The organism is Brucella haematophila (assembly GCF_005938105.1).
Classification (GTDB): Bacteria; Pseudomonadota; Alphaproteobacteria; order Rhizobiales; family Rhizobiaceae; genus Brucella; species Brucella haematophila.
Map to the genome: position 1 here is coordinate 402,761 of NZ_VCPE01000002.1, position 115,343 is coordinate 518,103.

A 115,343-nucleotide genomic window follows, 5' to 3' on the forward strand; every position below is an offset into this window, starting at 1 on the left:
GGCAGGCAAGGGCCAGCCTTCCGCAACATTGGAGGACGGCATCTGGTCGCTCGCCACCGGGCTTGCCGTGCTTGAGGCCGCAAAGACCGGCAAGGCAACCGCCGTTCAATCTGGAATCTGAACACCATGAACAAGCATATTTCGGCTGCGGAAGCGGCTGCACTCATCCCCGACAACGCTGTCGTTTCCGTCTCGTCTTCGAGTGGTCTCGGCTGTCCCGATCTGACGCTGAAAGCCATTGGCGAGCGGTTTGACGAGACCGGCCATCCCAAGAATATCACCACGCTGCATCCGATTGCGGCGGGCGATATGAGCGGCATCAAGGGCGTGGATTACATCGCCAAGCCGGGATTGCTGAAGAAGATCATCGGTGGTTCCTATCCGTCAGGCCCGTCCAGCGCCGAGCCGCCGCTGATCTGGCAGATGATCACCAATAATGAGATCCCGGCCTATAATATCCCGTCGGGCATTTTGTTCGATATGCATCGCGAAGCGGCGGCCAAGCGCCCCGGCGTGCTGACCAAGGTGGGTCTTGATACGTTTGTCGACCCCAAGCGTCAGGGCACGGCGATGAATGACAAGGCCGGGCAGGAACCGGTGGTGAAACATGTCAGCTTCGAAGGCGAAGACTGGCTCTATTTCCCTTCCATCATCCCGCAAGTGGCGATCATTCGCGCGACGACGGCGGATGAGCGTGGCAATCTCACTTATGAGCATGAAGGCGCCTATCTCGGCGGTCTCGATCAGGCGCTGGCCGCGCGCAACAATGGTGGCATCGTCATTGCGCAGGTGAAACGCATCGCCAAGGAAGGCACGCTGAAGCCGCATGATGTGCGGGTGCCGGGCGTTCTGGTCGATTATATCGTGGTCGATCCCGATCAGAAGCAGACGACGCAGACACTGTACGATCCGGCGATTTCAGGCGAGATTTTCCGCCCGATCGATACATTCCGTCTGGCTGAGTTCAATATCCAGAAGGCGATTGCGCGCCGTGTCTCGCAGGAATTGCAGGCGGGAAGCGCGGTCAATCTCGGTTTCGGCATTTCCGCCAATGTGCCGCGCATTCTGCTGGAGGAAGGCCTGCATGGTGCTGTGACGTGGGTGATCGAGCAGGGCGCTGTCGGTGGCGTGCCGCTACTGGATTTTGCCTTTGGTTGCGCGGCGAATGCCGACGCCTATATGCCGTCGCCCTATCAGTTCACCTATTTTCAGGGTGCAGGCTTCGATGCGTCGCTCTTGTCCTTCCTGGAGATTGGACGCGACGGCTCGGTCAATGTGTCGAAGCTCTCATTCCGTCCGCATGTCACGGCGGGAGCGGGCGGCTTTGTGGATATTACGGGAAGGGCCAAAAAGATTGTCTTCTCGGGCATGTTCAATGCAGGGGCCAAGCTTTCCGTTGCAGACGGCAAGCTGGTGATCGAGAAGGAAGGAAAGCTCAAAAAGCTCGTTAATGAGGTTGAGCACGTCACCTTCTCTGGTCCCCGCAGTGTCGCACAGGGACAGGACATTACCTATGTCACGGAACGCGCTGTGATGAAGCTCACGCGGCAAGGCATCGTGCTCACCGAGATCGCGCCGGGTGTGGATCTGCAGGCGCATATTCTCGATCAGGCTGAGTTTCCGCTGATCGTTTCCGATCAGCTCAAGATCATGGACGAGGCGCTGTTCCGCGAAGAGCCGATTGGACTTGAATTGCCGCAAAAGCCTGCGCGAAAGCTGGAGGCGTGAGATGACTGATCGCATAGAAATTGCGACCGAGAACCACATCGCGGTCATGACCATCAAGCGGCCCGAAAAGCTCAATGCGTTCGATATCGAGCTTTTGCAGGAGTTATCCGCCGCCTGTGATCGGGTGGAGGCGGATAGCACCGTCCGGGTTGCGATCCTGACCGGCGAGGGCAAAGCCTTTTCCGCTGGAGGCGACATCAAGGCCTGGGGCGGCATGGAACCGGCAGAGTTCGGCCATGCATGGGTGCGCTATGGCCATCGTGTGTTCGAGCGGCTCGCAACCTTGCGTGTGCCACTGATCGCAGCGATGAACGGCCATGCTTTGGGCGGTGGTCTGGAACTGGCAGGCGCCGCCGATATCCGCATTGTTGAGCGACAGGCGAAGATCGGCCTGCCGGAAACCTCGCTTGGCATGATTCCCGGCTGGTCGGGCACGCAGCGTCTTGTGCGCCGTTTCGGGGCGCAGATCGTGCGCCGCATGGTGCTGGGTGGCGAAATGTTCACGGCGGAGGAAGCGCTTTCGCATGGGCTGGTCGATGCCGTTGTCGAGACGGGCGCAGCCTTGCAGGCAGCACAAGACTATGCAGCACGGGTGGCGAAGCGCGGACCCGCTGCACTGGAAATTTCCAAACTGATGCTTTCCGTCGCCAATGGCGAGGACAATGGAACCGCCGTCGAAGCATTGGGTTCCATCCTTGTCGCCAAGACCGGCGATCTGAAAGAAGGCGTGCGCTCGTTCAGCGAAAAGCGCGAAGCGAATTTTGAAGGAAAATGGTGATGAGCACGATTGTAAAGCCGCAACCGCTGGCCGGACTGGCCGTCCGCGAATTCTCCATGCTGATCGATGGCAAATGGATGCAAAGCCAGAGCGGCGGCAGTATTGAGCGTGTGGCTCCCGGCCATGGCGTGACAGTGAGCCGTTATCCCGCTGGTAACAAGGCGGATGTGGAGCGCGCCGTAGCAGCTGCGCGCAAGGCTTTTGACGATGGGCGCTGGTCTTCCAAAACGGCATCGCAGCGTTCGCTGGTGCTGTTGAAAGCCGCCGATCTGATCGAAGCGCGGGCGGAAGAGCTTGCCTATCTCGATGCGATTGAAGCAGGAAAGCCGATTAGTCAGGTGCGCGGCGAGATTGCCGGTTCGGTCGATATCTGGCGCTATGCGGCAGCGCTTGCGCGTGATCTGCATGGCGAGAGCTATAATACGCTGGGGGATGGCACTTTGGGTGTCGTGTTGCGTGAGGCGATTGGTGTTGTCTCCATCATCACGCCGTGGAACTTTCCGTTCCTGATCGTCGGTCAAAAGCTGCCATTTGCTTTGGCGGCGGGTTGCACGGCGGTCGTAAAGCCTTCGGAACTCACCTCCGGTTCGACGCTGGTGCTGGGTGAAATTCTGGCCGAGGCAGGCGTGCCGGACGGCGTGGTCAACATCGTCACCGGAACGGGCGCTGATGTCGGCCAGCATATGAGCACGCATCCAGATGTGGACATGGTGTCGTTCACCGGTTCCACTGGCGTCGGCAAGCTGACCATGGCCAATGCGGCGCAGACGCTGAAGAAAGTGTCGCTGGAACTTGGCGGCAAGAACCCGCAAATCCTGTTCCCGGATGCGGACATGGATGCCTTTATCGACGCTGCGGTTTTCGGCGCATGGTTCAATGCGGGCGAATGCTGCAATGCCGGTTCGCGATTGATCGTGCATCGCTCAATTGTCGATGAGATTGTCGGGCGCGTCGCTGATCTGTCGAAGAAAGTCATCGTCGGGGATCCCCTTGATGTCAGCACGCAGGTGGGCGCGATCATTACGCCCCAGCATCTGAGCAAGGTTGGCGCTTATGTCGATCAGGCCAAGAAGGCAGGCGCTGCAATTGCCCATGGCGGGGATGTGCTGGATCTTGGCCTTGGCCAATATATGGGACCGACCATCATTGCGGGTGTGAAAGCCGATATGGCTGTGGCGCGTGAAGAAGTGTTCGGCCCGGTCCTGTCGGTGCTCTCCTTCGATACGGTGGATGAGGCGATCTCCATTGCCAATGCGGTTGATTACGGGCTTTCGGCAGGCGTATGGAGCCGAGATTTCGATACCTGCATGAGTATTGGCCGCAAGGTGCGCGCCGGTACGGTCTGGATGAACACTTTCATGGACGGCACGCCGGAACTGCCTTTCGGCGGTTATCGCCAGTCGGGTCTGGGCCGCGAATTGGGTCGTCATGCGGTGGAGGATTACACCGAAACCAAGACGCTCAACATGCATATCGGCGCGCGGACGGCCATGTGGATGCCGCAAGGAAAGTAGGAGTGACGGCTTTGGGAGGACAGCCGGATATCGTCATCATCGGATCAGGTATCGGCGGCGCGACAATGGCCGCCGGTCTTGCCGCGTCTGGTGCAGACATTCTCATTCTTGAGGCGGGGGAGCACTTGCCCGACAGGCCGGAAAACCGCGACCCGCGCGCCATTTTCCAGCAGGGCTTCTTTCGCCCGAAGGAGTTCTGGTACGAGACCGGCGGTACGCCATTCAATCCCGGCAACTATTAAAATGTCGGCGGCAATTCCAAATTCTTTGGCGCGGTGCTGATCCGTTATCGCCGTGAGGATTTTGCGGAAATGGCGCATCTGGAAGGTGTCTCGCCTGCCTGGCCTTTCGCCTATGAGGAGCTGGAGCCGTGGTATAGCTGCGCCGAACAGCTTTTTCAGGTGCGGGGTGAGCTGGGCGATGATCCGACCGAGCCGGATCATTCAAAACCCTATCCCTGTCCGGCAATCCGTGACGAACCGGCCATTGCCGATATACGGGCGCGATTGAAGAAGAACGGTCTTCATGCTGCATCGCTGCCGCTGGGGGTCGATATCGACCGCTGGCTCGCCAAGGCAAAAACGCCGTGGGATGCGCATCCAAACAGCAATGACGGCAAGATGGATGCGGAAACCTGTCCGCTTGCCAGCGCCTTGCGCTATTCCAATGTCAGGCTGGAAACCGCGGCGCGGGTGACGCGGCTGGAAGCCGGTCCGGATGGCAAAACCATCGTGGCAGTTCACTATGTGAAGAACGGCGAGGCGCTGGTCTTGCGCCCAAAGCTCGTCATTCTTTCGGCGGGCGCGGTGCAATCGGCAGTGCTCTTGTTGCGTTCGGGATTGGCGAACCGTTCCGATCAGGTCGGTCGCAATTTCATGAACCATAATTCTAGCGCCGTGATCGCTTTCGATCCGCGCTATCGCAATGACAGCGTCTATCAGAAGACCTTTGGCTTCAACGATTACTATCTGTCGGACGGGGCAGGCGGGCCGCCGCTGGGCAATGTGCAATTGTTGGGGCGCGTGTCGGGCGCGATCCTGAAATCCAATATGCCGCGTGTGCCTGAATGGCTGTTGAACCGGATTGCCGGACACACAATCGATTTCTACGCAATGAGCGAAGACCTGCCGTCGCCGGAAAGCCGCGTGACGGTGGATGGCGACCGCATTGTCCTGCATTGGGTGCGCAGCAACTGGAAGGCGCATCTGATGCTGGTCGAAAAGCTCAAATCCGCACTGCGGTCGGCGGGATTTCCGGTGGTTCTTTCGCGGGCCTTCGACCGGCGTACGCCGTCGCATCAATGCGGCACAGTGCGCATTGGTAATGACCCAGCGACAGCGCCGCTCAATACATGGTGCCGCGCTTACGACCACCCCAATCTTCATGTGGTGGATGCGTCGTTTCTGCCGACATCGGCTGCGGTTAATCCCGCGCTGACCATCGCGGCACAGGCGTTGCGCGTGTCCGATCATCTGAACCGGGAGGTGCTGGCATGAACCGTCAAAGACCTGTGGTGCTGGTGACCGGCGGCCGACGCGGCATCGGGCTTGGCATAGCCCGCGCTCTCGCGGCGAAGGGCTTCGATCTGGCGATTACCGATGTTGAAAACGACGAGGCTGTCATCCACGAATTGCGCGGCATGGGCGGCAAGGTGGCTTTCTTTAAAGGCGATCTTGCTGCCGTAGAAACCCATGCGGCGACAGTTGCCGCCGTGTTGAAGGAGTTTGGCAGCATTGATTGTCTCGTCAACAATGCTGGCATGGGTTCCGTGGAACGCGGTGATTTTCTTGGCCTGAAGCCGGAGAATTTCGACACCATCATGGGGGTCAATTTGCGCGGCACGGTGTTCTTCACGCAGGCAATAGTGAAAGCCATGCTGGCGGTAACCGATGTGCGTTTTCCGCGTAGCATCGTGACGATCAGTTCTGTGTCATCGGTGATGAGTTCGCCGGAAATGCTTGATTACTGCATCAGCAAGGCCGGGTTGACCGCCTTTGTGCAGGGGCTGGCTTTGCGGCTCGCCGAGGCGCGGATCGGGGTGTTCGAGGTTCGACCGGGTATCATTCGCACCGACATGACGGCAAAGGTCGCCGAGCGCTACGACACGCTGATTGACGGCGGGCTGGTGCCGATGAAGCGCTGGGGCGAGGTGGGCGATGTTGGCGCCATCGTGGCCGGGCTTGCGGGCGGCAATTTCATCTTCGCTACCGGGTCGGTGATCAATGCTGATGGCGGCCTGTCGATAGCAAAGCTTTAGTTTCTCGGGAGGAGAAACGCATGAATTACGACTATATCATCGTTGGCGGCGGGCCGGCCGGTTGTGTTCTCGCCAATCGTCTGAGCGAGGATGCTTCGGTGAAGGTGTTGCTGCTGGAAGCCGGAGGAAGCGACAGGAACCCGCTGTTTCATATGCCCGCAGGCTTTGCCAAAATGACCAAGGGCGTGGCGAGCTGGGGCTGGGAGACGGTCCCGCAGAAGCATATGAAAAACCGCGTTCTGCGCTACACGCAGGCCAAGGTCATTGGTGGCGGTTCCAGCATCAACGCGCAGATTTATACGCGCGGCAATGCGGCTGATTACGATCTTTGGGCCAATGAAGACGGCTGTACCGGCTGGGATTATCGCAGCGTGCTGCCCTATTTCAAACGCGCCGAGGATAATCAGCGTTTCAACGATGACTATCATTCCTATGGCGGGCCGCTTGGCGTTTCCATGCCGTCTGCGCCGCTGCCGATCTGCGATGCCTATATCCGCGCGGGGCAGGAGCTTGGGCTTCCCTACAATCCGGATTTCAACGGTCGCGAACAGGCCGGTGTCGGTTTCTACCAGCTCACCCAGCGCAATCGCCGCCGCTCGTCCGCCTCGCTTGCCTATCTCGCATCGATCAAGGGACGCAGAAACCTGACGGTCAGAATCAACGCGCCAGTGCGCAACATCGTGCTGGAGAAGACGCGCGCCACCGGCGTGGCGTTGATGAGCGGCGAGGTGCTGCGCGCGTCGAGGGAGGTGATCCTGTCATCGGGTGCGATCGGCTCACCGAAGCTTCTGCTGCAATCTGGGATCGGACCAGCCGATCATCTCAAGCAGACAGGTGTGGCCGTGAAACACGATCTGCCGGGCGTCGGCTCAAACTTGCAGGATCATCTCGATCTGTTCGTTATCAGCGAATGCACTGGCGATCACACCTATGACGGCGTGGCAAAGCTGCACCGCACGCTTGGCGCGGGTCTGCAATATATCCTGCTGCGTTCCGGCCCGGTGGCCTCGAGCCTGTTTGAAACGGGCGGCTTCTGGTATGCTGATCCGGAGGCCCGGTCGCCGGATATCCAGTTCCATCTGGGGCTTGGTTCGGGCATTGAAGCCGGCGTCGAGAAGCTGAAGAATGCGGGCGTGACGCTCAATTCCGCCTATCTGCATCCGCGCTCGCGTGGGACAGTGCGTCTGGCGTCCAGCGATCCGGCGGCGGCTCCACTGATCGACCCCAATTACTGGAGCGATCCACACGATCTGAAGATGTCACTGGAAGGGCTGAAGATCGCCCGCGAAATCCTGCAACAGGAAGCTCTGAAACCCTTTGTCATGGCCGAGCGACTGCCGGGACCGAAGGTGATGACTGACGACGATTTGTTTGACTATGCCTGCGCCAATGCCAAGACCGATCACCATCCGGTCGGCACCTGCAAGATGGGCACTGATGCTTCTGCCGTGGTCGATCTGGAGCTGAAGGTTCACGGTCTGGAGGGCTTGCGCGTCTGCGACAGCTCGATCATGCCGCGTGTGCCGTCCTGCAACACCAATGCGCCGACAATCATGGTTGGCGAAAAGGGATCGGACATTATTCGCGGGCGCGATCCGCTGCCGCCAACCGTTTTCTCTTGGGAGAAAAACGAACAGAAGCCGCGTGCAAGAGTTTAATCTGTGCCGTCTACCGGTTCAAAGCGCAGATAGCCCACGACATCGGAACCCTTGTGGTTCGGATTGTCGGAGGGGTGATTGACGCCGTCATTGACCGGGATAACCTTGAAGTCGAAAGGCGAAACGCCCTCCAGACAAGCCGCATTCACGCCAAACTGGCGTGGATTGGAGCGGCGCTGGTGGTGCGTATAGATCCCGCATCTGGAGCAGAAGAAATGCTTCGCGACGCCGGTATTGAAGGTGTAGAGGGTGAGCGCGTCTTCCCCTTGCAGGATTTCCAGCCCGCCGAGTTCTGCTGACACGACGACTGCGCCGCGCATCCGGCAATAGGAGCAGTCGCAGCGGCGCGCGCTGTGCAGGCCGTCGGACAGTTTTACGCGAAAACGCACCGTTCCGCAGTGGCATGCGCCATTGGCTTCCTTGATGTCCGGATTCATTTTTCACTCCATTCTGCCTTTGCGGACGATATTTTCTTTTCTGCCAGTTTACCACTGGCGAAAACCGATTAAGTTCGTTGCCGGAAATGCTTCAGGGAGGGAACGGCATGAGCGAATTCGCAGTCATCACAGGCGGCAGCACGGGTATTGGCAGACATCTGGTCACGGCCTTTGCCGAGGCGGGCTATGCGGTTGCTTTCAGCTACAAGGACGAGGACGGCGCGGCCCAGTCGCTGGTCGAGGCGATTGAAGCGGGTGGTGGTCAGGCGCTTGGGCTTGCCTGTGATGTCGGTGTGGGGGCGGAAGTCGATGCCTTCTTCGATGAAGCATGCAGCTGGTTCGGCGATGCGCCCGATGTGCTGGTCAACAATGCCGGTATCCAGACATGGAGTTCGCTGCTGGAACTTGGCGAAGACGAGTGGGACGATGTCATCCGCACCAATCTGAAGGGCTGCTTCCTCAATACGCAGGCAGCAGCCAAGCGGATGGTGGATGCGGACAAGAGCGGCGCGATCATCAATATCGGTTCGGGCTGCAACAAGCTGGCTTTCCCGAAGCTGGTTTCCTACACGGCTTCCAAGGGCGGCATTGAACAGTTCACCAAGGTTTCGGCGGTGGAACTTGGACCGCACGGCATTCGGGTGAATTGTGTGGCCCCCGGCGCAATCCTTAATGATCGCACGGCGCTGGAACAGCCTGACTATGCAGGCACATGGGCCAAGGTCACGCCCTTGCGGCGGGTGGGCAGCGTCGAGGATCTGGCTGGGCCGGTGCTGTTTTTTGCGTCCGAGGCCGCACGCTTTGTGACGGGCCAGACGCTTTGGGTCGATGGCGGCGTCTTCTCGCAGGCCAACTGGCCTTATGACAGGTAAGTTTTAAGTGGTGATCCCGACTGGATTCGAACCAGTGGCCTACAGATTAGGAATCTGTCGCTCTATCCTACTGAGCTACGGGACCGACCGTTAGAGCCATCCGCTTTTGCCAGCGATGCCAGCATGTTCGGATGTTTCCGACACATACTGGGTTTCATGGCGGTAGCCAACCCCGCAAAAAGCGGGGTAGGCGGATTTTCTCAGATTGCGAGTGGCGCTCAGGCGGCAAGCGCCGTTTCGGCCACGGCTACGAAGTAGCTGACGCCATAGGGAATGGCGTCATCGTTGAAATCATAAGCCGGGTGATGCAGGCCCGGCGTATCGCCATTGCCGATGAAGATATAGGCGCCGGGACGAGCCTCCAGCATGTAGGAAAAGTCCTCCGCCGCCATCATTGGCTCAACATTGCCGTTGACCTTGCCTTCGCCTGCAACACCGGTGGCGATGCGCTCTGCAAATTCCGTCTGCGCATCGTGATTGAAGGTGACCGGATAATTGTTCTTGTAGCGCACGGTAATCTCTGCGCCCGTGACGGCTGCGATGCCTGCGGCCACTTCGCGGATGCGGCGTTCAGCGAAAGCGCGTGTTTCCTTTTGCAGCGTGCGCACGGTGCCCGATAGCGTCGCCTTTTCCGGGATCACGTTATAAGCCTCGCCTGCGATGAACTTCGTGACCGAGATGACGAGTGAATCCAGCGGATCGGTATTGCGCGAGACGATGCCCTGCAAAGCCATCATCAGTTGCGAACCGGCCAGAATTGGATCGATGGTGCGGTGCGGCTGCGCCGCATGACCGCCGCGTCCGCTGACGAAGAGATCGAATTCGTCTGTTGCAGCCATGATCGGTCCCTTGCACATGGCAAACTGGCCGACCGGCAGACCCGGCATGTTATGCACGCCATAGACTTCCGAAATGCCGAAGCGATCCATCACGCCGTCTTCAACCATGGCAAGCCCGCCCGCGCCGCCTTCTTCGGCAGGCTGGAAAAGCAGCGCAACCGAGCCGCGGAAATTGCGCGTCTCGCTGAGATATTGCGCAGCGCCCAGCAGCATGGAGGTGTGGCCGTCATGGCCGCAGGAATGCGCCTTGCCGGGATTTTGCGACGCCCATTCAACGCCGCTTGTTTCGGTGATCGGCAGCGCGTCCATGTCGGCGCGCAGGCCGATGGCCGGGCCGTCACCGTGGCGGCCCTTGATGATACCGACCACGCCGGAGCGTCCGACGCCCGTTTCAACATGGTCGCAGCCGAAGGCTTTCAGCTTCTCCTCGACGAATTTTGCGGTCTCGTGCACGTCGTAGAGCAGTTCAGGATTCTGGTGTAGCTGGCGTCGCCAGGCGGCGATTTCCGCCTGCGTTTCTACGGCACGATTAAGCACTGGCATTTCGGAGAGGCTCCCGTATTGGGTCTATATGGGCTTGGGCCAACTTGACCCAATGTGGCATGGTTGGGTGTGATTTGAAGGAAGCAGGATATGACGTTTCGGTGAAATCCGGCAATCCCTGTTTGCCTTTTCCTCGCCACATGGCATAGATAAGAGCAACGCAAATCCTCCTTATATGACCGAAAGTGTCGTGTGTCGTCCTGATGGCGATTTGGAACCATTGAATTGAGCCGTGCGAACGGAGACCCGCAGAAATTGCGGGCCATTATTGATTGGAACTGCGCAATGTTGTCGAAGTCGTTGAAAATCCTGGTTGCTGCCGCAGCAATGACTGGCACGGCGATGGGATCGGCGCTGGCCAATCCGTCAATCGCCGTCGATGTGGCAACCGGCAAGGTTTATGCCCAGCAGGATGCGTTCCAGCGCTGGTATCCTGCTTCGCTTACCAAGCTGATGACGGCCTATGTCACGTTTCGCGCGCTTCAGTCCGGTCGCATGACGCTTGAATCTCCGGTGCCGATGACGGTTCGTGCCGCCAAGGAGCCGCCGAGCAAGATGGGCTACAAGCCCGGTTCCGTGATGACGCTCGATACCGCGCTGAAGATCATGCTCGTCAAATCCGCCAATGATGTCGCCGTCGCCGTGGGTGAGGCTGTGGGTGGCAGTGAGGCGGGCTTCGTACAGCTCATGAATGCCGAAGCGCAGCGCCTCGGCATGGTCGGATCGCATTTCGCCAACCCGAACGGCCTGCACGATCCGAACAATTATACGACCGCGCGCGATCTGGCGGTTCTCGCCGTGCAGCTGCGCCGCGAATTCCCGCAATATGCGCATTATTTCGCGACCGAGGCTATCGATCCGGGCGCGGGCAAAAAAGTTCAGGCCAATTACAATATTCTGCTGGGTCGTTATGACGGCGCCGATGGCATGAAGACCGGTTTTGTCTGTGCGTCGGGCTTCAATCTGGCCGGTTCCGCCACCCGTAATGGTCGCACCGTGCTTGCCATCGTGCTTGGCGCGGATCGTCAGGAAGCACGCGCGGTACAGGCTGCGCAAATGATGACCGACGCTTTCCGCGACAACACGTCCGGCGGTGCAACGCTTGCAACGCTGCGGCCAAACGCAGGCGGCAATCTTAACGAGGCTGTCGATATGCGCAAGGCGATTTGCAGCCAGCAGGCCATGGCTGACCGTTGGGACGGTCGCGATGTCGAGGGCAAGCTGAAGATCAACTCGCCCTATATTCACGCCATGGATCACGATCCGGTTGCCGTGCAGGTCGGACTTGTTTCCGAGCCGGGCCCGGTCACCAAGCCAAGCCAGCTCCACATCTCGCAGGTGCCTGTGCCAATGCCGCGCCCGCAGCGTGCTGCTGGTGTGAAAACAACCGCGATCAACTGATCCACCGCGATATTGGGCTGGCATCGTCAGCCCAACCTGTCGTGTTCTTAAAGTGTCGCGCCCTCAAAGTGTGAAGTGTTTGCCATGCCAAATCCTATCCCCGTCTCCGTGTTGACCGGCTTTCTGGGCTCGGGCAAGACGACGCTGCTCAACCGGCTTCTGAAGGATCCGGCCTTGAGCGATACCGCCGTGATCATCAATGAATTCGGCGAAGTGGGCATCGATCATCTGCTGGTCGAACAGGCGAGCGAGGGCGTTATCGAGCTGTCGGACGGTTGCCTGTGCTGCACGGTGCGCGGCGAACTGGTGGACACGCTGGCCGATCTGATCGACCGCTTGCAGACCGGGCGCATAAAGGCGCTGAAGCGGGTTATCATCGAAACGACCGGCCTTGCCGACCCAGCGCCGGTTCTGCATTCGATCATGGGGCATCCCGTGTTGATGCAGGCCTTCCGGCTCGATGGCGTGCTGACGACCGTTGATGCCGTCAACGGCATGGCGACGCTCGACAATCATGAGGAAGCGGTCAAGCAGGCGGCGATGGCCGACCGGATCATCCTCACCAAGTCGGATATGCCCGAAGCGCAAGCGGGCCTGGCGGCGCTGAAAGCGCGTCTCAGAGCGCTCAATCCGGGTGCCGAAATTCTGACGGCAGGTGATGAGCGCACCGGCTATGCGGCTTTGTTTGAATGCGGATTATATAATCCTGAGACCAAAACCGCGGATGTGCAGCGCTGGCTCAAGGCGGAAGCCTATGAGGATGATGACCACCATCATCATGATCACGATCATGGCCATCATCACGGGCATGACCATGTGTGCGGGCCGGATTGCGATCACGACCATGATCATGGCCACGGCCATGGACACCACCACCACCATCATGCGCATCATCACCACCATGATGATGCCATCCGCTCGTTTTCGCTGCGGCACGACGCGCCTATTCCGCTTTCGACCTTCGATATGTTCCTCGATCTGTTGCGTTCAACGCATGGCGAGAAGCTGCTGCGCGTCAAGGGCATCGTACAGATCGCCGAAGACCCGGAACGTCCTGTCGTGATCCACGGCGTGCAGAAGATTTTCCACCCGCCAGCGCGCCTGCCGCAATGGCCACAGAACGAAAAGCAGACGCTTCTGGTCATGATCGTGAAGGACTTGCCGGAAAGTTATGTGCGGGAACTGTTCGACGCGTTTCTGGGGCGCCCGAGCCTTGACCGGCCAGACCGGGCGGCGCTGATGGAGAATCCGTTGGCAATCCCCGGATTCTCACCAAAGCATTGAGTTTTATTTCTTCTGGATCAGGAAACGCTGAACGGTTTCACTGCGCTCATGTTCAATGAGCGCATGGCCTTCTTGCGTGCAAAAATGTGGCAGGTCGATACCGGAAAGCGGGTCGGTTGCTTCCACCCAAAGCTGCGCGCCGCTCGGCATTTTTTCAAGGTGATGACGGGTTTTCAAAACCGGAAGGGGGCATTTCAGCCCCCTCAGGTCATAAACGGGAATTTGCGCCTCGGCTGAGGTCAGTTGCCGATGATCTTCCACCATGGCTTTTTCGCTTCCGGTGCAGCCACAGGTGCTGGCTGGTCGATATTCTGGGCAACCGTGCTTCCGGTGGTGACCGGCGAAACGTCGGCAGGTATTGCCGCGTTCTGGGCCGGATTCTGCTGCGGCGTAGGCACCGAAGCGGTCCGGGTTGACTGCGCCGGAATGGCTGGAGCAGCAGCAGGAGCCGCGACTGGAGCAGTTGCGGTCGGTGCTGGTGTTGCTGCAAGCGCTGTAGCCGTCGGCTGGGATAGAGCCGGCGTGACAGGACGAATATCCGGTGCGCCAGCCTTTTCAGCCGAAGACGGTGTCAGCGAAGGCGGTTCACGCGTTACCTTTTCGCCACGGGCACGTGCAGCGCTCCAGGCCGAAACGAGCTTGGCTTCGGTCAGGCCCTGGATCGACGGAGCAGGCGCCTTCTGCGACGCGCTGAAGGCGCTCTGGAAGGTCTTTTCATACGAGGTATAGGCCGTCGACATCGCATCGGTGTTGGCCGATGGCGGGCAGGCATCCGCTGCCGAGAGAGGCTGTCCGTCTGGCGAAGCGACGTTGAACACGTAGCGCTTTTCGCAAACGTCGACCTTCGGCGGAACCTTGGTCACTTCGAAAGCGTCGTAACCCTGCTTCAGCATTTTCCAGAAGCCGTAATTCGGGTCGCTCTTGTAGCGGGCCATGTTGGCCGCAGTCATGCGAAACGGGAAAGCCTGAATCTGGAAGTCCCGCTGGCCGCCCTTGAAGGCGTCGCGTCCGAAAGCGTAGATTTCAGAGACGCTCTCATCGGTCATCGAATAGCAGCCCGACGACGAGCACGCGCCATGCACCATCAGGTTCTGGCCCGTGCGCCCGTTGGCGCGGTCATAGGCGTTGGGGAAACCGATGTTGAAGGCGAGATAATAATTGGATTTCGGGTTCATCTGCCCGGGATGGACGGTGTAGAAACCCTCCGGAGCCTGACGATCACCCTCGATATATTTCGGTCCGAGCTTGCCCGACCATTTGCAGATCTCATAAGAAGCGATCTGGTCGTACTTGCCGTTATTCTTCTGTTTCCAGACTTCGAGAACGCCTTCTTCCTTGAAGATGCGCACGGTGATTGGCGAGGTGCGGGTCATGCCCTTCGCCTTCATCTTGGTCACGATCTTTTCGGGAAGCGGCTTTTCAGCGCGCAAGCTCAGGTCGGATACGGACGAGCCCTGACACCCCGCGAGAAGCGCGGTTGCCATGACGGTTCCAAGTATTGCGGTTCTGATCTTCATATCGCATCGATTTTGTTAGAACGGTGCAAGAGACGATTTCCTGCTCGGAGGATTTTGACAACCAAACCTTACGGTATCGTTTACAAATCCTTGCCTGGATATCTAAAAATTAACGCGACGGCAATATGGCGGAAATGGCATGAAGATGCAAATCCGGGACGTGAAGAACATCCCGGATGGAAAATGGAAAAAAAGACAGTTTTTTAGAGATTACGACCGATCTGGAGGAATTTCTGACGGCGTTCCTGCTTCAAGGTCTCGCCGTCGATATCTTTCATCGAGCGTAACGATGCCGTGATCATGTCGCCCGCAGCGTCGATGACGGCTTCCTTGCCGCGATGCGCGCCACCGAGCGGCTCAGGAATGATACCGTCGATGACCTTGAGGTCGAACAGATCCTGCGCAGTGATGCGCATGTTGGAAGCGGCGTCCTTCGCACGGGTGGAATCGTGCCACAGGATCGAGGCAGCGCCTTCCGGCGAGATGACCGAATAGATCGAATGCTCGAGCATATAGACGCGATTGGCGACGGCGATCGCGATAGCACCGCCCGAACCGCCTTCGCCGATGATGATCGAGACCACCGGTACGCGCAGACGCAGGCATTCGGCGGTGGAGCGCGCAATGGCTTCCGCCTGGCCGCGTTCTTCGGCGCTAACGCCCGGATAGGCGCCTGCCGTGTCAACCAGCGTGATCAGCGGCAGCTGGAAACGGTCGGCCATTTCCATGATGCGGACGGCCTTGCGGTAGCCTTCCGGACGGGCCGAGCCGAAATTGTGCTTCAGGCGCGTCTTTGTGTCCGAACCCTTTTCCTGACCGAGAATGGCAACCGGCTGTCCGTTGAAACGGGCAAAGCCCGCCTGCAACGCCTCGTCATTGGCGAACTGGCGATCACCGGCCAAGGGCGTGAATTCCGTAAACAGCCGGTCGATATATTCGAGGCAGTGCGGACGATCCGGGTGACGCGCGATCTGCGCCTTCTGCCAAGGGGTCAGCTTGCGATAGATATCTTTCAGCGCATCAGCCGAACGCTTCTCGAGGCGGCGAATCTCGTCGCTCATCTCAACGCTGCCTTGTTCCTGCGCGAGCTTCTTCAGCTCAAGAATCTGGCCTTCGAGATCGGCGACGGGTTTTTCAAAATCGAGATAGTTGTACATCGGGCCTGACTGTTCGTGCGTTTCTAATGAGCTCGCCGCAATTGCGTGCCTGAAGAAGGCTGTTTTACGGCGCTTTACATATTCACTGCGGGCTCAACTTGCAAATTTTGACTTTCTCATAACCGGAGCAGGCTCAATCGGCAAGCGGATGATGCTCACTGACCAGTTTATGCAGCCTTTCCTCAAGCACATGCGTATAAATCTGCGTGGTCGAGATATCGGCGTGGCCGAGCAATTGCTGCACTGTGCGCAAATCAGCGCCATTCTGCAAAAGATGGCTGGCAAAGGCATGGCGCAAAACATGGGGTGAAATGGCGGCGGCGGAAAGATTGGCGCGGGCGGCAAGCCCTTTCAGCTCGCGAGCAAAAACCTGTCGCGCCAGATGTCCGCTTTCCGAAAATGCCGGAAACAGCCATGGGTTCTCGTCACTTGCGGGCAGGGAATCGCGCAATGTCAGGAAGGCTTGCAGCGCATCCCGTGCCTTGGGCGACAGCGGCACCATACGGTCCTTCGAGCCCTTGCCGCGCACCAGCAGGAAACGGTGATCGGTGCGTGCGACGCGCACCGGCAGGCCCACCAGCTCCGAAACACGCAAGCCGGTTGCATAAAGCGTTTCAATCAGCGCATGAAGCCGCAACGCCTTGATGCGCTCGCCTTGCTCGGTGGCTTCGCTTGCTTCCAGCGCGGCACGGTCGAGAAGGCGCGTGACCTGATCGACGCTCATGATCTTGGGCAGCGGCTTCTGCTTCTTCGGCGCATCGATAACGCCGGTGGGGTCGTCCTGACGATAGCCTTCCGAATAGAGAAACCGGAAGAATTGGCGCAGCGCGGACAGGCGGCGCGCCTGCGATGTCGCGGCAAAACCTTCCGTCGCCATGCCGTCCAGAACCGAGCGGATATGATCAGCTTGCGCTTCTGCGAGATTGATACCGCGCTCGCCAAGGGCTTCCGCGGTCATTTGCAGGTCGCGGGCATAGGATTCGAGCGTGTTGCCCGCCGCGCCCCGTTCGGCGCTCATCATTTCAAGGAAATTTTCAATCGCCAGAGATGCGCGCATCGTCATTCCTGTGAGGGCGTGGTGGTTTCAACTGCTGGCACATCGGTCGAGGCCGTTCCGTCAGCCGAGGGCGCTGGCGCAATTGGCACAGGCTTCAATTTGGAAGCTGGAATTTCCACCTTCATTTCCTGGGTCTGCGGCGTGACAAAATTCGCAAGCGCATACATCGCAGCATAGGCGATGGCTGCGATCACGACGACGAAAGCGATGAGGCGCGTCAGCGTAGGCATATGTCGTTTATGATGCGGCATTGCGATGAAAGCAAGAATGTCGGTGGCATCGCTGCAAAAAGCCGCCATTCCTGCTTTCAGATTCCATGAAAGCAATTGACGTCGCCCGGTTTTTCATGTGGAACCATCCCAAATGGATGAGGTTGATGAGCAGTATAGAAAAACAAGCCAATCTACATGAGAAGGCGGGGCTCCATGGGCGGGCCGACGCTATCCGTGGTCTGCTCGGTACGAAGGTTCTGGTGCTGGTCGGCCTGATGGGCGCTGGCAAGTCTACCATCGGCCGCAAAATGGCTTCGATGCTCGGCCTTCCTTTTCGCGATGCCGATACGGAGATCGAAGCTGTCTCGCGCATGACGATTCCTGAACTGTTCGAAGCCTATGGCGAGGTTGAATTCCGCGATCTCGAACGCCGGGTTATCCTGCGTCTTCTCGATGACGGCCCGATGGTGCTTGCTACCGGCGGCGGCGCATACATGAATGCCGAAACGCGCGCCGCTGTCTCCGCTGCCGGCATCTCCATCTGGCTCAATGCCGATATTGATGTGCTGATGGACAGGGTTTCACGCCGCCAGAACCGGCCGCTTCTTCGCAACAGCGATCCACGCGCCGTGATGCAGAAACTGATGAACGAGCGCTATCCCGTTTATGCGCTTGCCGATCTGCAAATGATGACACGCGAAGAGAAGAAAGAAATCATCGCCGACGAGCTGATCGAGGTTCTCGCGCAGCATCTGGAAAAGCGGCAGTTCGCGGACTGATTGTCTTAAGCGAGGACTGCCTCGCAGACAGCGGACCACCGGAAAATCGACTGGAGAATAAGCATGAATGCGCCTTCGCCCGCACATGACAGTGTCACCGTTCCGGTTTCGCTGGGAGAGCGCTCTTACGATATCCTGATCGGCAAGGGCCTTGTCGACCGTGCGGGGGCGGAAGTTGCCAAGCGACTGAAGGGCGCGCGCGTTGCCATCGTCACCGATGAAAATGTCGCCAAGGCGCATCTCGAACGGCTGACGGCAAGTTTCAATCAGGCGGGCATAGAAGCGACACCGGTTGTTGTCGCACCCGGCGAAAAGTCCAAATCCTTCGCGACGCTTGAAACCGTCACCAATGCCATTCTGGCCGCAAGGCTGGAGCGCGGCGATGCGCTGGTTGCTTTTGGCGGCGGTGTGGTGGGCGACCTGTCCGGTTTTGTGGCGGGTATTGTGCGTCGCGGCATGAATTTCGTGCAAATGCCGACCTCGCTTCTGGCGCAGGTGGATTCGTCAGTGGGCGGCAAGACGGGCATCAACACCGCTTATGGCAAGAACCTCGTTGGCGTCTTCTACCAGCCGCAGCTGGTACTTGCCGATACGGATGTGCTGGATACGCTGAGCCCGCGTGAATTCCGGGCTGGTTATGCCGAAGTCGCCAAATATGGTCTCATCGACCGCCCGGATTTCTTCGCTTGGCTGGAGAAGAACTGGCAGGAAGTTTTTGCCGGCGGCCCGGCGCGAACCGAAGCCATTGCCGAATCCTGCCGTTCGAAGGCCGCCGTGGTGGCGCGCGACGAGCGCGAAACCGGCGACCGCGCGCTTCTTAATCTCGGCCATACATTCGGCCATGCGCTGGAAACGGCGACTGGCTATGATTCCAGCCGTCTGGTGCATGGTGAGGGTGTGGCCATCGGCATGGCGCTGGCGCATCGTTTTTCGGTGAAGATGAATCTGGCCGGTGTGGAAGCGGTGGAGCGGGTCGAGGCGCATCTGAAGGCCGTAGGCCTCCCGACCGCACTGTCCGACGTTCCGGGCGGCTTGCCGCCTGCGGAAAAGCTGATGGACTATATCGCGCAGGACAAGAAGGTGGCGCGGGGCGCACTTACCTTCATCCTAACGCATGGTATCGGCCAGTCCTTCATCGCCAAGGATGTGCCGCCTGCTGCCGTTCTGGAGTTTCTGAAGGAACGTCTGGCTACCGCATAATTCTCATAGCGCAACCGGTCGGCGCGGACGGAAAAGGAGATCGATGGGATGGTTTTCGAACTCTGGATCATGTGCGGGATCATCCTGCTTTGTGTCATTCTGTCGGCCTTTTTCTCCGGTTCCGAAACGGCGCTGACCGCCGCATCCCGTGCGCGCATGCACTCGCTGGAAAATCAGGGCGACGAGCGCGCCGAAGTCGTGCAACAATTGATCGGCAGGCGCGACCGGCTTATCGGCGCGCTGCTGATCGGCAATAATCTCGCCAATATTCTCGCATCCTCGATCGCCACCAGCATTTTCCTGACCTTCTTTGGCGATGCCGGTGTGGCCTATGCCACCATCGCCATGACGGTCATTCTGGTGATCTTCGCGGAAGTGCTGCCAAAATCCTGGGCGATTTCCGCGCCAGATCGCTTTTCGCTGGCGGTGGCGCGCGCCGTTTCCGTGGTGGTCTCGGTGATCGGCCCGATCTCGACGGCGATCAACTGGATCGTGCGTACAATCCTGCGGCTATTCGGCATCAATCTCGCGGCTGGCCGCTCGATGCTTTCGGCGCATGACGAATTGCGCGGCGCGGTGGAAGTTCTGCATCGCGACGGTTCGGTGATCAAGGAAGACCGCGACCAGCTGGGCGGTCTTCTCGATCTCAAGGAGCTGGAAGTCAGCGACGTCATGGTGCACCGCACGGCGATGGGAACCATCAATGCCGATGCGCCAGCCGAGCAGATCGTCGGTGATATTCTGGCAAGCCCGCACACGCGCATGCCGGTCTGGCGCAACGATATCGACAATATCGTCGGTATTATTCACACCAAGGATCTGGTGCGGGCGCTTTATGATGTCGATAATGACTTCAGCCGCATCGACATTATGAAAGTGGCCAGCAAGCCGTGGTTCGTGCCGGATACGACAACCTTGCAGGACCAGCTGAACGCCTTTTTGCGCCGCAAGGCGCATATCGCCATCGTGGTGGACGAATATGGTGATGTGCAGGGTCTGGTGACGCTGGAAGACATTCTGGAAGAAATCGTCGGTGATATTGCCGATGAACACGATATCGACATGCAGGGTGTCCGCCTGCAACCGGACGGTTCGTTCATTGTCGACGGATCACTGCCGATTCGCGATCTCAACCGGGCGCTCGACTGGTCGTTGCCCGATGAGGAAGCGACGACGATTGCCGGGCTGGTCATTCATGAAACCCAGTCGATCCCCGAAGTGAAGCAGGCCTTCACCTTTCACGGCAAGCGGTTCTCCGTGTTGAAAAAGGAGAAAAACCGCCTGACGCGTCTGCGTATCGTAACGCTCGATGCTGATGGAAAACCGATTGTAGCCGTTGGCGTTCTGCCGCCGCGTACCTAAATAGCACTACAGTTGCATTCTTCGTGAAGCCGGTCTGCAACGAGCAATTTCCTGTGTTCCGGTGCTCACGTACGTTGAAGTACGCTCCGCTCCGGTGCTCGAAAATCACTCGTTTCGCCGCGGCCTGACGAATTTGCCGCTGTAGTGATTGGCAGGATCAGCGGCGCGTCGGTTCGCCGGGGGCAGACGGTTCCAGCGCCAATGCATGAACGCCGTTGTTCAATTCGTCCTTGAGGACTTCGTTGATGGCGCGATGACGCTGAACGCGACTCAGGCCCGTGAAGGCATCGGAGACGATACGGACGCGAAAATGCGTCTCGCCCGAGCCGTCGAAAGCTGCATGATGATCGCTGTCGTGATGATGATGGCCAGCGTGAAGATGGCTTTCATTAATGATTTCAAGCCGTTCTGGCGCGAAAGCTGTTGTAAGCTTTGCTTGCATCACGTCTTGTTTGCTATTGTGAATGGACATTTGGGCTGGTTCTCCCCATATACACGCTGTGCTTCATATAGACTCAAGCCCCGACGGCCCAAGGTGGGGCAAATCCGCACAGGAAACTAATCCGCTTCAAAATTTCGCCCTGTTGAAATGGCTAAAAGCCCAACCGGACGAAATGTCAATTCTTGTTTAGCAACCCCTTAATCCGCATAATTGATTCGATGACCACGAACTCCAAACTTTTCGACAGTATCCGCATTCGCCCGAAGAAGACGCAGCAGGCCAAGTCCAGTGGCCCCTGCTGTCAGTGGGACGGTTGTGACAAGCCTGGCACGCATCGCGCGCCGGTCGGACGCATGCGCGAAGGGGAATATTTCCACTTCTGCATCGATCACGTGCGGGAATATAATAAGAATTTCAACTATTTCTCCGGCCTCGCCGATGGAGATATCGCCAAGTTCCAGAAGGACGCCGTCACTGGCCATCGTCCGACCTGGTCCACGACGGCGAATTCGACGGCGAAGGCGCGCACCTCGCCGGACGTGGCAAAGATGCGCTCCGGATCGGCTTCCTATCACAACCGTATCCGCGATCCGTTCAATTTCGTGAAGGAAGCCAAGGGGCAGGAACCGGGGGCGACAGCCAAGCGCAAGCCGCGCACGCTGGAAATCAAAGCGCTCGCTACACTCGGACTTGAACCAAATTCGACTAGCGATAAGATTAAGGCGCGCTATAAAGAGCTGGTAAAACAGCACCATCCCGATGCGAATGGTGGTGACCGCGGTTCTGAAGAGAGATTCCGCGATGTCATTCAGGCTTACCAATTGCTCAAGCAGGCAGGTTTTTGCTAGAGCATGAGGGCTCGGCCAGTCTTGAACTGGCCGGTTTTCGATTGATTAAGTCGAGCTGTGGCTCAAGCCGCATTTATGCGACGCCAGATGTTGTCATTTGGCTGCAAAATGCTCTGACGGACATTCTCCTGCCGTGCTGCCAAGCGCGGATTCAAGCATGGATGCCCGCAACGAACGACGGAAGGGGCATACCACCGGCTTGCCGGACATCATGCCCCGGATGATACTTGGATGTCGCGGCCGGACAGTCCTGCCGCCCTGGAGGCATGATGAACAAGGTTGAGCGGGATATAGCCAATTTGCCGGATACGATGGTTTCGGTGCGTGAAGTGTTCGGAATTGATTCCGACATGAAAGTACCGGCCTATGCGGCGGGCGACTCCTATGTGCCGGAGCGTGATCCGGATTATCTTTTCGACCGTCAGACGACGCTCGCGATCCTGGCCGGTTTTGCCTATAACCGCCGCGTGATGGTTTCCGGCTATCACGGCACGGGTAAATCGACCCATATTGAACAGGTCGCATCGCGCCTGAACTGGCCTTGCGTCCGCGTCAATCTCGACAGCCATGTCAGCCGTATTGACCTCGTCGGCAAGGATGCCATCGTCGTCAAGGACGGCGTGCAGGTCACGGAATTCAAGGAAGGCATTCTGCCCTGGGCTTACCAGCACAATGTCGCGCTTGTGTTCGACGAATATGATGCCGGTCGTCCGGATGTGATGTTCGTGATCCAGCGCGTGCTGGAAACCTCCGGTCGCCTCACGCTGCTCGACCAGAGCCGCGTTATTCATCCGCACCCGGCTTTCCGTCTGTTCGCGACCGCCAACACGGTGGGCCTCGGCGATACGACAGGCCTTTATCATGGCACGCAGCAGATCAACCAGGCACAGATGGACCGCTGGTCCATCGTGACGACGCTGAACTATCTGCCGCACGACAACGAAGTGAACATCGTTCTCGCCAAGGCCAAGCAGTTCCAGAATGCGGAAGGCCGCGAGATCGTCAACAAGATGGTTCGCGTTGCCGACATGACCCGTCAGGCTTTCATCAACGGCGATCTTTCGACCGTGATGAGCCCGCGTACGGTCATCACCTGGGCTGAAAATGCGGCGATCTTCGGCAATGATGTCGGTTTTGCCTTCCGCCTGACCTTCCTCAACAAGTGCGATGAACTGGAACGTGCGACGGTGGCTGAGTTCTATCAGCGCGCCTTCGGTACCGAACTGCCGGAATCGGCAGCCAATATCGTTCTGGCCTGATGCTGTTCTCCTGAAAGCGGAGACCGCTTTCAGGGCAAAGACAAGCATGAGGAAAATTGACGATACCTGTCGCCGCTATGGCGACAGGGCCTTGATTTGATGGGAAGCAGGATAGGCATATGTCAGGCCAGATGTCAGGAATGGGCGACAATTCGCGTGAGCGCAAGCCGGGGCCAGTGGACTCCGAGCCGTTCAAGCGCGCGGTAACAGCTTGCATGCGCGCCATTTCCGGCGAAAACGAGCTGGAAGTGGCGTTCAGCAATGATCGCCCCGCTCTGACGGCCAATCGCGCCCGACTGCCCGATCTGCCAAAACGCCCGACCGCGCATGATATTGCGGTTACCCGTGGCCTTGGCGACTCGATGGCGCTGCGTCAGGCGCGTCACAATCCCCGTATTCATGCGCAGCTCGCGCCGGAAGGCAAACAGGCGCGCGCCATTTATGACGCCGTTGAGCAGGCCCGTGTCGAGGCAATCGGCGCGCGCGCCATGGCTGGCGTTGCCGACAATCTGGCGACCATGCTGGCAGACAAATATGCCAAGGCGAATTTCTCCGCCGTTACCGATAAGGAAGATGCGCCGCTTGAAGAAGCGGTGTCGCTGCTCTTGCGCGAAAAGCTGACCGGACGGGCAGCACCGTCCGAAGCTGGTCAGGTGCTGGAGCTGTGGCGCGACTGGATCGAGCAGAAGGCTGGCGGCGATCTGGCGCGTCTGGGTGAAAACCTCGACGATCAGCAGGCTTTTGCGCGCACTGTTCGCGATATGCTCGCATCCATGGACATGGCTGAAGAGCTGTCGCAGGAAGAGCCGAGCGACGATCAGGAACAGAACGAAGAACAGACGCCCGATTCCGACGAGAACGAGGAAGGCGGCGACGAGAGCCAGGAAGGCTCCGATTCCGCTGAAAGCGAAGAATCCGACAGCTCGAGCGAAGAAGGCGAGCAGGGCGAGATGGATGCTGCCGATGCATCCGCCGACGATATGGATGACAGCGAGGATATCGACGCGGAAACGCCGGGCGATACGCGCCGTCCCAATCAGCCTTTCGGCAATTTTGCCGAACAGATCGACTATAAGGTTTTCACACGCGAATTCGACGAAGAGGTTGAGGCGACAGATCTGTGCGACGAGGCCGAACTGGATCGTCTGCGTGGCTTCCTCGACAAGCAGCTTGCCAACCTTCAGGGCGTGGTGGGTCGTCTGGCCAATCGTCTCCAGCGCCGCCTGATGGCGCAACAGAGCCGCTCCTGGGATTTCGATCTGGAAGAGGGTTATCTCGACTCGGCTCGGCTCGTGCGCATCGTGATCGATCCGACCCAGCCTCTGTCCTACAAGATGGAGCGCGACACGGATTTCCGCGATACGGTCGTGACGCTGGTTCTGGACAATTCCGGCTCCATGCGTGGTCGTCCGATCACGGTTGCGGCCACCTGCGCCGATATTCTGGCCCGCACGCTGGAACGTTGTGGCGTGAAGGTAGAAATCCTCGGCTTCACCACCAAGGCCTGGAAGGGTGGTCAGTCGCGCGAGGCGTGGTTGTCGCGGGGCAAGCCAGCCAATCCGGGTCGTCTCAATGATCTGCGCCATATCGTCTATAAGAGCGCTGACGCGCCATGGCGTCGTGCACGGCGCAATCTTGGCCTGATGATGCGTGAAGGCCTCCTCAAAGAGAATATCGACGGTGAAGCGCTGATCTGGGCGCATCAGCGCCTGTTGGGCCGGCCAGAGCAGCGCAAGATCCTGATGATGATCTCCGATGGCGCGCCGGTCGACGATTCGACGCTGTCGGTCAATCCGGGCAACTATCTGGAGCGCCATCTGCGCGCAGTGATCGAAGAGATCGAAACGCGTTCGCCAGTCGAGCTGATCGCTATCGGTATCGGCCATGACGTGACGCGCTATTACCGTCGCGCTGTGACGATTGTCGACGCGGAAGAGCTGGCAGGCGCAATGACCGAGCAGCTTGCATCCCTGTTCGAGGAACAGGGCGCGGCAGCAACGGGTAACGGCAAACGCCGGGCTGGCGGAAGACGCTAGAGCGGTTCCGGTTAAAACGGAATCGTGGAACCGCTCTATCTATTTGTTTCGACGCATTATCCGACGCAAAACCGCTTCGCACTTTTGCTGGAAATGCTCTAAAATAAAAGGGGCTCATGAGCCCCTTTTTTATGCCTTTTCTACAGTCGCCCGACCCGATGAATAAAGCGACGGGGCGAATATGGCGAGGATTGCGCCATAGGGAATTAGCATCAGCGTTCCCATGATGACCTTCACGAAGAAATCGCCGAAGGCGAGCGATGCCCAGAGCGGTACGCCAAGGCCGAGGAACGATGCCGGTTCAGTCAGTGACGAATCTGGCATTCCCGTCAGCATATCGATCCATGCGAATTGTGCGGCAAAAGCGATCGAGAAGAAGAGGATCGTGTCCAGCACCGACCCGAACATGGCGGCGGCAAAGGGCGCCTTCCACCAGGTCTTGCGACGCAGGCGGTCGAAGACGGTGATGTCCATTAGCTGTGCCAGCAGAAAGGCCGAGCCCGAAGCGATGGCGATACGTGGCGTTGCGAGCCAGATCGACATCACGACACCGAGCACGAAACCGGCATAGACGACCTTGCGCGCGGCGGCGGGGCCAAAGCGACGATTCGTCAGGTCATTGACCAGAAATGCGACCGGATAGGTGAAGGCGCCATAGGTCAGCACTTCGCCAAGGCCGAAATGCTGGAAAGGATACTGAACCAGAATATTCGATGCGGCGACCGCAACACACATGGCCAGTACAGCCGGCAAAAGCCGGGAAAATGCAGGATTCTCAATAGGCATTTTTTTATCCTGGGTGATGGAACCAGCAAAAAAGGCCGACAAAATGTCAGCCTTTTTTGTCAAATCTTCAAGACTGTAATCTTCCAGCGCATATATCCGAAAACCATTCGGGATGTGCACTGTGTTCTGTCTGAAGCAAAATCCAATTCGAAAGGCCAGCAGCCTTTCTGGATTATTGCTTAGGCAGCAACAGCTTCAGCCTGCTTCTTCGCGATCTGGCGCTTCAGAAGACGAGCGCGCTGCGACAGTTCCTTGTCGTCAGACTTGACGAGGAAAGCGTCGAGGCCGCCGCGATGTTCAACCGAACGCAGAGCGTTGGCAGAAACGCGCAGACGATAGCTCTGGCCGAGTGCTTCGGAGATCAGCGTAACGTTGCAGAGGTTCGGCAGAAAGCGGCGACGCGTCTTGTTGTTCGCGTGGCTGACATTGTTGCCGTACTGGACCGACTTGCCGGTCAATTCACAAGCGCGGGACATTTTGGTCTCACCTTCAATTTTGTTTCCGGCCCTTTTCGTTTTCTTCGAAAAGCGAAAAGGTCCCTCGTTTTCTGTTCCTCGCAATCCCTTAGCAAAATGCTTCGCACTTTTGCTGGAATTGCTCAGGCCCCGACCCGAATGTCCGAATTCAAGCATTCAAAGCAACTTAATGCTGCTGGCGCGCGATTTCGGACAGGCGGCCTATTGGGAAAGTCGCGTTTCTATAGTGACAGGAGCGCTTGCAGTCAAGTGAGATTCCGCCGCAATGCCGTAACAGCGCGGTTTTAAGGCATTCGCATTGCCTTCACGAAACGTGGCGATCATAACTTCGCCGGTTTTGCTTGGCTTACACAGATACTGTATCGAAGAATCTCTCGCAACTTTTTGACAGCTCAATGTGGTTGAAAACCATAGGCCGCCACTTCCGGGCCGGGACGCAGAAAGGAACGCCGAATATGATCGAGCCGCCACTTTTATTGAAACCTGTACGGAATCGGCTGAAGGGGCTTGTTCTGTTGTCATGCGCTGGTTTCGCGCTGAATGCAGGAGTAGCACAGGCGGACGATCTCTACAGAACCGATTACGAGATATCGATTTTCGGTCTTTCCATTGCGCGCGCCGCCACCGAGACGACCGTTAGCGGCTCCCGATATAATCTGAACGGCAATTTCAAGACCTCCGGCCTCGCCCGCGTCTTCGATGACACCAAAGGAACCGTGCACGTCACCGGCAATGCGGTCAAAGGGCAGGTTATCCCAAGCACTTTCGATCTCAACTACAAGCACGGTCGAAAAGACAAGCGGACGACCATTCGTTTTGCCAATGGCAATGTCGTCGCGTCGGAAAACCAGCCGCCGGTGAAAAAGCGCGATCCATGGGTGGAAACGTCACCGCAGCATCTGCTTAATGTCAGCGATCCGTTGAGCGCGCTGATGATTCCCGCTACCGATCCGCGTTCGGTCTGTAATCGCACGCTGAGCGTGTTTGACGGGCAGACGCGGGCAGACATCAAACTTTCCTTCAACGGCACCGAATCGTTCACCGCCGATGGCTTTACCGGCGAGTCGGTCATCTGCTCGGCCAAGTTCATTCCGATTTCCGGTTATCAGAAGGGCAAGAAGTCGATCGACTATCTGGCCAATAAGAGCCGCATCAGCGTTTCCTTCGCTTCCTTGGGCAATTCAGGCATCTATGCACCGGTCGTTGCGCGAATCAGCACACAGATCGGCACGCTGAAGATTTCCGCCTCGCGCTTCGAGAAGGTGAATTAAAGAGATGAAGCGGCAGAATGCATGAAGCCAATACTTTACAGGGAGCAGAAAGCTCCAAACCGATCTTTGGAATAAGAAAGCGCCAACTGTTCGATTTGTGATAGTGTTCTAGTGGCAAGTAAAGGTGGTCTCGGTATGGGTTTCAAGCCCATCAACCATCTGAGTGGCCATGATTACATAGTCCCCTTTCTGCACGCTTTGTGTTCGAATGTCCCAACAGCCGGTTGATTTCACAACAGGTTCAAACTTCTGCCAAAATTTGCCGTTTTTCGTAATTCCGACGTGGATAACGGTCTCTGGAGCACTCGCGGTGCCCCTTATGGCTAATCGTGCATTACGTGGTATGATACATCCTGCGTCAGGATAATTGATTTCAAGTTTAGCGCCGAAGTCAAGGACGACAAGATGACTGTTTCCTTGAATTCTTTTGCCGTCCAATAAGTAAAGAATGTTTCTTTTTGCATCAAGCGCTGGAACAGGAAGAGTGTTATCTATGCCGTACAAGTAAATGCCTTCAGGTATATCAATTCTTCTAATCAAATTGCAGCTATCTAGTTCGTAAATATTTACACATTTGCATCCAATAACATACAAAGTATCATCAATTTCATTAACAGATATAACTGATTGATCAAAATAACCTTTCAAGTTTATCTGTTTTTCGAGGTAATATGAGTTATCCATATCGTAAAAATTTATATACTGACTTACGTCGATATCATTTCTATAAATGACAATTAGATTTTTCCTCTTACTATCAACGGCGATGTCTCTTGCGGAGAAATCACTTTCACGGAAGTCTACAGCTTTATAGTGCTCTTCCGTATCTATGTTTATGCAGTAGATTACTTTCGTTACAGAATCACAACAAAATACAAGTCCAGAAGGAGTGCAGCAAAGTGCAGTTAATTCTCCATTCATTCCGAAACTAGATAGATCAATGAATTTTTCATAATCTCCAGTAATTGAATCTATTATAACTAATCCTGTCCCGTTTACGAAATATGCTTGAAATAAAATCTTTCGATCATATTTAGAATAGTAATAATTTGTTCTACCTGTATATTTATTTATTGAACTAGGTATTCTATCAACTTGAGAAAAGAAAATTAAATTTTCGTCAATGACGCTAATTTTATTCGATGTGGACCATGGAACGTAGAGATAGTTGTTATAGGAACTCACCTTAATATCTACTGGATTATCTATTTTGCTGGCTTTACCTCCATAAGAAAAATTACCGGGGGCAACATAATTGATGCGTTCTATCTCCTTCCCGTTCGAAACGTATACAGCTCCAGTTGCATCGTTCACGGTGATGGAGCTGGGGGCATCGACAACTTTTATATAGTTTATTGCTGGCTTTATCATTGTATTTCCTAATATATTCTAATCTAACGATATTTATGATACGCATTGGGTATTGGTCATTGCAACTGTAAATTGTATACACCGTTGCCTAAGGTGTTGTAATTTCTGGCAGCCATATTGTATTAAGGGCGCTGGGCTTTATCGAGTTCTTACCGATGTCGCCGTTGGGCGTTGACTTAGTGCGCCGGATGCAGGCACTCGTCGTGATTGCCCAGAATTTCGATTACACGGCATTGGTCTATGCGACCATGCGCGGTGCATTCCAGCATCCGTTGCAGTTCCGTCTTCAGCGATAGAAGCTTGGCGATACGGTGCTCGACTTCAATAAGCCGGGCGCGGGCGATAGCGTCTGCCGTGGCGCATGACTGATCCGGATTGTCCTGCAAGTCGAGTAATGTGCGGATCGAATCCACTTCAAAACCCAGATCGCGCGCGTGGCGGATGAACAAAAGCCGCTCAACATCGCTCTTGTCATAAAGGCGGCGGTTGCCCTCCGTGCGGGGGGGCACCGGCAGCAGACCGATCTGCTCATAATAGCGAATTGTCGGCACTTTGACGCCGCTGGCTTTGGAGGCTTCGCCGATGGGAAGGTTGGTTGTCATTTTTCTCTTGCTCCTCTAGTCACTAGAGGATGTAGACCTCATTCAGGACAATTCAAGAGTGCTCTGAAAGGGCAGGTCATGAATAAGGCAATAAACCAGATTCGTTTTCGCGTGGACGGCATGGATTGTGCATCCTGCGCGACGAAGATTGATACCGCCATACGCCGTGTGCCGGGTGTGGAAGAGGTTTCCGTTTCTGTGACGGCAGGCACGATGACTGTACTGCATGATGGCAGCAGCAAATCCGAAAGCATAGAAAAGAAGGTACGCAGCCTCGGCTATGGCGTCGAACGGTTGGCCGCTGAAAAGCGCGCCGCAGCGCCCAAGGCTGATGTGCATGCGCACGACCATGACCATGACCATGGAAGCTGCGGCGGCCATGATCACGATCACGACCATTCCGGGCACGACCACTCCAGCCACGACCATTCTGGCCACGACCATTCCACACATGATCACGATCATTCTGATCACGATCATGCGCATGAACAAGCTCAGGAAAAAGTGATCGCGGCATCGTCCAACAGCTTCCGCTTTCAGGTGGCGGGCATGGATTGCGCTTCCTGCGCTGCGAAGATCGACACGGCGGTACGGCGTGTTGCAGGCGTCAGCGACGTGTCGGTTTCCGTGACCAACGGGACCATGACCGTCAATCATGACGGCTCCGCAAACAGCGATGAGATTGCCGGAAAGGTGACTGGCCTTGGTTATAAAACCGCGCTCGCCGCACCGCCATCCGTAGATGCGCCGAAGCCCAGTGCACCGTCCAGGCCTCTGTCATGGTGGCGGACGGACAAGGGCCGCACGATGCTCATCTGTGGTGGCGGTCTGGTTGCGGCCTATGTGATCGGTCATCTCTATCCGCCCGTCTCGCTTTGGGCCTTTACAGCGGCGATGCTGATCGGTCTCGTGCCGATTGCCAAGCGCGCCTATATGGCTGCGATCAATGGCACGCCGTTCTCCATCGAGATGCTGATGACGATTGCCGCGATTGGCGCGGTCTTCATCGGTGCGACCGAGGAAGCGGCGGCGGTCGTGTTCCTGTTCCTCGTTGGCGAATTGCTGGAAGGTGTCGCGGCGGGCAAGGCTCGGGCCAGCATCCAGTCGCTGACGGCCCTTGTCCCGAAGACCGCTTTTCTGGAGCGCAATGGCGCGACCACGGAAGTTGCCGCCGACAGCCTTGCTGTAGGCGATATCATTTCTGTGCGTCCCGGTGACCGCATGCCAGCGGATGGTGAAATTCTGTCCGGCGAAAGCGCTATCGATGAAGCGCCGGTTACCGGTGAAAGTACACCGGTTGGTAAGGGCGCTGGCGACACCGTTTTCGCGGGCACGATCAATGGCGATGGTCTGCTGCGTGTGAAAGTCACGGCGGCGGCGCAGGACAATACCATTGCGCGTGTCGTGCGACTGGTGGAGGAAGCCCAGGAAGCCAAGGCCCCGACCGAACGCTTCATCAACCGCTTTTCGACCTATTACACGCCTGCCGTGGTGGTGGTTGCCGCACTCGTAGCCGTTCTGCCGCCGTTGGTGGGCGGTGCCGAATGGGGTGGGTGGATCTATAAGGGCCTTGCGATCTTGTTGATTGGCTGCCCTTGTGCACTGGTCATTTCCACACCGGCGGCAATCGCTGCGGCCTTGTCGTCGGGCGCCCGGCGCGGCCTTCTCATGAAGGGCGGCGCGGTGCTTGAAACCATCGGCAAGATCACCGCCGCTTGTTTCGACAAGACCGGTACGCTGACCGAAGGCAAGCCGAAGGTTACGGATGTTCTTGCTGGCGCTTTGCCGGAAGACGAGGTGTTGCGCCTTGCGGCATCACTTGATGCGGGGTCAAGCCATCCGCTTGCTCTGGCCATCGTGTCGGCCGCGGAAGAGCGTGGGTTGAAACTGTCTGCCGTCGTGCAGGGTAAAGCGCATGGCGGTAAGGGTGTTTCCGGCGTTGCGGATGGGACCGAACTGTTTCTCGGGTCGCGAAAGGCTGCAAACGATGTGTCGGCCGTTTCTGATGAACTGGCCGCACGCATCGCTGCCTGCAACGATGAAGGCAAGACGGTTTCCGTGCTCGTCGCTGGCGGCAAGATTGCCGGTGCCATCGCCATGCGCGACGAACCGCGCGCCGACGCTATTGCGGGTCTCAAGGCGCTGAAAGATGCCGGTATTCGCACGGTTATGCTGACGGGCGATAATCGCCGCACAGCGGAAGCCATCGGGCGCGATCTGGGCATCGACGTTCGTGCTGAATTGTTGCCCGAAGACAAGCAGCGCATTGTTGGCGAATTGCGGGGTGAGGGGCAGATCGTGGCCAAGGTTGGCGACGGTATCAACGATGCGCCCGCTCTTGCCGCCGCCGATGTTGGTATCGCAATGGGTGGCGGCACCGATGTGGCGCTGGAAACAGCGGATGCAGCTGTGCTTCATGGCCGGGTCGGCGATGTGGTGGCGATGGTCGATCTGTCGAAGCGCACCATGCGTAATATTCATCAGAATATCACCATTGCGCTCGGCTTGAAGGCTGTCTTCCTGGTTACCACCGTGCTGGGCATAACCGGGCTGTGGCCCGCCATTCTGGCTGATACCGGCGCAACCGTGCTGGTGACGGTCAATGCGCTGCGGTTGTTGAAACAGAAAGCCTGACTGGCTCCAGCCCCTCATCCTGAGGAGGTGCGAAAGCGCCGGTCAGGATGAGGGGGCCGGGGAGAACTATTCGCCGATCAGATCGCGGATGCGGTCACCATATTGCTTGCCGAAGGCGACGTGTTCGGGATTGATCCCCTTCACTTCATCGACAAGCTGATCTTCTTCTTCCGCATCGACGGCGGCCAGAGCACTCATCATGGCGAAATAGGCCAGAAGATAATCGCGCGGCGCAATGTTCTGCGCCTTCATCAGTTCCACCACCTGCGGGCGCGATTCGATGCTTTTCACCATGGAATCCATCGAGGGCTGCGCATCCTGTCCCTCTTCCGAGGTGGGCGAAAGCTGCATCCGTTCAAGTTCGCTGTGGATCTTTTCCATGCGCGTCAACAGGTCTTCGGTCAGCTTGAAATTATTGATTTCGGCTGGCGTTTCCGGCGGCGTGGCGATCGACAGAATGTCTTCCGCATGAGCCATTCCGGCGGAGGCAGGCAGGACAACAAGCGACAGGCCGAGCAGGGCGGCGCGGTTCAGGCTCTTGAAGCGGGAAAGGGTCATCGTCGTCTATCCTAAAGGCATAATCCCGAAAAGTTGCAGAGCTTTCGGACAAGATTATGCGTGAAACAATTGTCTTGAGCGGTCACCACAGGCGACGGCGCTAAAACATGTCTTTGCGCTTGCGAATCTCTGCAAACACGGCTTCGTCGGGCACATCCTGCATGCCAAGGCGGGCACGAATACGGCTGTCATGCCAGCGCAGGAAAGGATTGGTGGCCATTTCGAGGCTGATGCTCGACGGCAAGGTCATCTTGTCAGCGGCGCGCAGCCGTCCGATCTCCAGCGCCCGTTCTTTCAGCGCGGAATTATCCGGATCGATGGTCAGCGCAAAGCGCGCATTGCTTTCGGTATATTCATGACCGCAATAGATGGCGGTATCGCCGGGCAGGGCGACCAGCTTTTGCAGCGACTGAAACATCGTCGCGGGCGTTCCCTCGAAAAGCCGTCCGCAGCCGAGCGCAAACAGCGTATCGCCGGTGAAAACCGCCTTGGCGTCCGGGATGTAATAGGAAATCTCGCCCGCTGTGTGGCCCGGTGTTGCGATGACCCTGACCTTGAAAAGCCCAAAGGTGAATTCGTCGCCGTCACGAACCGTGCGGTCGATGCCGGGGATTTTGCTTTCTTCGGCCGCCGGGCCGATGATGCTGAGGCCAAATTTCTTTTTCAGCGCGGCATTGCCCTCGACATGGTCGAGGTGATGATGGGTGGTGAAAACGAAATCCAGCGTCCAGCCGCGCCGCTCAAGAGCCGCTTCAATGGCATGGGCATCCGGCGCATCGATTGCCGCCGTCAGCGCACTGACCGGATCGTGGATCAGGACGCCATAATTGTCACTGCGGCAGATGAATTGTTCGATATCCAGCTGTTGTGCGATGTCGACCATGCCGCGATTCCCTCAATGCCTGCCGCTCGTTCATTTTCCGTGCATGATCTTTTCGGGATCATGCACCTATGATGCGGGCTTATTGTCCTCTGTCAATGAATGCTTCTGGATAAGCGGCATTTGTAAAAGCGTGAAGACGACTGTGATGGGCATGATGCCCCAGACCTTGAACGAAACCCACGCATCGGTGGAGAAATTGCGCCAGACAACTTCGTTGGCGACCGCCAGGAAAATGAAGAACAGGCCCCAGCGGAAGGTGAGCTTCTTCCAGCCCTCGGCATCAAGCCGGAAGGCCGAATCAAACACATAGCCAAGAAGCGACTTTCCGAAGAACAGGCCGCCAAGGAGAATCGCCCCGAACAGCGTGTTGACGATGGTGGGCTTCATCTTGATGAAGGTGTCGTTGTGCAGCCAGAGTGTCAGCGCGCCGAACACAAGAACCACGATGCCGGAAATGAGCGGCATCATGGGCAGCGTGCGCGTCAATGCCCATGAAATGCCAAGCGCGATCACCGTCGCGACCATGAAAAGGGCGGTGGCCAGAAAGATCGGCTCGCCGATAGAGGCCAGTACCGGAAAATGTTCGATCAGCGTTTCGCCGCGCGCATTGGCGAAGAAGAACACCAGAAGCGGCCCCAGTTCCAGCACCAGCTTGAGCAGCGGCTGCACTTCCTTGCGCTCGGCTTCGCTCTTCTGCGACGGATCGCGTTCGAAGACGGGGTGCTCCATCAGGCAACTCCTGCAATGGCGCGGGCAAATTCATTGGCCGCAAATGGTTCGAGGTCATCGACGCCTTCGCCGACACCGATGAAATAGACCGGCAGCTTGTGCTTGGCCGAGATGGCAACAAGAATGCCGCCGCGCGCCGTTCCGTCAAGCTTGGTCATGACCAGCCCGTTTACGCCAGCGATGTTCTTGAAGATTTCGACCTGATTGAGCGCGTTCTGGCCCGTTGTGGCGTCCAGTGTTTGCAGCACGGTGTGCGGCGCTTCGGGGTCGTGCTTGCCGAGCACGCGCACGATCTTGGCAAGCTCATCCATCAGCTCGGCCTTGTTCTGCAAGCGCCCGGCTGTATCGATGATCAGCACGTCACTGCCCGCGTCCCGGGCTTTTTCCCATGCGTCATAGGCAAGACCTGCCGCATCCGCGCCAAGCTTGGACGAGACAACCGGTGCGCCTGTGCGCTCACCCCAGATATGAAGCTGTTCGATCGCCGCCGCACGGAAGGTATCGCCTGCCGCCAGCATGACCTTTAGGCCGCCCGCTGTCAGCTTTGCTGCGAGCTTGCCGATGGTCGTGGTCTTGCCAGTGCCGTTGACGCCGACAACCAGAATGACATGCGGCTTGTGGGAAAGGTCGAGTTCCAGCGGCTTGGCGACAGGGCCGAGCACTTTTTCGATTTCCGTGCTCATGATCGAGCGCACTTCATCGCTCGAAACATCCTTGCCATAGCGCCCGGAGGCCAGCGCATCGGTAACGCGCATCGCGGTTTCAAGGCCGAGATCGGCCTGAATCAGCACATCTTCCAGATCCTGAAGCGTGTCTTCGTCCAGCTTGCGCTTGGTGAAAATGCCGCCGATGGATTCGCTGAGCGAAGAGGACGACCGCGACAGACCGCGCCGCAAACGCTCGAACCACGACAGTTTCGGCTCGGCCACAGGGGCGGCAGGTGCTTCTTCGGCCTGTTCCTCGACGGCCTTGGAAACCTTGACCTTCTTCGGCTTCGCGGGCGCAGGTGTTTCGACAGGCTTCGGTTCTTCAGGCTTTTCCGGTTCTGGTTCAGGCGCAGGAGTCGGTTCTGGCTCTGGCTCCGCTTCGGGTTCCGGCGTGGCCTCGGGCTCGGGTTCGGGCTCAATAAATGGCGGCTCGATCACCGTCGGTTCCATGACCGGCGGCTGCTCGATTGGAATTTCGATTTCCGCGACAGGATGTTCCGGTTCGGGCTGCTCTTCGACAACGTCCTCGACCGCAGGCTCCGGCACCTTTTCGGCAGGCGTTTCGACGGGTTCAACAACCGGTTCCGGCGCGGCGCGGGCCACCGGTTCTTCGATAACCGGAGCTTCCGGCTCTGATGGTGCCTCTACGGCTGCTTCTTCCGGCACTTCAGCCGGTTTCGGCGCTTCCAGTGCTGCGGGCGCTTCCGGTTCTGGCGTTGGCGTGGCTTCGGTGACCGCGTCGGGCGCCGGTTGATCCACCGGTCTTTCCTCGACCTCCTTCTTGCCGAAGGAGAACATTCTCTTGATGAAACCGATTGCCATGGATTCCGATGCCTTGTTTATGCAGCTGATGGTCAGGCGGCGCGGGTGAGAAGTTTCTCACCGTCGTGGCCCGTTACCACACGTTCGATAATCTGACCCGGAGCGGCAGCTTCCGCGCCGCCTTCGACGGCTGCGAGCGTAAAGCCTTCGGTGCGGGCAATGCCTTCCTTCTCGATCAGCAGACGCTGGGTCGTGCCGGTGAGCGAGGCAAGATGTTTCTCATAGGCTCTGTCGCCTTCAGCGCGCAGCCGGGCGGCGCGCTCCTTGACGATTTCGCGCCGCACCTGCGGCATGCGCGCGGCAGGCGTGCCTTCGCGCGCGCTATATGGGAAGACGTGCAAATGGGTCAGGCCGCATTCCTCGACGATCTTCATCGAGTTCTGGAACATGTCCTCGGTTTCGGTCGGAAAGCCGGTGATGATATCCGCGCCGAACACGATATCGGGGCGCAGCGAACGCACGGTTTCGCAAAAGCGAATGGAATCGTCGCGCAGATGGCGGCGTTTCATGCGTTTCAGGATCATGTCGTCGCCCGCCTGCAAGGACAGGTGCAGATGCGGCATCAGCCGCTTTTCATTGGCAATGGCGTCCATCAGGTCGTCATCCGCCTCGATGGAATCGATGGACGAAAGACGCAGGCGCTGAAGGTCCGGCACCTGATTGAGAACCGTCTTGACCAGTTTGCCGAGGCGCAGGCTTCCCGGAAGGTCGGGGCCGTAGGAGGTCATGTCCACGCCGGTCAGCACCACTTCGGCATAACCATTGCCGACAAGGCGCTTCACCTGTTCCACCACCGCGCCCATCGGCACTGAGCGGGAATTGCCGCGACCATACGGGATGATGCAGAACGTGCAGCGATGGTCGCAACCATTCTGGACCTGCACGAAGGCGCGTGCGCGGCCTTCGATGGCGTCGACCATGTGGCTCGCGGTTTCGCGCACTTCCATAATGTCGTTGACGCGCACCTTCTCAAACTGGTTCACGCCGAAATCGGGCAACATGCGATAGGAGTTGGATTTCAGCTTTTCCTCATTGCCAAGCACGAGGTCCACTTCATCCATGGATGCGAAATTGTCTGCTTCGGTCTGTGCCGCGCAGCCGGTTACGATGATGCGGGCTTCCGGATTTTCGCGGCGCGCCTTGCGGATGGCCTGACGGGCCTGCCGCACGGCTTCCGACGTCACGGCGCAGGTGTTGAAGATGATCGCGCCATCCTTCAACTGTCCAAGACCGGCAGCGTCGGCTTCGCGCTTCATCACCTCGGATTCATAGGTGTTGAGGCGGCATCCGAATGTTACGACTTCCACGCTCATCAGGCAGCACCCTTGTCCGCAGACGTGTCCGCCGTTAGGCGGCTCTCAAGGTCGCGGCTCCAGTCGCCGCTTGCCGGGTCGAATGTGCCGGAAAATTCCCACTCAGCCGGGCCAGTCATCATGACATGATCGTCGTCACGCCATTCAATCAGCAGAGGGCCGCCTGGAACATTGACCGTGACATTCCGGCCGGTGCGGCGCGTGCGTGCGCCGGAGACGGCGGCAGCACAGGCGGCAGAACCACAGGCGCGGGTCAGCCCGGCGCCGCGTTCCCAGGTGCGCAGATCCATCGTTTCCGGTGATGTGACGCGGGCAATCGAGATATTGGCGCGTTCCGGGAAAATCGGATGGTTTTCCAGAAGCGGGCCGAACTTCTCCAATTCATAGGACCACACATCGCGGTCCACCCAGAAGATCGCATGCGGATTGCCCATCGAGGCGACCGAAGGCGAATGCAGCACCGGCGCATCGATAGGGCCAACCTGAAGCTCGATCATACGCGTGTCTTGAAATTCTTCGGCAAGCGGAATTTCCTGCCAGCCGAAACGCGGCTTGCCCATATCGACGGAAATCAGCCCGTCATCATGTTCTTTGGCGGTCAGAATTCCCGCACGGGTCTCGAAGGTGAAGGCGCGCTTGCCGGTCTCGGCGGCCAGCGCCTGCACCACGCAGCGCGTGCCGTTGCCGCAGGCCTGCGCTTCCGTGCCATCGCAATTGATGATCGATATATAATTGTCCGTGCCCGGCGTGCGCGGATCATGAATGGCCATGATCTGGTCGAAGGCCGTTTCGCTCGCACCGGCAAGATGAATGGCGGCTTCAGGCGTGATGCGGTCTGCGCGACCGCGCATATCGGCAACGATGATCTGATTGCCGAGCCCGTTCATCTTGGCGAAGGCTGCCCTGGTGGCCATAGCTGTCGTGGTTCCGTTCTGCCTGCGGTTGCATTGATGCAGCCGAAAGGTTTGTTCAATGGGTTATCTGGCGTATAGAGCGGTTTCATTTGAAATCGCTCTATCTCATTGTTTTTGAGTACATCTTGTCCGAAAACCGTTTCACACTCTTCGGGATGTGCTCTATATGGCGGAAAACCCCGCAAATTGCCAGTGCCAGCAATATATCTAACGTTGCTATCAGCTCATATGGTCGGTTCCGCGGTTCCGTTTCGAGCCATGTACCCATAAAACTGTGGCCTTCCTGTCCCAGTCCCAAAATTTATGAGCAATTTCAAACCCGGATTGATCACTCCTGCGCAAATTGCCGGGAGATGGTGTTGATTTTTTAACCATATAGCCATTTTATCGCGCCAATATTGGTGTGATAGCTGGGTTTCGCGTGAGCGTGGTTTGCGCCGCTATCCCAAGACCTCGACCGAAATGGAGAACCTGATGGGAATTTCGAAAGCAAGTTTGCTGAGCCTGGCAGCGGCTGGCATCGTATTGGCCGGCTGTCAGAGCTCCCGGATGGGCAACGACCTCGGGCCTGTTTCCCCGCCGCCTCCGCCAGCACCCTTGCAGGCCGCACCGCAAGGTTCTGTGCAGAAGGGCAATCTCAATTCGCCGGATGGATCGCAGTTCCCGACCGCTCCAACCACCAATCCCGGCATGCAGCCGGGCAATACGCAGGTTGCAAGCCTGCCGCCCGCATCGGCGCCTGATCTGACGCCGGGTAGCGTCGCAGGCGTCTGGAACGCCTCGCTTGGCGGCCAGAGCTGTAAGGTTGCCACGCCGCAGACCAAATATGGTCAGGGTTTCCGCGCAGGTCCGCTGCGTTGCCCGGGCGAACTGGCAAACCTCGCTTCCTGGGCCGTCAACGGCAAGCAGCTTGTGCTTTACGATGGATCGGGCGGCACGGTCGCTTCGCTTTATTCGTCCGGTCAGGGCCGTTTCGACGGTCAGACCACCGGCGGTCAGGCCCTGTCACTTTCGCGTTAATCTGAGATCGGCGCGCTGATTTAAACGTGGCGCGCTGATATAAAGCCGAAACAATCGATCGCGGCGGGGCGTCTCCGGACTGCTCCGCCGAATTTTAAGTAGAGGTTTCACGGAACCTGTCATGTCCTTTGATGGTAATCTGAAAGCGTTTCCCTCCGTCCGCGAGCATTACGATGCATTGGTCGCATCTGGCGAAGTGGAGGCTGATCCCGCGCAGCTCGAACTCACCAGCCGTTATGACCGGCTGATCGAGGAGATTTGCACCAAGCGGCTTTCGCGCAAGTCCAGCGCGCTTGGCTGGCTTTTCGGCAAGCGCAAGCAAGCACAGGAAATCGTCAAGGGGCTTTATGTTCATGGCGAGGTCGGCCGCGGCAAGACCATGCTGATGGACATGTTCTTTTCGCTTCTGCCCATCGAGCGCAAACGCCGTGCGCATTTCAACGATTTCATGGCTGACGTGCATGATCGCATCAATGCGCATCGGCAGGCCTTGAAGCGCGGCGAGACCAAGCAGGACGATCCGATCCCGCCGGTTGCCGACGCGCTGAGCGCGCAGGCATGGGTTCTATGCTTCGACGAGTTCACGGTGACGGATATTGCCGATGCAATGATCCTGTCGCGCCTCTTCAGCGCGCTGTTCGCGCGCGGCGTCGTGCTGATTGCCACGTCGAATGTCGCACCGGACAATCTCTATCGTGACGGCCTGAACCGCCAGCTGTTCCTGCCCTTTGTCGATATTCTCAAGAAGCATGTCGACGTGATCAATCTCGATTCGCGCACCGACTATCGTCTGGAAAAGCTGGACCGCCAGCCGGTCTATCTCTCCCCGCTGGGTGGCGAGACGGCGAAGCGGATGGATGCCGCCTGGGCTGCGCAGAAGGACGGCGTGGAAGAAAAGCCGGACGTCATTCGCATCAAGGGGCGTGATGTCGAGGTACCGCATTCTGTTCCGGGCGCTGCGCGTTTCAGTTTCGAGGAACTGTGCAGCCGCCCGCTTGGCGCTGCGGACTATCTGGCCATTGTCGGTCGCTATTCGACCTTGTTCATCGACAATGTACCGATGCTCGATCTTTCGCGGCGCAATGAAGCCAAGCGTTTTATCTTGCTGGTGGACGTTCTTTACGACCATCATGCCCGTGTGTTCATCACGGCGGAAGCGCAGCCGGAAAAGCTTTATGTTGCGAAAAGCGGCACCGAGGCATTCGAATTCGACCGCACCGCATCGCGTCTCTTCGAGATGCAGAGCGCCGAATATCTGTCGCAGATACCGGAGAAGGCCGTCTGAGATCGGTGCTTTTCTCTGATCGGTTTGATCTTGAAGATGGCTCACCGATTCTGCGAGCCGTCTCTGGCTACCAAACTTCCGGCCATATCATCTGATTGCCACAGACTGGACTTATATCCTCAATCGGCTATCGTGCCCGCGCAAATTCAGCGCTCCGGCCCCGAAACGCGGAAGCGGTTTTTGGGAAGCGGAGTGTGTAGGTTCAGATAGTTAGAGCGACCTTGATGCACCCGGAAGGATGTATCTGCTCTAGGAGTGTTGCATCCGGCATGTTCATGCGGGATGTGGCATTGACCGATCGGATTGGCGGCTTGCCTATCGCATCACCGGCAGGGTGATGACGGGCGAGACAGAGGGGAATTGCCATTATTTCGCCCAATTATCTTACGTTTACGTAAGAACATATAATTCTAACCGATTGAAAACATTGGTCGCAAAATAATGAGTTGTGTTTTTTTGCAAAGAGTCATATCGAACCCTCGCAGCGCTTAAGCGTTTCCGGGAGGACACCGGATGGCTTCATGCGTTTCTGGATCAAACTTGAGGAAAGAAACAATCATGGCACGCAACAAGATTGCCCTCATCGGCTCCGGTATGATTGGCGGCACGCTCGCTCATCTCGCCGGTCTGAAGGAACTGGGCGACGTCGTCCTTTTTGATATTGCGGAAGGTACTCCGCAGGGCAAGGGACTGGATATCGCCGAATCTTCTCCGGTTGACGGTTTTGATGCGAAGTTTACCGGCGCCAACGATTACGCAGCCATCGAAGGCGCGGACGTTGTCATCGTTACCGCAGGTGTGCCGCGCAAGCCTGGCATGAGCCGCGACGATCTTCTGGGCATCAACCTGAAGGTGATGGAACAGGTTGGCGCAGGCATCAAGAAATATGCGCCTGAAGCCTTCGTCATCTGCATCACCAACCCGCTCGACGCGATGGTCTGGGCCCTGCAGAAGTTCTCGGGCCTTCCGGCTCACAAGGTTGTCGGCATGGCTGGCGTTCTCGACAGCGCCCGTTTCCGTTATTTCCTCTCGGAAGAGTTCAACGTTTCGGTTGAAGACGTCACGGCATTCGTGCTCGGCGGCCACGGCGACAGCATGGTTCCGCTGGCCCGCTACTCGACCGTTGCTGGCATTCCGCTGCCGGACCTCGTCAAGATGGGCTGGACCAGCCAGGAAAAGCTCGACAAGATCATTCAGCGCACCCGTGACGGCGGCGCGGAAATCGTCGGTCTGCTCAAGACCGGTTCGGCTTTCTACGCTCCGGCGTCCTCGGCCATTCAGATGGCTGAATCCTACCTCAAGGACAAGAAGCGCGTTCTGCCTGTCGCTGCCCAGCTGACCGGTCAGTATGGCGTGAAGGACATGTATGTCGGCGTGCCGACCGTGATCGGCGCCAATGGCGTTGAACGCATCATCGAAATCGACCTCGACAAGGACGAAAAGGCCGAGTTCGAAAAGTCGGTGGCTTCGGTTGCCGGTCTTTGCGAAGCCTGCATCGGTATCGCTCCGTCGCTCAAGTAATATCCAGACAAGGCCGGATGCTCTGTTTTTGACGGGGCTCCGGCCTTTTCCGGCTGTCAATCCGTACCGGCTCGCCAAACGAACCGGGAATCCGTAGAGGACAACCAGATGAATATTCACGAATATCAGGCCAAGCGCCTGCTTCACACCTACGGCGCGCCGATCGCCAACGGTGTGGCTGTCTATTCCGTCGAGCAGGCGGAAGAGTGGGCAAAGACGCTTCCCGGACCGCTTTATGTCGTCAAGAGCCAGATCCATGCTGGCGGACGCGGCAAGGGCAAGTTCAAGGAACTCGGCCCGGACGCCAAGGGCGGCGTGCGCCTCGCCAAGTCGGTTGAGGAAGTGGTTGCCAATGCGAAGGAAATGCTCGGCAACACGCTCGTCACCAAGCAGACCGGCCCTGCCGGCAAGCAGGTCAACCGTCTTTACATTGAAGATGGCGCCGACATTGATCGCGAACTCTATCTCTCGATCCTGATCGACCGCACCGTCGGCCGTCCGGCTTTCGTCGTTTCGACCGAAGGCGGCATGGACATCGAAGCCGTTGCCGAAGAAACCCCTGAAAAGATCGTGACTGTCGCCATCGATCCGGCCAAGGGCGTAACGGACGAAGACGCCAACAAGCTCGCCGACGCGCTGAAGCTTGAAGGTCAGGCTCGCGAAGACGGCGTGAAGCTGTTCCCGATCCTCTACAAGGCCTTCACCGAAAAGGACATGAGCCTTCTCGAGATCAACCCGCTGATCGTCATGACCGATGGCCGCGTGCGCGTTCTCGATGCCAAGGTATCGTTCGACGGCAATGCGCTGTTCCGTCATCCTGACATTCAGGAACTGCGCGATCTGTCGGAAGAAGACGAAAAAGAGATCGAAGCTTCCAAGTACGACCTCGCTTATGTCGCTCTCGACGGCAATATCGGCTGCATGGTCAACGGCGCTGGCCTTGCCATGGCAACGATGGACATCATCAAGCTCTACGGTGCAGAACCTGCCAACTTCCTCGACGTTGGTGGCGGCGCTTCCAAGGAGAAGGTGACGGCTGCATTCAAGATCATCACCGCTGATCCGGCTGTACAGGGCATTCTGGTCAACATCTTCGGTGGCATCATGAAGTGCGACGTGATCGCCGAAGGCGTGATCGCTGCGGTCAAGGAAGTCGGCCTGAAGGTTCCGCTGGTTGTCCGTCTTGAAGGCACCAATGTGGAACTCGGCAAGAAGATCATCAACGAGAGCGGCCTGAACGTTATTTCGGCTGACGATCTCGACGATGCGGCGCAGAAGATCGTCGCTGCTGTGAAGGGGAATTAAGGCATGTCCATTCTCGTTAACAAGGACACCAAGGTTCTCGTACAGGGCCTGACCGGCAAGACCGGTACTTTCCATACCGAACAGGCGCTTGCTTACTACGGCACGCAGATGGTCGGCGGTATCCATCCGAAGAAGGGTGGCGAAACCTGGGAAGGCTCGAAGGGCGAAAAGCTCCCGATCTTCGCAACCGTTGCCGAAGCCAAGGAACGCACGGGCGCCGATGCATCCGTGATCTACGTTCCGCCAGCAGGCGCAGCCGACGCGATCATCGAAGCCATCGAAGCTGAAGTTCCGTTCATCGTCTGCATCACCGAAGGCATTCCGGTCCTGGACATGGTTCGCGTCAAGGAGCGTCTGGAACGCTCGAAGTCGCGCCTGCTCGGACCGAACTGCCCGGGCATCCTGACCCCTGAAGAATGCAAGATCGGCATCATGCCGGGCAATATCTTCAAGAAGGGTTCGGTGGGTGTTGTATCGCGCTCCGGCACGCTTACCTATGAAGCTGTGTTCCAGACCTCGAACGAGGGCCTCGGCCAGACCACTGCTGTCGGTATCGGCGGCGACCCGGTCAAGGGCACCGAGTTCATCGACGTGCTGGAAATGTTCCTGGCCGACGACGAAACCAAGTCGATCGTCATGATCGGTGAAATCGGCGGTTCGGCTGAAGAAGATGCGGCTCAGTTCCTCAAGGACGAAGCCAAGCGCGGTCGCAAGAAGCCAATGGTCGGCTTCATCGCTGGCCGTACGGCTCCTGCCGGACGCACCATGGGCCATGCCGGCGCCGTGATCTCCGGTGGCAAGGGCGGAGCGGAAGACAAGATTGCAGCCATGGAATCGGCTGGCATCCGCGTCTCCCCGTCGCCTGCGCAGCTCGGCAAGACGCTGGTCGAAGTCCTCAAGGGCTAAGATCGGTTCGAGTTTGAATATCCCGGCGGCGGCGAAAGCCGCTGCCGGGTTTGGCATAACAAAGACATACTGAAGCCGGATACCGGGCTTTAAGGGCCGGGCTTTAAGGGAATGGCAGGCATTCGCGGTCATTCTCCGGTGTCGAACAAATAGACCGGGCGGTTCTGACAATTGCGTCGGAACAGATCGCTCGGGTCGCGTAGAAACGAGTTTTGCCGGGGTCTGTTGTGGTTCCTCCCCGGCGGCGTGAGGGATGAAGGTTTCGGCAACGAACTTCCGGAAACTTCCGGCCCGCGCAGATGAGCTACTGACAAGGAGACGGAGCAAAGCTCCGGATTAGGTTATGGCAAGGCAAGAACAGGCCAACGACGTTTTCGCCCTTACCTCGTTCCTCTATGGCGGCAACGCCGACTATATCGAGGAGCTGTACGCCAAGTATGAGGATGATCCGAATTCGGTTGATCCGCAGTGGCGCGATTTTTTCGCGAAGCTGGGCGATAGTGCCGAAGATGTGAAGAAGAATGCTCAAGGGCCAAGCTGGACCAGAAAGAACTGGCCGATTGCCGCCAATGGCGAACTCGTCTCCGCTCTCGACGGCAATTGGGCTGAAGTCGAAAAGCATGTGACCGACAAGCTGAAGGGCAAGGCTGCCCAGAACGGCAAGGGCGACGGTAAAGCCGCTGCCGCACTGTCCGCTGAAGAGATTGCACAGGCTGCACGCGATAGCGTTCGCGCCATCATGATGATCCGCGCTTATCGCATGCGCGGCCATCTGCATGCCAATCTTGATCCGCTCGGTCTGGCCGAAAAGCCGAACGACTATAATGAGCTGGAGCCGGAAGCTTACGGCTTCACGCCTGCCGATTACAATCGCAAGATTTTCATCGACAATGTGCTCGGTCTCGAATACGCGACCGTGCCGGAAATGCTCGACATTCTGAAGCGCACCTATTGCGGCACGATCGGCGTCGAGTTCATGCATATTTCCGATCCGGCTGAAAAGGCCTGGATTCAGGAACGCATCGAAGGTCCGGATAAAAAGGTTGCTTTCACGCCGGAAGGCAAGAAGGCCATTCTGTCGAAGCTCATCGAAGCGGAAGGCTTCGAGCAGTTCATCGACGTCAAGTACAAGGGCACCAAGCGTTTCGGCCTCGATGGCGGTGAATCGCTGATCCCGGCACTGGAACAGATCGTCAAGCGCGGCGGTCAGATGGGTCTCAAGGAAGTCGTGTTTGGTATGGCGCACCGTGGCCGTCTGAACGTGCTCAGCCAGGTTATGGCCAAGCCACACCGCGCTATTTTCCACGAGTTCAAGGGCGGCTCCTATGCGCCGGACGATGTGGAAGGCTCGGGCGACGTGAAGTACCATCTTGGCGCTTCGTCGGACCGCGAGTTCGATGGCAACAAGGTTCACCTGTCGCTGACCGCCAACCCGTCGCACCTTGAAATCGTCAACCCGGTTGTCATGGGCAAGGCCCGCGCCAAGCAGGATCTGCTTGTCGGTCGCACCCGTGACGACATGGTTCCGCTGACCGAACGCGCCAAGGTTCTGCCGCTGCTGCTGCACGGCGATGCCGCTTTCGCAGGTCAGGGTGTGGTTGCCGAGTGCCTGGGTCTTTCGGGCCTCAAGGGTCACCGCGTCGGTGGAACGCTGCATTTCATCATCAACAACCAGATCGGTTTCACCACCAATCCGGCTTTCTCGCGTTCTTCGCCTTATCCGTCCGATGTGGCGAAGATGGTCGAAGCGCCGGTCTTCCACGTCAATGGCGACGATCCGGAAGCTGTGGTGTTCGCAGCCAAGGTTGCGATGGAATTCCGCATGACCTTCCACAAGCCGGTGGTCGTGGACATGTTCTGCTACCGTCGCTTCGGCCACAATGAAGGCGACGAACCGTCCTTCACCCAGCCGTTGATGTATAAGGAAATCCGCGCGCACAAGACGACCGTTCAGCTCTACAGCGAAAAGCTGATTGCCGAAGGTCTGCTCACCCAGGCCGACGTCGACAAGATGAAGGCCGACTGGCGCGAAAAGCTCGAAATCGAGTTCGAAGCCGGACAGAGCTACAAGCCGAACAAGGCCGACTGGCTTGATGGTGCCTGGGCTGGTCTGCGCACGGCTGACAATGCCGACGAGCAGCGCCGCGGCAAGACCGGTGTTCCGATCAAGACGCTCAAGGAAATCGGCAAGAAGCTGGTTGAAGTGCCGCAGGACTTCCACGTCCATCGCACCATCCAGCGCTTCCTCGATAACCGCGCCAAGATGATGGAAACCGGTGAAGGCATCGATTGGGCAACTGCTGAATCGCTGGCATTCGCCACGCTCGTTGCGGAAGGCCATCCGATCCGTCTGTCCGGTCAGGATGTGGAACGCGGCACCTTCTCGCAGCGTCACACGGTTCTCTACGATCAGGAAAACCAGAACCGCTACACACCCCTGAACAATATTCAGAAGGGTCAGGCGATCTACGAAGCCATCAACTCGATGCTTTCGGAAGAAGCGGTACTCGGCTACGAATATGGTTATTCGCTGTCCGATCCACGCGCGCTGGTTCTGTGGGAAGCCCAGTTCGGCGATTTCGCCAACGGTGCGCAGGTCGTGTTCGACCAGTTCATCTCGTCGGGTGAACGCAAGTGGCTGCGTATGTCCGGTCTCGTCTGCCTTCTGCCGCATGGCTATGAAGGTCAGGGTCCTGAACATTCGTCGGCTCGTCTGGAACGTTATCTCCAGCTCTGCGCTGAAGACAACATGCAGGTTGCCAACGTTACGACGCCGGCTAACTACTACCATATTCTGCGCCGCCAGATGAAGCGTGACTTCCGCAAGCCGCTCATCATGATGACGCCGAAGTCCCTGCTGCGTCACAAGCGTGCTGTATCGAGCCTCAGCGAACTGTCGGGCGATTCCTCGTTCCACCGTCTGCTTTGGGACGATGCGCAGTACAACAAGGGCGAAGAAGGCATCAAGCTTCAAAAGGACGCCAAGATCCGTCGCGTCGTGCTCTGCTCGGGCAAGGTCTATTACGATCTGTACGAAGAGCGTGAAAAGCGCGGCATCGACGATGTCTACCTGCTGCGTGTTGAACAGCTCTACCCGTTCCCGGCCAAGGCGCTCATCAACGAGCTGTCGCGTTTCCGCCATGCGGAAATCGTCTGGTGTCAGGAAGAGCCGAAGAACATGGGTGCGTGGTCGTTCATCGATCCGTATCTGGAATGGGTGCTGGCGCATATCGATGCCAAGCATCAGCGCGTCCGCTACACGGGCCGCCCGGCTGCCGCTTCTCCGGCAACCGGCCTGATGTCGAAGCATCTTGCGCAGCTTGAGGCTTTCCTTGAGGATGCGCTCGGTAACTGATCCGGGTTAAGCTTTGGAGCAGTTTTTCGAAACTGCTCCAGCCTGAATTGAACATTAAATCTAAAGTTTGAAGATCAACGGAAGAAGAAACCATGGCCACCGAAATTCGCGTTCCCACGCTTGGGGAGTCCGTTACTGAGGCAACCATCGGAAAATGGTTCAAGAAGGTTGGCGATGCTATCGCCATCGACGAACCGCTGGTGGAACTGGAAACCGACAAGGTGACAGTGGAAGTTCCGGCTGCTGCTGCTGGCGTGCTGGCTGAAATCGTGGCCAAGGAAGGCGACACGGTTGAGGTCAATGCTCTGCTCGGCCAGATTTCCGGTGAAGGTGCTGCCGCGCCTGCTCCGAAGAAGGAAGAAGCCAAGCCAGCCGCTGCCGCTCCGGCTGCTGCTGCACCGGTTGCTTCCGCATCGTCGGGCCCGGCTATGCAGCCTGCACCTGCTGCTTCGAAACTTCTTGCTGAAAGCGGTCTGTCCGCCGATCAGGTTGAAGGCTCGGGCAAGCGCGGTCAGGTTCTCAAGGGCGACGTTCTCGACGCCATCGCCAAGGGCGTTTCGGCTGCTCCGGCTCCGGTTGCTGCCGCTGCTGCCCGTCCGGCTTCCTCGGCTGACGACGCATCGCGCGAAGAACGCGTGAAGATGACCCGTCTGCGCCAGACCATCGCCAAGCGTCTGAAGGATGCGCAGAACACTGCCGCCATGCTGACGACCTATAACGAAGTCGACATGTCCGCAGTCATGGAACTGCGCACCAAGTACAAAGACGTCTTCGAAAAGAAGCATGGCGTGAAGCTCGGCTTCATGGGCTTCTTCACGAAGGCTGTTACCCATGCGCTGAAGGAAATCCCGGCTGTTAACGCCGAGATCGACGGCACCGACATCATCTACAAGAACTTTGCGCATGTCGGCATGGCTGTCGGCACCGACAAGGGCCTTGTCGTTCCGGTTATCCGCGACGCCGATCAGCTTTCGATCGCTGGCGTGGAAAAGGAACTGGGTCGTCTGGCCAAGGCAGCGCGCGATGGCACGCTTTCGATGGCTGACATGCAGGGGGGCACATTCACCATCACCAATGGTGGCGTTTACGGCTCGCTGATGTCTTCGCCGATCCTCAATTCGCCACAGTCGGGTATCCTCGGCATGCACAAGATCCAGGACCGTCCGGTTGTTGTCGGCGGCCAGATCGTGATCCGTCCGATGATGTACCTGGCCCTGTCCTACGATCACCGCATCGTGGACGGCAAGGAAGCCGTGACCTTCCTGGTCCGTGTCAAGGAAAGCCTGGAAGATCCGGAACGTCTGGTTCTCGATCTCTAAGCTGGAATTCAGGAAAGCCGCCCGAACATGATCGGGCGGCTTTTCGGTCGGGTTTGCGAGCAACGGGATTTGCACGATGGAGCCGGGTCTTTTCTCCTCTTCGCCTTATCTGTCGCCCTATCTGCATCTTGTCGGCTGGAGCGTGGTCCTGCTGGTGGCCCATATTCTCCTGCAAGCCATGACGGCGACGCGAGAACTCGGCACCGACTGGAATGCCGGTCCCCGCGATGAAGGGTTGAAACCTTCCGGCGCCATTGCCGGGCGTGCCGAGCGGGCATCGACGAATTTCCGCGAAACCTATCCGGCTTTTATTGCACTGGCGCTGGCTCTGATCCTGAAAAGCGATGCAAGCGTCTGGGGCATTTACGGAGCCTGGCTCTGGTTTGCATGCCGTATTGTTTACATTCCGCTCTATCTGGCGGGTATTCCCTATATCCGGTCGCTGATCTGGGTCGGCTCGATGGTCGGACTGGGTGTCATGTTTCTGGCTTTGATTTTTTGATGGCTGCCTGCGCGGGAATTCGCGCATAACGCAGTAAAGGAAAAGCGATGCATCCCTATCTCTTCGAACTGGCTTCCCTGATGGCCATCTTCTTCTTTGCGATTGTTTCGCCGGGAGCGGATCTGGCCATGGTCATGCGGCAGTCGTTGATGCATGGCCGTCGTGAGGCGATCATCACCAGCTTCGGGATCGGGGCGGCGCTGATGATGCATGTCACCTATACGGTGCTGGGCCTCGGTCTCATCATTTCCAAGTCGATCTATCTGTTCAACATCGTCAAATGGTGCGGTGTGGCCTATCTGGTCTATATCGGCATCAAGGCGTTGCGCGCTGGCACAACGAAGATCGAAGTCGATACGGATTCCAAAGAACCGCGCAAGCAGCAGAGCTTTGCCAAAGCCTTCGGCCTCGGCTTTGCGGCGAATGCGCTCAATCCGAAAGCTGTGTTCTTCTTCCTGTCGATTTTCTCGACGGTCGTTCACGCGCATACGCCGACCGAAGTGAAGCTTGGCTACGGTGTTGTGATGGCCACTGCGCTGATCAGCTGGTTTATCGGCGTCAGCATTTTCATGACCACGCCGAAGATGCGCGCGGCTTTCTCGCGGGCTTCGAAATGGATCGATCGCACAAGCGGTGTTGTCTTCATCGCTCTGGGGCTTAAACTTGCCACCGAAAAGGCTATGTAAGAAGCAATTGATTTGCTGCCGGAAAAACTCAGGGAGAACCGACAGATGCATGTTGCAAGGAAGCTTCTCAAAATAACGGCCGCTTCGGTCGTCGCCGCATCGGTGTTCTCGACCGCGGTGCAGGCAGCCTGCACCCAGAATCGCGGCATCTATCAGGATCGTGACGGCGCCTACACGCTGACGTTCCGGCCGTTGCAGACGAACGATCTCAAGATGACGCCAGCGCCGACCAATGAATTCACGATCACCGCGAATGACAAGCCGGAATTCAAGCTGAACGGCATGGTGATCTGGCCGGAAGAGGGTGTGGCGCGGCCTTATGCGCTCATCACCTATAACTGCAAGGGCGATGGCTCCAATCCGGAAGACCTCGATGATTGCAGCATCTGGCAGAGCGTCATTTATGCGTTGAAGGAAGGTGCGGAAGCCGAAGTTCTGCCCAAGGCGGACGAGCCTGCCGCACAGGCGGTGCTGTTCCCCGATCTGGTGACGGCGCTCGACGGTTATGATTTTGGAGCGGCCAAACCCGAAAAGCCGCTTCAGTGGGAAGTGTTCCGCTTTCAGGGATGCACCCCGGATGAAAACTGATCGGCAGCTCTGACGCAGGCCGGTTATTTCAAGCATTTTGCAGCCGAAACATTTGGCGTCGCATAAATGTGGTACTCTAACGAAAAACGTTCAGGAAAGACTGAAAAGGGTAATTCAATGTCTTATGATGTGGTTGTCATCGGTACGGGCCCCGGCGGTTATGTCGCCGCAATCAAGGCTGCGCAGCTGGGTCTCTCGGTTGCTGTGGTGGAAAAGCGCAAGACCTTCGGCGGCACCTGCCTCAATGTCGGCTGCATTCCGTCCAAGGCGCTTCTGCATGCATCGGAAGTCTTTGCCGAAGCTGGTCATTCCTTCGATACGCTTGGTGTGGAAGTGTCGCCCAAGCTTAATCTGGGAAAGATGCTGGCTCACAAGGACGCGACCGTGAAGGCCAATGTGACCGGCGTGGAATTCCTGTTCAAGAAGAACAAGATCACGCCTTACATCGGCACCGGCAAGGTCGTCGCCAAGGGCAAGGTTTCCGTGACCGCCGAGGACGGCAAGGTCGAGGAAATCGAAGCCAAGAACATCATCATCGCCACGGGCTCTGACGTCGCCGGTATTCCGGGCGTCAAGGTCGACATCGATGAGAAGACCATCGTTTCCTCGACCGGCGCACTGTCCTTCGACAAGGTTCCGGGTCATCTCGTCGTCGTTGGCGGCGGTGTGATCGGTCTGGAACTCGGTTCGGTCTGGGCGCGTCTCGGTGCAAAGGTCACAGTTGTCGAATATCTCGACAAGGTGCTGGGTGCAATGGACGGCGAAGTCTCCAAGCAGTTCCAGCGTCTGCTCGAAAAGCAGGGCATTGCCTTCAAGCTCAGCGCGAAAGTGACGGGCGTCGAAAAGTCTGGTAAGGGCGCGAAGGTCACTTTCGAGCCTGTAAAGGGCGGCGATGCCGAAACACTCGAAGCCGATGCCGTTCTGATCTCCACGGGCCGTCGTCCTTACACGGATGGTCTTGGCCTTCAGGAAGCAGGCGTCAATGTCGATGATCGCGGCCGCGTTGCGATTGACGATCACTGGCGCACCAATGTCGAAGGTATTTACGCCATCGGTGACGTGGTGCAGGGCCCGATGCTGGCGCACAAGGCTGAAGACGAAGGCATTGCTGTTGCCGAAATCATCGCTGGTCAGGCCGGTCATGTGAATTTCGACGTTATTCCAAGCGTTGTCTACACCCAGCCGGAAGTGGCTTCTGTTGGCAAGACCGAAGAAGAACTGAAGGCTGCCGGTATCGAATACAAGGTCGGCAAGTTCCCGTTCACGGCCAATGGTCGCGCACGCGCCATGCTGCACACGGACGGTTTTGTGAAAATCCTCGCCGACAAGGCGACGGATCGCGTTCTGGGCGCGCATATCCTCGGCTATAATGCTGGCGAAATGATCCACGAACTGGCCGTTCTGATGGAATTCGGCGGCTCGTCGGAAGATCTGGCCCGCACGTGCCATGCGCATCCGACCATGTCGGAAGCCGTGCGCGAATCTGCTCTGGCGACCTTCGCCAAGCCGATCCATATGTAATCTCTTCGAGCATTTCCAGCAAAAGTGCGAAGCGCCTACGCAGGGAAATCAGTCCACTGGACTGATTTCTGATCCTGCTTCGATGCGTAGGATAATGCGTAAAAATAGATAGAGCGGTTCCACGATTCCGTTTTAACCGGAACCACTCTAGAGAGAATGCAGAAAGGCTCGCGTAAGCGGGCCTTTCCTGTTTTTATGAGAATTAATTCTGGGCTGGCGGATTGGCAGGCGTTGCCGGAGCCGGTGTTGCGGGCTCGCTCTGCGTTGCTGGTGCGGGTGGCGGTGCTGCCGTGTCGGTTCTCGTGCCATTCTTGTAGAAGAAATAGCCGAGAATGATGATTGCCACGAGCAGAACGGCACCCAGAAGATAGCCGCTTCCGCCGCGTTGCGGCGGTGGCATGCCGGAAGGATCGGAAAGTCCCGGATCAGTATTGACCGGGTTCGTTCTGGGGTCGTTTCGCGGATCGAGGGGATCAACCATTGCGCGCTCCTCCAGTTGTCGCATCGGGTTTGCGCGGCCTCCCAGCCGTCACAAACCTGCTTCAGCAGAGTGAACGCAGTCAAAAGCCGATTGTTCCGCGTGCGGGCAGGGGGCTAAAGCGCCGTCAGGCGATAACCCTTGGCGCGTAGCAATTCCACCACGCCTTCTTCGCCCGGCAGGTGCAGGGCGCCGACAGCGATGAAGACGTTGCCTTTTTCCAGCAGTGGAACGGCACGATCCGCCATGGTGTGGTTGCGGTCGGTGATCAGATATTTCAGGAACAGATCATAATCCTGATCGGACAGTGCGTCCGGCACAATTCTTCTCAGCGCCGGCATGATCATGCCAAGCTCGCCCTTCAGATAAAGCGCGGTCGTCGTTTCCATGGCGTCTTCGGTTCTGTCACCATAGTCGACCGTGGCGATGAGATTGCGAATGTGAAAATCGAGCGGAAGCTTGTCGGTGGCTTCGAACTGTTCCGCAGCCGTTTCCAGCCCTTCAACATTGCGCCCTTCAGACTGGGCATTGATTGCCAGATACTCGTCGAGCGACTTCACGCCTTCGCTTTTGCGCTCGCGCTCGCATTTGGGGAGGGCCAGCAGCGTGGTCAGAATCCACGGCTTCATCTTGGCGACCGCATCGAGAATAATGCCGCGCTCCGCAAGCTTCTTTTCGATATCCTCCCGCCTGTCGGCAGGCAGGTGCGACTTGAGCGTGCTGCCATCGGTGAAAAGCAGCAGTTCGGGACGCTCCAGCTTCAAACGCAGAAAGTTCTTCTGATCGAGAACATCGGTGGTTTCGATCACAACGGTGCCGGTGGATTGATAGGCGTCTTGCACGACCTTCGGCAGTTCCAGCACACGTGGATCGCTGAGATGGATGGTGCCAAACAGATAGGACGGGGCTACTCCGTCCTTTTCGATCTTCCAGATGCGGCCCTGATGGTTGGGGATCGATTCTGCTTCCGCACGCAGTTTTTCCCAGAGCGCGGGATCGTTTTTCTCCACGCCATCGACGAGATTTTCGCCCCGAATGGAGCAGGCGGGAGCTTTTTCGTCAGCTCGCGCGGTGACGGAACCGGCGAAGACGGCGCATAGAAGAACGAGAAGCAGCTTTTTCATACAGGGGAATATAAGCAATCTTCCGCGATGTAAAAGGTGGCCAATTCAGGCTCTCGGATGCGCCTTGTCATAAACTTCCAGCAACCGCTCCGTATCCACGCCGGTATAGATCTGCGTGGTGGACAGGCTGGCATGGCCAAGCAGTTCCTGAATCGTGCGCAGGTCACCGCCGCGACCCAACAGATGCGTGGCGAAGGAATGGCGCAGCGCGTGCGGCGTGGCGCTGTCGGGCAGACCAAGCCCGGCGCGCAGCTTTTGCATTTCGCGCTGGATGATGGCGGCATGAAGCTCGCCGCCTTTCGCACCGCGAAACAGCGGCTTGTCGGCAGACAGATCATAGGGGCACAGCGCGCGATATTGCGCGATGGCGCGATGGATAATCGGCAGCAGGGGCACAAGCCGGGACTTGTTGCCCTTGCCGGTTATGGTGATCGAAAGCGCGGAACTGTCGGACAGTGCATCGCCTTTGAGGCCAAGAGCCTCGGAAATGCGCAGGCCGCAGCCATAGAGCAAGGTGAGCACTGCGGCGTTGCGCGCCGCGATCCACGGTTCCTCGGCCATCTGGCCGTCGGCTGCAACCACACGGCGGGCGTCGTCAGCGGTTAGCGGTTTCGGCAGGGATTTTGGCTGGCGCGGTGCGCGCATGGCGCTCGCGCCTGCGGCATTGGCCAGACCGCGTTTTTCCAGATGGCGCAGCAGGGAGCGTATACCGGCCAGACCACGCCCAAGGGTGCGCGCGCCCGCGCCATCATTGCGGCGGCTTGCGAGGAACGAGCGCAGATCGGCAACGCGCAGGCTGCTGACATCTTTCAGCGAGGGCGGTTCGCCCAGATGTCCGGTGAGGAAATTGAGAAATTGCCGCGAGTCGCGCTCATAGGCTTCGACGGTATTTTCGGAAAGACGGCGCGTATCCTTCAATGTTTTCAGCCATTCCTCACGCGCAGCCGCAAGGTCTGCACGGGCAGGAATCAGGAATTCGCCATTCATCGCCATCTTGAAATCTACCGGTTGAAGTTTAGGCTGACAGTTTGTCAGGGAGAGGTTACCGGCTGGTTGCCATAGTGTGTTTGGCAGCCAGATTGACGGAACCAAGCATTTTTCTTGGCGTTTCTGTCTGAATTCGCTAAGCGATAAAGCTAATCAGCAGCGCATATCGGTCTCACTGTCGGGGCGATGTGCCCGAATCCAGATCAGGGGCAACCATGCCACGTCCAGAAAATCCGATTCAGCTTGCCGTCGTCGGTGCCGCCCATGGCATCCGTGGCGAAGTCAGAATCAAGACATTTACCGAAGATCCGCTTTCAATTGGCGATTATGGCCTGCTTTACGATGAGCAGGGCAAGGGCTACGAGGTTCTTGAAGCACGGGCCGCCAAGACGGTCGTGATCGTGCGCTTCAAGGGCGTCAACGACCGCAATGCCGCCGAGGCGCTGAATGGCACTGCGCTTTACATCGACCGTTCGCAATTATCGGATGACGATCTCGAAGACGACGAGTTCTTCCAGACCGACCTGATCGGTCTTGCGGCAATCGATGCCGAGGGCAAGAGCTATGGCGTTGTGAGCGCGGTGTTCGATTTCGGTGGTGGCGACCTCATCGAGCTGAGCGAGAAGGGCAAGCGCCCGATGCTCATTCCCTTCACCGAAGCGGCTGTGCCGGAGATCGACTTTGAAAAAGGCACCCTGCTGGTGGAGCCATTCGCGGCGGGCCTGATCCCCGATGAAAATGACAATCCGCTGAAGGGTGGCAATCAGCAGAAGAAGCGACCGAAGAAGTCATGACGGGTGAATCTTCGCACCTTCTGCCGGAAGTCAAAGAAGCAGGCTTTTTCCATGCTTCTGTGCTGACGCTCTATCCGGAAATGTTTCCGGGGCCGCTTGGCGTTTCACTGGCCGGCAAGGCGCTTGCCGAGGCGAAATGGCAGCTCGATACGGTGCAGATTCGCGATTTTGCCGAAGGCAGGCATCGCATGGTCGATGACACGCCGTCGGGCGGTGGCGCGGGCATGGTGATGAAGCCCGATGTGATTGCGCGGGCGCTCGATTCCGTTGCCGATGATCGTCCGATGCTGCTGATGACCCCGCGCGGTGCGCCGCTGACGCAAAAACGCGTGCGCGAGCTTGCAGCCGGGCCGGGCGCGATCATTCTGTGCGGACGCTTCGAAGGCGTGGATGAACGCGTGATTGAAGCGCGCCAACTCGAGGAAGTCTCGATCGGCGATTATATTCTTTCGGGCGGCGAGACGGCGGCCATCGTGTTGCTGGATGCTGTGGTGCGGCTGTTGCCGGGCGTGATGGGCAATCAGCAATCGGGCGAAACGGAAAGTTTTGAGACCGGGCTGCTTGAGCATCCGCATTATACGCGTCCGCAGGTCTGGGAAGACAGGTCTATCCCCGATGTTCTGACATCCGGCAATCATGGCGCCATCGACAAATGGCGACATGCGCAGGCGGAGCGGATCACCCGTGAACGCCGACCTGATCTCTGGGATGCCTATCAGGAGACAAAACGCAAATGAATCTGATCCAGCGCCTTGAAAGCCTGTCCCTCGCGCTTTTGGCGCTCGGAGCCTACTGGGTGAGTGGAGCAAGCTGGTGGCTTTTTGCCATTCTGGTTCTGGCGCCTGATCTGTCGTTCTTTGCCTATATGAAGGGACCGCGCACCGGTGCGGTTGTCTATAATATTGCCCATAGCTGGATCGGCGTGGTTCTGCTGGCCGTGTTTGGCTGGGCAATGAACTGGCAGATTTGTATCGCCATGGCGCTGATCTGGGCAGTGCATATCGGCATCGACCGGGCGCTTGGCTTCGGCCTCAAATATGGATCAGGCTTTCAGGATACGCATCTGGGCCGGATCGGCAAATAGATGAAAATGCCCGGTTTTCACCGGGCATTTTGTTTCATGCATGCTGCTTTGCGGATGCGTGCGCCTGCACTTCCGGCCTGCGGAGTATGAAATAGACGCCGCCGCCAATGCCAACGCCGAAGAACCAGCCATAGGTTCCCCACCAGTCCGGCAGAAGATTAGTGGCCATCGGCAGGACAGACGAGAACAGAGCGCCAATTGCAAAGGCTATGAATGCCTTGACGTGCCAGCCGTTCTGGAAGCGGAACTCGCCATTCTCCTGATAAAGATCGGCGACATTCAACTGTCCGCGACGCAGCAGATAATAGTCGACCATCATGATCCCGAAGATCGGCCCCATGGTGGAACCCAGGAAATTGACGAAATGTGCAGCGCCGGTTTCCCATGGCGCGAACGGATAGAGGATCAGCGCGATCAGCGCCGCAATGACACCGCCCCGCTTGAAGGAAACCTTTTGCGGAAATGTGTTTGAGAAATCGAAGGCGGCGGAAACGAAGTTTGCAACCACATTGATGCCGAGCGTTGCGACAGTGAATGTCAGCGCGGCCAGAAGCGCCAGGAACCAGCTGTCGAACTTTGCTGAAATCTGGTCAGGATGCAGCAGCACTTCGCCATAGACGGTGAAAGCGGCGGTGGTTGTGACACCGGCAACGAGGCAGAAGGCCAGAAGATTGACCGGCAGGCCCCATAGATTGCCGCGCCGCAGCGCCGCTTCATCCTTGGCATAGCGCGAGAAGTCGCAGAAATTGAGATAAAGCGCTGCGAAATAGGTGATCCAGGTGGCGGCGACCGCTGCCAGCGCGGCGATGGAACCCGGCTCGCCGGACACGCCAGCGTCCCTTGTCTTCTCCAGCAGAATATCGCGCGGGATTTCGCTGCCGAAAGAGAATGTACCCGCCTTGATGACCAGATAGACGGCCAGAATGAGCATCATGATCCAGACAGCCGGACCGGCCCAATCCTGAAAGCGGCGCACCGTTTCCATGCCACGCTGGATGATCAGCAACTGAGCCGCCCAGACCAGCACGTAGCAGATGACTTCGAGGGTGGAGTGGCCGAGCAAGTGGCTGTTCTGGTGGAAGGCCAGCATGCTGTCATTACGGATCAGCAGCGCAACGAGCGCGCCAGAGGCCGCAGCCGTCTGCGCGCCATACCAGAAACAGGCGACGACGCCGCGCACGAGCGCCGGAAAATTCGCGCCAAATGTGCCGAAAGACGCGCGCGCCAGCACCGGAAACGGCACGCCTGTCCGCACGCCTGCATTGCCGACGAGGCTCATCAGGAAGAAGATCACCAGAGAGCCAAGGCCGATGGCAATGACGAAGTTCAGAAAGCTGCCGCAAAGCAGAAAAAGACTTGCAGCAAGATAATAGCCCCAAAGACTATGAACGTCCGATGTCCAGACGTTGAAAATACTGAAAGCGCCCCATTTGCGTTCGACAGCAGGCGCCAGATCCTCATTATACAATGAGGGTGACGGTTGTTTGATAGTCATATTGTCCCCATTTTAGCTTTATGCTTTTTTAGATTGCTTGCGTGCGAAGCATTTATTTTTGCAATATTTCTGACATAGTCACTTGCGGCTGGCTATTAAAAATTCTGACAGGGCGTGACAAATCCCTCGCAATGCTGTATTGGCGCGTCTGTTCGGGGAAACCCGACATTGCAATACCTCGTTCGGGCCAAGCCCGAGACGTCCGTAAACCAATAAATGGTGTACCGCTCCTGCCTGATATTGAAGGCATAGCCGCAAGGCCAAGGATTGCTTGGCGGCAAGTGCAGAGCGCTCTGACTGTTTGAAAAGAACATAGAAGGAGTCAGACGATGACCGACATCATTCGTCAGCTTGAAGCCGAACAGGCAGCAAAGATCGAAGAAAAGCGCAAGCTTCCAGATTTCCAGCCGGGCGACACGGTTCGCGTTCAGGTTCGCGTTACCGAAGGTACGCGCACCCGCGTGCAGGCCTATGAAGGCGTCTGCATTGCTCGTTCGGGCGCTGGCCTCAACGAAAACTTCACCGTTCGCAAGATTTCGTACGGCGAAGGCGTAGAGCGCGTATTCCCGGTTTACTCGCCAATCGTTGAAGGCGTTGAGCTGGTTCGCCGCGGTAAGGTCCGTCGCGCCAAGCTTTACTACCTGCGTGGCCTCACCGGTAAGGCTGCCCGTATTTCTGAAAAGAAAGACAACCGCACCAAGGCTGAGCGCGAAGCTGACAAGGCTGCCGCTGCCAAGGCCGAAGCTGCCAAGACCGCTGCTGAATAAGTTTCAGTCAGAGATCTTTGAAAAAGGCGGCCATTGGCCGCCTTTTTTATTTGCCAAATGCACCGCGACACATAATATCAGGCATAATTCTGCCCGCTTTGCGCAAGATTGTTACTGCGACACCCTGTTGCGGTTACAGTTTCTTGACGAAACGCGACGGCAGGTGCATATGACAGGCCAAATTAAGAACCGTTCAAAGGAACTCTCGCAATGAGCGCGCCGCGTACACTTTATGACAAGATCTGGGACGACCATGTAGTGGATCAGCAGGAAGATGGTACCTGCCTCCTTTATATTGATCGCCATCTTGTGCACGAAGTGACGAGCCCGCAGGCTTTCGAAGGCCTGCGCATGGCTGGCCGTCAGGTGCGCCATCCCGAGAAGACGCTGGCCGTGGTCGATCACAACGTGCCGACTTCGAAAGATCGCGTCAACGGCATCAAGAACGAAGAAAGCCGCATTCAGGTTGAGGCTCTCGCCAAGAATGCTGCCGATTTCAACGTCGAATATTATTCCGAACGCGATCGTCGTCAGGGCGTCGTGCACATCGTTGGACCGGAACAGGGCTTCACCCTGCCGGGCATGACGATTGTCTGCGGCGACAGCCACACCTCGACCCATGGCGCATTCGGTTCGCTGGCGCATGGTATCGGTACGTCGGAAGTCGAGCATGTGCTCGCAACCCAGACGCTGATCCAGAAGAAAGCCAAGAACATGCTGGTGTGTGTTGAGGGTGAACTGGCTCCCGGCGTCACCGCCAAGGACATCACACTCGCCATCATCGGTGAAATCGGTACCGCAGGCGGCACCGGCTATGTGATCGAATATGCAGGCAGCGCCATTCGCTCGCTGTCGATGGAAGGTCGCATGACTGTCTGCAACATGTCGATTGAAGGCGGCGCACGCGCTGGTCTGATCGCTCCGGACGAAACGACCTTTGCCTATGTGCAGGACAAGCCGCGCGCGCCGAAGGGCGAAGCGCTGGAGCAGGCTATCGGCTACTGGAAGACGCTGCATTCGGATGAAGGCGCGCATTTCGACAAGATCGTCGAACTGGATGCCGCCAAGATTTCGCCCGTCGTCTCTTGGGGTTCTTCGCCGGAAGACGTTGTTTTCGTCACCGACATCGTTCCGAATCCGGACGAAATCAAGGACGAGACCAAGCGTGCATCGAAGTGGCGTGCACTCGACTATATGGGTCTGAAGCCGGGCACCAAGATGACCGACATCAAGATCGACCGCGTCTTCATCGGTTCCTGCACCAATGGCCGTATCGAAGATCTGCGCGACGCAGCGCGTATGGCCGCTGGCAAGAAGGTTGCCGATGGCGTCAACGCGATGATCGTGCCGGGCTCGGGTCTCGTGAAGGAACAGGCGGAAGCTGAAGGCCTCGACAAGATCTTCATCGAAGCCGGTTTCGACTGGCGCGAGCCGGGCTGCTCCATGTGCCTTGCGATGAATGACGACCGTCTGAAGCCGGGTGAACGTTGCGCTTCGACCTCGAACCGTAACTTCGAAGGCCGTCAAGGCTTCAAGGGCCGCACCCATCTCGTATCGCCGGCTATGGCTGCCGCTGCTGCGATTGCCGGTCACTTCGTCGACATTCGCGACTGGAACTGAGTTCCGTAAGACACCGATTTGAAAAAGCCGCCGGAGCGATCCGGCGGCTTTTTCTTTATGCTTTGTTCTAAATAGAAATATCGAAAACAAATGCCTTAAACAGCAATGCTCTTATGAGCTTCTTCATGGTTTCCTCGCATATTCCATGTATATGCAAGTGCTGTTAGATTAGTGTTTTCTTATTTGACGCGCTTCGAACGGAAAAGGCATTCATGGGCGGGGCCGATTTCATTCTCATCATCAACATGACCGTATCCGGTCTGTTTGCCTTCGCGTTTTTCGGCATTGCCGTTTACGCGCAAGGCAATGCGGCTGCGCGCGTCTTCGCGATGGGCTTCGTTTTTGCGATGCTTTATTTCCTGACCGAGCTGGCCATGCCGTCCATGCCAGGCCCATATCTCGGTTATATGCTCGCCTTCGCGACCTATCTGATGACGCTGGTTTGCCTCGTCATCGGTCTGGCGCGGATGTATGCCGCTCCGGTGCCGTGGAAGATGCTCGGCCTGCTCGTGTTTCTTTCGCTGGTGATGATCTACGCCATTTACGGCATTGCACGCAGCAGCTGGGCGGGCTTGTTTCTGTACCAGACGCCTTATTTTCTGGCATTGGCGCTTGCCGTCTGGGTTATCCTGCGTTTCAGCAGGCGTGGTGCCGTCGATATGATGATGGCAGCGCTCTTTGCCTTGAGTGCGTTACATTTTCTCTTGAAACCCGTGCTTGCCAATGTGTCTGGCGGCGCCGGTACCGATCCGAACGATTACGTGAACACGGCCTATGCGCTTTTTGCCCAGTCGATTGGCGCAGGTCTGTCGGTCGCGGCGGGGCTGCTGTTGCTGTTAAGCCTGATGCGTGAACTGCTTTCGGACATGACCATTCGGTCCGAAACGGATGAGCTGTCGGCCCTGCTCAATCGCCGTGGCTTTGCGTTGCGGGCGGAAGCGGCCATCGATAAATCGAAGCGGTCACGGCAGGCCTTGTCGCTCGTGGTTTGCGACATCGACTATTTCAAACTGATAAACGACAATTACGGCCATGCGCTGGGCGACCGGGTGATTGCAGCCTTTGCCGCTGAACTGCGCAAGACGGCAGTTGCCCGAGGCGGCTTTGCCGCGCGCATGGGCGGCGAGGAATTTGCAGTCCTGCTGCCGGGCAACACCATTCAGTCGGCGTCACGCTGTGCCGATGGCATGCGTCTGGCATGTGGCACGATTAAAATTCCGAGCAACAGCGGCGATATCGATTTCACCGCCAGCTTCGGCGTTGCCGAGATGGAATTCGACGACATGTTTTCCGATCTCTACAAACGGGCTGACGGTGCGCTGTACGAGGCGAAGAAGGGCGGTCGCAATTGCGTGCGCGCGGCATCGCCGATCATCTCCGATGAGAATGTCGTGGAGTTTCGCCCGTCGGGCTCAGCACGCACACGCGGATAATCCGGCTCAACAGCCCGGATGATCCAGAACCGGCGTTTCGCCGCTATCCAGCCCATACATGAATGAGCGCCCGCGCAGAAGAACAGCGCTTTCGCAGCTGCTGTTCGGCGGCCCGACAATATACGCCACAGCTTTGTCTTGCGGCGCGGTGATGGTTGTCGTGCCCTGCGCCCGGCGCGTCATCTGCAATGTCGGGTCCCTATGCGCCGCACCGACACGGATGATCTTGGCGCCGCCGGCCGCCTTTTGCATGATCAGGTTTCCCGATGCGTCGGCATAGCGCAATGTGGTGTCGGCGGATGCTGCCGCGACCCAGCCGACAAGCGCAAGTGCACAGGAAGCTATCAAGGCTGTTCTGTTTCGGTTTGCCATGGTGCGGTTTCACCTTCGCCGTCTGACGCAAAAAGAGTTTCCTGATCATCTTAACTCTTTCTTTACCTTTGTCATCCGTGCTGGCTACAATCGGATAAGTCTTTGGACGCAACTGCTTCGCCGCGTTGTGACCAAAGGCGACTTGAACCGCCCCAAAGGCCAAGGAATGTTCAATGACCAAAGATCATGCCGTCGATATTGCGCATCTTCATCTTCGTGATGCCCACGAATTTGCGCCGCTGCTTGCCAGCTATGCGCAGGCGCTGAAGCGTGGAGCGCCGCGCCGTCCCGACGATTATTACGCCGAGCATCTTTTGCAGGACCGCGCCACCGAAATTCTCGGCGCACGTGTGGACGGCAATCTCGTCGGCTTCGTGATTTTCTACGATCTGCCCGAGCCGGTATCGGGCCTGCGCGCAGGGCAGGTGGATCATATCTATGTCCATCACGATCATCGCGGCAAAGGCATCGCCAAGGCGCTGATCGACCTGCTGGCCGACAAGGCGGAAGAGCGCAGCTGGTCCAAGCTTGTGCTCAATGCGCCGCGTGTGCCGGAAGACGGTCGCAAGCTCTATGAGCAGATCGCGACGGCGGCAGATTGGTCAAGCTATGTGATTCGATTCGGCGCCTGATGCGTCTTTGATAAAGTTGATGAAATTACACATGTTTTTTCAAATTGCGGCCTTCAAACGATTGAAGGCCGCAATCACGTGAATGTGTCGCAAAGGTGCGACCAATTGTTAGTCTTTTCGTGAAAAAGCTTCTTTGACGTGATGGTAAAAGAGCAGTAGAAAGCGGCACATAAGGCCGTATTCCACGGTCTCGCCATATTTCTTGGGTCGTGCCGACGCAGGATCGGAAGTTCCGGTACCTTGCGTGAAGGGCGACTTCAAAACTGGGTTTTCAGAAACCCGCCATCCGGTACGCCTGGCCGATCATCGTCGGTGGGTATTGCCGGGGAGAAACGTCAGGGAAGCCCCACGAGAGGCCAACGAGAACCATGACACAACCGACCGTAACGCGTCAGCGTCCTTTGTCGCCGCACCTGTCCGTCTATAAGCCGGTCATCACGATGACGATGTCCATCGTGCATCGTATCACGGGCGGCGCTCTCTATTTCGGCACATTGCTGCTGGCAGCCTGGCTCATTTCCGCAGCCGTTGGCGAAGAGTGCTTCAATGCCGTCAACGCCGTTTTCGGCTCCTGGATCGGCCAGCTCGTTCTGTTCGGCTACACCTGGGCGCTGCTGCACCATCTGGCTGGCGGCGTTCGTCACTTCATCTGGGATACCGGCGCCGGTCTTGAAAAGCACACCGCTTCCAAGATTGCCTGGGCAACGGTTGTCTTCTCGGTCATCGCCACGATCCTCGTCTGGGTCGTCGCTTACTCGGTGCGCTAGGAGGCTGATCCCATGAGCGGTTCGAATAACGATATGCGTACGCCTCTTGGCAAGGTTCGCGGTCTTGGCTCCGCCAAGGAAGGCACCAGCCATTTCTGGTATCAGCGCATGACGGCGGTGGCTCTGGTGCCGCTGGTTCTCTTTTTCATCGGCCTGGTGATTTCGCTTAATGGCGCAAGCTTTGCGGAAGTCCGGGCTGCTCTCTCGCATCCCCTTACTGCAATTGTCATGGCGCTGTTCGTTCTGACCGGCGTCTATCACATGCGTTTGGGCATGCAGGTCATTATCGAAGATTATGTGCATGGCGAAGGCATGAAGATCGTGCTGGTGATGCTGAACACCTTCTTTGCGGCGGTGGTTGGTTTTGCCTGCGTTTTCGCGATCCTCAAGCTCAGCTTCGGAGGTTGATAGCCCGATGGCTAGTGCAGAAAAGAATGCAGCTCCTGCTGCGGGCGAAAAGTCCTACAAGTTTGTCGATCACAAGTTCGACGTTGTCGTGGTTGGCGCTGGCGGCGCTGGTCTGCGCGCCACGCTCGGCATGGCCGAACAGGGCCTGAAGACAGCCTGTATCACGAAGGTTTTCCCAACCCGTTCGCACACGGTTGCGGCGCAGGGCGGCATTGCCGCCTCGCTGAAGAATATGGGCCCGGATAGCTGGCAGTGGCACATGTACGATACCGTCAAGGGATCGGACTGGCTTGGCGATACCGATGCGATGGAATATCTGGCGCGTGAAGCGCCTGCCGCCGTTTACGAGCTGGAGCACTATGGTGTGCCGTTCTCGCGTACGGAAGAAGGCAAGATTTACCAGCGCCCGTTCGGCGGCCACATGCAGAACTTCGGCGACGGTCCTCCGGTTCAGCGCACCTGCGCTGCTGCTGACCGTACCGGCCACGCCATCCTGCACACGCTTTACGGCCAGAGCCTGAAGAACAACGCACAGTTCTTCATCGAATATTTCGCGCTCGACCTGATCATGACCGACGGTGTCTGCACCGGCGTCGTGGCGTGGAACCTCGATGACGGCACGATTCATCGCTTCTCCGCCAAGATGGTGGTTCTGGCGACGGGCGGTTATGGTCGCTCCTATTTCTCGGCCACCTCGGCCCATACCTGCACCGGCGACGGCGGCGGCATGGCTGCGCGCGCTGGCCTGCCGCTTCAGGACATGGAATTCGTTCAGTTCCATCCGACCGGCATTTACGGCGCAGGCTGCCTCATCACCGAAGGCGCACGCGGCGAAGGTGGCTATCTGGTCAATTCCGAAGGCGAGCGCTTCATGGAGCGCTATGCACCATCGGCCAAGGATCTTGCCTCGCGTGACGTGGTTTCGCGCTGCATGACCATGGAAATCCGCGCCGGTCGTGGCGTCGGCAAGGCCAAGGACCACATCTTCCTGCATCTCGACCATCTCGATCCCGCCGTTCTGCATGAACGCCTGCCGGGCATCTCCGAGTCGGCCAAGATTTTCGCAGGCGTGGACGTGACCAAGGAGCCGATCCCGGTTCTGCCAACCGTTCACTACAATATGGGCGGCATTCCGACCAATTACTGGGGCGAAGTGCTGAACCCGACGCCGGAAGATCCGGATCGCGTCCAGCCGGGCCTGATGGCTGTCGGCGAAGCGGGCTGCGCTTCGGTGCACGGTGCAAACCGTCTCGGCTCCAACTCGCTGATCGACCTTGTGGTGTTCGGTCGTGCGGCTGCGATCCGCGCTGGCGAAGTCATCGACCGCGCCGCGAAGATCCCGGACATCAACGAAGCTGCCGTTGAAAAGATCATGGATCGTTTCCATCGCCTGCGTTACGCCAACGGCTCGACGCCGACGGCAGAGCTGCGCGAAAAGATGCAGCGCACCATGCAGGAAGATGCCGCCGTGTTCCGCACGTCGGAATCGCTCAAGCAGGGCTGTGAGCGCATGGAAAAGCTCTGGCATGAACTGCCGGATATCAAGGTTTCCGACCGCTCGATGATCTGGAACTCCGATCTTGTCGAAACGCTCGAACTTGAAAACCTCATGGCCAACGCGTTGACGACCGTTGTTTCGGCGGAAGCGCGTCATGAAAGCCGCGGCGCTCACGCGCATGAGGATTTCCCGGACCGTAACGATGCCGAGTGGCGCAAGCACACCCTGTCCTGGCTCTCGCCGGACGGCAAGGTGACGCTCGGTTATCGCGCCGTTCACCTCGATCCGCTTACGACGGAAGAAGAAGGTGGCATCAGCCTCGCCAAGATTGCGCCGAAGAAGCGCGTTTACTGATTAAGGGAAAGAGCAATGGTTGAACTCGCACTTCCCAAGAATTCCCGCATGCAGGAGGGCAAGACCTGGCCCCGTCCTGATGGCGCCAAGCGCGTCACGGAATTCCGTATTTATCGCTGGTCGCCGGACGACGACGCCAATCCGAGCATCGACACCTATTATGTCGATCGCGACGATTGCGGCCCGATGGTTCTGGACGGTCTGCTCTATATCAAGAACAAGATCGATCCGACGTTGACGCTGCGCCGTTCGTGCCGTGAAGGCATTTGCGGCTCCTGCGCGATGAACATCGACGGTGCCAATACGCTGGCCTGCACCAAGGGCATGGACGATATCAAGGGGACCATCAAGGTTTACCCGCTGCCGCACATGCCAGTGGTCAAGGATCTCGTTCCGGACCTCAACAACTTCTACGCCCAGCACCGTTCCATTGAGCCTTGGCTCAAGACGGTTTCGCCGGAGCCGCAGAAGGAATGGCTGCAGAGCCATGATGACCGCCAGAAGCTGGACGGTCTTTATGAGTGCATTCTGTGCGCCTGCTGCTCGACCTCGTGCCCGAGCTACTGGTGGAACGGCGACCGTTACCTCGGCCCGGCTGTGCTGCTTCAGGCCTATCGCTGGCTGATCGACAGCCGCGACGAAGCCAAGGGCGAACGCCTCGACAATCTTGAGGATCCGTTCCGTCTCTATCGCTGCCACACGATCATGAACTGCGCGCAGACCTGCCCGAAGGGATTGAACCCGGCCAAGGCGATTGCCGAAATCAAGAAGATGATGGTCGAGCGCCGCGTGTAATCGCGCGATCGATCTGAAAATTAGAAAAAGGGGAAGGCTGTTGCCTTCCCCTTTTTCTTTGTCAGGATTCCCGTGAGGACTATGCACTCATTGATTGCATGGTCTTGACCTTTACGTTGCTGCCGATATGTCTTGAGATAACAAGGCAGCACGGAGAATGGGCAATCATGCTCGACCATATTGGCTTCAACATTTCCAGCATGCCCAAGTCGCGCAAATTCTATGATGAGGCGCTTGCCCCACTGGGCATTACCCGCGCCATGGAATTCGGTGACTGGGTTGGATATGGGCGCAATGGCAAGCCGGAATTCTGGATTGGCAAGCAGAAGGGTGCCAAACTGGTGGGCGTTCTGCATGTCGCCTTTTCGGCTGGCACGCGCTCGGAAGTAGATCGCTTCTATGAGGCGGCCATTGCCGCTGGCGGCAGCGACAATGGCAAGCCGGGCCTTCGCGCCGATTACCACCCTGATTATTACGCGGCCTTCGTGACGGATCCGGACGGGCACAATATCGAGGCCGTCTGCCATCTGCCGGAATAAAAGGCGGGTTTTTTAGAACCCGCCTTTGGTGGTCTCAGACCAGCTTCGCGTCCAGCGTCACTTCGATTGCGCCGAGCGCCTTCGAAAGCGGGCAGGATTCCTTTGCCTTCTTCGCAAGGCTGTCGAAATCATCAGAGGAAATGCCCGGAATCTTTGCGTTGAGCGTCAGTGCGCTGCGGGTAATCTCAAAACCGCCACCCGAGGCAGGGCCGATGCTGACCACTGCCGTTGCTTCCAGCTTTTCCGCCGGGGTGCCGTTCTGCGTCAGCAAGGCGGAAAGCTGCATCGCAAAGCAGCCCGCATGTGCTGCGCCAAGAAGTTCTTCCGGGTTGGTTCCCGCACGCCCGCTTTCATCTTCGAAACGGGCCTTGAAGTCATAGGGAAGGTCTTTCAGCGCACCGCTCTGGGTGTTGAGTGTGCCTTTGCCTTCCTTGAGCGTGCCTTGCCAGACTGCCGTTGCTTTTCTATCCATGGGGAAGCTCCTCTCGGTGATTGTCCGTCACGGATATAGGGCGCTTGGCCGAGGCTTCCAGCGATTAACAGGCAGCAATCTGAGAGCAGACGATCAGATCGACTGCCCTTTCAACAGGCGCGGTGTTTCGCCGGACAGCCCGGCGGCCTGCCTGATGAAGAAGGATTTCAGGCTGGGGACGCGATCCACGAGGCCGAGACCAATATCGCGGATGGAGCGGATAGCCGGGTTGTCGTTGGAAAACAGCTTGGTAAGTACATCGGTCGTCACGCCCATCTGCACCGTGTCGAACCGACGCCAGGACTGGTAGCGTTCGAGCGCTGCGAATGATCCGATATCGAGGCCGAGACGATCCGTTTCGACGATGACTTCGGCAATGGCCGCAGCATCGCGGAAACCGAGATTGAGGCCTTGCCCAGCAATCGGGTGGATGCGATGCGCTGCATCGCCGACGAGGGCAAAGCGCGGCTTTACGAATTCGCGCGCCAGTGTCAGGCCAAGCGGGAAGGCGCGGCGCGGACCTTCGACATGCAGCGCGCCGAGACGGTGGCCGAAACGCTGTTCCAGTTCGGCTTCGAAGACGAAATCGTCTTCGCGGATCAGCCGGTCGGCATCGGCTGTGCGTTCGGTCCACACCAGCGAGCTGCGATTGCCCTTGAGCGGCAGAATTGCAAAGGGGCCGGCTGGCAGAAAATGCTCGTCGGCGCGTCCGCCATGCGGCTTTTCATGCGACACGTTGCAGACGATGCCGGACTGGCCGTAGTCCCAGTTGACGGTCTTGATGCCCGCCTGATCGCGCAGGCGCGAGCGCGCGCCGTCGGCAGCAATCAGAAGCCGGGTTTCGATTGTGTTGCCATCGGAAAGCGCAACTGCCACGGTTTCCGGCCTGGTTTCAAAGCCGTTCACGCTGGTTGCTTCGAGGAAGGTGATGCCCAGCGCATCGGCTTTGTTGTGCAGGGCGGTGTTGAGAACGCGGTTCTCGACCATATGCGCAAAGGGCTCGCCAGGGTCCACATCGCCTGAAAAAGTCAGGAAAACTGGGCGCACCGGGTCGGACACACGCGAATCGGTGATGACCATTTCGGTGATCGGTTGCGCATCAGGCACGATTTCCTGCCAGCAGCCGAGCTTGTCGAGCATGCGCGATGCGGCAGCCGCAATGGAAGAGGCGCGCGGGTCGGTCTTCCATGCGCCAGCAGGCGCACCGTCGACAACCGTAACGGAAAGATGCGGCGCCGCAGACTTGACCGCGACCGCTGTGACGAGGCCGACATAACCGCCGCCGGCGATCAGCAGGTCGGTGTTGCTGGTGCTTGTCTGTTTGGATTTCGCAGCCATCAGTTCGTCCTTTCCGGAAAGCCTATACCATGCTTGTGCGCTTCTGGCACAAATACGGCAAGAGTGAAGCCGATATTTTGCCGCGGCACTGTGTGGCATGTTCGCAAGGAGGAGCATCGCTAAAAGCAGCCACGCCACTTGACAGATTTCTGCCGTCGGGAACAAACATGAGCCACACGTTTATTAGGCTCATATAGGGTCGCAGGAGATAGGCTGTCCATGTCCGATCGCGAAAAGTCCGAATATCAGCAGTCCGATGTCAAGCCTGTCTCAGGGCCTGTCTCAGGGCCTGGCTCAGGCGAGAGCGCGGGTCAGACCGCTTCCATGCGCGAGCTGCTTTCGATACTCGATCTGGAAACGCTGGAGATGGATCTGTTTCGCGGCAACAGCCCGCAAGTGGGCTGGCAGCGCGTGTTTGGCGGACAGGTGATCGGTCAGGCGCTGATTGCGGCCCAAAGGACGGTGGAACCAGAGCGGCACGTGCATTCGCTGCATGGTTATTTCGTGCGCCCCGGTGATCCTGCAATCCCGATCATCTATGAAGTGGATCGCATTCGCGACGGGTCGAGCTTCAATACGCGGCGCGTGCTGGCCAAACAGCACGGCAAGGCCATCTTCACGCTTTCGGCTTCGTTTCAGGTGGATGAGGGTGGGCTCGATCATCAGATCGCCATGCCGGAAGGGCTGCCTTTGCCGGAACAATTGCTCGGCGATCGCGACATCAAGGAGCAATATCTGCATCTTGCTCCGGCCAATGTCCGCAAATATTGGGAGCGGGAGCGGCCTATCGAGATCAAGCCAGTGCAGCTCACGCATTATTTCTCGCGGGAGAAGCTGGAACCCGTGCAGCATGTCTGGGTGCGCGCAAACGGTATTGTCCCTGATGATCGGGCGCTTCAGGCGGCAATTCTCGCCTATCTGTCGGATATGACGCTTCTCGACACCTCGCTGCATCCGCATGGGCGCTCGATCTTCGATCGCGATCTTCAGGCGGCAAGCCTTGATCATGCCATGTGGTTTCATCGTCCGTTCAAGCTGGACGACTGGCTGCTTTATACGCAGGACACGCCGAGCGCTTCGGGTGCACGCGGTTTCAATCGCGGCGCGCTTTATACGCGGGATGGTATTCTTGTGGCTTCCGTTGCACAGGAAGGGCTAATTCGTGTGCATGAAAAAGTGAAATGACTAAATATTAATCGCGTCGAATATCGCTGTATAAATATTGTGCAATTCGATGGTGAGCCGTAAAGTTCAGCGCTCCGACAGGGCGCTGAAAAACTGAATCAGCAGAATCACTTAGCCTGAATTTGCCTAAACCTCCGGCAGAAAAAGCCCGGCTTTTCGGGGTCTGCCGGAACCCGTAATACTCGGCTTCACAAAAAAATCACATTTTGTGCCGCTCGTTTCTGCAACTGGCACGATTTTTGTTTCTCTCTGATTGAACCGGTCTTTCCAGCGCATACGCGTTTGAAACCGCCATTCGACGGAGATATTCGATGCTCATAACAGGAAGAATCAAGCCAGCAGCTCTTTTGGCCACTTTGCCTGCGCTTGTCGCCATGGCCGGAATGGCGTTGGCTCAGGACGCCGCAGCCCCTGCGGCTCCCACGCCCACTCTCGATACGGGCGATACGGCCTGGATGCTGACGTCAACCGCGCTTGTGTTGATGATGACCATTCCGGGCCTTGCGCTGTTCTATGGCGGCATGGTGCGCAAGAAGAACGTGCTGTCCACAGTGATGCAGAGCTTTGCCATCACCTGCCTCATGTCCGTGCTGTGGATGGTCGCTGGCTATTCGCTCGCCTTCACCGATGGCGGTTCGATGAATTCGTACATCGGTGGTCTGTCGAAGGCCTTCTTCTCCGGCGTAACGATGGAATCGCTGACCGGCACCATCCCGGAATATGTCTTCATCACCTTCCAGATGACCTTCGCGATCATCACGCCTGCGCTGATTGCCGGTTCGTTTGCTGAACGCATGAAGTTCTCGTCCATGCTGGTCTTCCTGACCCTGTGGCTCTTCATCGTCTATATCCCGGTCGCGCATTGGGTATGGGGCGGCGGTTTCATGGCTTCCGATGGCGTTCTCGACTTTGCCGGCGGCACGGTCGTTCACATCAATGCCGGTGTTGCCGGTCTGGTGGCCGCACTCATCCTCGGCAAGCGTGACGGCTACGGCCACACCAACATGGCCCCGCACAACCTCGTTCTCTCGGTCATCGGCGCTGCCCTTCTGTGGGTGGGCTGGTTCGGCTTCAACGCCGGTTCTGCCGCTGGCGCGAATGCACTGGCTGGTGTTGCCATGCTCAACACGCAGGTTGCGACCGCTGGTGCGGCTCTCGCCTGGATGTTCGTGGAATGGGCTGTTGCCGGTAAGCCAAGCGTACTCGGCATCATTTCGGGCGCCGTTGCCGGTCTCGTTGCGATCACGCCTGCTGCCGGTTTTGTCAACCCGACGGGCGCGCTCATCATCGGCATCGTCGCTGGCGCGATCTGCTACATCGCAGCCGTCAAGATCAAGCACGCGCTCGGCTATGACGACTCGCTCGATGCGTTCGGCGTCCACGGTGTTGGCGGTTTCGTTGGTGCGGTTCTGACCGGTTTCTTCGCAGACGCCACCATCAATGCAGCTGGCGAAGGTGCCACGATGGGCAAGCAGTTCTTCGGTGCTGCCGTAACTGTCGTTTACACTGCAATCGCTACGGCCATCATTCTCTACGTGGTCAAGGCTGTCATGGGATTGCGTCCAAGCAAGCAGGCCGAAATCGAAGGCCTCGATATCTCTTTGCACGGCGAATCTGTTCAATAAGAACAATTCTCCCAAGACGAAGAAAGGCGCGGGAAACTGCGCCTTTTTTCATATGTGGACTCTAATCCCTTTACGCATTTCCCTACGCAAAACCGCTTCGCACTTTTGCTGGAAATGCTTTGACCCATGGTTAATGCGGAATTAACCATCGCCGGATTAGGATCGGACCGATTCATTCTGCCCGTAGCTATTCTGTTATGGGCGACAGCAGAAATTTCGGTTCGGGACTGGCTATATGCGGCAAGGATATTCGCCCTCATACCCGCTGCGTGACGAGCGGATAACGGAAGACAGGCTTCGCCTGACCAATATCTTCCGCAGGCAGTTCTATATACTGTTCGGTCTGGCGCTTTTGTCGCTGACGGCGATGGCCGTTGGCGCGCTGGCTACATGGAATGTGGCTGATCCAAGCTTCAGCCATGCAACCGACAATCCGGTGACCAATGCGCTTGGCTATCCGGGCGCTGTCTTCTCCGATCTGGCCATGCAGTTTTTCGGTCTGGCGAGCGTTCCCGCATTGCTGCCGCTGGTCGTGTGGTCGCTTCTCATGATGACGCGCGGCGGTATCGGCCGTGTCGCCAAGCGCAGCTTTGCCTGGATCGGTGCAGCCATTCTTTTTGCGGGCATTGCGAGCTGCTTTGCCGTGCCGGAAAGCTGGCCGATGCCAATCGGGCTTGGCGGTGTGTTTGGCGACATGCTGCTGCGACTGCCCGGCCTGTTCCTTGGCCAGTTCCCGCAGGGCGCAATCGCTTCGGCTATCGCGCTGGTTCTCGCTTTTCCCGCTCTGTGGCTCTGCCTTTTTGCGAGCGGCATCATTGGCCGTGGCATCATCAATCCGGTTCAGCCTGCACAACGTGGACGGACTGAGGATGATTTCATCGATGAGGATGACGAGGAAACCGCTGGCGGTGGCTTCCAGTTCATCGGTGCGCTCACCCATCTCGTGCTGACGACGACAGCCAATTTCAAGCGTCTTACCGGACTTGGCCGCCGCCAGTCCCGCGACGAGGATTTCGGCGATATGCGCGCCGTGCGGCGCAGCGCTGAAACGCGCAACGGCGCCGAAGCGGGCAGGCGTCGCGAACCGGGCTTCGGTGGACCATCGGCGGACGAAGCTCCGTTCGATATGGACGACCCGATGCATGATCCGATGGATGATGGCGCGGACGACGCACCGCTGGCCGGTCAGGAATGGCACGATGCGCCGCCTGCACGCAGCCGGAAGGCGCGTGTCGAACAGGCCGCACCTTCGCCCAAGCCGGGCGCTCGCGCCCAGCGTGAAGCGCAGCCATCATTCCTCAAGGATAATGGCGTGTTTGAAATGCCGTCGCTGCATTTCCTCGCGGAACCCAAGCTGGTACAGCGCGATCCCGCTCTGTCGAAGGATGCGCTTGAGCAGAATGCGCGCCTGTTGGAAGGCGTGCTGGAAGATTTCGGCGTGCGCGGTGAAATCATCAATGTGAAGCCCGGCCCGGTGGTCACGCTTTATGAGCTTGAGCCAGCGCCTGGCATCAAATCATCCCGCGTTATCGGCCTTGCCGACGATATCGCCCGTTCGATGAGCGCGATTGCTGCCCGTGTTGCTGTCATTCCGGGCCGCAACGCCATCGGCATCGAACTGCCCAATCCGAAGCGCGAAATGGTTTACCTGCGCGAAATGCTGGCCAGCCGCGACTTCGAACAGTCCAAGGCGAAACTGGCGCTGGCGCTCGGCAAGACCATCAATGGCGAGCCGGTGATTGCCGATATCGCGAAGATGCCGCATGTGCTCGTTGCCGGTACGACCGGCTCGGGCAAGTCGGTTGCGATCAACACGATGATCCTGTCGCTGCTTTATCGCATGACACCGCAGGAATGCCGCCTGATCATGATCGACCCGAAGATGCTGGAACTCTCCGTCTATGACGGCATTCCGCACCTGCTCACGCCGGTTGTGACCGACCCGAAAAAGGCCGTGGTCGCGCTCAAATGGACCGTGCGCGAAATGGAAGACCGCTATCGCAAGATGTCGAAGGTCGGCGTTCGCAATATTGACGGTTTCAATCAGCGTGTCGGTCTGGCGCAGAAGAAGGGCGAACCGATTGCACGCACTGTGCAGACCGGCTTTGACCGCAATACCGGCGAGGCGATCTACGAGACCGAAGAGCTGGATCTGGCGCCAATGCCCTATATCGTCGTGATCATCGACGAAATGGCCGACCTGATGATGGTCGCGGGCAAGGATATCGAAGGCGCGGTGCAGCGTCTGGCGCAGATGGCGCGTGCCGCCGGTATCCACGTGATCATGGCCACGCAGCGTCCATCGGTGGATGTCATCACTGGCACGATCAAGGCCAACTTCCCGACCCGTATTTCCTTCCAGGTGACATCGAAGATCGATAGCCGCACCATTCTGGGCGAGCAGGGCGCCGAGCAACTGCTTGGTCAGGGCGATATGCTCTTCATGGCTGGCGGCGGTCGCATCCAGCGCGTGCACGGGCCTTTCGTCGGCGACGACGAGGTGGAGCGCATCGTACAGCATCTGAAGCTTCAGGGCGTGCCGGAATATCTGGATGCCATCACTGAGGACGAAGAGGACGATGAGGGCGGTAGCGGCCCGTCTGGAACCTCCAATCTGGAAGATTCCGATGATCCGTATGATCAGGCCGTCGCTGTGGTGCTTCGTGACAAGAAGGCTTCCACGTCCTATATCCAGCGTCGTCTCGGCATTGGCTATAACCGGGCTGCGTCGATTATCGAGCGGATGGAAGACGAAGGGATTGTTGGTCCCGCCAACCATGCCGGAAAGCGCGAGATTCTCGTACCGACCGGTGACGATGACTTTTAAGCCAGGGATATTTCGGCTCTGGAACCTGCAAATGGCGTTGTTCTGCGCTTCCGGTGCTCATGTGTCATTTTTCGACGCATAATCTTGTCCGAAAAGTCTGCAACTTTTCGGGATTATGCTCGGAAGTACACTCCGCTCCGGTTCTCGAACCCCACCATTTTCGGCACGCCATAGCCAAAATCTCATCGACCCTATGAAAACGGCACGCCACACTCGCGCCAAACTGGCGCGATAACCTGACGATATGATGAAAAGAGAAAGTATACCGATGATATTCTCCCGTTTTTCAGCCTTTGCGAAAGCTGGTCGTCTTGCAGCCGTGCTGGGAATGGGTGCGGTTGGTCTTGGCGTCACGTCGCTGGTTCTGACGCCAGTTGCGGCGATGGCGCAGGGGGCTGGTGCTGCTGGTGCGGCGCAGCAGATCGCCGATCATTTTTCATCGGTTCGCACCATGACGGGCGAGTTCGTACAGTTCGGCCCGAAGGGCGACCAGACCGGTGGTACTTTCTATATCGAGCGTCCGGGCAAAATTCGCTTCAACTATAATAACTCGCCGATCCGCGTGATTTCCGATGGCGAGTCTGTGGTCATCAACAATCGTAAGCTGGATACGTGGGATCTCTATCCGCTGTCCAAGACGCCGCTCAAGCTGTTGCTGGCAGACCGTATCGACCTTGGCGGCGGCCGTCTTCAGAATGTGAAGCAGGAACCGGACATGACCACGCTGGTGCTGGGCGACAAGTCGATCTTCGGCGATTCGAAAATCACCATGATGTTCGATCCGAAGTCCTATGAGCTGAAGCAGTGGACCATCACCGATGCCCAGAAGCTTGATACGACGGTCATGATCTTCAACGTGCGCAGCGGTGTCCGTTTCACCGATGACATGTTCAAGATCGACTATCAGCGCATCGCCATGAAGCGCAAAGGCCAGTAACGGCCTTCACAAAAAGGTCAGCAATTGTCACCTTACTGCGGCAAGCTGTTTGCATTTGCAGGATAAATGGTTAGGTTCGCGGCATCTTTTTCGTTGCTGCGAGTCCCACCCCCATGGCTTTTTCCGTTGCTACCTGGAACATCAACTCTGTGCGCCTGCGCATGCCGCTGGTCGAGCAGTTTCTGCGCGACTATCAGCCCGATGTTCTGTGTCTTCAGGAAACCAAGTGCCCGGACGATCAGTTTCCGTCCAAGGGTTTTCGCGCGCTCGGTTACGAGCATATCGCGATCAGCGGCCAGAAGGGCTATCACGGCGTTGCAACCATCTCGCGCCGTCCACTGTCCGGCGTTGAGAAAATCGGCTTTTGCGATATGGGTGATTGCCGCCATTTGAGCGCGGTGGTCGAGGCGGGGAACAAGAAGCTCCGCATTCATAACTTTTACGTGCCTGCGGGCGGTGATGAGCCGGACCCGGCAATCAATCCGAAATTTGCCCACAAGCTCGGATTCCTTGAGGAAATGCGGGCCATTGTGGCAGATCGTCAGGATGGACTGTCGTCGATCCTGGTGGGCGATCTTAACATCGCACCGTTGGAAAACGACGTCTGGTCGCACAAACAGCTTTTGAAGATCGTCAGCCACACGCCGATCGAGACCGAGACGCTGGAAGATTTGCGCGTCAAGGGTGGCTGGAGCGACCTCATGCGCCAGATCATTCCGTCTGACCAGAAAATCTACACCTGGTGGAGCTATCGCGCCAAGGATTGGGATGAATCAGATCGTGGCCGCAGGCTCGACCATGTCTGGGGTTCTGCCGATCTGGAGGCCCATATGAAGGGTCTGCAAATTCTGCGCGATGCGCGTGGCTGGGAACGTCCGTCGGACCATGTTCCGGTTATTGCGACGTTCGATCTGGATTGATCCGGTAACAGTCGCTATATAGACGGCAGTCTAAGTAAGGAGAAAAGAACGATGGATCAGACAGCACTGTATCGACCGACCAGTGTTTTCAATGTTTCCATGGTTCGCAATGACTGCTCTTCTGACACTGCAGGATGTTTCCTGCATCACGGCTGATGGCCGTACACTTTTCGAATCCGTTAATTTCAGCGTAGCCGAAGGCCGTATCGGGTTTGTCGGACGCAACGGCGTGGGTAAATCCACGATTCTCAACATCATGAGCGGTGCCTTGGCGCCAACATCAGGCACTGTTGCGCGCAGTGGCAGGCTCGGTGTTTTGCAACAGAACGTTCCCAATAACGGTGGGCAGACCCTGGCTGATCTGTTTGATCTGTCAGTTGCATTCGCCATGCTTTCGCGTATTGAAGCCGGGCAGGGTTCGGATAGCGACTTCGAACAAGCCGACTGGCTTCTGCCGCAGCGCTTTATCGACGCCTTGCAGCGTTTTGGACTGGCGTTTGAACCGCAGAGACGCCTTGCGTCGCTCAGCGGTGGGCAGAGGACTCGTGCGGCATTGGCCGCCCTGATATTCCATCAGCCCGATCTCATTCTGCTGGATGAACCGACCAACAATCTCGATCGTGATGGCCGAGAGGCGGTGATGGACATGCTGGCGGATTGGCGCGGGGCGGCAATTGTCGTCAGTCATGATCGCGCTTTGTTGCGCCAGATGGACAGCATTGCCGAGCTTTCGCGAGGCGGCCTTCATCTTTATGGCGGCAACTGGGACTTCTATCACGACAGAAAGCAGGAAGAGCGGGACAATGCGGCCCGTAATCTGCAGCTTGCCCAGCGCGAAATGAAACAGGTTCAACGTAAGGCGCAGGAAGCAGTGGAACGTCAGACGCGCAGAGATGCGCGTGGGGCCAAATCACGAGCCGATGCCGGTATGAGCAAACTGCTGCTCGATGCGCGCGAGGATCGAGCGCAGAAGACCGGCGGCAAGGGACAAGTGCTTGCGGATCGCAATGCGGAGAAGGCGCAGGCCCAACTGAAAGAGGCCGAGGCACTGGTCGAAACGATCAAGCCTATGCATTTCAGCGTCGAGGGCGCGGCTCTGCCATCTGGTCGTGTTCTTCTTGAAATGGAAGGCGTATCGGGTGGGCCGCTATCAGACCAGCCGGTCATCCGGGATTTTTCGATGAAGATTGTCGGACCAGAGCGCATCGCGATATGTGGTGCCAATGGTGCGGGTAAGACATCGCTGCTGCGGCTTGTTACGGGAGAATTGCTGCCGATTGCCGGGCGTGTGCAATGTTTCGTGCCCATCGCCATGTTCGACCAGCAGATGAATCTGATGGATCGCGAAGCCACACTTTATGAGAACTTCCGCCGTCTCAACCCGGATGCGAATGACAATGATGCGCGCGCGGCGCTGGCGCGTTTCTCATTTCGTGGTGAAGGCGCGAGCCGGTTAGCAGGAGAGCTGAGCGGTGGCGAATTGCTGCGCGCGGCGCTTGCTTGCGTTTTGGGGGGTACACAGAAGCCGGAATTGCTGATTCTGGATGAGCCAACCAATCACCTCGATCTCGATTCCATTGAGGCGCTGGAAGCTGCGTTGAACGACTATGAAGGCGGCTTACTTGTTGTCAGCCACGATCAGGCGTTTCTCGACGCCGTCGGAATGGAACGGGTGATTGATCTATCTGTCCAGTGAACTTTCAAATCGGCGTGCATGATTTGCAGGCTGGTGGCCCTGTTCAATTCGACAGCAGATATTCTTGCAAAATTTGGGGGGAATTTTGAAGTTGTCCTTCGGGCCAAACCGCCGAAAGACCAAGGGGATAGAATAAGATTAGAGAAGACCGAAAGTGCGGGCCTTAGCGACGGCCTGAACTTTATTTACGGCAACAAGCTTGGTTAGCACGTTGCTGATATGGAAGTTGACTGTGCGGGTTGAAATATTGAGTATCGCGCCGATGATTTCTGAGGTCTTGCCCTCACTCGCCCAGTGCAGGATTTCCCTTTCACGCGCGGTGAGATTGACTTCCGAAACGCAGTTCATGGTCGGGACATCAAGATGTTCATACATCGACAGATGGAGCAGATTGGCCGAAATCTGCATCTGGCGGCGTAAGGTGGCTATTTCGCCCGAAGATAGGGGCGGCTCACTTCTAATAAAAGACAGCATGCCGAATACGCCTTGTGCGGCCCAGCAAGGTTGCGAGATGCCAACCTTGAAGCCGAATTTCTGCGCGTCCTCCCAGATTTGCGGAGCATCCGCGAACAACTTTGCCGACCAAACCAGCGGCTCTATGCTATTCAATGCTTTACGAACAAGCGGATCTTCTTCCGCGTATTTCTTGGACGCATAGTGATCTGTCCATTCTTGCGGTAATGAACCGAAGCTGAGCCACTTTACCACGCCATTGAGCAGTGGAACGCGCATGATATAGGACACATGTGCGAACCCGCGCTGTTTGGCATAGCTATCTATGTGCTCCAGGAGCTGCCCAGCATCATCGGCGGATTGCATGGATTCATAAATTTGTTCCCATTTCATTGCAGGTACCCAATAAGAATGTTTTGTTTATGCTCGCATGTGACATTTAGTAGGATATTGTGTTCAGTTTTACTGAACCAATTCCATCATATTACTCTTATTTTTACAAGAATTTAATAGGTCTTATAACAATTTTAATTTATTTTTATATATATGAATTGAAAATAAAGCTAAATTAGAATAATATTTATTTGTATTGTCTAATAAATATATTATAATATTATTTAAATAATATTTCATTGACGAATGTTATTTGAAATATTCTGTTATATTATAGGTGTTTATATAAAATTATCTTTGGATAGCGTATAAGTTTTATATATTGCGATAAAAATTAATTAATTACGCGTTGTTGCATGCTGGAGGTATATTTTATACTATAATATATATTAGAAGGATAATTCTGAGTCTCATTCTCTTTTCTCTGAAATATAGAAAATTTCACCATAAGATTGCTTCTTCTGGTGAAAATAGAAATATTAATCCGTGCCGCCACAAGCAATGGCGGCACAAAGGCTGTCGAATGATCGTTGGATTTAAGCAGTAGTATCAAGTTCGATGTGATCGAGTATATTCGACCAAGTGTCACCGATATAATATTCGGCCTCCAAAGTCCCATGATCGTAACCCATGAATTGCTCATGGGTGAAGTGAATGGGGATATCGTTCTTTGAGTCGTAATCGACCTTCGCGATTACCCCTTGACCAACATACGTGCCACCGAAACTGCCATCGTGATTGTTCATATACAGTATCAGATTGATGGTTTTACCAATGGCTCCACTCCACCAATCCGCATAGGGGATAAGGACGTTGATTCCGTGGCCAATGCCATTGACGGTAATAATAGTGGCGTTGCCGTCAAACTTGGGCGCGGGTAGTACTCGACCGGGTTTGTTGTAGTCAGGATGGTTTTGTAATGTCGGACCAGACACGTCAGGGGAAAGTGTTCTACACATGTTAGTAACGCTGGATTGCGCATATACAGTCATATAGGCCAGCTTGTTGCGATTCGCGGAACCGTCTGACGGATCTGGAGTCAGGTAGGTATAAGGGATAATTACACCATCACTAGCTTCTGACAGTAGTGCGATTCTTATATGTTCCTGTGGTGCTTTGTTTGGTGGATAGCTTGCAACCCAGAACACGATCCTATCCTCTGGCGGCAAGAAGTTCGCTTCCGGAACTGATAGGCTGAAACCCGGATTGTCGATCGAGTAGTGGTCTGGGATAGTGATGGGGTTTGGGTCAGAACGGATAGGCTTAATGTTCTCGCTAATATCTCCGGTGTCGAATGTTGCTATGACAAACTGTGCTTCATGAGCCCCGATAAAGGGGTCATCCTCGGGTCCGACCGAGGCTATGCCCATAAATCGGAATTTGCTTCCAATCTTGAGAACACTGCGCCCATCGGGACCGGTTGTCGTAAAAACTTGTCCCTGCTTATTGACTGAGAGAGATTGGTACTGATCGTTGAAGTGGCCTAGACCGTACACATTTGGCGTGACGTTCCAGATTATTGTTTTGTCAGCTTGGGGTTTTCCATTACGAATGTAGAGATAGGTTAGGGTCACAATCTGACTATCATCCCGCGGATCGATCTCATTGTCTGACGGGGGGTTATGGGCATAGTTCTTATCGAACAACAAAGAGACGTTTGGCGTATTCTGTTCGGCGATGAATGTCAGCGGGACGATCGTGGGAACGCAATTGCTCGCTTCCGAGATGGATAGAGACGTGACGAGTGGCGAGAATGAACTAACCCAAATCGTTGCGATACCGTATCTATCGGTTACAGGATAAAAATCACTCACGGTAATCAGGTTATTCGGGGCGACAATGAGCTTGCGACCGACTAGAGGATTCCCATTGTAGTCCTTGAGGGACATTTTTAGGGCAGTCGTTGCTCTGGTCGGTAATGGGTCGTTTACGGTAGGCGAAACCTGGGTTACGACGTTCGCGGTTACCTTATAGACGGCGTTATAGGGTGCTCCGATTGATGGAGTGATGGTAACACTAAAGTTTTGCACGGTCCCTTGCGGAATGTCGACAAAGTTAACTGCACTTATCGCTAAGCCATTTTCATTCAGATTAGTTAGTGTTGGCAGAAAATATGCCGTACCGTCTCCTTTAATCGAGCCTTCCCAGGCAACAGAGAAGCCTTTTGGTGCATTACCGTTCTCATCATGTATGATCACGTTGAACTGGCAGCTTTTCGCGGCTTCATAGATCGTGTCATCTGGCTGCGGACTGATAGAAGCAAAACGAGGCCCCCCCAGTTTAAAGACCGGGTAGTCTTGTTTGTACATTGGGTCGTCTTCCTCTCCGACGCTGCCCCCAGTCACATCCAGCCTAACTTCGTCACCCTGCCCATATGCAACGTATTTACAAATGATTGTCGTCGTTGCTATGCCATCGTCATTGGTCAAACTGCTGGCCGGGGAAAGCTGTGCAATGTTATCCGCGAATGCAGCATTCGAAGCGGCCCAAGAGATTTTCCAATCGCGGTACACGTCACCGTGTCCCCTAACGGTGAAAAATGCCTTTAATGGGTAGGCAAACCCGGGCTGCAGCACCGAACCATTAGGCGGCCAGAAATTTGCAACATAGGTTGCACCGTAACTTCCGGGTTTCAGGAAGCATGTTGATTGAAATTCTGCGAACCCGTTGGAGTAATTATGAATGTCAAGTTCACAGTCATCGCGGTGGGTTGGTAATGTTACCAACGTTAAAAGACTATCTGTGGTTTGCACATTTATTTGATTGTCATTAGTCGGCGGTTTAGAAGTGAAAGTATTCACCACAGTCTTTCCAGAAAGAGGGTTTCCTGTTCCGTCGACACATAGAACGCGCAAATTTAAATCCCCTCCATAAAGCTCGGTGTAAATCGGCCAAAGCCCATTTGGGTCGTTCTGGGGGTAAATTGTCTGTAAAATGTTGTCTTTACTGATCGGCGGCGCAGCCTTTGGTGCACCGAACAGGCAGGTGAACTCGAGTCTTGAATCAGCTTCATCTTCTGGCCAGACAGCCAGACGAACCGACGCATTTGCGTTGGGATCTTCAAGATTTACCTGGATGCAATTAACGCCGTCACCTTTGCTATCAACGGACGTCGTCTCATGGCGCAGCGTGGCTTCGCCTTCGACAAGCTGCCAAATGAGCTTTTTCCCGACCATTGGCTGGTGAAAGCTATCCTTGTATGCAATGGCAAGATCGACGAATTCATTCACCGGAAATGCAAAACCGGAAGTCGGTGTGCTGGCCATGTAGTGCAGATTATTATTGTTTTGAGTGAGAATGAACTGTCTCATCCTGCTCTCCTGATTTTTAAACAAACGGGAAAACTTGCCAGCTCCACCCGAACTGGCAATTCAATTGGTTGTCGAGCGTTCTATGGCTTTTGCCGAAGGTGCCTTTGTTTTCATTCATGGCAACGAATGGCACACTGATCTTTGTCGACCGGAGCTAAGATCAAGAGCAGGTAGGCGATCCAATTCAACCCGATTGGATTTTGCTTTCCAGCACACGAAGTGAGTTTGAGATGCGCCCCTTTTTGGACGCAATGCTCATCAGATGTGTCTGTAGGATTATGATAGCTCGCTCGTTGTGGGGGCAGAAAATCCGCCTGATCGGAGAACCTCTTTACGTATGCATGTTCCTATCCGTGCAGGCAGCTTCGGGCAGGATAAATGATCGCTCTGAAGGTTATTCGCTATCGTCTGGGGCTGGGCCGACAGTGTTGAGAGATCCGTGATCCCAGTTTTGAGGCTTGGCAACGAAATTACCAGCGGCGTCCAACAAATTATAGTCGATGTAGAAAACACCGGCCTCGTAGCCCTGGTCTTCACCGCTGATACCATAATCTGCGAGATCTTTCGCTTGTATGGTCATCTTATACTTCTGTGCAACGGTGTTCGCTGGAATTTTTGGACTAACTATGCTTAAACGGTTTTGATGTTTCGCGTCGGTGCCCTGGTAGTAACCGTCCAGGGTAACGAGCAATTGGATCGCGCAGTTTGCCTCAAATGGGCCACTCGGTATGATCGGCAGATCGATATACACATCCGTATCTCTGGCTGGCGCATTGATATAATGCACATTATTAAACAGAGAAGGATCAGAGCCGATAATGGTGCGATGCGGTGACTGCCCCGGCTTGTCGGTACTGGAGTTGACTACACCCAAGGTGAGCGGAAGTGCCGTTTCGCCGTTAATTGCGTTAAAGAGCATATAGGTGAAGGTGTTTTCTACGGCGTGATCATCATCCTGGCCCGCCTTCAGATATGTGGTAGGAACCTGAAAGCCTTCATCCAAGACGTTGTGGACTGTGTCAATCACACAACGTGAGGGGACGCCGGTTCTGCTGATCACCAGGGCAGCTGTTGCACCCGGTACCGGATCATAGCTTTCATTAACCGACAGAGGCAGGTGGAAGGTAATAGTGTCTCGGTCCAGGGACACCGGAATGTTGTTCTTATCATCCAGGAAGGTCGTAAGCGGACCATAGATATCGTCCGCTTTGGCAGGGTCTACCCAGGCAACGAATTTGGGTAGGTTGGCTGGTTGGGTGCTCTGGTCAGTACCAATGTAGATACTGGGAGTTACGATGGCTTGTGCGTCCGACCAGATGTAGAATGTCAGCGTGCCCTGGGGGTTCGTTTTCACTTTATAGCCGAGTTTCTGGCTGCCCGGCACAGCAGCTCCCTGAGCGTCCAGAACTTGAACCAGATCCGTATCAACGCGCACCGTGATGTCAACTGACGGAACTACTGCGCCGGTTGCGCTGCCGTCGCGGGTCTGTAGGTTGAATTTGATGACCCCCGATGTGTTATCCATGGGCTTGGTCGAGTCTGCCGGCGTCGCTAAAATATTCACGGCGTCGAGTTTGATTATAGTAGCCATTGAATTTACCTTATGTTTGACAATGCGCAACAACAATGGATTTTTATGCGCCCCTCAACAACTGTCGGGACGGGCATGAAACTTGTTGATACTGCCAGTTGCGCGTGTATTAGGCCCATCCATGGATGTTGCTGATGGTGCGTTTGCGTAGCAGTTTTTGATTTCCAGAACGCGTACCGTTCGGCATCACACGATGCTTCAATCATCTTTTGGCAGCCTGTTGGTCAATCGCCAAAAGGGTATTTTAAAATATACTCTAATTATTTCTGAATATATAAACAAATAAATGCTAATTTAAATATCATAAATATGTAAATTATTCGCTGACCGAAATCAATACGTGTAATTCTACCAAATAAAGAATGGTGTTTTCTTATTACTTTAATTGATATAAAGGAAGAGGGGATTATCCATCAATTTATAATTAGAGATTGCTAAATGATACTACTTCTGCGCACTCGGCGTTCAACGGGCGTGACTTTCAGTGCTATATTTCACCGAAAGAAACGGAACCTTCGTGCTGGCGTCGCACTGCCTGTCTCTCTTTTTTGGGGAGCATTGTTTGCGCTGCCGACCGTGCCTGCCTTTGCGCAAACAGTGGGGGGTGATGGCGGCACTCTCTATAACTATCCGGATACGATTGGCCAAGGCGGTGGACCAGGAGAGGATGGGGTGCCGGGGCACGTTCCCGCAGTTCAGAGTTTCCCGGGGCTTGGCGGTGGTGGTGGTGGTGCCGGAGGTGGAAAAGGGGCGGTTGGTGTCGTTGGAGATCCCCAAGGCGTTACTAGCGCGATCGGCGGTAACGGCGGAGATGGTGGCGATCATGGTTATGTTGTCAGTACGGTGATCCCGGGCGGTTATACCAATACTCAGTCGTGGAGTGGAACGTCTGGCACACGAGGACAGGACGGGACGGATTCGCAGGTTGTCGGGAAGTCGGCTGGCGGTGGTGGTGGTGGTGGCGCTGGCGGTTATGGCCTGGTAATCAGTAAGGGGCAGCCCGTCACCAATCAGGCAGCGCTTAACGGCGGTGATGGCGGTGATGGCGGTGATGGCGGGGTGGATACAAACCCAACCGCCACATCATACGTCTTTTCAGGAGCTGCCGGCAGTGGCGGCGGCGGCGGCATCGGGCTTTGGATGGATGACGATAATGTGTCCGTAATCAATGCGAGCACGATTACTGGCGGAGCTGGGGGAAAGGGCGGAGACACCAAGGCTCATAGTTATGCCGTTGGCACAACCGGCAATGGCGGCGCCGGGGGGGCTGGCATCTATGGCGCCGAGGATGATGGGTCGGGCAATGATGTCGCGCGGCCTGGCTCAACGGTTGTGAATCAGGCGGCCGGCGTCATCACTGGCGGAAAAGGTGGTGCTGGCGGGAATACGGATACAGCACAGCTTGTGTCAGGACTTTGGCTCGCCGATATTATAGGAGCCAACGGGGGTGCGGGTGGTGCTGGGATTTATGGTGTCTTCAGTGTGGATAATCAGGGCGGTGTCATCACGGGTGGTGACGGCGCTAACGGCGGTGTGGGCAGCCAAGACACAGGTGTCCAAAATGGTCAAACACGTGAGGCAGCAGGTGGAGATGGCGGCGCAGGTGTTTTCCTGGTTCTCCATGATGACGGGTCTGTGGCGACGGTCGACAACGCCGGCGCGATCACTGGCGGCAATGGAGGAAATGGAGGTGATGCCAAAACGACCGGAGCAATTGCCAAAGATCAGAGTGTTGGAGGGCATGGCGGCGCTGGCATTCAGGGGGATACAGGCGGTACTATTACCAATACTGGTAGTATCCACGGCGGCAACGGTGGCAATGGTGGCCATACGGCCGCGACAGGCGAGAATGACGGCGATGGCGGTGCTGCCGGTGATGGTATTTCGGGCACCAATCTGACGGTCATCAATAGCGGCATGATTGCGCCGGGCATCGCGGGCAGCGCTGGCAGCGGTCAGAAAGGGGTCGGTGGTTATGCGATCCGTATGGAAGGCGGTCAGAGCACTCTGGAGCTTCATGCAGGTTCGGACATTCAGGGGAATGTTTTCGCCGACGAATTGGTAGATGCAGATACCGGAACCAGCACAGACAGCAATATTTTCATTCTCGGTGGAGCGACGTCCAGTAAATTCGACAAAACGCTTTCCATGGGCAGAGACGGCACTGCTCAATATGAAGGCTTCTCAACCTTCATAAAAAATGGCGCGAGTACGTGGACGCTTGAAAACACCTATAATTTAAACTGGCAGATTCGCGGCGGTGTGCTGGAAATCGATGACCAGGGTGCTTTGGGCAGCGGCGTCACCATTGATACCGGTGATGGCGCCAGTAAAGGGTTCTTATCCTATAACCAGAACGGGACTACGCCGACAACATTCGGTGGCACGATTATCGGTGACGGCGGTCTTCGCAAGGAAGGCACTGGCGAACTTGTGCTGACGGGCAACAATTCCTACAGCGGCGGCACCGAATTGAACGGGGGTGTGATTTCGGTGGATGACGACACTCGCCTCGGGAATCAGACCGGTGTTTTGAACTTCAACGGCGGAACACTGAAGATAATGGGCACGTCGATGACATCGACGGATCACGCCATTACCTGGGGCAATAACGGTGGTGGTTTCGACATTGATAGTGTCGACAACACTTTTACCATTACAACTGATCTCGCCGGAAGTGGCTCACTGATCAAAGACGGCGCTGGAACGCTCGCTATGACGGGCCTGGATAGCTACGCCGGTATCGTGGCGATCAAGGGTGGCGTGTTGCAGATCGGCGATGGCCAGACGAGCGGAACATTGGGCACGGGGGCTTCTGTTGCGATTACCAGCGGTACATTGGCCTTCAATAGAAGTGACGATGTCCTTGTAATTAGCCAGGTGATTAGCGGCAATGGCGGTCTTGTGCAGGCGGGCGCCGGAACGACGACCCTAGTGGGCGACAACTCTTACCTCGGTGACACTGACATCCAGGCAGGGACTCTTCAGCTGGGTCAAAACGGAACGACGGGCGCACTGGATCCCAGAAGCACCATCCATATCTCAGCCAACGCAAAATTGGTCATCAGTCGCAGTGACATCGCCAGCCCCTTTAGTTTCGACAACTTGATCAACGGTGATGGCCAGGTCGTGATTAACGGGGATGGTCGAGTTACACTCACCAACACGGGTAGCAGCTACACTGGCGGCACAAAGCTCGATGATGGTACACTTATCATCGGTTCCGACATGGTTCTCGGTTCTGGTGATCTGACATTGAACGGCGGCACGTTGCGGGTGGAATCTCCATTTACAATGAACCGTGCCATCAATGTTCTGGCCCCGAACGGCAGGGTCAACATGCTCGATACAGCTCAGAACTTGACGTTCTCCGGAACCTTGACGGGGAGTAATGCCTCAAGCTTTACCAAAATAGGCGCTGGTGATCTATGGTTCGATCAAGCGGCAACTGCGACGGGCTTTACAGGTACTGCCAACGTCGATGAAGGCGCTATGCGGGTTAGCAGCACGTTCGGCGGCAAGGTCAATGTCAACAGCGGCGGCGTGCTTGGCGGTACTGGTACGGTTGGCGACACGCATATTTCCGCTGGTGGAACGTTGGCCGGACTTTACGGCACGACGCTAAAGATCGAGGGGGGGCTGACGGTCGACAGAGATAGCGCCGTTCAAGTCAATATCGGCACATTGCCGTTCTCTACGGGTATGTTCAACGTTACCGGAAATCTTACACTCAAGGGAAAACTTGACGTTACCACTAGTGGAGTCGCAGCTCCTGGAATATATCGCATTTTTGACTATGATTCCAGTAAAACGAACGACTATGCCGATTTCACATTGGGTACGGTAGATGACGTTGCCGTTAGTTCCGATGACTGGAATATTGAGAAGACGAATCCTGGCCAGATCAACCTCGTCAATATGCAGGGAATGACGTTTGTTATTTGGGATGGCCAAAATATGGTTGATAGCAATCAAGTCCATGGCGGCGACGGAACCTGGAATGCTGCGGACACAAATTGGAAAGATTATGGGAGTCAATCGATCAATGGCAAATGGACGGATGGTTCCGTTGCTGTTTTCACGACAACCCCGGGAACCGTAAACATTGATAATCATGCGGCCGGTGTAAATGCATCGGGCTTGGTGTTTGAGACAAATGGCTACAAGATCACCGGTGATCCCATCACACTCGTTCAGGGCGAGAATGCAACAGCACCGTTTATACAGGTCGGGGTGAACAATAGGGCGGATGATATACCGACGGCCACAATAGGCACGGTTTTGCACGGAGCAAACGGTCTAACGAAGACCGGTAACGGCACTTTGATTTTGACAAAAAATGCCGATTATTCCGGTTCTACGATTGTATCAGCGGGCACGCTCCAATTGGGAGATGGCGGTACTTTGGGGGCGGTTAGTACGAATATAGAGCTGAAGGATGATGTCTTCGGTCATGGTACTTTGGTGTTCGACCGCTCGGACAACAGCAATGTCTTCAATCATCAGATTACTGGCGGCGGTGATGTTATCCAGCGCGGTACGGGGATAACTATTCTCTCTGGAAACAATAGTTTTACTGGCGGTCTGACCATCGAGCACGGTATCGTCCAGGCTGGCATTGCAGATACCGCATTCAGCGCGGGTCGCGTGAGGATTGAGAAAGATGGCACGCTTGATCTTCAGACATTCAATGAAACCATCGGCGGTTTGGTTGGGAGCGACGATGGCAATGGCAAAATCGCACTTGGCGGCGGAACTCTGACGCTCAATCAGGACTTCAGCGACAGATTTTCCGGTGACATTTCGGGAACCGGCGGTCTTTGGAAAAATGGGACGGGTACTCTGACGCTTTCGGGCCAGAACGAGTATTCGGGTCTTACAACTGTCAATGTTGGCTCTCTCGTACAAGGCGCTCAGGGGGCTTTCAGTGATGCATCCGCTTACACTGTTGTTAACGGCGCGACGCTCGATCTGGGCGGCTTTGAAACCAAGATGCAGTCATTGAAGAATGGCGGCACAGTCAATTTCGGCGGCGCTGGCGGTATCCATCTGAATATCGCTGGAGACTATGCCGGTAACGGCGGCACGCTCGTGATGAACACCGAGTTGGGCGACGATAACTCCAATACGGACAGGATGAGCGTCGCTGGCAATACATCAGGGAACACGACCGTAGTGGTTAAAAACCGTGGCGGTCTCGGTGCTCAGACGGTGAATGGTATCGAACTGATCGATGTTAGCGGTAGCTCTGATGGTACATTCAATCTTCAAGGGGATTACACCACCAAGGATGGTCAGCAAGCCATTCTGACATCGTCGGCCTATGCCTATACCCTACAAAAGGGGAGTGCGAGCGGTTCGAATGACGGTGATTGGTATTTGGTTAGCCAAAATACGCGAAGCACTCCTGATGGTCCGTCGCCGGATTGTGACGATCCGAATGGTTGCTCTAACAATCCAGACACGCCTTCACGGTTCAGCCCGGCAGCTCCGGTTTACACGTCCTATGCTGCTAGCATGCAGGCACTGAACCAGTTGCCGACATTGCAGCAGCGCCGCGGCGACCGTTACTTCGCCAAGAAGACATCGGCTCTCCGCGGTTCTTCGTCCGACGCTGGCGAGACGGATGATCGCGCCATTTGGGCACGTATCGAAGGTGCGCATAATCGTTTGGAACCGAACACGACTGCCGGGCGTGTTCAGCAGGATGTCAACACTGTCATCATGCAGGCAGGTGTCGATGGACAGTTCTACGAGGATGAGAATGGTCGATTGATTGCAGGCATTACCGGCCAATACGGAAATGGCCGCGCCAAAACGTCCAGCGAATTCGATGACTCCCTTGGCGGCGGTCAGTTGAACACGCAGGGCTGGGGTCTGGGTGGAACGATCACCTGGTATGGCAATGACGGCTTTTATGTCGATGGACAGGCTCAGGCCACCTGGTACAAGACCGATCTCAGCTTTGGTGGTGGCAACAAAGGGCTGTCGAATGACAATAACGGCTTCGGCTATGCGCTCAGCATGGAAAGCGGAAAGCGTTTCGATCTCGATGAGCATTGGTCGCTGACGCCGCAGGCACAACTGATGTTCTCGTCAGTCGATTTCGATACGTTCTCGGATAGCTATGGTGCCACTGTCAGCAACCGTGATGGCAACAGCCTCAACGGTCGTCTTGGTCTTGCCGCCAACTATGCCGATAGCTGGCAAGGAGCGGATGGTCGCGCAGTGAACGCCAATGTCTATGGCATCGCCAACCTCTATCAGGAGTTCCTCGGCGGTACGAGCATCAACTATGGCGGAACTCGGATGAAGGCTGATCAGGATCGCACTTGGGCGGGCGTCGGTTTCGGTGGCACCTATGCGTGGTCGGACGATAAGTATTCGATCTACGGTGAGGGCACGCTCAACACTTCGCTCACGCACTTTGCAGATAGCTATGCCGTCAAAGGCAATGTGGGCTTCCGGGTGAACTGGTAAAATCGCTGCGGATCTGGGAAGGGCCCGTTATCGGGTTCTTCCCACCGCAGTAGTTTGATACTGATATGAGTAGTGATCTCTGTTTTTGGGCATCATGTGAGTGCCAACTGGATGGGCACGGCGGATGCTGTCAAATATCAGCGGTCTGTAGAGCTTGAGACAAACTTTACTCAAGAGCATTCCCGGCAAAAATCGGGAGTGCCTCGGCAGAGAAAATAGCCGATGGTCTGATGTAGTCCGTCGACGATCGAGCGAACGGACTGGAAGCGAACAAAAATCGCCGATCTGATCCCATCAGGTCGGCGATTTCCTTTCTTGGGTAAAATTTCCGGTAGAAATCAGTCGCCATTGCCGAGACGAGGCGCGACCTTCTCAATCTCACCGATCAGGTCCAGCAAGTTACGGCTGATATGTCCATGCAGGGAGGCTGCCACTTCGGGATATTCTTCCAGAATGCGCCGGAAGATCGAGCGGCTGATGCGGATCACTTCGGTTTCCGCTTCGGCGACTGCGCCGGTAAGGCGTGATGTCTGGGCGATGAGAGCCATCTCACCAAGCATCGCACCGGGGCCGACAGGGCGGATCGATATCCGCCCCTCATCAGCATCGTGAAACAGGGTAATGTTGCCGGAAACGACGATATAGGCGCAGTCAGCGCTCTGGCCTTCACGGAAAAGCTCGCGGCCCGCGCGTAGCACAAGCCGCTCGGCGCCGAAGGCAAGAAGGCGCAACTGTTCGGGTGTGAATGACTCGAACAGGCCCACCGTGCCGAGAATGCGAATATCGTCGTCTAGCGCCATAGATTGTCAATACACCTGCATCGGGCGCTGTCCATCACGGGACAAGCTTGTATCCCCCGCTTTCTGTGACGAGAAGCGTGGCATTGGACGGGTCTTTCTCGATTTTCTGGCGCAGGCGATAGACGTGGGTTTCGAGCGTATGGGTGGTCACGCCCGAATTATAGCCCCAGACCTCTTCCAGCAGCACATCGCGACCGATGACCTTGTCGCCAGCGCGATAAAGATACTTGATGATCGCCGCTTCCTTTTCGGTCAGGCGAATCTTTGCACCCTTCTCGTCGATGAGCAGTTTCTGCCCCGGCTTGAACGTGTAGGCGCCGACCGTGAAGGTCGCGTCTTCGCTTTGCTCATGCTGGCGTAACTGCGCGCGGATACGCGCAAGCAGAACGGCAAATTTGAACGGCTTGGTGACATAGTCATTCGCGCCGGATTCAAGACCGAGAATCGTGTCCGATTCAGTGTCATGTCCGGTCAACATAATGATCGGGGACTTGAAGCCGCCTTTGCGCAGAAGCTTGACAGCCTCGCGGCCATCCATATCCGGCAGACCCACATCCATGATCAGAAGATCGACGATGCCGTTGCGCGCAGTCTGAATGCCCTTGGTGGCATTGTCTTCTTGCAGGATCTGGAATTCTTCACACAGCTCAAGCTGCTCGACGAGGATGGAGCGGAGATCTTCGTCGTCATCCACAATCAGAATTGTACGGCCTGTCATGCCTGTCCTCGTTACTCTTTGATTTAAATATGGCTCTTCGTGTTTTATGACACTTAATGGCCAGAAGTTGAAGCGGCGAAACGCGAATCATGTTTTCACCAGCTTCAGGGGGCGGATTGTAAACATGTTTTGCCCGAAAACTAAAAATGGAGACGGGGGCGTGACCAGATATCAAGGAAGCCGTGGGGTCGGCATCATCAATGTGCGGGCCAAGCCGGGCCACAAGACTCGCGGACTGCTTACTGCTGGCAATCTGGTGCTGGAATGCGCGCTTGGCAAGGGGGGCATCAGCGCTTTCAAGCGCGAGGGCGACGGCGCAACGCCTTTGACCGCCATGCGTCTGCTGTACGGATATCGCCGTGGCGATAAGGGATCTCTACCGACAACGCAGCTGCCGTTGCGCAGAATCCGCCGTCTGGACGGCTGGTGTGACGCGCCGGGCGACCGCAATTATAACCGGCCGGTGCCGCTGCCTTACAAGGCCAGTCACGAAGATATGTGGCGCAAGGACGATCTCTACGATGTCTGTATCGTGATGGACTGGAATATCCTGCCGCGCCGCCGAGGCTGCGGCAGCGCCATTTTCTTTCACCTTGCATGGCCGGGCTATACGCCGACCGAGGGCTGCATCGCATTGAAGCGCGCCGACATGGCGCGTCTCTTGCCGCATCTATCAGACCGGACGGTTGTTCGCGTCCTGCGATAGTTTTGATTTGTCAGTGTGCGGCGGCGGGAACGACTTTCACTTCGTTGCCCTGCACATCATAGAGCTTTCCGCCGAGGAAATAGTCGCCATCGTGCAGTTCGGCGATGTGGTGATGGCGAATGATGCGCTCGGTTCCTTCCGAGAACACAGACATTTGATCGGTATTGCCGGTCTTGAATTCGTTGAACATCAGGTTCAGCACAATGGCCATCAGTGCAGCCGAGCTGATGCCGGAATGGAAGATGGTTTCAAACCAGGCCGGAAACTGGTGATAGAATTGCGGCGCGGCAATCGGGATCATGCCGAAACCGATGGAGGTCGCCACGATGATCAGATTGACATTGTTCTGATAATCGACCTTCGACAGCGTGCGAATGCCGCTGGCCGCAACTGTGCCGAAAAGCACGATGCCCGCACCGCCCAGAACCGCTGGCGGAACGCAGGCAATCACGCGTCCCATCACCGGCAGCAGGCCAAGTGTCACGAGGATGAGACCGCCGGTCGCGACGACAAAGCGGCTTTTCACGCCTGTGACCGCCACAAGCCCGACATTCTGCGCAAAAGCGCTCTGTGTGAACGAGCCGACCACAGGGGCAAGAATGCTCGATGCCATGTCGGCACGCAGGCCGTTGCCGAGCCGGCGGGAATCGACCTTGGTACCGATGATTTCACCGACAGCGAGAATGTCCGCCGAGGTTTCAACCAGAGTCACCAGAATGACGATAAACATGGAAATGGTCGCGGCGATGCTGAACACCGGCATGCCGAAATGAAAGATTTCCGGGAAAGCCATGATCGGGCCTTCGCTGACCCTCGAAAAATCCGTCATGCCAAGCGCCCAGGCGATCAGCGTGCCACACACCATCGCAAGCAGGATGGATAGGCGGGAAATTGTGGCGCTGCCGATTTTGCTCAAGACAAGTACGAGCGCCAGCGTCAATCCAGCGAGGCCGATATTGGACATGCTGCCGAAGTCGGGCGCATTGCTGTTACCGCCCATCGCCCAGCGGGCGGCAACAGGCATCAGCGTCAGGCCGATGGTTGTGATGACGATGCCCGTCACGAGCGGTGGAAAGAAGCGCGTGATGCGTGAGAAAATCGGCGTTATCAGAAAGCCGATAAAAGCCGCTGCCATGACGGAGCCGAGGACGACTTGCAACCCCGCTTCACCGCTGCCACTGGATGTGACGATGGCCACCATCGTGGCGACGCCCGCAAAGGACACGCCCTGCACGAGCGGCAACTGGCATCCGAAAAAGGGAATGCCGATGGTTTGCAGTACGGTGGCGACACCGCCTGCAAAGAGCGAAGCCGTGATGAGAAGCCCAACTTCACTGGGGCTCAGTCCTGCGGCCTGACCGATAATCAGTGGAACCGCGACAATGCCGCCATACATGGTCAGCACATGCTGAAAACCATAGGCAATGTTGGCAGCAACCGACAGTTTTTCATCTTCGGGGCGCGAAACTGCATCCGCCCCGGACAGGTGCGTATTCAATGCTACTCCCTCCCGGCAGACGGGTTTAGACCAGTCTGCCCTCTCCGTTCTCCCTGCGCAATCGCGTTGTGGCTGTCCGAGTTATGCCGCACACGAAAATACGCAATGTCTCCTCCAAGACAGTCGCAAGAGTATAACGACAGTCGTCCGCATGACTGTGCGTCTTTTGCTTGAAATTGTTTTCGACGCGGAGAGGCTAATGTTGTGGGTGGATTTAGTGCCCGGTTGTTTTCATCGCTTCTTGCAGAACCGTGAAAACAGCGGGGTCAGTTGATTGCGCCACATTGAAGCGCAGATAGGAACTTGCGGTCCGTGACGGGCTGAACACATCACCCGGCGCCAGAACGACACCCTTGTCGAGAGCGTGTCTGGCAATGATGCCGGAGTCCATTCCATCCGGCAGGCGCGCCCAGAGAAACATGCCGCCTTGTGGTTCGTTCCAGAGTTCAAGTCCTGCGGCCTTCAGGCGTTTGGCGGTCAGCGTCATGGCGTCGGCCAGCTTGGCGCGCATACCTTCGATGTGACGGCGATAGGTGCCGTCAGTCAGAAGCGCATGGACGACTTGTGCTGAAATCGAATTGCCGCCGAAGGTGGTGGCCAGCTTCAAATCAGTGAGGCCGTCGATCCAGTCGCTGCGCCCGGCAATGTAGCCGACGCGGGCCGCAGCCGAGAGGGTCTTGGAGAAGCTGCCAATGTGCAGCACACGCTCGAACCCGTCGAGTTCCGCCAGCAGCGGCGCTGGTGAGGGATGAAAATCGCCGAAGATATTATCCTCGACGAGAATGATGCCATGGGCTTCCGCGAGTTTCAAAAGGCGATGCGCGGTTGCGGGCGACATGACGCCGCCGGTCGGGTTTTGCAGCCCTGCATTGGAAATATAGAGTTTCGGCGCATGTTCGGCGGCTGCCTTGGCGAAGGCTTCGAGGTCCGGGCCGCTATGTGTATAGGGGACGCCGATCAGCTTGACGCGATGGGTCAGCAGTACAGCCTGAAAGTTGAAATAGCACGGATCGTCTACCAGCACGGTGTCGCCCGGCTGGAGCAGAAAGCGGCAGATGAGATCGATGGCCTGCGTGCCAGAATCGGTCAGTACTATCTCGCCGCCGGAAATATCCATGCCCTGTTCCGCCAGCCGGTGCGCGAGGTGGCTGCGCAACGGACGAAAGCCGAGCGGTTCGCCATAGGTGGCGAGATCGCTGCGCTCATCGCGGGCAATGGCGCGGAGCGCCCGCCGGATACCTTCAAGCGGTAGCCATTCATCCGGCAGCCAGCCGCAGCCGGGCTTCAGCGTCTTACCTTCGGTTTCCAGCGATTGGCGCATGACCCAGAATGGATCGATCTGCCGGTCCTTGTGTGGTGTGGTCGTGGCCAGCGAAAAGGGCTGGCGCGCCCGTTCCGACACATAGAAGCCTGCGCCGCGGCGTGACTGGATGATGCCTTCGGCGACCAGCCGGTCATAGGCCTCGACAACGGTCGATTTGGAAACGTCCATCGTCTCGGCAAGCCGTCGGATCGACGGCAGGCGGGCACCTGGTGCAAGGCTCATGGCCGCAATGCGTCCACGGATAATGGCCATGACTTTTTCAACGAGCGAGGTCTTTTCCGCAGCAGCGTTTTCATCGCCGCGTGCGCTATCGACGCCCGCATAAGCGGCTTCCACGGCTTCCAGGCTGCGCAAAAGGCCCGTCGATATCATCTGTACTCTCTTTCGTACCAGTACAGTTTGCCAGAATTGTCCGGTAACTGTCTCTGATTATTTCGGCAAGTTCGCGGCATTGTCCGCAAAATTCATAGACGATTTTGTTGAAAGCTGAAAAGACACATGAGCGAGAATGTTGGGAACAAGGTGGTTGTTAGCCAGACCGTGGGTAACAAGACGGCCGGGTGGTTGAATGGATTTCTCGGTGTGCTGATTTTCTCAGGCTCGCTACCCGCGACGCGTCTCGCCGTCATCGATATCGATCCGACTTTTCTGACACTGGCACGCGCCTCGATTGCCGGTCTGCTGGGCATGGCGTTACTGCTGGCATTTCGCGAACCTTTTCCGCGCAAGAGTGATGTCATTTCACTCATTGTCGTGGCACTGGGCGTCGTGGTCGGCTTTCCGCTGCTGACGGGCATTGCGCTGCAACATATGACCTCTGCCCATGCGATTGTCTTCATCGGACTGCTGCCGCTTTCGACGGCGGTATTTGCGGTGCTGCGCGGCGGCGAGCGTCCGCGTCCGTTGTTCTGGCTATTTTCGATCGTGGGCGGCGCTATCGTCGCGTCCTATGCGTACGGGCAGGGCAGCCAGTCCACATTGCTCGGCGATGTGCTGATGCTGGGGGCGATCATTGTCTGCGGGCTTGGCTATGCGGAAGGTGCGAGCCTGTCCCGTAGGCTTGGCGGCTGGCAGGTCATTTGCTGGGCGCTGGTCTTCTCACTGCCGATCATGCTGCCGCTGACCATTCTCATGCGTCCTGAAACATGGGCAGGGATTGGGGCCATGGCCTGGGGCGGACTGGTCTACGTTTCGCTGTTCTCGATGCTGATCGGCTTTTTCTTCTGGTATCGCGGGCTGGCGCAAGGCGGCGCTGCGACGGTTGGTCAGCTTCAGCTCTTGCAACCGTTTTTCGGCCTGATGCTGGCGGCGGGCATTGCGGGCGAACCCGTCAGCATGGGCATGGTCGCGACAGCGGGAATCGTTGTGCTCTGCGTCGCAGGAGCGAAACGCTTTGCTTAAGCAAAAGCACATCCCGAAAAGTGTGAAACGGTTTTCGGATAAGATGTGCGTCTAACTGAATGCCCAGACGGTCGTGCGCTTGACCTCGGAATCTTCCAGCGCACGCGTCACTGGCACTGTGTAGACAGCAAGCTGCCGTAAGCGCTCTTTCGGCAGATAGGAGCGACCCGGATCACCGACAATGATCTCAGCGCCGCGTTCTGCCAGTTTTGCAAACCATGGAATAAGCCGGTCGGCCAGCGGCTTCTCATAGAAGACATCGCCCGCCAGAACCACATCCCAGCCGTGATCGGTGCCGATCAGATCTTCAAGGCTTGCCGTCACTGCAACGCCGTTTGCCGTGGCGTTGATGTCAATTGCGGGAAGCGCGAAGGGATCGATATCCGAAGCGATAACGCTTTTTGCGCTGGCCTTCATGGCGGCAATGGCGACAATACCTGAGCCGGATGCAAAATCCAGCACAGTCTTGCCGCTCACGGCTTCCGGATGGTCGAGAATATAGCGCGCCACGCCCTGACCGCCCGCCCAGGCAAAGGCCCAGAAGGGCGGCGGCAGGCCGATTGTGGCCAGTTCTTCCTCTGTCTTGTGCCAGAGGTCGTGCGCTTCGTCAGCCAGATGCAGGCGGATTTCCGGCACATGCGGCGGTGCTTGCAGGCCGGTATTGGCCAGAATGAAGCTGCGCGTGCTGGTTTCCGCCGGATCGAGCATCGGTTTTGCTCAGATGTCTTTGGCGTCGAGGCCGCCCATGCGGCAGACTTCGATCCATTCGTCTTCCGTCACCGGCTGCACAGACAAGCGCATGGAGGTGACAAGCGCCATGTTCTCAAGCTTGGGGTTCGCCTTGACGTCCTTCAGCGTAACAGGCTTCGGCACATCGCGGACGGCCTTGATGTCCACGCAGTCCCAGCGCGGATCGTCGGTGGTGCTGTCGGGGTGCGAGAGAGCGCAGACCTCGACAATGCCAACCACTTCCAGCCCTTCATTGGAATGATAGAAAAAGCCTTTGTCGCCGATTTTCATGGCGCGCATGTTGTTGCGCGCCAGATAATTGCGCACACCATCCCATTGCTCGCCCTTTTCACCACGGGCCTTTTGCATTTCCCATGACCATTTGAACGGTTCGGACTTGAACAGCCAGTATGCCATTGCGTGTTCCCCAGTGCTTAAGCCTTAGGCGTTGGCAGGATTTTTGAAGGTCCAGTTCCATGGACGTACGGTGACGTCCTGAAACAGACCGGCCTTCGCATAGGGATCATTGGCGCCGATGGCTGTTGCAGCGGCCTTGTCTTCAGCTTCGACAACGAGAAGGCTGCCATTTGGCTTGCCGTCTTCGCCGAGGAAGGGACCGGCAAACTTCAGCACATCGCCAAGGCTCGTAAGATATTCGAGATGCGTCGGGCGCGTATCGAGGCGCACCTGCAAATGGTCGGGCTTGTCGTTGCAGAGAAGTGCAAAAAGCATCGTCTGGTCCTCTAGTCTTCGGTCTTGAGTGGTCGGTTGATGAGACTGGTTACAGCCTCGTCGATGGTAATTTTCCCGCTGAGCAAAGCGCCAACCGCATCGATGATAGGCGCGGAAATGCCGTGCTTTTCGCACAGTTCCGCAGCAATAGGCGCGGTAGCGACACCTTCGGCCAGAGGCCTGTTGGTCAGGTCTTCGCCGCGTCCCAGCGCAAGACCGTAGGAATAGTTGCGCGATTGTGATGATGAGCATGTCAGCATCAGATCGCCGAGGCCGGAAAGCCCCATGATGGTTTCCGGCTTTGCGCCCATGGCTTGTCCGATGCGGCGCAGTTCCGCGAAGCCGCGTGTGACGAGCGCTGCCTGCGCGCTCGCACCATAGCCGCGTCCGACAGCGGCGCCAGCGGCGATCGCCAGAACATTTTTCAAAGCGCCGCCGATTTCGACACCTTTGAGATCGGTGGTTGAATAGCAGCGGAAAGCAGGACCCGAAAGAAGTGCCGCCAGCCTGTCGGCTGTGTCTGCATCTTCACAGGCAACCGTCACCGCCGTTGGCAGGCCACGCGCCACGTCGGTGGCAAAACTTGGGCCGGAAAGGGCGGCGATGCGATGGTTCGGCAAAACTTCGGCCACCACTTCCGACATCAGGCGTCCGGTGCCGCGCTCAATACCCTTCGCGCAAAGAACGACGGGCGCGGACTGTGGAATGAGGCCGCTCAGTTCGGAAAGGCCCATGCGCATGGCCTGTGCCGGGACTACGGCCAGAACGGCGTCAGCACCGGTCACAACATCGGCAGCCTTGGTGCTGGCGCGGATGCCGGCTGGTAGTTCAATGTCGCCCAGATAGCGCGGGTTGCGTCGGTTTTCGTTGATCGCTGCGACCGTGTCCGTATCGCGGGCGTAAAGCCAGGCTTCATGGCCGCTGGTCGCCGCCATGGCGGCAAGCGCCGTGCCCCATGCGCCGCCACCAAGAACGGCGATCTTCGTGTGAGCACTCATGCCTTGGCTCCGCGCCGTCCCGTGCCGATCAGCGGCGCGGATTTTTCATCGAGCGGCCAGCGCGAGCGCGGCGCGATGGCAAGCGAATCCGGCGTTTTGGTTGCGGCATGTTCAGCTCCGGCCCAGGCGATCATCGCTGCATTGTCGGTGCAAAGATTGAGCGGCGGTGCGATAAAGCTGAAGCCGTGTCTGGCGCAGAGCTGCTCCAGCGAAGCCCGCAGGGTCTTGTTGGCGGCGACACCGCCCGCGACGACCAGCGACGGTGTTGCGCAGTCCGGAAACTCCGCCTTGAAACGTTCGAGCGAACGCCCGACCCGGTCGGCAAGCGTATCGGCCACTGCGGCCTGAAATGAGGCGCAAATATCGGCGACATCCTGATCGCTCAGCGGCACCAGTTCGCTTGCCATCTGGCGCACGGCGGTCTTGAGACCGGAAAATGAAAAATCGAGCCGCGCTTCGCCTTTCAGCGGTCGGGGCAGGGCAAAGCGCTTGGGATCGCCCTGAAGCGCCATGCGCTCAACCGCCGGACCGCCGGGATAAGGCAGGCCGAGAAGCTTCGCCGTCTTGTCGAAGGCTTCACCCAGTGCATCATCGATTGTGGTGCCGAGGCGCTCATAATTGTTGAGCCCGCGCACCAGCACCATCTGCGTATGGCCGCCGGAAACCAGCAGCAACAGATAGGGAAATTCGAGCTTGTCGGTCAGCCGCGCCGTCAGCGCGTGGCCTTCGAGATGGTTTACGGCATAGAACGGCTTTTGCGCGGCCATGGCGAGCGCCTTCGCCGTCATCAGTCCCACGATCAGCCCGCCGATGAGGCCGGGACCGGCGGTGGCTGCCACGGCATCCACATCATCGAGCTGCATATCCGCATCCTGTAAGGCGCGTGCGACCAGCCGATCCAGCGCCTCGACATGCGCGCGCGCCGCAATTTCCGGCACAACGCCGCCATAAGGCTCATGTTCGGCGATCTGGCTCAGAACCACATTGGACAGAATATGGCCTTCGCCCTTATCGTTGCGTTCAACGATAGCGGCGGCTGTTTCGTCGCAACTGGTTTCTATTCCAAGAATGCGCATTTGCGGTTAGACCCTGCCAGTCTCATATTTCTGATACTTCAAGCAACCCGGTACCATGGACGACGCAATATGCAAACACCATCCTTGAAGATTGGCACACGCGGTAGCAAGCTGGCTCTGGCTCAAGCTCACGAGACGCGTCGCCGCCTGATGGAGGCGCATGGCTTGCCGGAAGAGGCTATCGAGATTTTGCCCATGTCCACCGCTGGCGACCGCATTCAGGACCGTCCGCTGTCGGAAGTCGGCGGCAAGGGGCTTTTCACCGAGGAAATCGAGCAAGCGCTGAAGGACGGACGCATCGATCTCGCCGTTCATTCGACCAAGGATATGCCGACTGTTCTGCCTGAAGGACTGCATCTTTCCGTCTTTCTCGAACGCGAAGACCCGCGCGATGCTTTCATCGGTCGCACGGCCAAGCGGTTTATGGATTTGCCGCAGGGCGCTGTCGTTGGTTCGTCGTCATTGCGCCGTCAGGCGCTGATCCGGCGTTTGCGCCCGGACATTCAGGTGGTGATGTATCGCGGCAATGTCGATACCCGTTTGCGAAAACTTGAAGCAGGCGAGGTTGATGGAACCTTTCTGGCCTGTGCAGGTCTGAAGCGGCTGGGCCTTGACGCGGCGATTACCGAACTGGTCGATCCGCTGACCTTCCCGCCCGCACCGGGGCAGGGTGCCATCGGTATTGAAAGCCGCATCGGCGATGCGCGCATTGATGCGCTGCTGGCACCGTTGGCGCATCGCGACACGCAGGTAGCCCTTGCCTGCGAACGCGCGTTTTTGGGCGCGCTTGACGGCTCCTGCCGCACGCCGATTGCCGGTCTTGCCACTGTGGACGGCGACAAGGTGCATTTCCACGGCATGATCCTGACGCCCGATGGCACAAAGGCGCATGAAGTGACACTCGACGGTACGGCGTTGGAAGCGGCGGCGCTTGGGATTGAGGCTGCAAGCCAGGTTCGTGCCGCTGCCGGTCCGCATTTCTTCACCGACTGGGATTGATCTTGACCGGGCCGGGCGCAGCCATAGCAGGCAGGCGGGTTCTGCTGACGAGGCCGGAACCAGCGGCCCTGCTGACCGCCGCGAAACTCACTGATGCGGGTTTCGAGCCGGTGCTTCTGCCGCTCAGCCGCACGGTCTCAATGGCTTTTTCCCTGCCTGATACCCGTTTCGACGCATTGACGGTGACAAGCGCCAATGCGTTTCGCCATGCGGGGCACGCTTTGCCGCAACGCGATATGCCGCTCTTCGCCGTTGGCGAGGGTACGGCGCGCGGCGCGCGTGAGGCGGGCTTCACCGATGTGGTCGACGGTGGCGGTGATGCGGTGCGTCTTGCTGAAACCATGCGTAAGGTTTTGCCGCAAGGCGCGCGCATTCTTTATCTGGCCGGGCGTGTTCGCCAACCCATTTTCGAAGAGCGTGTATCCGCTTCTGGTCTCGATATGACTGTCTGTGATGTCTATGATATTGAAACCATCGACTATTCGCGTGATGAGCTTCAGCGCAGATTGGGTACGCAACCGCTTGCGGCTGTGATGCTCTATTCCGGCGTAGCAGCGGAAGAATTTACCGCGGCGATGGGCAGGATTGCCCCGCCCTTTACCGAAAAGACCCGCTTTTTGTGCATATCGGCGCGTGTGGCCGCAAAACTGCCTGCCGAATGGCAGGCAAATGCGCTGATCGCAGAACAGCCGGACGAGAAAGGACTTTTCCGTCTGTTTTCCAAACTTTGACTCTTTTAGACGCAACCTTCCTGCGACAGAGGATTTTATCTGTTAGAGTCACATAGAGTCTCACCGGCAGGCAATCGACGATTACGAGAGGACCCATGGCGAAATCCGGCACCCCGCGACATTCCAAACCGGCCCGCAATCCCGTAACGATCAATCTCGATCCATCGGATGTAAAGCGTGTCGATGAACACACGGGAGCCAGAGCGACACCGCCTGCCGAACCGGTCGGCAACTTTGCTCAAGCAACAGCAGCCAAGCCCGCTGAGGCGAAAGCCGCCGAAACGAAATCTGAGCCAAAGCCGGAACCGAAACCGGCAGCAAGTTCCACAAGTGCTGCGAGACCGCCCTTTACCGCAGGCGTCAAGCCGGAAGCGGAAAAGCCGCGCACGACCTCCGGTGCATCGTACACTGTACCGCCTGTCAGCAATGCCAATCAGGGTTCCAGCCCGAAGCCCGGTTCTGGTGCATCGCATCTTCTGGCCGGTATTGCCGGTGGCGTTATCGCGCTCGGTGGCATGTTTGCGCTGCAATGGGGCAATGTCATTCCGTCACCCGGCGCGCGCGTGACTGCCGAACAACTGGCGCAGATGGAGCAGCAGATTGCCGATCTGCGCACCAATCCAACGCCTGCGCCACTCGACGCCGCAAGCCGCACGCAATTTGCCGATTTGCAGAAGAATGTTCAGGCCGCAGAAATCAAGGCGGAAGCGGTTGCAGGCACCCTCACGCAATTGCAGCAGCAGGTCGAAGCGCAGCCGCAGGCGACTGGAGGTGCCGCTTCGGGTGATATTGAAGCGCTGAGCGGGCGTCTCGACGCGCTGGAATCGAAATTGTCGGCAGCCCAGAATCAGGTCGATCAGGCCGCCGCCAGTGTTTCGGGCAATAGCGGCACGATTTCTTCGCTCGAATCGAAACTGACCTCCTTGCAGGCAAAGGTCGGGGAAGCCGCTCGCCAGCCGGACGCGACAGCGCTGATCGCGGCCAATGCGCTGAAGACGGCCATTGATCGCGGTGGTTCGTTCAAGGTCGAACTCGAAACCTATGCCTCGCTTGCGCCGCAGGATAGTTCGGTCGAAGGCCTCAAGGCATTTGCCGATACGGGCGTGCCGACGGTGGCCGACCTCAATGCATGGTTCGGCCCGGTTGCCAATCGCATTGTCGCCACCGAAAACAAGCTGCCCGCCGATGCGGGTGTTTGGGATCAGCTCGTTGCCAGCGCCAAGGGGCTGGTAAGCGTTCGCCCTGTCGCGGGCAATGTGGAAGGCGAAGGCGTCGGTCCGACGACCGCACGCATGGAAGCTGCACTTCACGCTGGTGATCTGGAACGCGCCATCGGCGAATGGGAGAAACTCCCCGCCGATGCGAAAGCGGTTTCGGGAGAATTTGCGAACCAGATGAAGGTGCGCCGCGATGCCGATGCGCTGATCCAGCGTCTGGTTGCGGACAGCCTCAAGCCAAAGGCGCAGACTGACGCGGGTGCTGCGGCACCGGCGGGTAATTAAGGGGGCTGGCCGATGCTGCGTGTTTTATTCTATCTGCTGATCGTTGTGGCCCTTGGTTTCGGCTTTGCCTGGCTGGCCGATCGTCCCGGTGAGCTGGATGTCGTTTTTGCAGGCAACCATTACAATGTGCCGCTGATTACAGCGGTCGCCGGTATCGTGGCTATCGTGGCGGCGATCCTGCTTTTGTGGTGGCTGGTAAAGAGCATTATCCAGTCGCCCTACACGCTGCGCCGCCATTTCCGTGCACGCAAGCGCGACCGTGGATATCAGTCGCTTTCGACCGGTCTGATTGCTGCCGGTGCAGGCGATGCCGAGGCAGCGCGCCGTATGACCAAGCAGGCTGGCAAGTTGCTGAATTCCGATCAGGAGCCGCTCATCAAGCTTCTGGAAGCGCAGACGGCGATGCTGGAAGGCCGCACCGACGATGCCCGCAAGGGGTTCGAGGCCATGCTGGAAGACCCGGAAACCAAGCTTCTGGGCTTGCGCGGGCTTTACATCGAGGCGCAGCGCGTTGGCGCGATTGAAGCCGCACGCCACTATGCTTCCGAAGCTGCCAAGCAAGCGCCGCAGCTCGAATGGGCGTCATCTGCGGTTATGGGCCAGTTCTGCGCTGATGGCGATTGGGACGGGGCGCTGAAGCTGGTCGATGCGCGCAAGCAGGCGCTGGCGCACAGCAAGGATACCGTGAAGAAGGAACGCGCCGCGCTGCTGACGGCCAAGGCCATGGCGACGCTGAATGTGGATCACACTCATGCACGCACCATGGCGCTGGAGGCAAACAAGCTCGCGCCAGATCTGGTGCCCGCCGCCGTGGTGGCCGCGCAGGCGCTGTTTACCGATGGCGAAGTGCGCAAGGGTTCCAAGATTCTGGAAGCGGCATGGAAGCGTTTCCCGCATCCGGATATCGCTTCCGCTTATGTCTATGCCCGGGCTGGCGACACGGCGCAGGACCGTTTGAAGCGCGCGCGGCATCTGGTTTCGCTGCGTTCCAACACAGCCGAAGGCAGTCTTGTGCTGGCGCGCGCGGCTTATGAAGCCGGAGATTTCAAGGCAGCGCGCGACAATGCCGATCAGGTGCTGAGGGCTCGCCCAACAGAAAGCGTCTATTTGCTGCTGGCCGATATTGAGGAAGCCGAGACTGGCGATCAGGGCAAGGTGCGTCAGTGGCTTGCCCGCGCGGTCAAGGCGCCGCGCGATCCGGCCTGGACTGCCGACGGCTATGTGTCGGAACGCTGGTCGCCGGTCTCGCCGGTCACTGGTCGCCTGAACAGTTTTGAATGGAAAGTTCCGGTTGTCGAACTTGCCCCGGTTGTTGAGGCGGAAGAGCCGGAAATCAAGGGGCCTGTCCCGGATGCTAAACCGGCAGTGCCCGTGTTGGTAACACCACCTGCTCGCGAAGCGCCAGTGAAAGCCGCTCCGCAGATCGACGTGGTGGAGGCCGAAGTGGTCGTGCCCGTCGCAGAACCCGTGAAAGCCGATGCGCCCGCGCCAGTTCAGAAGCGCGATGAAACTCCGCAACCGCCACTTGATGGAACTTCGTTCGATGATGTCGAAGACGGAGAGGACAAGCGCGGTCATTTCGTCGTGGATGATCCGGGTGTGGATCAAAACAGCACACCGCGCAAGGCGCAGGGTGGTTTGCGCCTGTTCTAAGCCGGTTCCACTTGAATAAAGCGTTGCTTAAAAACAACGCTGGCGACGTCATCTGCTGCGAACCGTCTTTCATGACGGTTTGTCGCGTTGTCTGGCGTGTTTACCCGGTTAGGTTCGCAGATATGAAGGGCAGTGTTTCCCCATGAGGGAGAATCTGCATTGATATGTCTCGCGAGGGTGAATGTTCGATCGTCTGTTGGAATTTTTGAAGGAGCTGCCCGGCAACGGTTTTCGCGACCGCAAGGGAGATATTTCCAAAGACGATCCCAAGCTTGCCGCTGCCGCCCTGTTGTTTCACATCATGGATGTCGATGGTGAGACGCGCGAGAGCGAGCGCAAGAAGCTCGCAGCGATGCTGTCGTTGAAATATAACCTCAAAGGCGATGCGCTGAAGAAGCTGATCAAGGCCGCCGAAGTGGCCGACAGCGAGGCCATCGATTTTTCAAGCTTCACATCCGTTCTCAAGCGTCAGCTGGACTATAATGCGCGGCTCGATTTCGTGGGCCTGATGTGGGAAATGGTCTATGCCGATGGTGATGTCAGCGAAGTGGAAGCGGATGTGACATGGCGTATCGCGGAGCTTATCGGCATCCGTGAAGACGATCGCAATGCTCTTCAGGCGCGGGTGCAAATAGAAAAGGCGAGCCGTAGCTCGCCCTTTTGACCATCAGGTCCGCCCTTGCAGGTGACGGGCCTTGCGTAATTGCGGGAACATAGCTGCCCAGATCATCGCGACCGCGATGGAGCCGACGCCGCCGATGACCACCGCCGGTACTGCACCGAGTGCCGCAGCCATCAGGCCCGCGCGGAATTCGCCCAGTTCGTTCGATGCACCGACAAAGACCATATTCACGGCATTGACGCGTCCGCGAACATGATCCGGTGTCCAGAGCTGCATCAGCGTTTCGCGAATGTAGACGCTGATCATGTCGGCAGCGCCGGCCAGCGCCAGTGCGACGACGGACAACCAGGTCAGTGTTGAAACGCCGAAAATGATGTTGAACAGGCCGAAAAACGCCACGAAGACAAACATCACGCGGCCCGCATGGTCGCGGATCGGATGACCGGCCAGCCAGATTGCGGTGAGAACCGCGCCGATGCCGGGAGCAGAACGCAGCAGGCCAAGCCCCCACGGACCAAGGTCGAGAATATCCCGCGCATAGATCGGCAGTAGTGCGACCGTGCCGCCAAGCAGCACTGCAAAAAGATCGAGCGAGATTGCGCCCAGAACGATCTTTTCTTTCCAGATATAGCGGAAGCCGGCGAGCATGCTCGACATGGAGCGCTCTTCCGTCAGCGTGTGCTGCTTCGGTTTCGGGATAGAGAAGGTGAGAACCGCAGCCGCGATCAGGAAGATCGTGGCCACACAATAGGCCGCAACCGGCGAGATGCCATAAAGCAAGCCGCCCGCGACCGGGCCGACAATGGTTGCAACCTGCCAGGCAGACGAATTCCACGACACCGCATTTGCAAAGTCTTCGGTCGGAACGAGGTTCACGACGAGCGATGCCGATGACGGTCCGAGGAAGGCGCGTGCAATGCCGAAGAGCAGAAGGCAGGCAAACACGGTCATCGGTTCGAACAGGCCCGCCAGCGTCAGTGAGAGCAGCAAAGCCGTGACGACGGCTTCCAGAACCAGCGATAGTCCCATGATCAGACGTCTGCCGAAACGGTCGGCTGTCGCGCCGGTCACCAGAACAAGCAGCAATGCAGGCAGAAACTGCACCAGCCCGACCATACCGAGATTGAAAGCATCGCGGGTCTGGTCATAAATTTGCCAGCCGACCGAAACGCTGACGATCTGCACTGCAAAGGCGCTCAGAAAGCGCGCGCCCCAGTATTTCTTGAATGACGAGTGGCGGAATGCTGCGTAGCGATCCGCAGAAGAAGCATCAGTTGAGGGGGACATTGCTCAAGACATCAAGAGGAAAGATGCTTGTTACTTACAGCATCCTTCCCATGATCGGAATCACTTTTTGGTGGCAAATGTTTCGCCCCTGTTTCTAGTGGTCTGATTCCAACATTTGCATCCCTCGGTTCAAGCGCTGAGCAAATACTGGAATCAAAAGGACCACTAGCAACTATATGTATCTAGTGGATTTTTCGAATTTGACGTTTGAAACAGCATCTATGTCAGTCGGGATTCAAACGTCAAATTCAATCCACCAGGGGCGAAATGTCTTCAATAAAAAAAGGCCGACATGAAGCCGGCCTAGTCGATCCGGGAGGGCGGATCAATCTTTGCCAAGCAGGCCTTTCCAGATGATCGCGCCGAGTGCAGCGCCGATCAAAGGAGCAACCCAGAACAGCCAGAGCTGGCTGAGTGCAGCTGTGTCAGCGAAGAGCGCAACGCCCGTCGAGCGGGCTGGGTTGACCGAAGTATTGGTCACCGGGATCGAAACCAGGTGAATGAGGGTCAGGCCAAGACCAATGGCGATCGGGGCAAAACCTGCCGGAGCAATCGACGAGGTCGAACCCAGAATGATGATGATGAAGAACGCCGTCAGGACGATTTCGATCAGCAGGGCCGATGTCAGGCTATAGCCGCCGGGCGACAATTCACCATAACCGTTGGAAGCAAAGCCCCCAGCCGTAAAGCCGCTTTTCCCCGAAGCGATCAGATAGAGTACTGCCGCCGCAACGATGGCGCCCAGAACCTGTGCAATCCAGTAAGGGATCAGGTCCTTTGCCGGAAGTCTTCCGCCGATCACGAGGCCGAGTGATACAGCCGGATTGAAATGGCCGCCGGAAATGCCGCCCACAGCAAAAGCCATGGTCAGGACAGTGAGACCGAAAGCAAAGGCGACGCCAAGGAAGCCGATGCCAAGTTCAGGAAAAGCCGCAGCGAGCACCGCGCTGCCACAGCCGCCGAAAACCAGCCAAAAAGTTCCGAAAAACTCAGCCGATAGTTTATTCAACATGGAAATCCCCAAGGTTGGTGTAGTGAAACTGGCCGAACGCGAATCAGATAACAAAAACTATATCCTTGTCATATTCTTCCGGCAATATTGTTGAAAGCAAAGAATGATTGTTATGCTTTTCTTCTCGATGCTGTTTTAGCAGTAAAGGCGCAAATTTATCCCAATTATATTGTTGTTTTTATCAAATTTCGCTATAAACAATTGAATTTATTTAAATAATCCGTTTGCCTATTTGTTTAAAATAGAGCGCAGCTTTTTTAGCATATTGCTGCTTTTCCGCATTGATGGGATCACCATCGCTGGTCTCGCCAACGCCTCATTTGCAACGAAGTCCTGACCATGGTCTTCTGTCCTCGGGTCATTGCGAAGGGCGCTGTATGCGCGTTATAAGCGAAGGGTAGGCACGGGGCAGGCCCGCAACCGAAGAACAGCCATTTTCAAAGGCTGTCACAGAGCACGACAGGGAGTTTGCGGTTTGAACACGCATCCGAAGACCAGAGGATCGAGAACCCTAGTGGGCAGCGCTGTGGCAGTGGCGCTGATTTCCGTTCTTTCCGGCTGCACGGCGACCGCATGGACGGAAAAGGTCAAGATCGACTCCACGCCGATGCCGACAGAGTGCGCCGGATGGCAGAAGATCGATCTCAAGCAGCGGACGACGATGGTTCTGCTGCGTCAGGACCCGAAGCTTGTCGTCGATATCGATTCTCACAATCTCAAGGGACGCAATCTCGGCTGCTGGCAGTAAGCCGCAGCTTCAATCCACTCGTGTCATGTGCCCGGCAATCAGGCCGGGCTCGCCATTCGTATATCGACTTTCTCAATCGTGCCGCGCAGGGCAGGCAGCATTGTCTCGAAACGGATATTGCTGCCGGGCCGGATGCTTGTGCGCACCGGTTCCAACAAGCGTTCGCGCTTTTGTCCGTCGCTATAGGTGATGCTGACAATCAGCGCCGGTGGCAGCCGGGTTTCGTGGCTGTCATTCCTGATGCTGGCGCCCACATTCAGCACATTGCCTTCGGCGCGCTTAGCAATATTGCTGGTGATGTCGGTCACTTTCAATGCGGGAACAAGCGGCAGTGAAGGCGATACGGTGGCGACGACATCCGATGACTTGCCTGTCATGATCGTATAGCCGCCCGCCATCCAGAAGGCGGTCGTGGCGCAAAAGGCCACCAGAACCCAATAGGCGGCTCCGGGGCTGCTGGCGGTTTCCGTCACGATTGCGGGCCGATCCGTTTTGCGGAAAAGGGTAAAACCCGGTAGCACACGCGCCGTGGCAGGCTTTTGCCGTTCCGGCAGTACGGTTTCGAATTCGGCATCCTCGACTTCAGCAGCAGGCGACAGACGCCAGCCAGCAGGCTTTGCCGCATGCGGTTGGCCGCGCGCGCTACCTCTGGCTGATGATTGCTTCGCCATCATGAAGTCATCTTCCTCTGTGTTTTCTCGATAGTCCTTGCCAGCCTAGGCTGCCGCAAAATGGTTAATGCTTCGCTCGCGAATATTTTAACGGCCGAAACGGGTCGGATTTAACGCAAGATTAACCATAGAGGGTAAAGGTCGAATGGGTATTGATGCGTGGCGCGTGAAGGCTTCGCGCGCGCGAAGAGCAAAGAGAAACTGACCGGTGATACGTTTCGAGAATGTCGGCCTGAGATATGGAATGGGACCTGAGATCCTCAAGGATGTCAGTTTCCACATACCGCCGCGTTCATTCCAGTTTCTGACTGGCCCTTCAGGCGCCGGCAAGACGTCGCTCATGCGGCTGCTTTTCATGGCGCTGAAGCCGACACGCGGTCTGATCAACGTGTTCGGCAAGGATGTGGCGCGTCTCGATCACAGGCAAGTGCCTCTGCTGCGCCGCCGTATCGGCATTGTGTTTCAGGATTTCCGGCTGCTTGACCACATGACCACTTACGAGAATGTGGCGCTTCCGCTGCGCGTGCGCGGCAAGGAAGAAGCCACCTACCGGCATGAGGTGGAAGAACTGCTGCATTGGGTTGGTCTCGGCGACCGCATGGGTGTTCTGCCGCCGGTTTTGTCCGGCGGTGAGAAGCAGCGCGCAGCCATTGCGCGTGCGCTCATCGATCAGCCGGAACTGCTGCTTGCCGACGAACCGACGGGCAATGTCGATCCGCCGCTCGCCAAGCGCTTGCTGCGCCTTTTCACGGAGCTTAACCGCTCGGGCACTGCTGTCATCATTGCAACGCACGATCTATCCCTGATGGATCAGGTCAATGCGCGCCGCATGATTCTGGAACACGGGCGGCTCGACATCTATGAGTAACACCCGCAGTGGCCGCCCAGGCGGCTGGCAGAAAATTCAGGATGACCTGAAGGTTCGTTTCGAGGACCTGAAGGATATGGTTCTGGTGCGCGTCGGCAAGCGCCGACAGCGCAAGGGGCCAAGCCCGATTGTGCCCGACGGAAGCGTTACCGGTACCGCTTTGGTGACCGTTATCGCGATCATGACCTTTCTCGCCTGCCTGACCATGGGTGGCGTGTCGCTGGTTCGTGCATCGGCTGCCGCCTGGCAGAGCCAGATTGCGCGGGAGGCAACGATCCAGATCCGCCCGGTCGAAGGGCAGGATATTGAAAAAGCCTTGCAGCAGGCGAGCGATATTGCACGCGGCTTTGCGGGCGTGAAGGCGACGAACATCATCGACAAGGATGCCACTGCGCGTCTGCTGGAGCCATGGCTTGGCACCGGCCTCAATATCGATGAACTGCCCGTGCCGCGCCTTGTCGTGGTGACTATCGACGAAAGCGCGCCGCCCGATTTCGGCACCATGCGCACGGAACTGACCCGCGCCATTCCGGCGGCCAGCTTCGACGATCACCGGACCTGGGTGGATCGGCTGGTCTCGATGGCGCATACCACGGTTCTCGTCGGCACCGCCGTCCTGTCGCTGGTCATTGCGGCGACTGTTCTCACCGTCATTTTCGCCACGCGCGGTGCGATGTCCGGCAACAGCCACATCATCGAGGTTCTGCATTTCATCGGTGCGGAATCGAAATTCGTGGCCCGCGAATTCGAGTGGCACTTTTTCCGCACGGCGCTGAAGGGCGCTCTGTTCGGCGGCGCCGCCGCCATGCTGGTTTTCCTGATCTTTTCCTGGTGGGCTTCACGCCATATGGCGACGCCCGAAGGCGATCAGGCCGCTGCCATGTTCGGCAGCTTTGCCATTGGTCGCAGCGGCTATCTCGGTGCCGCTGCCATCATCATTCTGGTCAGTGTCCTGACTATGCTGACCAGCCGCCTGACGGTTATCCGCCAGCTCGCAACCATGGATGGTCCGGGAGTACGCTCCGAATGACAGTCTTTTGGCCCCATACGCTCCGTCGCACGCGAATTCCTGGTAGTTTTCCGAGTTATCGCCGCAATGCTGCGTATGATAGCCAGAGGAACGACGGACGAATCGCGCGCGCATTGGGCGGCGGATACCGGGCGAGTAACGATGCGGTGGCAGAGAAGCGAACAGCGGAAGAGATGCATGCAGGCGCCGTGGTCTGGCGGCGCAGTCCCCCTGTTGTTGCCCCTTCATCCTTGCTGCTTGCGCCAGCCAGATTCCTGTGGTCTGTCATGATGCGTATGCTCAGACGTTTCCAACCCATCTCGATTGTGCTTTTTACGCTGCTTCTGGCTTTTCTCGTCGGCTTTGTCGTCTTCGGCGAGAAGGTGACGAGCATGACGCCGCCGGTGATCAATGAGCCGGCCGATGGTATCGTGGTTCTGACCGGCGGTCAGTCCCGCATTCAGGCGGCGGTCGATCTCTTGCAGGAAAAGCGCGGCAAGCGGCTGCTGATCAGCGGCGTGCACCCTTCGACCAATGAAAAATCCATACAGCGCGCGACCCATGCCGATCCGGGCCTGTTCGACTGCTGTGTCGATCTCGACCGTTCTGCGCGCAACACCGTCGGCAATGCCGAGGAAAGCGAGCATTGGATTCGCAACAACGAATATCATCGGGTGATCGTCGTTACGAACAATTACCATATGCCGCGCAGCATTCTGGAAATGTCCTACCGGATGAAGGACGTGGAATTCGTGCCCTACCCAGTGGTGAACGGCGACGGTCGCGAGCAAAGCTGGGTGGCCGAAGGCGACACATTGCGCGTGCTCTTCGTTGAATATGTCAAATATCTGGGCGCGGTCGTGCGCGTTGGCACGTCAGAGATTTTCGGCTTCGACATTCTCGACGGCGTGGTCGGTCAGAAGATCAATCGGTAACAAATAGGAAAATCCCGGCGGTCAGTCACCGTTTTCTGTATGGAAAATGGGGTAGTTCCTGATATACGAGTGCCCGAGATTTCGGAAAACGCAGGCCTGACAGTTTTTCGGGATTATGGTCTGACTGTTTGTTTTGAGCCCATCACTTCCGAAACCGTTTCACACTGTTCGGGATGTGCTCTAGCCAGGATACTCGCCGACACGATGCTTCTCTACCTGCGCTCAATCCTCTTCAACGCTGCGTTTTACATCTGCACCCTGGTTCAGATGATCCTTTATACGCCTTTCTATTTTCTGCTGCCGCGCAAGAAGGCATGGATCGTGCCGAAACTCTGGGCGCGGGTTAATCTGTGGCTTCAGAAGGTCATTGTCGGTACGGATTTCGTCATCGAGGGGCTCGAGAATATTCCGGAGGGCGCCTATATCTGCGCGCCCAAGCACCAGTCTGCCTGGGATACTTATGCCTTCCTGCCTTATCTGGATGATCCGGTTCTGATCCTGAAGCGCGAATTGATGCGCATCCCGCTGTTCGGCTGGTACATCGCCAAGATGGAGATGATCCCGGTGGATCGCGGATCGCGTGTGAAGGCGCTGCATTCGATCACCAAGGGCGCGGAAAAAGCCATCGCCGAAGGACGTCAGATTCTGATCTATCCCGAAGGCACGCGCCGGTCGCCAGGTGCGCCGCCGCAATATAAATACGGCATCGTGCATCTTTACGATGCGCTCGATCTGCCGGTCTTGCCGATTGCGCATAATGCCGGGCTCTACTGGCCGCGCCGCAAGTTCCTGCGTTTTCCGGGCACCGTGCGCTGCCGAGTTCTGCCCCCGATTCCGCCGGGGCTTGAAAAGGAAGAGTTTCTGCGCCGTCTGATCGAAACCACCGAGACGGCCTGCGACGAGCTTCTGGTTGCGGCAAGCCGCGACCCCAACCCACCCCCGATGCCACCGACAGCTGTTGAGCGCTTGAAGGAGCTGGGCGTTTCCCCTCGCGGTTAAACGTCCGAAGCCTTCATGTTCAACTTAAGTTAAACGACAATTAGTCGCGTTTTGTTGAAGTTTCGTTTTTCTTGCACGGAAACATGAAACCCGGTATCAGAGCGCGACACGAAAGGACCCATCATGAATATTGATGCCATTTCCATCGGAACCAATCCTCCCGAAGACGTCAACGTCATCATCGAAGTTCCGGTCGGCGGCCAGCCGATCAAGTACGAGATGGACAAGAAGTCCGGGGCTCTGATCGTTGACCGTTTTCTCTACACGCCGATGACCTATCCGGGCAATTACGGTTTCGTACCGCACACGCTCTCGGAAGACGGCGATCCGATTGACGTTCTCGTCTGCAACACCCGTCCGCTGGTACCGGGTTCTGTGATCAATGTCCGCCCGATCGGCGTTCTGGTCATGGAAGACAATTCCGGCAAGGACGAAAAGATCATCGCCGTTCCGTCGCCGCATCTGACGCGCCGTTACGAGAAGATCCATGATTACACGGATATGCCGGAAATCACGCTGAAGCAGATTGCGCATTTCTTCGAGCACTACAAGGATCTGGAACCCGGCAAGTGGGTCAAGATCGGCGATTGGGGCGATGAACACTACGCTCGCAAGTTCATCGTTGAAGCGATCGAACGCGCCAAGGGCAAATAATCCGGGCGAGCAATCGCCGGTTTGCATTATGGTTTAAAACAAAAGCGCCCGATGATTCATCGGGCGCTTTTGTTTTCAGGCTCTGGTTTGCCGATCAGAGGAAGAGCGGCAGCAGTGTCGTCCACATGAACTGGCGAATGAAGAAGATGATCAGGAGCAGGATGATCGGCGAAATGTCGATCCCGCCGAGATTGGGCAGGAGATTTCGGATCGGGCGTAGAACCGGCTCGGTCACCTTGTAGAGAAACTCTCCGACCGAGGCCACGAAGCGATTGCTGGAATTGACGACATTGAACGCATAGAGCCACGAATAGATGGCGCTGGCGATGATGATCCACGTGTAGATGTCGAGCGCCAGATCAATGGTGCGGAACAATGCAATCATGAGTGTCTGTCTCCTTGACGATTGGCCGAGATGTAGCGATTGCTGCGATTGAGGACAAGTGCCCGATAGAGTGTCGGCTCAACTTTCGTGACCGAATTATCGTGCAGAAGCGCCGTTCAATCCCGTTTTGGTCCTATTTATTCACAGATCACCCCATATTCAGTATAGCTGTGATGATATGCGAACAAAAAATTAGAGCATACTAATATTATGTGCAGTGTTGCTATGCTCTGTAATAAATGCCAAGTGAACTGAACAGTGCTGACGGGTGTTTGGCTGAACGGATAAAACGGCAATGAGTATTTCAGAGAATGGTCGCGATCCCTATAAGGACCGCAAAAGCATCGAGTTTTCTTTCCGCGCCAAACGGTTTGCTCATATCCAGAAACTGATTGAAGCCGCACTTGCCGAAAAGCCGGAAGGCGAAAAGGTCGAGATTCTCGATCTCGGCGGATCGGAAAAATATTGGCTGATTGGCGAAGCCTTCATTGAAGCCAATCGCGATCGCCTGCATTTCACGCTGATCAATCCTGAGAAACAGGAAGAGAAGGACACGGAAACCTTCACCTTTCTGGTTGGAGACGCGACCGATCCGGCACTTTTTGCCGGGCGGACTTTCGACGTCGTCCATTCCAACTCGGTCATCGAACATGTTGG

Annotated in this window: 102 protein-coding genes, 1 tRNA gene and 1 pseudogene (2 of these 104 running past the window's edge); 62 read left to right on the plus strand and 42 right to left on the minus strand. The window is 57.1% G+C overall.

The window, feature by feature from the left end; genetic code table 11:
• The 7 genes and pseudogenes from FGI60_RS04640 to FGI60_RS04670 all read left to right on the plus strand — a co-directional run.
• Window positions 1-121, plus strand: partial view of a Gfo/Idh/MocA family protein gene (locus tag FGI60_RS04640; RefSeq protein WP_138784131.1) — the final stretch only. Its footprint begins 893 nt before the window's first position; 121 of the gene's 1,014 nt are visible here — the last part of the coding sequence; its start codon lies off the left edge, out of view; its stop codon occupies window positions 119-121.
• Between the two features lie 5 nt (window positions 122-126).
• Window positions 127-1,728, plus strand: coding sequence for an acyl CoA:acetate/3-ketoacid CoA transferase (locus FGI60_RS04645; RefSeq protein WP_138784132.1), 1,602 nt, complete (start codon window positions 127-129; stop codon window positions 1,726-1,728).
• 1 nt (window position 1,729) lies between these two features.
• Complete coding sequence (locus FGI60_RS04650) at window positions 1,730-2,506, plus strand: enoyl-CoA hydratase/isomerase family protein (RefSeq protein WP_138784133.1); 777 nt, start codon at window positions 1,730-1,732, stop codon at window positions 2,504-2,506.
• Window positions 2,500-4,020 carry an aldehyde dehydrogenase family protein gene (locus FGI60_RS04655; RefSeq protein WP_138784134.1) on the plus strand — a complete coding sequence of 507 codons (1,521 nt, stop codon included), beginning with the start codon at window positions 2,500-2,502 and terminating at the stop codon, window positions 4,018-4,020. The genes FGI60_RS04650 and FGI60_RS04655 overlap by 7 nt, the downstream gene beginning before the upstream one ends.
• An 11-nt stretch (window positions 4,021-4,031) precedes the next feature.
• Window positions 4,032-5,516: pseudogene (locus tag FGI60_RS04660) on the plus strand (GMC oxidoreductase).
• Window positions 5,513-6,277: a 3-ketoacyl-ACP reductase gene (locus FGI60_RS04665; RefSeq protein WP_138784135.1), complete on the plus strand. Its 765-nt coding sequence runs from the start codon at window positions 5,513-5,515 to the stop codon at window positions 6,275-6,277. The pseudogene FGI60_RS04660 and the gene FGI60_RS04665 overlap by 4 nt, the downstream one beginning before the upstream one ends.
• Before the next feature lie 20 nt (window positions 6,278-6,297).
• Window positions 6,298-7,935, plus strand: a complete 1,638-nt coding sequence (locus tag FGI60_RS04670) for a GMC family oxidoreductase (RefSeq protein WP_138784136.1) — start codon at window positions 6,298-6,300, stop codon at window positions 7,933-7,935.
• Here the strand turns inward: FGI60_RS04670 and FGI60_RS04675 are convergent.
• A complete protein-coding gene (locus tag FGI60_RS04675) occupies window positions 7,932-8,372 on the minus strand; it encodes a GFA family protein (RefSeq protein ID WP_138784137.1) in 441 nt (146 codons plus the stop codon). The genes FGI60_RS04670 and FGI60_RS04675 overlap by 4 nt on opposite strands.
• Before the next feature lie 107 nt (window positions 8,373-8,479).
• Here FGI60_RS04675 and FGI60_RS04680 point away from each other — a divergent pair, with 107 nt between their 5' ends.
• Window positions 8,480-9,244, plus strand: a complete 765-nt coding sequence (locus FGI60_RS04680; RefSeq protein ID WP_078337599.1) for an SDR family NAD(P)-dependent oxidoreductase — start codon at window positions 8,480-8,482, stop codon at window positions 9,242-9,244.
• A gap of 8 nt (window positions 9,245-9,252) precedes the next feature.
• Here the strand turns inward: FGI60_RS04680 and FGI60_RS04685 are convergent.
• Window positions 9,253-9,329: transfer RNA gene (locus tag FGI60_RS04685), tRNA-Arg, on the minus strand.
• Between the two features lie 133 nt (window positions 9,330-9,462).
• Window positions 9,463-10,626, minus strand: a complete 1,164-nt coding sequence (locus tag FGI60_RS04690) for a M20 aminoacylase family protein (RefSeq protein ID WP_138784138.1) — start codon at window positions 10,624-10,626, stop codon at window positions 9,463-9,465.
• Between the two features lie 285 nt (window positions 10,627-10,911).
• Between FGI60_RS04690 and FGI60_RS04695 the strand changes: the two genes are divergently transcribed.
• Window positions 10,912-12,027 (plus strand): D-alanyl-D-alanine carboxypeptidase family protein, encoded by a 1,116-nt coding sequence (locus FGI60_RS04695; protein WP_138784139.1) that lies wholly within the window; start codon window positions 10,912-10,914, stop codon window positions 12,025-12,027.
• 84 nt (window positions 12,028-12,111) lie between these two features.
• Window positions 12,112-13,311: a CobW family GTP-binding protein gene (locus FGI60_RS04700; RefSeq protein WP_138784140.1), complete on the plus strand. Its 1,200-nt coding sequence runs from the start codon at window positions 12,112-12,114 to the stop codon at window positions 13,309-13,311.
• Window positions 13,312-13,314: 3 nt separating this feature from the next.
• Here FGI60_RS04700 and FGI60_RS04705 read toward each other — a convergent pair whose 3' ends face one another.
• From FGI60_RS04705 to FGI60_RS04725, 5 genes are all read right to left on the minus strand, one after another.
• Window positions 13,315-13,572, minus strand: coding sequence for a sulfurtransferase TusA family protein (locus tag FGI60_RS04705; protein WP_235889740.1), 258 nt, complete (start codon window positions 13,570-13,572; stop codon window positions 13,315-13,317).
• Window positions 13,551-14,828, minus strand: coding sequence for a L,D-transpeptidase family protein (locus FGI60_RS04710; protein WP_138784142.1), 1,278 nt, complete (start codon window positions 14,826-14,828; stop codon window positions 13,551-13,553). The genes FGI60_RS04705 and FGI60_RS04710 overlap by 22 nt, the downstream gene beginning before the upstream one ends.
• Before the next feature lie 203 nt (window positions 14,829-15,031).
• Window positions 15,032-15,985, minus strand: a complete 954-nt coding sequence (locus FGI60_RS04715; RefSeq protein ID WP_078337594.1) for an acetyl-CoA carboxylase carboxyltransferase subunit alpha — start codon at window positions 15,983-15,985, stop codon at window positions 15,032-15,034.
• Window positions 15,986-16,118: 133 nt separating this feature from the next.
• Complete coding sequence (xerD, locus tag FGI60_RS04720) at window positions 16,119-17,042, minus strand: site-specific tyrosine recombinase XerD (protein ID WP_078337593.1); 924 nt, start codon at window positions 17,040-17,042, stop codon at window positions 16,119-16,121.
• Window positions 17,043-17,044: 2 nt separating this feature from the next.
• Complete coding sequence (locus FGI60_RS04725; protein ID WP_138784241.1) at window positions 17,045-17,272, minus strand: hypothetical protein; 228 nt, start codon at window positions 17,270-17,272, stop codon at window positions 17,045-17,047.
• Window positions 17,273-17,418: 146 nt separating this feature from the next.
• On the opposite strand from FGI60_RS04725, the gene FGI60_RS04730 reads away from it, so the two are divergent.
• The 3 genes from FGI60_RS04730 (at window position 17,419) to FGI60_RS04740 (ending at window position 20,595) form a co-directional block, all read left to right on the plus strand.
• Entirely contained in the window at window positions 17,419-18,033 is a 615-nt protein-coding gene (locus tag FGI60_RS04730; protein WP_078337591.1) for a shikimate kinase, read from the plus strand.
• Window positions 18,034-18,096: 63 nt separating this feature from the next.
• Window positions 18,097-19,233, plus strand: coding sequence for a 3-dehydroquinate synthase (aroB, locus tag FGI60_RS04735; protein ID WP_138784143.1), 1,137 nt, complete (start codon window positions 18,097-18,099; stop codon window positions 19,231-19,233).
• 48 nt (window positions 19,234-19,281) lie between these two features.
• The gene (locus FGI60_RS04740) at window positions 19,282-20,595 is read left to right on the plus strand and encodes an HlyC/CorC family transporter (RefSeq protein WP_078337589.1); all 1,314 of its coding nucleotides are present in this window, start codon (window positions 19,282-19,284) and stop codon (window positions 20,593-20,595) included.
• 157 nt (window positions 20,596-20,752) lie between these two features.
• Here the strand turns inward: FGI60_RS04740 and FGI60_RS04745 are convergent, their stop codons facing one another.
• Window positions 20,753-21,067 (minus strand): BolA family protein, encoded by a 315-nt coding sequence (locus FGI60_RS04745; RefSeq protein WP_138784144.1) that lies wholly within the window; start codon window positions 21,065-21,067, stop codon window positions 20,753-20,755.
• 188 nt (window positions 21,068-21,255) lie between these two features.
• On the opposite strand from FGI60_RS04745, the gene FGI60_RS04755 reads away from it, so the two are divergent.
• The 3 genes from FGI60_RS04755 (at window position 21,256) to cobT (ending at window position 25,180) form a co-directional block, all read left to right on the plus strand.
• Window positions 21,256-21,885 (plus strand): J domain-containing protein, encoded by a 630-nt coding sequence (locus tag FGI60_RS04755; protein ID WP_078337587.1) that lies wholly within the window; start codon window positions 21,256-21,258, stop codon window positions 21,883-21,885.
• Between the two features lie 269 nt (window positions 21,886-22,154).
• Complete coding sequence (cobS, locus tag FGI60_RS04760; RefSeq protein WP_113533776.1) at window positions 22,155-23,144, plus strand: cobaltochelatase subunit CobS; 990 nt, start codon at window positions 22,155-22,157, stop codon at window positions 23,142-23,144.
• Window positions 23,145-23,263: 119 nt separating this feature from the next.
• Complete coding sequence (gene cobT / locus FGI60_RS04765; protein ID WP_138784145.1) at window positions 23,264-25,180, plus strand: cobaltochelatase subunit CobT; 1,917 nt, start codon at window positions 23,264-23,266, stop codon at window positions 25,178-25,180.
• A gap of 129 nt (window positions 25,181-25,309) precedes the next feature.
• Here cobT and FGI60_RS04775 read toward each other — a convergent pair whose 3' ends face one another.
• Window positions 25,310-25,966: a queuosine precursor transporter gene (locus FGI60_RS04775; protein ID WP_138784146.1), complete on the minus strand. Its 657-nt coding sequence runs from the start codon at window positions 25,964-25,966 to the stop codon at window positions 25,310-25,312.
• A gap of 179 nt (window positions 25,967-26,145) precedes the next feature.
• Window positions 26,146-26,442, minus strand: coding sequence for a 50S ribosomal protein L28 (gene rpmB / locus FGI60_RS04780; protein ID WP_078337585.1), 297 nt, complete (start codon window positions 26,440-26,442; stop codon window positions 26,146-26,148).
• A 455-nt stretch (window positions 26,443-26,897) separates the two neighbouring features.
• On the opposite strand from rpmB, the gene FGI60_RS04785 reads away from it, so the two are divergent.
• Complete coding sequence (locus FGI60_RS04785) at window positions 26,898-27,713, plus strand: DUF3108 domain-containing protein (protein WP_138784147.1); 816 nt, start codon at window positions 26,898-26,900, stop codon at window positions 27,711-27,713.
• A 108-nt stretch (window positions 27,714-27,821) separates the two neighbouring features.
• Here FGI60_RS04785 and FGI60_RS04790 read toward each other — a convergent pair whose 3' ends face one another.
• Window positions 27,822-29,084 (minus strand): hypothetical protein, encoded by a 1,263-nt coding sequence (locus FGI60_RS04790; RefSeq protein ID WP_138784148.1) that lies wholly within the window; start codon window positions 29,082-29,084, stop codon window positions 27,822-27,824.
• A 176-nt stretch (window positions 29,085-29,260) separates the two neighbouring features.
• Window positions 29,261-29,686: a MerR family transcriptional regulator gene (locus FGI60_RS04795; RefSeq protein WP_078337583.1), complete on the minus strand. Its 426-nt coding sequence runs from the start codon at window positions 29,684-29,686 to the stop codon at window positions 29,261-29,263.
• A 78-nt stretch (window positions 29,687-29,764) separates the two neighbouring features.
• On the opposite strand from FGI60_RS04795, the gene FGI60_RS04800 reads away from it, so the two are divergent.
• On the plus strand, window positions 29,765-32,320 hold the full coding sequence (locus FGI60_RS04800) for a heavy metal translocating P-type ATPase (protein ID WP_138784149.1): 2,556 nt from the start codon (window positions 29,765-29,767) through the stop codon (window positions 32,318-32,320).
• Between the two features lie 66 nt (window positions 32,321-32,386).
• Here the strand turns inward: FGI60_RS04800 and FGI60_RS04805 are convergent, their stop codons facing one another.
• The 6 genes from FGI60_RS04805 to dapF form a co-directional block, all read right to left on the minus strand.
• A complete protein-coding gene (locus FGI60_RS04805; protein ID WP_138784150.1) occupies window positions 32,387-32,878 on the minus strand; it encodes a hypothetical protein in 492 nt (163 codons plus the stop codon).
• 100 nt (window positions 32,879-32,978) lie between these two features.
• Window positions 32,979-33,761, minus strand: a complete 783-nt coding sequence (gloB, locus tag FGI60_RS04810; RefSeq protein WP_138784151.1) for a hydroxyacylglutathione hydrolase — start codon at window positions 33,759-33,761, stop codon at window positions 32,979-32,981.
• 66 nt (window positions 33,762-33,827) lie between these two features.
• Window positions 33,828-34,490 (minus strand): septation protein A, encoded by a 663-nt coding sequence (locus FGI60_RS04815; RefSeq protein WP_138784152.1) that lies wholly within the window; start codon window positions 34,488-34,490, stop codon window positions 33,828-33,830.
• Complete coding sequence (gene ftsY / locus FGI60_RS04820) at window positions 34,490-36,019, minus strand: signal recognition particle-docking protein FtsY (protein ID WP_138784153.1); 1,530 nt, start codon at window positions 36,017-36,019, stop codon at window positions 34,490-34,492. The genes FGI60_RS04815 and ftsY overlap by 1 nt, the downstream gene beginning before the upstream one ends.
• 32 nt (window positions 36,020-36,051) lie before the next feature.
• On the minus strand, window positions 36,052-37,332 hold the full coding sequence (gene mtaB, locus FGI60_RS04825; protein WP_138784154.1) for a tRNA (N(6)-L-threonylcarbamoyladenosine(37)-C(2))-methylthiotransferase MtaB: 1,281 nt from the start codon (window positions 37,330-37,332) through the stop codon (window positions 36,052-36,054).
• The gene (dapF, locus tag FGI60_RS04830) at window positions 37,332-38,246 is read right to left on the minus strand and encodes a diaminopimelate epimerase (protein ID WP_138784155.1); all 915 of its coding nucleotides are present in this window, start codon (window positions 38,244-38,246) and stop codon (window positions 37,332-37,334) included. The genes mtaB and dapF overlap by 1 nt, the downstream gene beginning before the upstream one ends.
• A 474-nt stretch (window positions 38,247-38,720) precedes the next feature.
• Between dapF and FGI60_RS04835 the strand changes: the two genes are divergently transcribed.
• The 11 genes from FGI60_RS04835 to lpdA all read left to right on the plus strand — a co-directional run bounded on the left by FGI60_RS04835 (window position 38,721) and on the right by lpdA (window position 52,254).
• The gene (locus FGI60_RS04835; RefSeq protein WP_078337575.1) at window positions 38,721-39,266 is read left to right on the plus strand and encodes a protease inhibitor Inh/omp19 family protein; all 546 of its coding nucleotides are present in this window, start codon (window positions 38,721-38,723) and stop codon (window positions 39,264-39,266) included.
• Window positions 39,267-39,387: 121 nt separating this feature from the next.
• The gene (gene zapE, locus FGI60_RS04840) at window positions 39,388-40,551 is read left to right on the plus strand and encodes a cell division protein ZapE (RefSeq protein WP_138784156.1); all 1,164 of its coding nucleotides are present in this window, start codon (window positions 39,388-39,390) and stop codon (window positions 40,549-40,551) included.
• Between the two features lie 558 nt (window positions 40,552-41,109).
• A complete protein-coding gene (gene mdh, locus FGI60_RS04850) occupies window positions 41,110-42,072 on the plus strand; it encodes a malate dehydrogenase (protein WP_078337573.1) in 963 nt (320 codons plus the stop codon).
• Window positions 42,073-42,180: 108 nt separating this feature from the next.
• Window positions 42,181-43,377, plus strand: a complete 1,197-nt coding sequence (sucC, locus tag FGI60_RS04855; RefSeq protein ID WP_078337572.1) for an ADP-forming succinate--CoA ligase subunit beta — start codon at window positions 42,181-42,183, stop codon at window positions 43,375-43,377.
• Window positions 43,378-43,380: 3 nt separating this feature from the next.
• Window positions 43,381-44,283, plus strand: coding sequence for a succinate--CoA ligase subunit alpha (sucD, locus tag FGI60_RS04860; protein ID WP_078337571.1), 903 nt, complete (start codon window positions 43,381-43,383; stop codon window positions 44,281-44,283).
• Between the two features lie 343 nt (window positions 44,284-44,626).
• On the plus strand, window positions 44,627-47,638 hold the full coding sequence (locus FGI60_RS04865) for a 2-oxoglutarate dehydrogenase E1 component (protein ID WP_138784157.1): 3,012 nt from the start codon (window positions 44,627-44,629) through the stop codon (window positions 47,636-47,638).
• 92 nt (window positions 47,639-47,730) lie between these two features.
• Window positions 47,731-48,957 carry a 2-oxoglutarate dehydrogenase complex dihydrolipoyllysine-residue succinyltransferase gene (gene odhB / locus FGI60_RS04870; RefSeq protein WP_138784158.1) on the plus strand — a complete coding sequence of 409 codons (1,227 nt, stop codon included), beginning with the start codon at window positions 47,731-47,733 and terminating at the stop codon, window positions 48,955-48,957.
• Window positions 48,958-49,033: 76 nt separating this feature from the next.
• Window positions 49,034-49,459 (plus strand): MAPEG family protein, encoded by a 426-nt coding sequence (locus FGI60_RS04875; RefSeq protein WP_138784159.1) that lies wholly within the window; start codon window positions 49,034-49,036, stop codon window positions 49,457-49,459.
• Between the two features lie 47 nt (window positions 49,460-49,506).
• The gene (locus FGI60_RS04880) at window positions 49,507-50,145 is read left to right on the plus strand and encodes a LysE family translocator (protein ID WP_138784160.1); all 639 of its coding nucleotides are present in this window, start codon (window positions 49,507-49,509) and stop codon (window positions 50,143-50,145) included.
• A gap of 45 nt (window positions 50,146-50,190) precedes the next feature.
• Window positions 50,191-50,733, plus strand: coding sequence for a hypothetical protein (locus tag FGI60_RS04885; protein WP_138784161.1), 543 nt, complete (start codon window positions 50,191-50,193; stop codon window positions 50,731-50,733).
• A 117-nt stretch (window positions 50,734-50,850) separates the two neighbouring features.
• Window positions 50,851-52,254, plus strand: a complete 1,404-nt coding sequence (gene lpdA, locus FGI60_RS04890) for a dihydrolipoyl dehydrogenase (RefSeq protein WP_138784162.1) — start codon at window positions 50,851-50,853, stop codon at window positions 52,252-52,254.
• Between the two features lie 202 nt (window positions 52,255-52,456).
• On the opposite strand, the gene FGI60_RS04895 is transcribed toward lpdA, so the two are convergent.
• The 3 genes from FGI60_RS04895 to FGI60_RS04905 form a co-directional block, all read right to left on the minus strand.
• Window positions 52,457-52,735, minus strand: coding sequence for a hypothetical protein (locus tag FGI60_RS04895; RefSeq protein WP_138784163.1), 279 nt, complete (start codon window positions 52,733-52,735; stop codon window positions 52,457-52,459).
• Window positions 52,736-52,848: 113 nt separating this feature from the next.
• On the minus strand, window positions 52,849-53,856 hold the full coding sequence (locus tag FGI60_RS04900; protein WP_138784164.1) for a TraB/GumN family protein: 1,008 nt from the start codon (window positions 53,854-53,856) through the stop codon (window positions 52,849-52,851).
• 45 nt (window positions 53,857-53,901) lie between these two features.
• Complete coding sequence (locus FGI60_RS04905; protein WP_138784165.1) at window positions 53,902-54,849, minus strand: tyrosine recombinase XerC; 948 nt, start codon at window positions 54,847-54,849, stop codon at window positions 53,902-53,904.
• 209 nt (window positions 54,850-55,058) lie between these two features.
• On the opposite strand from FGI60_RS04905, the gene rimM reads away from it, so the two are divergent.
• From rimM to FGI60_RS04920, 3 genes are read left to right on the plus strand one after another with little or no spacing between them, the layout of a single operon-like run.
• Window positions 55,059-55,637, plus strand: a complete 579-nt coding sequence (gene rimM / locus FGI60_RS04910; protein ID WP_138784166.1) for a ribosome maturation factor RimM — start codon at window positions 55,059-55,061, stop codon at window positions 55,635-55,637.
• Window positions 55,634-56,374 carry a tRNA (guanosine(37)-N1)-methyltransferase TrmD gene (gene trmD, locus FGI60_RS04915; protein ID WP_138784167.1) on the plus strand — a complete coding sequence of 247 codons (741 nt, stop codon included), beginning with the start codon at window positions 55,634-55,636 and terminating at the stop codon, window positions 56,372-56,374. The genes rimM and trmD overlap by 4 nt, the downstream gene beginning before the upstream one ends.
• Window positions 56,371-56,721: a DUF4260 domain-containing protein gene (locus tag FGI60_RS04920; protein ID WP_078337560.1), complete on the plus strand. Its 351-nt coding sequence runs from the start codon at window positions 56,371-56,373 to the stop codon at window positions 56,719-56,721. The genes trmD and FGI60_RS04920 overlap by 4 nt, the downstream gene beginning before the upstream one ends.
• Before the next feature lie 34 nt (window positions 56,722-56,755).
• Here the strand turns inward: FGI60_RS04920 and FGI60_RS04925 are convergent, their stop codons facing one another.
• Entirely contained in the window at window positions 56,756-58,216 is a 1,461-nt protein-coding gene (locus FGI60_RS04925; protein WP_138784168.1) for an NCS1 family nucleobase:cation symporter-1, read from the minus strand.
• 329 nt (window positions 58,217-58,545) lie between these two features.
• Here FGI60_RS04925 and rplS point away from each other — a divergent pair, with 329 nt between their 5' ends.
• The 3 genes from rplS (at window position 58,546) to FGI60_RS04940 (ending at window position 62,036) form a co-directional block, all read left to right on the plus strand.
• The gene (rplS, locus tag FGI60_RS04930; RefSeq protein ID WP_078337559.1) at window positions 58,546-58,983 is read left to right on the plus strand and encodes a 50S ribosomal protein L19; all 438 of its coding nucleotides are present in this window, start codon (window positions 58,546-58,548) and stop codon (window positions 58,981-58,983) included.
• Window positions 58,984-59,193: 210 nt separating this feature from the next.
• Complete coding sequence (gene leuC, locus FGI60_RS04935) at window positions 59,194-60,603, plus strand: 3-isopropylmalate dehydratase large subunit (protein WP_138784169.1); 1,410 nt, start codon at window positions 59,194-59,196, stop codon at window positions 60,601-60,603.
• A gap of 212 nt (window positions 60,604-60,815) precedes the next feature.
• Window positions 60,816-62,036, plus strand: a complete 1,221-nt coding sequence (locus FGI60_RS04940) for a GGDEF domain-containing protein (RefSeq protein WP_138784170.1) — start codon at window positions 60,816-60,818, stop codon at window positions 62,034-62,036.
• Between the two features lie 6 nt (window positions 62,037-62,042).
• Here FGI60_RS04940 and FGI60_RS04945 read toward each other — a convergent pair whose 3' ends face one another.
• Window positions 62,043-62,408, minus strand: a complete 366-nt coding sequence (locus tag FGI60_RS04945) for a hypothetical protein (RefSeq protein ID WP_138784171.1) — start codon at window positions 62,406-62,408, stop codon at window positions 62,043-62,045.
• Window positions 62,409-62,581: 173 nt separating this feature from the next.
• On the opposite strand from FGI60_RS04945, the gene FGI60_RS04950 reads away from it, so the two are divergent.
• The 6 genes from FGI60_RS04950 (at window position 62,582) to FGI60_RS04980 (ending at window position 67,401) form a co-directional block, all read left to right on the plus strand.
• Entirely contained in the window at window positions 62,582-63,040 is a 459-nt protein-coding gene (locus FGI60_RS04950; RefSeq protein ID WP_078337555.1) for a GNAT family N-acetyltransferase, read from the plus strand.
• A gap of 368 nt (window positions 63,041-63,408) precedes the next feature.
• Window positions 63,409-63,807, plus strand: a complete 399-nt coding sequence (sdhC, locus tag FGI60_RS04960) for a succinate dehydrogenase, cytochrome b556 subunit (protein WP_078337554.1) — start codon at window positions 63,409-63,411, stop codon at window positions 63,805-63,807.
• Window positions 63,808-63,819: 12 nt separating this feature from the next.
• Window positions 63,820-64,215, plus strand: coding sequence for a succinate dehydrogenase, hydrophobic membrane anchor protein (gene sdhD, locus FGI60_RS04965; RefSeq protein WP_138784172.1), 396 nt, complete (start codon window positions 63,820-63,822; stop codon window positions 64,213-64,215).
• 7 nt (window positions 64,216-64,222) lie between these two features.
• Complete coding sequence (sdhA, locus tag FGI60_RS04970) at window positions 64,223-66,067, plus strand: succinate dehydrogenase flavoprotein subunit (protein ID WP_078337552.1); 1,845 nt, start codon at window positions 64,223-64,225, stop codon at window positions 66,065-66,067.
• Between the two features lie 15 nt (window positions 66,068-66,082).
• Entirely contained in the window at window positions 66,083-66,862 is a 780-nt protein-coding gene (locus tag FGI60_RS04975) for a succinate dehydrogenase iron-sulfur subunit (protein WP_078337551.1), read from the plus strand.
• A 167-nt stretch (window positions 66,863-67,029) separates the two neighbouring features.
• Complete coding sequence (locus FGI60_RS04980; RefSeq protein ID WP_138784173.1) at window positions 67,030-67,401, plus strand: VOC family protein; 372 nt, start codon at window positions 67,030-67,032, stop codon at window positions 67,399-67,401.
• 34 nt (window positions 67,402-67,435) lie between these two features.
• Here the strand turns inward: FGI60_RS04980 and FGI60_RS04985 are convergent, their stop codons facing one another.
• Both FGI60_RS04985 and FGI60_RS04990 read right to left on the minus strand, forming a co-directional pair.
• Window positions 67,436-67,873: an OsmC family protein gene (locus FGI60_RS04985; RefSeq protein WP_078337549.1), complete on the minus strand. Its 438-nt coding sequence runs from the start codon at window positions 67,871-67,873 to the stop codon at window positions 67,436-67,438.
• Window positions 67,874-67,966: 93 nt separating this feature from the next.
• Window positions 67,967-69,211, minus strand: a complete 1,245-nt coding sequence (locus FGI60_RS04990; RefSeq protein WP_138784174.1) for a ubiquinone biosynthesis hydroxylase — start codon at window positions 69,209-69,211, stop codon at window positions 67,967-67,969.
• A 324-nt stretch (window positions 69,212-69,535) separates the two neighbouring features.
• Between FGI60_RS04990 and tesB the strand changes: the two genes are divergently transcribed.
• The 6 genes from tesB to FGI60_RS05020 all read left to right on the plus strand — a co-directional run bounded on the left by tesB (window position 69,536) and on the right by FGI60_RS05020 (window position 78,401).
• A complete protein-coding gene (tesB, locus tag FGI60_RS04995) occupies window positions 69,536-70,396 on the plus strand; it encodes an acyl-CoA thioesterase II (protein WP_192799699.1) in 861 nt (286 codons plus the stop codon).
• A gap of 311 nt (window positions 70,397-70,707) precedes the next feature.
• Window positions 70,708-72,021, plus strand: a complete 1,314-nt coding sequence (locus FGI60_RS05000; protein ID WP_138784176.1) for an ammonium transporter — start codon at window positions 70,708-70,710, stop codon at window positions 72,019-72,021.
• A gap of 235 nt (window positions 72,022-72,256) precedes the next feature.
• Entirely contained in the window at window positions 72,257-74,848 is a 2,592-nt protein-coding gene (locus tag FGI60_RS05005; protein ID WP_138784177.1) for a DNA translocase FtsK, read from the plus strand.
• 268 nt (window positions 74,849-75,116) lie between these two features.
• Window positions 75,117-75,785 (plus strand): outer membrane lipoprotein carrier protein LolA, encoded by a 669-nt coding sequence (locus tag FGI60_RS05010; RefSeq protein WP_171058695.1) that lies wholly within the window; start codon window positions 75,117-75,119, stop codon window positions 75,783-75,785.
• 113 nt (window positions 75,786-75,898) lie between these two features.
• Window positions 75,899-76,705 carry an exodeoxyribonuclease III gene (gene xth / locus FGI60_RS05015; RefSeq protein ID WP_138784179.1) on the plus strand — a complete coding sequence of 269 codons (807 nt, stop codon included), beginning with the start codon at window positions 75,899-75,901 and terminating at the stop codon, window positions 76,703-76,705.
• 109 nt (window positions 76,706-76,814) lie between these two features.
• The gene (locus FGI60_RS05020; RefSeq protein WP_138784180.1) at window positions 76,815-78,401 is read left to right on the plus strand and encodes an ABC-F family ATP-binding cassette domain-containing protein; all 1,587 of its coding nucleotides are present in this window, start codon (window positions 76,815-76,817) and stop codon (window positions 78,399-78,401) included.
• A gap of 138 nt (window positions 78,402-78,539) precedes the next feature.
• Here the strand turns inward: FGI60_RS05020 and FGI60_RS05025 are convergent, their stop codons facing one another.
• From FGI60_RS05025 to FGI60_RS05035, 3 genes are all read right to left on the minus strand, one after another.
• A complete protein-coding gene (locus FGI60_RS05025; RefSeq protein ID WP_138784181.1) occupies window positions 78,540-79,247 on the minus strand; it encodes a LuxR family transcriptional regulator in 708 nt (235 codons plus the stop codon).
• Between the two features lie 536 nt (window positions 79,248-79,783).
• A complete protein-coding gene (locus FGI60_RS05030) occupies window positions 79,784-82,558 on the minus strand; it encodes a hypothetical protein (RefSeq protein WP_138784182.1) in 2,775 nt (924 codons plus the stop codon).
• A gap of 394 nt (window positions 82,559-82,952) precedes the next feature.
• Window positions 82,953-84,149 carry a hypothetical protein gene (locus FGI60_RS05035; protein WP_138784183.1) on the minus strand — a complete coding sequence of 399 codons (1,197 nt, stop codon included), beginning with the start codon at window positions 84,147-84,149 and terminating at the stop codon, window positions 82,953-82,955.
• Window positions 84,150-84,587: 438 nt separating this feature from the next.
• Between FGI60_RS05035 and FGI60_RS05040 the strand changes: the two genes are divergently transcribed.
• Window positions 84,588-90,629, plus strand: coding sequence for an autotransporter outer membrane beta-barrel domain-containing protein (locus FGI60_RS05040; RefSeq protein WP_138784184.1), 6,042 nt, complete (start codon window positions 84,588-84,590; stop codon window positions 90,627-90,629).
• Between the two features lie 338 nt (window positions 90,630-90,967).
• Here the strand turns inward: FGI60_RS05040 and FGI60_RS05045 are convergent, their stop codons facing one another.
• Window positions 90,968-91,429 (minus strand): cyclic nucleotide-binding domain-containing protein, encoded by a 462-nt coding sequence (locus FGI60_RS05045; protein ID WP_138784185.1) that lies wholly within the window; start codon window positions 91,427-91,429, stop codon window positions 90,968-90,970.
• Window positions 91,430-91,463: 34 nt separating this feature from the next.
• A complete protein-coding gene (locus tag FGI60_RS05050; protein WP_078337540.1) occupies window positions 91,464-92,147 on the minus strand; it encodes a response regulator transcription factor in 684 nt (227 codons plus the stop codon).
• Between the two features lie 124 nt (window positions 92,148-92,271).
• Here FGI60_RS05050 and FGI60_RS05055 point away from each other — a divergent pair, with 124 nt between their 5' ends.
• The gene (locus tag FGI60_RS05055) at window positions 92,272-92,853 is read left to right on the plus strand and encodes a L,D-transpeptidase family protein (protein ID WP_374843072.1); all 582 of its coding nucleotides are present in this window, start codon (window positions 92,272-92,274) and stop codon (window positions 92,851-92,853) included.
• 10 nt (window positions 92,854-92,863) lie between these two features.
• Here the strand turns inward: FGI60_RS05055 and FGI60_RS05060 are convergent, their stop codons facing one another.
• Together FGI60_RS05060 and FGI60_RS05065 are read right to left on the minus strand one after the other, a co-directional pair.
• Window positions 92,864-94,351, minus strand: coding sequence for a nucleobase:cation symporter-2 family protein (locus FGI60_RS05060; RefSeq protein ID WP_138784187.1), 1,488 nt, complete (start codon window positions 94,349-94,351; stop codon window positions 92,864-92,866).
• 214 nt (window positions 94,352-94,565) lie between these two features.
• Window positions 94,566-96,047, minus strand: coding sequence for an aminotransferase-like domain-containing protein (locus tag FGI60_RS05065; RefSeq protein ID WP_138784188.1), 1,482 nt, complete (start codon window positions 96,045-96,047; stop codon window positions 94,566-94,568).
• 126 nt (window positions 96,048-96,173) lie between these two features.
• Between FGI60_RS05065 and FGI60_RS05070 the strand changes: the two genes are divergently transcribed.
• Window positions 96,174-97,076, plus strand: coding sequence for a DMT family transporter (locus tag FGI60_RS05070; RefSeq protein WP_138784189.1), 903 nt, complete (start codon window positions 96,174-96,176; stop codon window positions 97,074-97,076).
• Between the two features lie 51 nt (window positions 97,077-97,127).
• Here FGI60_RS05070 and FGI60_RS05075 read toward each other — a convergent pair whose 3' ends face one another.
• From FGI60_RS05075 to tsaD, 5 genes are read right to left on the minus strand one after another with little or no spacing between them, the layout of a single operon-like run.
• Window positions 97,128-97,784 (minus strand): class I SAM-dependent methyltransferase, encoded by a 657-nt coding sequence (locus FGI60_RS05075; protein WP_138784190.1) that lies wholly within the window; start codon window positions 97,782-97,784, stop codon window positions 97,128-97,130.
• 9 nt (window positions 97,785-97,793) lie between these two features.
• On the minus strand, window positions 97,794-98,222 hold the full coding sequence (locus tag FGI60_RS05080; protein WP_078337535.1) for an EVE domain-containing protein: 429 nt from the start codon (window positions 98,220-98,222) through the stop codon (window positions 97,794-97,796).
• Window positions 98,223-98,246: 24 nt separating this feature from the next.
• Window positions 98,247-98,537: a YciI-like protein gene (locus FGI60_RS05085; protein ID WP_138784191.1), complete on the minus strand. Its 291-nt coding sequence runs from the start codon at window positions 98,535-98,537 to the stop codon at window positions 98,247-98,249.
• An 11-nt stretch (window positions 98,538-98,548) separates the two neighbouring features.
• Entirely contained in the window at window positions 98,549-99,535 is a 987-nt protein-coding gene (locus FGI60_RS05090; protein WP_138784192.1) for an NAD(P)H-dependent glycerol-3-phosphate dehydrogenase, read from the minus strand.
• The gene (gene tsaD, locus FGI60_RS05095) at window positions 99,532-100,611 is read right to left on the minus strand and encodes a tRNA (adenosine(37)-N6)-threonylcarbamoyltransferase complex transferase subunit TsaD (RefSeq protein WP_138784193.1); all 1,080 of its coding nucleotides are present in this window, start codon (window positions 100,609-100,611) and stop codon (window positions 99,532-99,534) included. The genes FGI60_RS05090 and tsaD overlap by 4 nt, the downstream gene beginning before the upstream one ends.
• Window positions 100,612-100,680: 69 nt before the next feature.
• On the opposite strand from tsaD, the gene hemC reads away from it, so the two are divergent.
• From hemC to FGI60_RS05120, 5 genes are all read left to right on the plus strand, one after another.
• Entirely contained in the window at window positions 100,681-101,610 is a 930-nt protein-coding gene (hemC, locus tag FGI60_RS05100) for a hydroxymethylbilane synthase (protein WP_138784194.1), read from the plus strand.
• Window positions 101,611-101,612: 2 nt separating this feature from the next.
• Window positions 101,613-102,341 (plus strand): uroporphyrinogen-III synthase, encoded by a 729-nt coding sequence (locus FGI60_RS05105; RefSeq protein ID WP_138784195.1) that lies wholly within the window; start codon window positions 101,613-101,615, stop codon window positions 102,339-102,341.
• 95 nt (window positions 102,342-102,436) lie between these two features.
• On the plus strand, window positions 102,437-103,843 hold the full coding sequence (locus FGI60_RS05110) for a COG4223 family protein (RefSeq protein WP_138784196.1): 1,407 nt from the start codon (window positions 102,437-102,439) through the stop codon (window positions 103,841-103,843).
• Window positions 103,844-103,855: 12 nt separating this feature from the next.
• Window positions 103,856-105,496 carry a heme biosynthesis protein HemY gene (locus tag FGI60_RS05115; RefSeq protein ID WP_138784197.1) on the plus strand — a complete coding sequence of 547 codons (1,641 nt, stop codon included), beginning with the start codon at window positions 103,856-103,858 and terminating at the stop codon, window positions 105,494-105,496.
• A 181-nt stretch (window positions 105,497-105,677) separates the two neighbouring features.
• Window positions 105,678-106,160, plus strand: coding sequence for a tellurite resistance TerB family protein (locus FGI60_RS05120; protein ID WP_138784198.1), 483 nt, complete (start codon window positions 105,678-105,680; stop codon window positions 106,158-106,160).
• Window positions 106,161-106,163: 3 nt separating this feature from the next.
• On the opposite strand, the gene FGI60_RS05125 is transcribed toward FGI60_RS05120, so the two are convergent.
• Both FGI60_RS05125 and aqpZ read right to left on the minus strand, forming a co-directional pair.
• Window positions 106,164-107,405 carry an MFS transporter gene (locus FGI60_RS05125; protein WP_078337527.1) on the minus strand — a complete coding sequence of 414 codons (1,242 nt, stop codon included), beginning with the start codon at window positions 107,403-107,405 and terminating at the stop codon, window positions 106,164-106,166.
• 325 nt (window positions 107,406-107,730) lie between these two features.
• On the minus strand, window positions 107,731-108,417 hold the full coding sequence (gene aqpZ, locus FGI60_RS05135; protein ID WP_138784199.1) for an aquaporin Z: 687 nt from the start codon (window positions 108,415-108,417) through the stop codon (window positions 107,731-107,733).
• A 514-nt stretch (window positions 108,418-108,931) separates the two neighbouring features.
• Between aqpZ and FGI60_RS05140 the strand changes: the two genes are divergently transcribed.
• The gene (locus FGI60_RS05140) at window positions 108,932-109,165 is read left to right on the plus strand and encodes a hypothetical protein (RefSeq protein ID WP_374843078.1); all 234 of its coding nucleotides are present in this window, start codon (window positions 108,932-108,934) and stop codon (window positions 109,163-109,165) included.
• Between the two features lie 38 nt (window positions 109,166-109,203).
• On the opposite strand, the gene FGI60_RS05145 is transcribed toward FGI60_RS05140, so the two are convergent.
• Window positions 109,204-109,839 (minus strand): hypothetical protein, encoded by a 636-nt coding sequence (locus FGI60_RS05145; protein ID WP_138784201.1) that lies wholly within the window; start codon window positions 109,837-109,839, stop codon window positions 109,204-109,206.
• Between the two features lie 241 nt (window positions 109,840-110,080).
• On the opposite strand from FGI60_RS05145, the gene ftsE reads away from it, so the two are divergent.
• From ftsE to ppa, 5 genes are all read left to right on the plus strand, one after another.
• Window positions 110,081-110,704: a cell division ATP-binding protein FtsE gene (ftsE, locus tag FGI60_RS05150; protein WP_235889735.1), complete on the plus strand. Its 624-nt coding sequence runs from the start codon at window positions 110,081-110,083 to the stop codon at window positions 110,702-110,704.
• Window positions 110,697-111,734, plus strand: a complete 1,038-nt coding sequence (locus FGI60_RS05155) for a cell division protein FtsX (RefSeq protein ID WP_138784202.1) — start codon at window positions 110,697-110,699, stop codon at window positions 111,732-111,734. Before ftsE ends, FGI60_RS05155 begins: the two co-directional genes overlap by 8 nt.
• The gene (locus FGI60_RS05160; protein WP_138784203.1) at window positions 111,731-112,648 is read left to right on the plus strand and encodes a YdcF family protein; all 918 of its coding nucleotides are present in this window, start codon (window positions 111,731-111,733) and stop codon (window positions 112,646-112,648) included. The genes FGI60_RS05155 and FGI60_RS05160 overlap by 4 nt, the downstream gene beginning before the upstream one ends.
• Window positions 112,649-112,852: 204 nt before the next feature.
• Window positions 112,853-113,647 (plus strand): lysophospholipid acyltransferase family protein, encoded by a 795-nt coding sequence (locus FGI60_RS05165; protein WP_138784204.1) that lies wholly within the window; start codon window positions 112,853-112,855, stop codon window positions 113,645-113,647.
• Between the two features lie 123 nt (window positions 113,648-113,770).
• Complete coding sequence (ppa, locus tag FGI60_RS05170) at window positions 113,771-114,301, plus strand: inorganic diphosphatase (RefSeq protein ID WP_138784205.1); 531 nt, start codon at window positions 113,771-113,773, stop codon at window positions 114,299-114,301.
• A gap of 94 nt (window positions 114,302-114,395) precedes the next feature.
• Here the strand turns inward: ppa and FGI60_RS05175 are convergent, their stop codons facing one another.
• The gene (locus tag FGI60_RS05175; RefSeq protein WP_078337518.1) at window positions 114,396-114,686 is read right to left on the minus strand and encodes a YggT family protein; all 291 of its coding nucleotides are present in this window, start codon (window positions 114,684-114,686) and stop codon (window positions 114,396-114,398) included.
• A 295-nt stretch (window positions 114,687-114,981) separates the two neighbouring features.
• Between FGI60_RS05175 and FGI60_RS05180 the strand changes: the two genes are divergently transcribed.
• On the plus strand, window positions 114,982-115,343 hold the 5' portion of the coding sequence (locus FGI60_RS05180; RefSeq protein WP_138784206.1) for a methyltransferase domain-containing protein. Its footprint extends 331 nt past the window's final position; the window shows 362 of its 693 coding nt (coding positions 1-362); its start codon is at window positions 114,982-114,984; the stop codon falls past the right edge of the window.

Coding starts and splice junctions, on each gene's coding strand:
- FGI60_RS05145 (WP_138784201.1), bottom strand. CDS start 109,839: ATGATGGCGAAGCAATCATCAGCCAGAGGTAGCGCGCGCGGCCAACCG.
- FGI60_RS04815 (WP_138784152.1), bottom strand. CDS start 34,490: ATGGAGCACCCCGTCTTCGAACGCGATCCGTCGCAGAAGAGCGAAGCC.
- FGI60_RS05020 (WP_138784180.1), top strand. CDS start 76,815: ATGACTGCTCTTCTGACACTGCAGGATGTTTCCTGCATCACGGCTGAT.
- FGI60_RS04905 (WP_138784165.1), bottom strand. CDS start 54,849: ATGGCGATGAATGGCGAATTCCTGATTCCTGCCCGTGCAGACCTTGCG.
- FGI60_RS05075 (WP_138784190.1), bottom strand. CDS start 97,784: ATGCTCGATCCGGCGGAAACCAGCACGCGCAGCTTCATTCTGGCCAAT.
- FGI60_RS05030 (WP_138784182.1), bottom strand. CDS start 82,558: ATGAGACAGTTCATTCTCACTCAAAACAATAATAATCTGCACTACATG.
- odhB (WP_138784158.1), top strand. CDS start 47,731: ATGGCCACCGAAATTCGCGTTCCCACGCTTGGGGAGTCCGTTACTGAG.
- FGI60_RS05050 (WP_078337540.1), bottom strand. CDS start 92,147: ATGACAGGCCGTACAATTCTGATTGTGGATGACGACGAAGATCTCCGC.
- FGI60_RS04670 (WP_138784136.1), top strand. CDS start 6,298: ATGAATTACGACTATATCATCGTTGGCGGCGGGCCGGCCGGTTGTGTT.
- FGI60_RS04795 (WP_078337583.1), bottom strand. CDS start 29,686: ATGACAACCAACCTTCCCATCGGCGAAGCCTCCAAAGCCAGCGGCGTC.
- gloB (WP_138784151.1), bottom strand. CDS start 33,761: ATGGTCGACATCGCACAACAGCTGGATATCGAACAATTCATCTGCCGC.
- rimM (WP_138784166.1), top strand. CDS start 55,059: ATGCCACGTCCAGAAAATCCGATTCAGCTTGCCGTCGTCGGTGCCGCC.
- FGI60_RS05065 (WP_138784188.1), bottom strand. CDS start 96,047: ATGATATCGACGGGCCTTTTGCGCAGCCTGGAAGCCGTGGAAGCCGCT.
- FGI60_RS04885 (WP_138784161.1), top strand. CDS start 50,191: ATGCATGTTGCAAGGAAGCTTCTCAAAATAACGGCCGCTTCGGTCGTC.
- sdhD (WP_138784172.1), top strand. CDS start 63,820: ATGAGCGGTTCGAATAACGATATGCGTACGCCTCTTGGCAAGGTTCGC.
- FGI60_RS05070 (WP_138784189.1), top strand. CDS start 96,174: ATGAGCGAGAATGTTGGGAACAAGGTGGTTGTTAGCCAGACCGTGGGT.
- ftsY (WP_138784153.1), bottom strand. CDS start 36,019: ATGGCAATCGGTTTCATCAAGAGAATGTTCTCCTTCGGCAAGAAGGAG.
- FGI60_RS04710 (WP_138784142.1), bottom strand. CDS start 14,828: ATGAAGATCAGAACCGCAATACTTGGAACCGTCATGGCAACCGCGCTT.
- FGI60_RS05025 (WP_138784181.1), bottom strand. CDS start 79,247: ATGAAATGGGAACAAATTTATGAATCCATGCAATCCGCCGATGATGCT.
- FGI60_RS04805 (WP_138784150.1), bottom strand. CDS start 32,878: ATGACCCTTTCCCGCTTCAAGAGCCTGAACCGCGCCGCCCTGCTCGGC.
- FGI60_RS05155 (WP_138784202.1), top strand. CDS start 110,697: ATGAGTAACACCCGCAGTGGCCGCCCAGGCGGCTGGCAGAAAATTCAG.
- FGI60_RS05085 (WP_138784191.1), bottom strand. CDS start 98,537: ATGCTTTTTGCACTTCTCTGCAACGACAAGCCCGACCATTTGCAGGTG.
- FGI60_RS04985 (WP_078337549.1), bottom strand. CDS start 67,873: ATGGATAGAAAAGCAACGGCAGTCTGGCAAGGCACGCTCAAGGAAGGC.
- sdhC (WP_078337554.1), top strand. CDS start 63,409: ATGACACAACCGACCGTAACGCGTCAGCGTCCTTTGTCGCCGCACCTG.
- FGI60_RS04680 (WP_078337599.1), top strand. CDS start 8,480: ATGAGCGAATTCGCAGTCATCACAGGCGGCAGCACGGGTATTGGCAGA.
- FGI60_RS04730 (WP_078337591.1), top strand. CDS start 17,419: ATGAGCAGTATAGAAAAACAAGCCAATCTACATGAGAAGGCGGGGCTC.
- cobS (WP_113533776.1), top strand. CDS start 22,155: ATGAACAAGGTTGAGCGGGATATAGCCAATTTGCCGGATACGATGGTT.
- sdhA (WP_078337552.1), top strand. CDS start 64,223: ATGGCTAGTGCAGAAAAGAATGCAGCTCCTGCTGCGGGCGAAAAGTCC.
- hemC (WP_138784194.1), top strand. CDS start 100,681: ATGCAAACACCATCCTTGAAGATTGGCACACGCGGTAGCAAGCTGGCT.
- FGI60_RS04715 (WP_078337594.1), bottom strand. CDS start 15,985: ATGTACAACTATCTCGATTTTGAAAAACCCGTCGCCGATCTCGAAGGC.
- FGI60_RS04645 (WP_138784132.1), top strand. CDS start 127: ATGAACAAGCATATTTCGGCTGCGGAAGCGGCTGCACTCATCCCCGAC.
- FGI60_RS04785 (WP_138784147.1), top strand. CDS start 26,898: ATGATCGAGCCGCCACTTTTATTGAAACCTGTACGGAATCGGCTGAAG.
- xth (WP_138784179.1), top strand. CDS start 75,899: ATGGCTTTTTCCGTTGCTACCTGGAACATCAACTCTGTGCGCCTGCGC.
- tsaD (WP_138784193.1), bottom strand. CDS start 100,611: ATGCGCATTCTTGGAATAGAAACCAGTTGCGACGAAACAGCCGCCGCT.
- FGI60_RS05000 (WP_138784176.1), top strand. CDS start 70,708: ATGCTCATAACAGGAAGAATCAAGCCAGCAGCTCTTTTGGCCACTTTG.
- FGI60_RS04790 (WP_138784148.1), bottom strand. CDS start 29,084: ATGATAAAGCCAGCAATAAACTATATAAAAGTTGTCGATGCCCCCAGC.
- FGI60_RS05160 (WP_138784203.1), top strand. CDS start 111,731: ATGACAGTCTTTTGGCCCCATACGCTCCGTCGCACGCGAATTCCTGGT.
- FGI60_RS05035 (WP_138784183.1), bottom strand. CDS start 84,149: ATGGCTACTATAATCAAACTCGACGCCGTGAATATTTTAGCGACGCCG.
- aqpZ (WP_138784199.1), bottom strand. CDS start 108,417: ATGTTGAATAAACTATCGGCTGAGTTTTTCGGAACTTTTTGGCTGGTT.
- FGI60_RS05175 (WP_078337518.1), bottom strand. CDS start 114,686: ATGATTGCATTGTTCCGCACCATTGATCTGGCGCTCGACATCTACACG.
- FGI60_RS04920 (WP_078337560.1), top strand. CDS start 56,371: ATGAATCTGATCCAGCGCCTTGAAAGCCTGTCCCTCGCGCTTTTGGCG.
- trmD (WP_138784167.1), top strand. CDS start 55,634: ATGACGGGTGAATCTTCGCACCTTCTGCCGGAAGTCAAAGAAGCAGGC.
- FGI60_RS04675 (WP_138784137.1), bottom strand. CDS start 8,372: ATGAATCCGGACATCAAGGAAGCCAATGGCGCATGCCACTGCGGAACG.
- FGI60_RS04895 (WP_138784163.1), bottom strand. CDS start 52,735: ATGGTTGATCCCCTCGATCCGCGAAACGACCCCAGAACGAACCCGGTC.
- FGI60_RS04945 (WP_138784171.1), bottom strand. CDS start 62,408: ATGGCAAACCGAAACAGAACAGCCTTGATAGCTTCCTGTGCACTTGCG.
- ppa (WP_138784205.1), top strand. CDS start 113,771: ATGAATATTGATGCCATTTCCATCGGAACCAATCCTCCCGAAGACGTC.
- FGI60_RS04865 (WP_138784157.1), top strand. CDS start 44,627: ATGGCAAGGCAAGAACAGGCCAACGACGTTTTCGCCCTTACCTCGTTC.
- FGI60_RS04755 (WP_078337587.1), top strand. CDS start 21,256: ATGACCACGAACTCCAAACTTTTCGACAGTATCCGCATTCGCCCGAAG.
- FGI60_RS04950 (WP_078337555.1), top strand. CDS start 62,582: ATGACCAAAGATCATGCCGTCGATATTGCGCATCTTCATCTTCGTGAT.
- FGI60_RS04880 (WP_138784160.1), top strand. CDS start 49,507: ATGCATCCCTATCTCTTCGAACTGGCTTCCCTGATGGCCATCTTCTTC.
- ftsE (WP_235889735.1), top strand. CDS start 110,081: ATGGGACCTGAGATCCTCAAGGATGTCAGTTTCCACATACCGCCGCGT.
- FGI60_RS05010 (WP_171058695.1), top strand. CDS start 75,117: ATGATATTCTCCCGTTTTTCAGCCTTTGCGAAAGCTGGTCGTCTTGCA.
- FGI60_RS05045 (WP_138784185.1), bottom strand. CDS start 91,429: ATGGCGCTAGACGACGATATTCGCATTCTCGGCACGGTGGGCCTGTTC.
- rplS (WP_078337559.1), top strand. CDS start 58,546: ATGACCGACATCATTCGTCAGCTTGAAGCCGAACAGGCAGCAAAGATC.
- FGI60_RS04650 (WP_138784133.1), top strand. CDS start 1,730: ATGACTGATCGCATAGAAATTGCGACCGAGAACCACATCGCGGTCATG.
- leuC (WP_138784169.1), top strand. CDS start 59,194: ATGAGCGCGCCGCGTACACTTTATGACAAGATCTGGGACGACCATGTA.
- FGI60_RS04665 (WP_138784135.1), top strand. CDS start 5,513: ATGAACCGTCAAAGACCTGTGGTGCTGGTGACCGGCGGCCGACGCGGC.
- aroB (WP_138784143.1), top strand. CDS start 18,097: ATGAATGCGCCTTCGCCCGCACATGACAGTGTCACCGTTCCGGTTTCG.
- FGI60_RS05110 (WP_138784196.1), top strand. CDS start 102,437: ATGGCGAAATCCGGCACCCCGCGACATTCCAAACCGGCCCGCAATCCC.
- sucD (WP_078337571.1), top strand. CDS start 43,381: ATGTCCATTCTCGTTAACAAGGACACCAAGGTTCTCGTACAGGGCCTG.
- FGI60_RS04900 (WP_138784164.1), bottom strand. CDS start 53,856: ATGAAAAAGCTGCTTCTCGTTCTTCTATGCGCCGTCTTCGCCGGTTCC.
- FGI60_RS05005 (WP_138784177.1), top strand. CDS start 72,257: ATGCGGCAAGGATATTCGCCCTCATACCCGCTGCGTGACGAGCGGATA.
- FGI60_RS04940 (WP_138784170.1), top strand. CDS start 60,816: ATGGGCGGGGCCGATTTCATTCTCATCATCAACATGACCGTATCCGGT.
- FGI60_RS04990 (WP_138784174.1), bottom strand. CDS start 69,211: ATGGCTGCGAAATCCAAACAGACAAGCACCAGCAACACCGACCTGCTG.
- mtaB (WP_138784154.1), bottom strand. CDS start 37,332: ATGAGCGTGGAAGTCGTAACATTCGGATGCCGCCTCAACACCTATGAA.
- FGI60_RS04745 (WP_138784144.1), bottom strand. CDS start 21,067: ATGTCCATTCACAATAGCAAACAAGACGTGATGCAAGCAAAGCTTACA.
- FGI60_RS04835 (WP_078337575.1), top strand. CDS start 38,721: ATGGGAATTTCGAAAGCAAGTTTGCTGAGCCTGGCAGCGGCTGGCATC.
- FGI60_RS04875 (WP_138784159.1), top strand. CDS start 49,034: ATGGAGCCGGGTCTTTTCTCCTCTTCGCCTTATCTGTCGCCCTATCTG.
- FGI60_RS05115 (WP_138784197.1), top strand. CDS start 103,856: ATGCTGCGTGTTTTATTCTATCTGCTGATCGTTGTGGCCCTTGGTTTC.
- FGI60_RS04700 (WP_138784140.1), top strand. CDS start 12,112: ATGCCAAATCCTATCCCCGTCTCCGTGTTGACCGGCTTTCTGGGCTCG.
- dapF (WP_138784155.1), bottom strand. CDS start 38,246: ATGGCCACCAGGGCAGCCTTCGCCAAGATGAACGGGCTCGGCAATCAG.
- FGI60_RS04800 (WP_138784149.1), top strand. CDS start 29,765: ATGAATAAGGCAATAAACCAGATTCGTTTTCGCGTGGACGGCATGGAT.
- FGI60_RS04925 (WP_138784168.1), bottom strand. CDS start 58,216: ATGACTATCAAACAACCGTCACCCTCATTGTATAATGAGGATCTGGCG.
- FGI60_RS05055 (WP_374843072.1), top strand. CDS start 92,272: ATGTTTTGCCCGAAAACTAAAAATGGAGACGGGGGCGTGACCAGATAT.
- xerD (WP_078337593.1), bottom strand. CDS start 17,042: ATGCGCGCATCTCTGGCGATTGAAAATTTCCTTGAAATGATGAGCGCC.
- lpdA (WP_138784162.1), top strand. CDS start 50,851: ATGTCTTATGATGTGGTTGTCATCGGTACGGGCCCCGGCGGTTATGTC.
- zapE (WP_138784156.1), top strand. CDS start 39,388: ATGTCCTTTGATGGTAATCTGAAAGCGTTTCCCTCCGTCCGCGAGCAT.
- FGI60_RS05090 (WP_138784192.1), bottom strand. CDS start 99,535: ATGAGTGCTCACACGAAGATCGCCGTTCTTGGTGGCGGCGCATGGGGC.
- FGI60_RS04740 (WP_078337589.1), top strand. CDS start 19,282: ATGGTTTTCGAACTCTGGATCATGTGCGGGATCATCCTGCTTTGTGTC.
- FGI60_RS04655 (WP_138784134.1), top strand. CDS start 2,500: ATGGTGATGAGCACGATTGTAAAGCCGCAACCGCTGGCCGGACTGGCC.
- mdh (WP_078337573.1), top strand. CDS start 41,110: ATGGCACGCAACAAGATTGCCCTCATCGGCTCCGGTATGATTGGCGGC.
- FGI60_RS05080 (WP_078337535.1), bottom strand. CDS start 98,222: ATGGCATACTGGCTGTTCAAGTCCGAACCGTTCAAATGGTCATGGGAA.
- FGI60_RS05040 (WP_138784184.1), top strand. CDS start 84,588: ATGATACTACTTCTGCGCACTCGGCGTTCAACGGGCGTGACTTTCAGT.
- FGI60_RS05125 (WP_078337527.1), bottom strand. CDS start 107,405: ATGTCCCCCTCAACTGATGCTTCTTCTGCGGATCGCTACGCAGCATTC.
- FGI60_RS04775 (WP_138784146.1), bottom strand. CDS start 25,966: ATGCCTATTGAGAATCCTGCATTTTCCCGGCTTTTGCCGGCTGTACTG.
- sucC (WP_078337572.1), top strand. CDS start 42,181: ATGAATATTCACGAATATCAGGCCAAGCGCCTGCTTCACACCTACGGC.
- FGI60_RS04695 (WP_138784139.1), top strand. CDS start 10,912: ATGTTGTCGAAGTCGTTGAAAATCCTGGTTGCTGCCGCAGCAATGACT.
- cobT (WP_138784145.1), top strand. CDS start 23,264: ATGTCAGGCCAGATGTCAGGAATGGGCGACAATTCGCGTGAGCGCAAG.
- FGI60_RS05165 (WP_138784204.1), top strand. CDS start 112,853: ATGCTTCTCTACCTGCGCTCAATCCTCTTCAACGCTGCGTTTTACATC.
- rpmB (WP_078337585.1), bottom strand. CDS start 26,442: ATGTCCCGCGCTTGTGAATTGACCGGCAAGTCGGTCCAGTACGGCAAC.
- FGI60_RS05120 (WP_138784198.1), top strand. CDS start 105,678: ATGTTCGATCGTCTGTTGGAATTTTTGAAGGAGCTGCCCGGCAACGGT.
- tesB (WP_192799699.1), top strand. CDS start 69,536: ATGCGCGAGCTGCTTTCGATACTCGATCTGGAAACGCTGGAGATGGAT.
- FGI60_RS04690 (WP_138784138.1), bottom strand. CDS start 10,626: ATGCCAGTGCTTAATCGTGCCGTAGAAACGCAGGCGGAAATCGCCGCC.
- FGI60_RS04975 (WP_078337551.1), top strand. CDS start 66,083: ATGGTTGAACTCGCACTTCCCAAGAATTCCCGCATGCAGGAGGGCAAG.
- FGI60_RS04725 (WP_138784241.1), bottom strand. CDS start 17,272: ATGCCTACGCTGACGCGCCTCATCGCTTTCGTCGTCGTGATCGCAGCC.
- FGI60_RS04980 (WP_138784173.1), top strand. CDS start 67,030: ATGCTCGACCATATTGGCTTCAACATTTCCAGCATGCCCAAGTCGCGC.